We start from the raw sequence: 115,343 nt of genomic DNA on the forward strand, positions 1-115,343 counted from the left end.
GCCGTGCGCGCGGCCTCCGACGAGGCGGTCTCGGCCGAGGTCTTCGACGTGATGGGCCGCCGCGTGGCGACGCTGGAGGCAGGGACCTCGGCCGGCGCGGTGGTCGAGCTGGGGTGGACGGGCGCGGACGCGTCGGGCCGCGCGCTGGCGGGCGGGGTCTACGTGGTGCAGGTGCGCCAGGGTGCCGAGCGCCAGGTCGTCAAGCTCACACTGCTACGGTAAGCAGACTGCCCTACCATGGTCGAGGCCCCGCCGGTACACGTCCGGCGGGGCCTCGTTCTTTGGGGCTACGCGGCGCGCTACGAGGCACGCAGCAGGGCAACGAGTTCATCCTTCGTGGCGCGGGAGATTTCGCGCCCGCGGAGCGGGAAGTCGTCGAGCTCGCGCGCGAGGATGCGGAGGTCCTTTACGGTTCGCTCGGCGAGGTCGTCGTGCGGCGCGGCAGCCCGCCGCGGCGCGGCCGGCGGCGACTTCAGGGCCACGTTCTCGACGAAGGCGGCGTAGACCTCGTCCGACGGGCGCGGGATGACGTGCGTCGAAACGACCTCGCCGACCCGCTCAGCGGCTCTAGCTCCGGCATCCACCGAGGCCTGCACGGCCGCCGTCTCGCCGACGACCTTGACCGTGATGAGAGCAGCAACGGTCTGCTCTGCGCCGACCAACCGCACCTGCGCGGTCTTCAGCATCGCGTCGCAGGCTTCGACCCCTGCGACCAAGCCTTTCGTCTCGACGAGACCGAGCGCAGGGTTAGCCGGCATTCCCGTCGGGGAGGATCATCTCGACGTCCGCATGAGGACGCGGGATGACGTGGACACTCACGAGTTCGCCGACGCGCTCGGCCGCTGCGGCCCCAGCGTCGGTCGCCGCCTTGACGGCCCCAACGTCGCCTCGCACCATCACTGTCACGAAGCCCCCGCCGATTTTCTCCTTGCCGACGAGTCCAACCCGCGCCGCTTTGACCATCGCGTCGGCGGCCTCGATGGCCCCGACCAGCCCGCGTGTTTCGACCATGCCGAGGGCCGCTCCTAGTTCGTCTGCCATAGGGATTGCTGTGCTACGTGGTGAGCGAAAGGAAGACGGCGCAGCCTGCTCAGCCGCCGCTTCGAATATAGACGCCGCACGCCGAGCTTGTCAACGGACCGAGGGCGGAGCGTGCTCCCGGTAGCGGCCCCCTCACTCTGCGTCGCGCGCGTGCTCCCCTTCGTGCTCCGGCGTGCGGCCGAGCCGTAGAACATAGTCCCAACCGCTCCGCCATTCGTGCAGCCCGTAGACCCCGCTCAGCACGAGGCCGCCGGCATAGACCCCGAGCAGGCCCACCCTCCAGGCCAGCCGCGCCGGCACCGACCACGCGAGCGAGGGCTGCGCTAGAAACCACAGCCCGACTGCGAGCAAGGCCGCGACGGCCGGCACATGCCACGGATACGGGATGTGAACGTACCGCCGGGCCGTCCAGTCCGCGTAGAACGCCAGCCCGAGGAACGAGAGCACCGTCGCCAGCGCCGCCCCGAGCGCGCCGAGCGGCGGAATGAGCAGCAGGTTGAGCAGCCCGTTCCCGACAGCTGCCCCGACGACCCCGGCCGAGACCCGCTTCGTCTCCTCTACTGCGTAGAGCACGTTGACGACGATGAAGTACAGCCCGTAGGCCAGGAACCCGAGTGCGATCGGTAGCACGAGGGTGTCGGCCCCGAGGTACGACGCATCGCTGGAGAGCCACCGGGTGAGGTCGTAGGTGAAGAGGCCGAGGCCGAGCGCGGCGAAGCCCGCGAAGGCCGCGTAGTGCCGGAAGACCCGGCGGTGGAACTGCCCGTCGCCGAGGGTGCCGTCGGGCCGGTAGAGCACCTTCAGACCGACCACCAGGAAGGCCAGTTGCAGGCTCTGCACGAGGAGGACGTTGAGGACGCCGCCCAGCCGGGCCGCCCAGCCGTAAACCGCCACGGTCTCCGCGTCCATGAGCCAGTCCAGGAGGTAGCGGTCGCCCGCATTGAGGAAGAGCGAGGCGAGCCCGCCGAGCGCGAGCGGAGCCCCGTACCGAGCAAGCCGGGCGATGAGGCGCGGGGCGAGCCGCCATTGCACGCGCAGGAGCATCGCCCCGACGAGGACGGCGGCGCTGGCGGCCGCCGAGAGCGCGTACGCCTGCATCACCCCCAGTAGCCCCAGGCGTTCGACGCCGAGGAAATAGTAGACCCCGCCCACGAGCGCCGCGATCTCGGCCGCTGCTGCGACGGTGTAGAACCCCGCTCGCTCCTGGGACCGGAGCAGGCTAAACGGCACCATGCCCACCACCTTGAACCCCACGTAGACGCCCAGCAGCTTCATCAGCACGGGGGCCGAGTCGGCGCTGAGCACGAGCGGCGTGAGAACCGGAGCTAGTCCCCACAGCGCAGCGCCGACTACGGTGGCAGCCAGGGCGCTCGCCACGAGGGCCGTGAACGGGAGCGCTCGCTGCATCTCGCGGTAGGCCGGGTCGGCCATGAACCGGAGCAGCCCGCTGCCCAGCCCGAGCCCGGCAACCTGAATGCCGATCTGCGCGGTGACTTCGAGGATGACCAGGTACCCGTAGCTCTCCTGCGGAAGCAGGGTCGTATCGAGGTACAGCGGAGCCAGCAGCAGGCCGCCGAGCTTGACGGCCACCCCGGCGAGGGCATACACCCCACTCTGGCGCAGGAGGCGGAGCAGTCCACCGTTCATGAGGTGCGGTGCGGGAGCGGAAGTGACGGCGCTTTCACGGGAGCGCAGAATATAATTCAGCGCACGCGGGCTACCTTGCCGCTCTCGCCCACCTTGCCTCTCCCGATGCCCCCCCGTCGCCTCCGCCTGTTTGGCCGCACCGTCGAAGCCTGGGTCGATGGCACCTCGGCGGGACGCACGCTTGCTGAGGAACTCGCCCTGTACCCGGAGGCCGCGCCGGACGCGGAGCCTGACCTCGTCGTCCGTCTTGGCGACACTGCCCCGGCGCGTCCGCTGGCAACGAATCCGTCCACGCACGCCGAGCACGCGAGCGGGTTCACGGCGCGCTATACGGTGGCGACCGTGGCCTACCACTTCGAGGAGAGCCGGCTCCGGGAGCTAGGTATCCAGATCAACACGCCGCGCTCGCCGCTCTGGCGGCAGGCCCAGCGGTTCGCCGACATGCAGTTCTCGACGCGGGACGACCGTGCGGGCATTGTTTTCCACGAACTAGCCCTCGTGCCGGCCGCAGCGCTCGACCCGGAGCGGGTTCCGGTCCATGCCTCGGCGCTCGAAGCGCCGGACGGCTCGGTTACGCTCTTCGGCGGGACGGGCGGCGTCGGCAAGACCTCGCTGTGCATCGAACTGTGCCTGCACAGCGGCCACCGATTCGTGGCCGACGACATCGCCGTGCTCGGCCCGGACGGTCACGTCTTCCCGAACCTCGCCTACCCGAAGATCTACGGCTACAACCTGACCGACAACGACCCGCTGCGCGAGGCGGTCTTCGCCGAGCGCGGTCCGCTCGACCGTGCCCACTGGCACCTCCACCAACTGCGCGGCCTCGACAAGGTGCGCCGCCGCGCCGCACCGGACGTGCTCTACGGCAGCTTCAGCCGCGCAGGCGGCCCCGTCCGGCGCTACGTTCTCCTCGCCCGCGGGCACACGCCCACCCTGCGCCTCGATCCGGTCTCGCCGGCCGAGGCCGCAGCGCTCTCCGTCTCCGTGCTCGAAGCAGAGCTCGGCGATTTCCTCAACCATCTCCGCTGGCACGCCTACAACCGGCGGCTGCTGGGCATGCCTCCGCTCGCCACCGCTTCCGACGTGGCGAGTCGGTGGCGGTCCGGGTTGGAGAAGGCATTGGACGGTGCCGAGTGCCTCATCGCCCGTGTCCCCGCCGGGATGGAGCACGGAGCATTCAAGCGGTCGATGCGCGAGGCGCTCGCCGTCTAGCGCTTGGCGAGGCCAGCGAGAAGTTGAAAGAATCGCTGGCGCCGGTGCGCGCGGGTGAAGCGCGCGAGGATGTGATCGCGGGCCGCCTGCCGCCCCTCCGGTGCACGGGCGAAGGCCGTGCGGATGGCGTCGGCGATGCGCACCGGATCGGGCGCTTCGACGATCTCGCCTGCACCGCCAATCGCATCGGGGATGCCACCCACCCGGCTTCCGACCGGGATGCAGCCGCACAGCATCGCCTCGCAGAGCACGTTCGGCATCCCCTCGGAGCGGGAGAGTTGGGCGTAGACCGAGGCCGACCCGTAGGCCTCCGCGAGCCGTTCCCGAGGCTGGGGGTCTAGAAGCTGCACGTTCTGAGGCGGGGTATACTCCGCTCGGAGCCAGGTCTGCTGTTCCGCTGTCACTCCAAGGACTGTGAACGTCACCTCCGGCATCCGCCGCGCCGTCTCAATCAGCAGATCGATTCCCTTCAGCCGGACCGTGCGGCTGGCTGACACGAAGCCGACGGTGCACACTGTCTGCCCGCGCTCGGCTGGTCCCATCGACCATGATTCCGCTTCATAGCCGGTCGGCAGCACAGCGTACGGTGTATCCAGGTCTCCAGCGTGTACCTGAACGCCCTGGGCACGCGCCCGCGGCCACGTCGCAAACCGGTTCTCTGATTCTATGAGCGCGCCTGAGACTGGCAGGAGCAGGTCAGCACGGCGCAGCACGTAGCGTGCGAGCGGTGCCCGCCATCGGCTCTCGTAGACCCCGTAGTCGAGTTCTGGCAGCCGGTTGCTGTCGAACCCGCCGAGGATGACGGCGACGGGAACGCCGAACTGGCGGCCGGCGCGGACGGGGAACACGGCGTGGTAGTCGGCGAACCACGAGAGGATCACGTCGGCTCCGGGCGCTTCGGCGCGGAGCCAGCGGCGCTGCTCGGCGGCGCGGCGGGCGAGGGCCTGCGCGCGCCCCACGACTCCGCCGCCGCCCTGCACGTCGAACGCAAACGTGCGCACGTCGTAGCGTTCGCTCAGCAGGCCGATGTCGTCCCGGACGAACGACGCCAGGCGGGGGTAGGTCAGCAGCAGACGAGGCAGCATCGGCAGGACCGGGCTAGGCAGCGAGCATCTCAGTGAGCAGCGACGCGATCTCTCCCGTCTGCGCGCGGCGCGAGTATGGCGCGGCGGCCTCGGGACCTGCTCCCTCGGGCATCGCCCCGCGCTCCCATGCCTCGTAGAGCGAACCCAGATGTTCGGCGAAGCCTTCGGCGTCGGCGCGGTCGATCATCCGTCCGGCTCCGGTCTCGCGCAAGAGGTCGGCGGCTTCGCCGTCCGGCGGACCGGCACCGAGGACGGGGCGGGCGGCGGCGAGGTATTCGTAGAGCTTGCCCGTCGTCGTACCGTGCTCGTGGCTGTACGGCTCGATTGTGAGTAGGAGCGCCGTCGCCCGCTGCATCTCGCGGACGGCCGCGTCGTGCGCCACGTACCCGACGGTCTCCGTGACGGTGTCGAGGCCGTGGCGGCGGAGCGTCGCCTGCACGTCGTCGCCCACGCGTCCGACGAGCCGGAGCCGGAGCTTGGGAACCTGCCCCTGCGCGCGCAACCTCGCTACCGCCTGCCACAGCGCCTCGGGGCTGCGCGAGCCGTAAAGGCTGCCGACGTAGGCCAGCACGAACCGGTCGTTGGGAGGCTTCGGCTCCTGGGCAAAGTCCGCCGGGTCGAACCCGTTCTCGACGACCGCGAAATCGCTTGCCTGCCGCCCAGTCTTGCCGAGCAGGAGCGTGCGTCCCGCCTCGCTGATCGTGACGACGCGCGTGGCCTGGCTGAGCACGGCACGCTCCAGCCATTCGTCTACGGCACGGGCGGCGGGCGTCCGGGGCAGCTCGTCGTAGTAGCTGATGTCGGTCCACGGGTCGCGGAAGTCGGCCAGCCACGGAAGGCCGGTGAGGCGGTGGAGCGCCAGTCCCGTGAGGTGGACCGAGTGCGGTGGCCCCGAGGTGAGCACGGCGTCGAACGGCCGCCCGCGCAGCACGCGCAGCCCTCGGCGGACGGCGGCCGGTACCCACCCGACGCGGGCGTCCGGGATGAACAGGTTGGCCCGCACCCACTGCGCGACGTGCTCCTTCCAGTCGGTCCGCTCGGCGACGTGCCCCGAGGTCTCAGCGACGGCCTGCTGCCGCGAGCGGCCCGTCAGCCGGGCGTAGGCCCCGTACGGATCGAACGAGGCCGTCCGGTGAACTTCCGTGCCCGGCGGCACCTCGTGCACCAGCGTCTCGTCGTACTTCGGGTATGCCCCGGCCTCGACCGTCAGCACGACCGGCTCGACCCCGACCTCGCGGAAGTACTTGATCCACTTCAGCACCCGCTGCACCCCAGCCCCGCCGGACGGCGGAAAGTAGTAGGTGACCACGAGCAGGCGGATCATGGACGAGAGGACAGAGGACAGAGGACAGAGGACAGAAAGGTAGGCGCGGAGCGCGACGGGGTCGGTAAATTTTTGGGCTTTTATCTCCACTCCCTCCACTCACTCCTTCTCGCCACGTCGGTACCACAGCAGGCCAGCCATCAGGAGCGCGGCGAGGTAGACGAGCGCTGTGGCGAGCTGCGAGATCAGCAGGCCGAGTTCGTGGCGCGGCGGGTCGAACTGCATCGTGAGGATGTGCTTCCCGGCCGGGACGACGACGCCGCGCAGCAGGTGGTTGGCGCGGATGATCGGAACCCGCGCGTCGTCGAGCGTGGCGTACCAGCCGGCGGGGTAGTAGACTTCGCTCGCGACGAACAGGCGCGGCCGGTCGGTCTCGACCTGCCACACGATCTCGCGCGGCCCGAACCGACTCAGCTCCACCGAGGCCGTGCTCGCCGAGTCGATGGGCACGGGGGCGAGGGCCTCCGGCAGCGGCTCGGCCAGGAGCGCCGTCCGGCGGAGGTCGAGGCTCGGGTCGCGCAGCCGCTCGAAGGTCGCCTCGGGCCCCTCGACCACCTCGGTCTCTTCGACGAAGAAGGCGCGCGGCAGGACGTCCGGGTTTTCGAGCACGACGAGGCCCGTCTGCTCGTCGCGGAACGCGACGCCGAGGCCGGGGACCGGCTGCCGGGCGACGACGTAGCGCGTGCTCAAGAGGTCCAGCCCGTTCTCGTTCAGCGACCCGTCGGGGTTGACAAGCAGGTGGTCCATGTAATCCTGGAAGAGCGCGAGCTTAGCCCCGTGGTAGCCCCCGACCGACTCGTAGTGGTACGGCGTCCGCCCGTCGATGAACGGGTTCAGCGCGAGCGGGAGCGTGCGGAAGTTGCCCGGCCCGCCGGCCACGTCGATCCGCGCCTTGATGAACCGGTCGAACCCGTACTCGGGAATCTGCGCCTCGATGTCGCTCCGCGCCTTGAGCGAGGGTGACTCGGCGTTGTAGTACCGCTGCCCTACCTGCCACAGGTCGACCGTCACGAGCAGGATCAGTCCTACTTGCAGCGCCCAGGCCGGCACCGTCCGGCGGCGGTGGAGGATGAGCAGTACCGCCGCCAGCAGCAGGAAGAGCACCGAGCGCAGCGCATCGCTGGCGAAGAGGTCTCGCCGCTCCTCCCGCACCTCACGCAGCACCTGCTGCACGCGGGGATCGCCCGGGGCGATGTTCTGCTGCTGGGCCATCTGCTCGATCTGCGCCCGCTCCCCCGGCTTCTCGAACGAGAACAGCGCGCCGCCCCCCAGCCACAGCACGGCCAGGAGGACCGAGGCCGACCCAAGCGCGACGTACACCGCCTTCGTCTTGCGTGCCTCGCTCTCCGGCGTGGCCTCGCGCCGGGCGAGGTAGTGCACCCCCGCGCCGGCCAGAAACGCCAGCAGGAGCACTACCACGATCAGCCACGTCTCGGGCACCCGGAACGCGTTGAAGAGCGGAAAGAAGTCAAACATCGGCCGGTTCAGAAGCGGGAAGTTCTCGCCGAGCGAGAAGAGGACCATCAGCCCCGCAGCGATGCCAGCGGCCCACACGATCCGGCGCCGCACACCCCAAAGCCCCATCCCGGCGAGCATGACCACTACTGCGCCGACGTAGTGGGGCCCCACCGTGAACGTCTTCGCGCCCCAGTAGGTCTGGCCGCCGCCGCCGTACGCGTTGGGAATGAGGAGCGTCGCAAGCTCGCCCCACCCCTGGCTCCAGCGCATCGCGTAGTCGTAGGCGAGACCACCGCTCTCCCCGGCCGCGCGGATCGTGAACGCCTTGTACTCGGCCTGGATGAGGTACGGGTGGGCGACCATCAGGAGCGCGAGGATGCTCCCCAGCGCGAGCGCCCCCGTCGAGGTAACGAACCCGCGCCCGGCCCCCTCCCGGAAGGCCGCGACGCCTCCCACAATCCAGGCAATGCCGATGGCGAACGCGACATAGTAGGTGATCTGGATATGACCAGCCCGTAGGTTGACTGCGAGGACGATGGCAAAGAGCAGACTGCCAAGTAAGGTCTGCATCCACGTCGCGTCCGGCGGACGGCGGACGACGAATGCGTAGGCCAGCACGAGCCACGGCGCGAGGGCGAGGGCGATGAACTTGGAGGTGTGCCCCGCCACCAAGATGATCGGGATGTACGTCGTCAGGCCGAAGGCTACCGCCCCGAGCGTGGCAGCGAGGGTGTTGCGGAAGAGGTAGACGATGAGGAGGTACATCCCGGCGAGGAGCGCGAAGAAGTGCGCACCCGGCCACCAGCCGAGCTTGCGCAGCACACCCAGCACGTTGTCCGCCTGGAGCACCTGAATCGGGTAGGACACCATGAAGCTCGGCATCCCCGCGAACGCGTTCGTCGCCCAGAGTGCGTCTTGGCCGGTCTCCTCGCGGTGCTCGATCACCGACTCTGCCATCCCGCGCCACTTCACGATATCGCCCCCAACGAGAGTCTGGCCGCCGAACGTCGTCGAGGCGAAGAAGCCGAGCGTGACCGCGAGCAGAAAGGCGAGGCAGACTGCGTGGCGCACCCAGGGCGAGAGCCGGTCCCAGGCGGTCCGGTGCAAGACGGTCCCGGACGCCCGCACCTTCGCTGCGCGCGCCTTGCCGTGCTCCGGCTTCGGGGTGGACGCGTCGCCGGAGGGGCGCTTTCGCTTGCCCCTGACGTTCTTCTTTGCCATGAAACGGAGATGGTAAATGGTGCAGAGCAGGCGGTCAGCGTCGGCCACTGGCGCGTGTCTCTGTCCTTTTATCTACCCTCCGTCACGCGCGGCTCGGTGGACCGGTTTGCCAGACCGGAAGATACGCCGTGCGCCCGGTCTAGCTCAGCCTGCATCACCGAGCGCACCTCCTCCATCAGCGTCGACACGTCGGCCCGGCTCTTGCCCTCGGTCGGGATCGGCTCACCGATGACGAGGTGCGCTGTGCCGCCGCACGCCAGCAAGCGGCGCTCGTCGAGGAGCCGGTAGTTGTCGAGGACGGTGACCGGTACGAGCGGCACGCCGGCTTCGACAGCGATGACGAAAGCCCCGCGCAAGAACGGCAGCAGGCGCCGCGAGAACGACCGCTCGCCCTCGCAGAAAACCAGCACCGAGTTGCCCTCCCGGATGCGGGCGGCGGCCTCCTTCATGCTCTGCACCGCCCGGCGCGGGTCGCTCCGGTCCACGAACAGGCATACCGACTCCTCCAGCACCGAGCCCAGCACCGGTACCTTGCGCAGCGCCGCTTTCGCCATGAACCCAAAGGGTACCGGGATTCCAGCGAGCACTGTCAGGATATCCAGCTCGTTCTGGTGGTTGACGACGAAGATCACCGGCTCCTCAGGGTCCAGCTCCGTGCGCATTGTCACGTCCAGCCGGATGCCGACGAGCCCGAGCACGGCCCGCGCCCAGCGCGTGGACCACCGCTTGAACGGCTCCGCCGGGGAGGCGGTGAAGTGGCCGAGGGCACGCTGGGTCAGGTAGCCCGCGAAGCAGAAGCTCATCACGCCGAACGCCCACGGTGCACCCCAGAAAAAGCGCAGTCGCTTGCCGAGCGATACCCTCGGCAGCCCGTGCCGCTCTGGGTGCGCCAGGGTTTCGGCGGGGATGGATTGCATCGGTAGGGGGGCCGGAGCGGGATCGAGGCGAAAGGTACGGGCAGCGTCAGCGCCTAAATGTAGTGCAACAGTTACCGTTTTGGGCACCCGATGAGGAGATTGCGCCCCCTGGTTTCGGCGCAGGCCGGCGTCTCCTTTAGCGCATCCAGCGTGCCAACTAACCCACGTTGTGCCCTATTCGCCCGCCGTGCCTGTGGACCGCAAACGATGGACGGCAGACCGCCGTGGGTGCCAAAACCGGCGGTCTGCGGCTGCGGTCACAATCCTCCCGGCTTGGTACCACGCGCCTGGGTCAACTATCGGCGACGGGCCGCACGCGCAGCGTGGATCAGCGCCGTCGCCGCACGAAGCCCGTCGGCCGCAGCCGCGGCCTCGCGGAGTTCAAGGCAGAGCACGCCGTCGAACCCGGCAGCGTGGAGGCCGCCCAGCACCTCCGGCCAGGCCCTTTCCGCCCGGTCGCCGTCGCGCATCAGGACCACTTCGATGCGGCCCGCGAGCGCCGCGAGTCCTTGCGCTGCGGACTCGCCGGCGGCCTCGGCCTCGGCGGGGCTCCAGCAGGCACGCACTGCCGGGTGCTCCACCGCTGCCAGCAGGTCGGCCAGGGCGCGGCCCGTCGACCGGCCGCCGGCCTCGTTGCAGACGGCGAGAGCGCAGCCTCGCCGGGCTGCCCGGTCGCCCGCACGGCGCAGCACGTCGGCCGCCTCACCCGTATCGCCCGGCAGCGCTCCGACCAGCACGCGCGGGCAGCCGATGCGCGCGCAGAATGCCGCCGCCTCGCCGAGCAGCGCGAGGTCGTTCATCCACGCCCCCCGCTCGGCGGCCTCCGCCTCGAACAGCCCAGGCGCAATCGCTACGGCCGGCAGGTCGTGCTCGGCCAGGCGACGCTTCAGCCGGGCCTCGTTGACGTGCGGCACGCGGTCCGCCGGCCCGCCGACCGTGCGGAGCACGACCCCTTCCAGCCCCCACTGGAGTGTGTAATGCAGGGCGCGGTCGAGGTTCGGCGTGAACGTGTCGGTGAGCCAGGCAGGCAGCATGGGCCGCGTCGAAAGGTTAGGGCGCGAGGTCAGTCTGAGGCGGTGGCGGCGCGCGCACGGGCCAGCACGGCCTCGGTGAGACGCACCGCGCGCAGCGCCTCCGCGTCGCGGACGAGCACGGCTCCGAGGCTGCCAGGCGGTACCGTCACCCGTTCCGAGGCGACGCCTCTGTCGCTGAGCAGGTCGCGGCTCGCCCGTGCTGCCGCTGTGTCGGCCGCCACCACGAGGACGCGGTGGGTACGCCCCAGCGTCCAGGTCGGCCGGGCGAGGTAGTCTTCCAGCCCAGCAGCCTCCGGGCGCGACGGGGACCAGAGCGCGACGAGCACGCTCCGCTCGGGCGTCTGCGTGAAGCGCGCCTCCTCGGTCAGTACCCGCGCCGCCTCAAGGACGGCGCTTCCTTCGGCACTCTCCAGGGATGCCGCCACGAGCACGAGTTCGTCGGCATAGCTCGGGTGCCGCCCTGCGATGTAGCCCAGCACGTGCGCTTGGCTCGGGTCGGGCACGGGACCGGTGGCTCCCGACGCCCGGAGCAGGAACGAGCCGTCCAGCACTGGCATCATGCCGATTGCCCGCATCCGACCGGCGGCGTAGCGGGCGCGGTCCGCCACCTCCGCCGAGTCCAGCGGCACGAGCGGTTCGGCGAGTGCGCGGAGGTGAGTGCGCAGGGCGCTCGTGGAAATCTCCTGGTCCGCCTCGGAGAACGCGCGACCGCCCCCGCAGCCGGTGGCGGCCAGTGCGAGCAGGAGGACGAGGGAGCGGGGAGCCGGCAGCACGGTGCGAGGTGGATAGAAAAAGCCGCCCGGAGCAGATCGCGAACGACCGTCCGGGCGGCTTGCAGGTCAGCGACCAGCCTAGCTTAGAAGCCGAGCGAGGCCGTCACGGTGAAGCCGGAGCGCGTCACGAAGTCCGAGGCTCCGCCGAGGGAGTAGCCGTAGTCGGCGTACTCGCTCAGCACGGCACCCTTGACCGAGATCGCGATGGGAAGCGATGGCGGCGAGAGGCGGAGGTACGGAGCAATCGAGCCCTGATGCCCACCGCCGGTTACGTTGAAAGGGCTCTCAGGGTTCGGGCTCAGAAAGCGGTTGACGGCGAGGTTCGTGCGAAGCAGCGCTGCAGCACCGATCTCGACGAAGGAAATCCGGATACCGGCACCCGCTGTAAAGACGATGAGCTCGTCGTCCTCGATGGCGCTCTCTGGTGCTGCCGATCCTGGCAGGTCGTCGCGGTTGAAGTAGTCGATGCCGCCGAAGAGGCGGAAACGCTCTGAGGGGTAGTCGAAGTTGGCCCCGATGAACCACGCGTCTACCTGGTCGGTGCCCGGGCGCTCACCCGAAGCCGCAAGCGTCACAGCGTTCTCGTCGTCGCCGAGGTCGAAGATGTATCCGCCGTGGAGGCCAAGCGTGCGCCCGCGGATGATGCCGTAGACCTTCGCATTCTGGAGGCCGAAGCCACTGTCGAGCGAGCCGCCACCCGGAAGGTCCGACTCGTTTTGACCGGTGATGAGTTGGCCACCCGCCCCGACGGAGAAGTTGGTGAAGTTGATCACGTTGATCTGCGCACCGACGAACGCGCGCTGGGCCCGGGCTTCGGTAAACCCGGTCGCGGAGAGTTCAACCTCATTCCCGTTGGGGTCGTAGATCTCGTCGTCCGTGGCGCGAGAGTAGCCGACCCAGAACTTGATCGGGATGCGCTCGGTGCGGCCGAGGGCGTAGGTGTCGAGCACGGGGTCTTGTGCGTCGAGGGCTTCCTCTTCGTGGGGCACGAGGATGGACTCGATGGGCTGCTGCGCGCCAGCTTTCGCCTTCTTGTCCTTGTCTTTGTCGTCGTCCGGGCTGCCTGCGAGGAGAGAGCCGGCGAGCAGCGCGGTGAGTGCCAATTGGAGCATGGGGTGTCCTCCGTAAGTGGTAGGTAGAAACGAGCGTCGAGATGAAAAGCGCTAGAGGGGAGAGTGCGAGCGGGTGGTGCCTGCCTGCATTCGGCCCCACATAGCCGTTTCAGGTGACTTGTGTTCCTGCTGGCAGCGCAAAAGTACGGCACGCCGCACCTTACATTCAATCCCCCTCCGCGCAAACGATAATTTCGCCCGTCGCCGCCGGATTCTTTGCCTGTTAGTACAGAGACCCCTTTCTAAGCGTCACCTCCCCCTGCTCAGTTCCATCCCCCTGACCCATGCCCTCCGACCTTCCTGCCCCAGACGCCACCCCGCTGCGGGCGGACCGCTCGCTCGTCGACGAGGCGGCGGAGGCCCTGCTGGCGCGCGAGCGCGCCCTCCTGGAGCGCCTCCACGGCCTCATGGCCGGGGCCGGGACCGACGAAGAGACGCTCAGGCGGCTCGGCGACCTCGCCGCGGGCCTCGGCGAGTGGTTCCTGGTCGTGGTCGTCGGGGAGTTCAACGCGGGCAAGTCGAGCGTGCTCAACGCGCTCTTCGGGACCGTGCTGATGGAGGAGGGGCCGGTCCCGACGACCGACAAGATCACGATCCTCCGCCACGGCGAGGCCGAGCAGCGCCACCGCCGCGGCGACTTCGTCACCGAGCGCCACCACCCGGCCGACCTCCTGCGCGGCCTCACGCTCGTCGACACGCCGGGCACGAACTCCATCGTCCAGGAGCACCAGGCCATCACCGAGGACTTCATCCCACGCGCCGACCTCGTCTTGTTCGTCACCTCGTTCGACCGCCCGCTCTCGGAGTCGGAGCGGCAGTTCCTCCACTTTATCCGCGACGCGTGGGGCCGGCAGCTCGCCGTGATCCTCAACAAGGCGGACCTCGCTCGCACCGAGGCCGACCTCGACCAGGTGAGAGAGCACATCCGCTCGGGGTTCCAGACGCTGATGGGGTTCGAGCCGCGCGTCTTCCCGGTCAGCGCGCAGCAGGCGTTCGCGGCGAAGCAGTCGGGCGACGGGGCCGCGTGGCGCGAGAGCGGGTTCGCCGCCCTCGAAGCCTTCCTCACCGAGACGCTCACCGGCGACGAGCGCCTCGCCCTGAAGCTCACCGCCCCGCTCGACGCCGCCGACCGGCTCCTCGGCCGCCTCGACGAGCGCCTGGCCGAGCGCCGCACAATCCTCGACACCGACGCCGGCAGCCTGGACACGCTCCAGGCCCGGATCGGACGGCAGGAGGCCGACCTGCGCGGCGGTCCCGAGCGCCATCTGGCAGAGGTCGACAACCTCCTCCTCGAAATGGAGCGGCGCGGCGTCCAGTTCCTGGGCGACACGATCCGCGTCTCCAAGCTCGGCCTGCTCAAAGACCGGGACAAGTTCAAGGAGGAGTTCAACCGGCAGGTCGTCCGCGATGCCGAGCGGCGAATCGAGGAGCAGATGGGGGCAGCCGTGGACGGCCTCCTGCGGCAAGTGCTGGCGCTCTGGAACCAGGCCTACGCGCACGTCGCCGAGCAGGCGCGGCGGGTGTCCCCGGAGCAGGCGTCGGCCGGGCAGCCGTTCCTCTACAACCGGGAGGAGGTCTTCCAGGACGTGATGCGCGAGGCGCGGCGCACGATCGACGCCTACGACCTCAACGAGGAAGCGCGGCGGCTGCTGGAGAACGCCCGCAGCATCGCCGCGCTCTTTGCCGGGACGCAGGCCGCCGCCGTCGGCCTCGGGGCGATTGCGACGGTCGTCGTCGCCGCGACGGCGTTCGACATTACGGGCGGCATCCTGGCGGCCGGCGCGCTGTCGCTAGCAGGCTTCGTGCTTCTTCCCCGCCAGCGCCGCCGCGCCATCCGCGAGTTCACCGCCCGCGTCGAGGCGCTGCGGACCGACCTCAAGGCCGCCCTCACCGAGCAGTTCACCGAGGAGACCGACGAGGCCCTGGCCGAGGTCCGCGCCCTGCTCCGCCCGCTCGTGGACCTCGTCGAGACCGAGCGCACGACCCTAGCTGACCTGGAACAGCAGCGCGAGGCGCTCCGGGCGGAGGCCACCGCGCTCCGCACCGACGCACGCGACCGTTACGGCGAGGCGAAGGTCGGGTGAAGCCGGGCAAAAAAGTGGGGAGAGGCACCCCGCCAAAGCGCCTCTCCCCGGAAGCGCCGCGCCTTACGGGGCGCGGTGCTATGGGCTCGTATGAAGCCCAGACTCAGTCCATGTCGTCCCCGTTGATCAGCCGGAGGTCCTCGCCAGCTCCCGGCTTGAAGCGGTCGAGGCGGCGCTGCACGTCCTGGCGCTCCTGCTGGTAGAGGTCCGTCGGGAAGGGAAGCTCGGCCCGGGCGCGCAGCGGGTCCATGACGCGCGCCTGGAGCGCGATCAGGAGCTCCTTCTGGTTGGTCGTCGTCGTGTTGAAGGAGAACAGGTACTTGACGAGCGGGATGTCTTTCAGGATCGGCACCCCCTTGCGCGAGACCGTCTCCTCGGTCGAGAACAGGCCGCCGATGACGGTCTGCTCGCCGTCGAGCAGGAGCACCTGCGTGTCGGTCGAGTTCTTGTCGATCGTGATGCCGGACTGGGTGACGCGGCCCGCGCTCTTCTCGACGTTCACGTCGAGGTGGATGAACTCCACCGGGGGCGCGTCCGGGTTGTCGCGCGCGTCCGACGCGTCGGAGATCAGCGTCGGCGTCACGTCGATGATGACGCCGGTGGCGATGTACTGCGTGACGGTGTTGCCGGCGAAGTCCTGGAGCGTGACCGGAATGTCGGAGCCGCTCTGGATCTGCCCCTTCTCGCCGCTCTGGACTGCGACGCTCGGGCTGGCAATCGTCTCGCCGACGTCGATCGACTCGAAGTAGCGGAACAGGGTCACGATCTCCCTGAAGTCGACCTGGTCGGGGCCGACGAGGAACTCATTGAACGAGTCGAAGAACGAGTCCGTTCTGAGGAAGAACTGCAGGCCGGCCACGTTCCCCTGGGCTGCGGCCCCGCCACCGCCACCGCCACCCGCGTTCTCACCGAAGATCGTCGCCCAGTTGGTGCCCGTCTCGCGGAGCCGGGTCACGTTGAGCTCGAAGATGTAGGCGTCGATGCGGATCTCGCGCGAGAGGGCCGTGGCGGGCGGGACCGCGTCGGCACCCGCCGCCCGCGCCGTCGCGCCGTCGGCGACGATCTGCACGAGGTCGTCCTCCAGCGTCTCGATGATGAAGTAGTCCTCCGTCTCGCGGAAGCCTAGGCGGTGCCGGTCCAGCACCACCTCGAACGCGTCCACGAAGTGCATCCCCGACAGGCTGACCCCGATGGGCATGTTCCGGTCCTCCGGGTCGATGATCTGCTTCCCGGTCACGTTCAAGAAGATCGGGTTGAGCAGCGAGACGAACTCGCCGAACGGGGTCCCCGGCAGAAACGAGACGATCTGGTCCGGCGGGATGTAGGTCCGAAGCTGACGCTGGTTCGGGACCGGGTCCACGCTCTGGGCGTGCGCCGCTGGGAGGGCGCTCCAGGTGCAAGCCAGAACCAGCAGAGGGATGAGCGGGTGGCGTTTCATAGGGTCGTTGGGCTAGGAATGACAGAGCGAGCGACGCTCGTGCGAGCGGGGCGCAGGTCAGTTAGAGCGCGCGGCCTGGGCGGCGGCACGGCGGGCTTCGGGCGTGCCCGGGGCTGGTGGGGCCACGAGGGGCGGCGCGCCGCTGAGCGGGGCGAGCCGGGAGTTGCCCAGCGCTTGCCGGTAGCGCTCGCCGGTGGGCAGGTGAACCTCTACCCGCTCGCGGATGCCGCCCTTGTTCAGGTCGGCCACCACGCGGGCATCGTTGGGGTCCACGCGGGTGATGGAGCCGAGGTACACCCGGTCTCCGACGCGGACCGGGCGCGGCCCGAGCTCGTCGCGGAACACCGCGACCTGTCCGATGACAGAGATGAGCGAGTCGCCCTCGACGTCGACTAGGTTGTCCGAGTTGGGCGGGAGGTCGTCCAGGATGAGCGGGTAGAACGGGTTCGACGGCAGCGTCCGGGCCGGGAGTACGTAGTCCGGCACGACGACGACCGAGTCGGGGGCGCTCATCCCTTCCGCGCCAGCGAAGTAGGCGCTGACGCTCATCGAGAACTCGACGATGTCCTCGCGCCGGTCGACGCCGGTCTCGAGGTTCTCCTCGCGGACCGTGATGGCTTCCACGTCGAGGTTGCGGACGCGGTAGAGGCCTCGGCCGTTTTCCAGGTTCCAGATGAAGCCGTAGAGGCTGTCGAAATAGCCCTGTCCCTGGATGTTGTAGGACAGCGTGCTGAACGCGCCGTTGCGCGCGAGCCCTGCCAGGGTGATGTCGAACACCTTGAAGCCGCCTTCGGAGAGCGAGTTCAGGTAGTTGACGACGGCCGGGGAGGTCAGATTCTCGGGCAGCACCTTGTACCGGGAGTTCCAGCGGCGCAGTGCGGTCTCCGCGCGCTCGGCGGAGCCCGCCTTCTCCACGAGGAGCTCCTCCACCTCGGCTTTGCGCAGGCGGAGCGCGGTCTCTTCCTGCTCGAGGCGCTCCATCCGCTCCGGCTGCTTCTTCTGGGTCACGTAGACTCCGAACCCGACCACGAGGGCGAGGACGACGGAGAGCACGAGGGTGTTGAGGGCGTCGTTAGACATAAGGGCTACGGACTAGAGGGGCTGGGGCGCAACCAGGAGCGTTATCGGCCGTGCTAGCTGCCGGCCGAAGCGGAATCGACATCGTAGTCGCGGAGGGGGTCTCCGCCTTCGGGCTCCAGCGGCTGCTGGTCGGCGTCCGACACCTGGGCCTGCTCGCGGAGGTAGCGCGCCACCTCCGGCAGTTCCTCCTGGACGATGGTCTCGAGCGCGAAGGTGTAGACCGGGTACTCGCGGATCTGGCTGAAGGCGAGTTCCTCGATGGAGCCTTCCATGCGCTCGGCGAACTGGACCACCTGGTTCCGGCTCGTGGCGGAGCCGGCGAGCTGTAGACCGAGTGGGCTGGGGGTCGCCGAGGTGACCCACACGCCGCCGCTCGACGCCGAAGCGCTCGACAGGCGGGCGAGGCCGCGGCTCCACTTGTCACTGCCTACCAGCAGCGAGTCGATGGTGTTGAGCGTGCTGTTGATGCGGAGGTAAGCGTTCTGGAGACTGTCGATCTGGGCCTGGAGCGCCGGGCCGGAGAGGTCGATCTCGTCCGGGTAGGCGTCCACGCGCGCTTGGACCTCGGCCAGCTCCCCCTGCTGGCTGAAATAGAGCCCAACAAAGAACAGCACCGAGAAGAAGAGCAGCACGCCAGCGACGAGCGTATGCCAGGCCACCGAGACATTCAGCTTCCGGCGGCGCTTCCGCAGCCGCTTCGGCAGCATGTTGACCTCGTAGAACGGCGAGTCTTTCTTGCGCTCCATGATCGTGCGCAGCGCCATGCCGATGGCCGGCACCGTCTGGGCCAGCAGACCCACCTCGGCACCGGGAGGGGCCACGCCGCGCTCGACGAGCCCGCCGCGCAAGGCCCCGACTTGGGCGTCGGGGTAGAAGGCCCCAAAACCTTGCACCAGCTCGCTCTCGCGCTCGCCGCTGAGCACGACCACGTTGTGCACCGTGCCGACGCCCTGCACGTCCTGCTGCAGCAGCACGCGGCTGCAAATCGTGTCCGGCCCGTCGAACGTCGAGACGTTGCGCATGTGCTCGACGTGGTGCAGCGTGTCGCCCTGGAGCAGGATGACGAGCGTGTCCTCGGTGCCGACGCGGACGATGGCCGTGTTCTCGTGCGGCTCGATGGCGAACGCCCACCGTGTGAGGCCGACGAGGATCGGCACCTCGGCGTCGATGGCGCGGAAGGGGACGGACCGCATCCCGGTCTGCTCGCGGAGCAGTTCCAGCGACTCGGCGAGCGACTCTTCGGGCGACGGCACGACAGCGAGGAAGCGCTGCAGCCCGTCGCGCGGCGTCATCGGGAGGAAGGCCGCGCGCTCTTTCTCGAACGGGCTCTCGTACGCCTCCTCGAGCCGGGCCAGCAGCTTGTCGCGCTTGACGACGGGAAAGTCAGGTGATGCCGAGGCCGCGGTCTCCTCTTCCTTGGCAGCCGCTTTCTTTTTCTTTCCCTTTTTCTCCTTCTCCGGCTGCTCCTTCTTCTCCTTAGCAAGGACCAGCTCGACGTACTCGACGTCGGGCTGGCTGAGGCAGAAAGCGGTCGGGGGCCTCTCATGGCCGGACGCTTCGCACTCGTCCAGGATGTCCTTCAATTCGAAGACGACCGGGGTAGTCTGCTTCTTCGGGGACTGCGCCTGGAAGTCTGCGTCGGGGGCCTCGATGCCTTTGAGGTCGCTGAACTCGGAGTCCAGGAAGAGGTCCTGCGGGTCCAGCCCTGCGGAGGCATCGCCGAACTGGACTGTGATGTCGTCGTCGGCGGCACCGGCCTCGCCTTCCGGGGTGATGCCTGCCAGGTCGGGTACCTCGCCGTCGAACACGCTGCGCTGCCGCGTGAACGGGCGCAGCACGCCGTAGCGGTCGCCTGCCTCGCGCACGAGGATGCCGTGCACGGCGTCGGGCGTGACGTAGACACCGAGGACCGGCGCGCTCGCACTGCGGCGGCGGCGCTCCGCCTTCGGCTTGCTCGGGGCTGCCTCCTTCTCGGTCTCGGCAGGCTCGGGGACGACCGGGGTCGGCTCGACGCCGCTCGGCTCCTCGGGGACGCGCTCCTCGAAGGGGCTAGCGTCAGACCCGAAGTGCGTCTGCATGGAGTCGGGGAGCTTCTTCATGGGCTCGGAGCGCGCCAGGAGCAGCGCGGGTCAGGGGTGGGGTAAACCGTCGGACGGGGCGTCGCCGGGTGGTGGGGCTTACTGAATGAGCTGCTGGAGGCGCCGCTTGTTGTTGGCGAAGTTGATCGCAGTTTCGGGCGCGATCTTCCGTTCCTTAAGCAGGCGCACCAAGTCCTGCTCCAGGGTGACCATCCCGAGGCGCCCGCCCTCCCAGATCATCTGGTAGATCTCGCCGACGTTCTCGTTTTTGATCGCGGCGCGCACCGAGGGTGTGATCCAGAGCACCTCTTTGCAGAGCACGCGCCCGCCGCCGACTTTGGGCAGGAGCTTCTGCGAAACCACGCACCGGAGGGTGTCCGCGAGGCGGTTGCGCACGCGGTCCTGCTCCTCGTGGGGGTACTCGGCGATCATGCGGTCGAGGCTCTCGATGGCACTCGACGTGTGGAGCGTCGAGAACACCTTGTGGCCGGAGTCGGCCGCTTCGAGCGCGCTGGAGATGGTCTCCGGGTCGCGCATCTCGCCGACGACGATGATGTCCGGGTCCTGCCGGAGCGACTGCACGATGCCGTCCTTGAACGACCCCACGTCCTGTCCCACCTCGCGGTGGCGGACGATGCAGTGCTTCGGGGTATGCATGTACTCGATGGGCTTGGCGATGATGACGATGTGCCCGGAAAAGCTCTCGTTGTTGGCGTCCACGACCGCGTCGAGCGTAGTGCTCTTGCCCGAGCCCGTGACGCCGGTGACGAGCGTCAGCCCGTCGCGGACGTGCTCGAACATCAGCCCCCGCTCGATCGCCGGGTGGAAGCCGACGCTCTTGAGCGGCCTCAACTCCTGCGCGATCGCGCGCATGCAGAGCCCGAGGTGCTGGTAGTCGAAGTACATCGTCGCCCGGAAGCGGAACATGCCCTCGTCGCCTTCGAGCTGGTACGAGAAGTCGATGGCCCCCTGCTCGAACAGCTCATTCTGCTGCATCTCTCCCGCCATGTTGAGCAGGAGCACGTCGATCTCGTCGCTGTTGATCGTCCCGGTCTCGTCGTAGGGCCGCTTGTCGCCGTCGACGCGGTACCAGACGCGGCCGGAGGTGGCGTGCCCGCCCAGGTCCATGTCTGAGGCCCCCAGCGGGTTCATCTTCGCGATAAAGCGGTCCAGGTAGTCCCCCAGCGCGTCGCGCTGTTCGTCGGTGAAGCGGTTGACGTGCTCCGAGTAGTAGCGGAGCCGGTCTTTGCCGTGGAGAGAGGACGGGGCCGAGCGGGCCAGCGACCGCACGAAGTCGGGGAGCCCCGGTGTCCGGGGCGTGCCCTTCCGCGGGTCCGGCGTGATGACGTCGGGGTGCTCCAGCGGCGGAGCATGGGCTAGCGAAGGAGTAGAAGGTGGGGGGTTCACGCCTGAAATTGGGAGGCTTAGGTTGGCACCGAAATGAGCATCTGTGCCTTGCTCAAAAGGTGAGCCAAAGCGCTCAGTGCACCTCAGCCCTCCGTCTGGACCTGTACCCCCGCCCCTGCCGGGCAATTCATACCGCCCCCGTGCACGAACTGTAACCCGAACCTGTCTCACACACAAACGCCTCCTTACCTAATCGAAAAAGCGGGGACGGTAGCCTGTACCGTCCCCGCTTCTGCACGCTGGCTTCGTGCTGTCTCGGCTAGCTGCCGCGGCAGACTTCGTAGGCGTCGTGGTTGTTCAGGTACCAGTTCACGCGGTCGGGCTTGAGGCAGACGATCCGCCTGCTGCCGTTTTTCTTCGCGCGTGACACGGCAACGGTCTTGTTGGGGCGGTCTCGGGGGCAGGCGCACTCGGCAGCTTCTTCACTGCCCTCGTCCTCCTCTCCACCTGCCGTCGCCTCACCCTCGTCTTCGCCTTCGTCCTCCTCGTCTTCGCCTTCTCCGTCGTCGTCTTCGCCCTCTCCGGCACCGCCTTCGTCGTCTTCGGTCTCGATGCCGCACAGCGAGAGGTCGTCCTCTTCGACGAGCTTGACCTCGATCACCTGGTCGCTGAAGTCAGGGCGGAAGCCCGTCCAACTGTTGCCGCCGGTGCTGCTGCGGTAGTGGTCTTCCAGGGTTCGGTAGCCCCAGCTGTCCTCGGTCGGCCAGCCCTCGCCGTCGTAGCCGAGGCGCTTGAGCGCCTGGAGGCTGCGCTCCGGGTTGTCGGAGTCCGGGTTGTCCCACTGCGGGTAGCGCAGGTCCTCGAAGGCGATGCGCCAGCGCTGCACGTCGTCGGGGCCGGTGTTGTTCACCCCGCTCGGGTGCATCTCGGTGAACGCCCACGGCGACTCGATCATGTCGCCCAAGCTGTTGGCGTTCTCTTCGAGCGCGTAGTGGAGGTGGTCGTACGGTGCCGGGTTGTCCATGTCGCCGTCGAAGATGGGCATGCTTTCCACCGGCGGGTTGCCGGTCGGGCGCGTGCTGCAGTTCTTGTCGACGGCGATGAAGAAGTTCATCTGCGTTCCGCCGGTCAGATACTTATCGATCGTCAGCGTGGTGCGGTCGCGGTTCTTGCCGGGGATGAAGAGCATCTCCGGGATCTCCGGCTCGGGGTTGACCACCGTAGAGTCCGGCAGCGTGCGCTCGAGGTAGATCGCCGAGCAGTAGCCTGCCTCGGACTGGATGAATTCCGTCTCCAGCTTGCTGCACTCGAGCTTGGCCGTCAGCGGGTCGCCGCTCGGCGGCTCGTACTCGTAGAGCGGGCTGTCGTCGGCCATCTTGTGGCAGCCGCCGGTGTAGTACTCGCCGGAGAACTCGTCGGGCTCGGCGCACATGCCGGGGCCGGCTCCGTTGAGGTCCATGAACTCGCCGCCGAAGTAGCCCCGCGACGTGATGCGCACGGTATGGCCGTTTGCGAGCTCGGCGCGGGCGCGGAAGGTGCCACCCTGGTGCTGGCCCTCCAGGTACTTCCCGCCGCCGTGCTGGTTAACGGCGGCGATGCCCTCGTGGAGGTCGTTGCCGTACTCGCGCATGATGCCCATCGCGATGTTGAACCCGGAGCGCGCGATCTCGCGTGCGATCACGCTCTCTTCGAAGTTCGCCTGAGTTTTCGTGGTTTGGTGCTCAGATTCCTTCTGGCTGAGCATGCCTTGCGCGATGAACAGCGACGCGCCGAAGGCTATGAGTAGGGCTGCCTTTCCCATGGTAGGTGGTAGTGAGTGATCAGGATAAATCGTGGCTTGGCGGGGCCTGGGCGCTAGCCCCAGAAGGGCCGCACTTTCAGCGTCGTCGTCCAGTAGAGTTCGCGGAGGTAGTTCTGCCGGAGCTCGAACTCGGGCACCATCGAGAAGTCTACCCGGACGTAGCTCGCTTGGTCGGGCGCAACCGGGTCGCTGTCAGCAAACAGGTTGCCGTCGTTGTCGAGAAGCTGGATGCGGAACTGGGAGAGCGTGGAAACACTACGCCCGTCCTCGGTAAAGTCGGCGAGGGTAAAACCGACGAGGTCTGTAACGGGGTCGACGGCCTTCCATATAGACTGCGTCCGCACGAGCTGGAAGGCGGGGCGGGTGTAGGTCGAGCCGTCGCTCAGCTCTACCTCGATCGAGTCCGGCTGCACGACGACCAAGTAGCGCGTCGCCTGGCGCTGCTTGGCCGCTCCTACGAACCGGTCGCTGAAGAAGCGCCATTCCTTCGTGTAGGTCATCGTCCGGGTCTGCTTAGCACCGAACTCGTCGATGAACTGGACGGCGAACGAGTCCGGCATCGGGTTGCCGAAGCGTGCGCTGTTGTCGACGATGTTCTCGCCGAGGGCGACGATGTCCTGGTCCACCCACTGCCCGAGCGATAGCGCCTTGCTCTTCGCCGCGTGCGACGAGACCTGCGCCATTCCAGTCTCCTGGACCCGGAACTGCGTAGCCACCATCGAGAAGAACAGCGTGGTGACGATGATCGTCGTGACGATATGGTCGAGGATGAATGCCATGAGGTAGGAATAGAGGTCAAGTTCAGCCGGGACCGGCGGAGGGCCTGCGCGGGGTCGCTAGCGTAGTGTGGAGCAGGTGGCGATGATGTCGTCGTCGTTGACCCCGTTGTTGTGGCGGATGCAGTCTGCGGTGGCCTTCTCGGCGTCGTACGCGATGATGCGTTCGAGGCTAATGAAGGTGCTGTCCCTGGGCAGCAGCGACGTGCGGGCTGCCAGGATGACCCGCTTGGTCGACGTGGGGCCGCCGATCGGCACGTCGGGCGCAGCCCCGTCGACGTAGTCGACCTGCACCTCGATCTCGAACGGCAGCGAGTATCCGTTGCTCAACTCGACATCGGCAGGCCACCAGTAATCGGGGCGCGAGAAGTCGTCGAGGTCGTTGCATTCGGACAGGTCGACGTCGAACAGGTCGCAGTTCTCCTCCCCGCCGCCGTACCCAACCGAGCCGAAGTCCGACACGGCCGGCAGGCCGCCGGAGCCGATGATGCTCCCCGGCGACGACGAGGCGTCGTAGGGCCGCGCGGCCAGGAGCTCCATCGCCTCCATCATCATGCCCGAGGCGGCTACGCTGAACTCGTTGCGGAGCTGGTTCTCGTAGGACCGCACCGTCACCTGCTGCTGGCTGAAGGTGAGCTGCGCGAGAATGGCGAGGGCGAGGAGGCCGAGAAGCGTCTGCGGCATGGCACGGTAGGACGGCTGAGAGCGAAGAAGGACCGAACTCTGACCGACTAACGAAACACGTTCCGCACGCCTGGACGCTGTTTCATCCTAACCCATTGTCACGCTCCATACTTCCGGCGCTGGAGAGAGAACCCCGTCTCACTTCGAAACCGCCCTGCCGCACTCCGAGCACGCAGGTAGATCCGACCGGGCAGCGTTACGTTATACCACGGTCTGATCTCCTCGGGCGGGGGTCTCTACGCCTCGCCCGCTGTCACGCGGAGCATTTCCTCCAGGCTCGTTTCTCCCATCCGCACCAGTTCGCGTGCCGAGGCCTGCAGCGTGAGCATGCCCTCCTCCACCGCCTTGTCGCGGATGCCGTCCTCGTCAATCGTCTCGCCCGCGTCGACGATCAGTTCGCGGATGCCGGGCGAAAAGTACAGGGCCTCGGCCACGGCGCGGCGCCCCTTGTAGTTTCTCCCTTTGCATGTGGAGCAGCCCTTGTCGTGGCCCGGACCGTGGAACTCGATGTCCTCGATGTCCTCCTTGCTGAAGCCTAGCTGCTCAGCCAGGAGGGCGTCCACTTCTTCGACCTTTTTGCAGTCCGGGCAGAGGGTCCGCATCAGGCGCTGCGCCACGACGAGGTTGATCGCGTAGGCGATCAGGAACGGCTCCAGACCCATCTTGTAAAGCCGGCTGACGGCGCTCGGGGCGTCGTTCGTGTGGAGCGTGGAGAACGTGAGGTGGCCCGTGTTGGCGAGCTTCACACCGAGTTCCGCCGTCGCCTTGTCGCGCATCTCGCCGACCATGACGATGTCTGGGTCGTGGCGCAGGATGGCGCGGAGGGCTGCCTCGAGCGAGAGCTTGTGCGAGATCTGGATCTGGCGGACGCCGGGGATCATGTACTCCACCGGGTCCTCGACGGTGAGCACGTTCACCTCGGGGCTGACGACCTGGCTGAGCGCGGCCACGAGCGTCGTGGACTTGCCCGAGCCGGTCGGCCCGGTCAGGATCACCATGCCGTTGGGCTGGCGGATGGCCTTGTTGAACTGCTCCAGCGCGAAGGGCAGCAGGCCGAGCTTGGCGAGGTCGGTGAGCACCTTGCGGTCGTCGAGCACGCGGATGACGATGCTCTCGGCGCGCACGTCGGGGTTGGCGTTGGCAATCGGGAGGACCGAGACGCGGTAGCGGATGAGCGTGTCGTCCACCCAGCGCTGGATGAAGCCGTCCTGGGCCGTGTCGCGCTCGAAGCGGTCGACGTTGATGGCGTTGTCCTTGAGGACGGCCAGGAGCGCCTCGGGGTGGCCTTTCTCCTCGGTGTGCCAGTGCTGGAGCCGCCCGTCGAGCCGGAAGTGGATTTCGGTCTTGCGGTTCGCGTTCGGGTAGATGTGGATGTCCGAGACCCCGAGCCGGACGGACTCGATGAGGACGGCCTCGACGAGGTTGATTAGCGCGCTGCGGCTGATCTCGGCTTCGAGGGCCTCTTCGTCGAGCAGCGAATTCTCCTTGTTCCCGAAGCTCGTGCCGAGGTCGAACGCGGAGTCGTCGTCGCTGTCGCGGATGCGTTCGAGGTACTCGTTCTTCCGGGGATAGGCCTCGTCGAGCACCTTGCGCACCGCCGCGCGCGGCGCGTAGTACAGCTCGAAGCGCTCGAGCTCCATCGCGTGCATGACCCGCAAGAGGTCCGGCCGCATCGGGTCGTCGGTGACGAAGACCAGCTTGTGCATCCCTGAGCCCTGGTCCTGGACATACCCGTAGGGCGCAACGCGGAGGGCGAGGAGCTCCTCGCGGGCGCTTTCCTTGAGAGCGTCCATCACCGTCTTGACAAACTCGACCTCAGGCGGTCGGTCCTCGATCGGCGCGGCGCGGAAGGCGTAGGTGAGCGCTGCCTGCTGGTAGACCAGGTCGCGGTCCACCTCTGGGCTCTCGGCGAGCACGCGCCACAGGGGCTCCTTGCGCTGATCGCGCTGCTTGACCTCGGTCGCCTCGGCCACGGCCGCCTCGGAGACGACGCCCCGGCCCAGCAAGCCCTGCACCACGCGGTCCTGCCCCTGGCCGGTGTACGGCGTCTTCGGTCCGGGGGCCGGCCCTGGCGGGGTCATGCCATCTCCACCAGGCGAGGCCTCCTCTTGGATCTCGTTGAGGCTGCTCAGCCCGGACCCGGGCACCTCGTCGGGGGGAGCCGGGGAAGGCGAGCCCAGGTTGTTCAGCGAGACCCAGCCTTCTTCGCCAGCCTCGCTCTCCACCATCGACTGTACGCGGAACCCGTGTGCCCGGAGCGAGCTGTCATCAGGTGGCTTCTGGTCGGGCATGAGTGTCGGATGGAGGGGCGGAAGGCGCTGCGGCGAGGCAGCCTTTAGATCGACTGTACTATCGGCAAACCCGCGCCTTCTCTTTACAGGGTCGTCGCGGTTTCTTGGCGCGTGGGGGACCATAAACGGGGCGCGTGGGTGGCTCAGGCCCACACGCCCCGCTCGCTGCCGTCGGCGGCGTGCCGCCGGTGGGTTACTGTCCCATGAGGTCGGTGGAGCTGGGCCGGATCAGTGCGGTCTCGGCCGAGAGCACCGTCAGGAGCGCGACGATGATGCCGATGAAGAGCGAGACGGCCGTCTGGATCGACTGCAGCGCCACTTCGAGCTTCAGCGAGGTCTCTTTCTCGTAGTAGTCCGCCATCTGCTGCGCGCTCTTACGGACGGCCCCGGTCTCGGAGCCGGTGCGGAAGCGCGCGAGCGCCATCGGCGTGAAGACGTTGGCGGCCTCCATCGCCCGGACGAGGTCGGCCCCTTGCGCCACCATCATCGGGATCGTGATGGTCTTGACCTGGTGCTCCATGTACGTGTTGCCACAGGCTTCGGCGGCCACCTTGATGACCTCGATGTTCTGCCCGCTGCCGGAGTAGAGGATGGCGAAGACGCGGCTGAAGACCTCGATGTTGAGCTTGTGCAGGAGCGAGCCCATGATGGGCATCCGGATCATGTTCTTGTGCGCCCAGAACGTGCCCTTCGGGCTTCGGAGCCACAGCACGAGCGCGCCAACGACGACGCCGGTAATCAGCAGGAGCCAGATCATGTTCTCGTCGAGCCAGTCGGCCATGAGGATCGAGAACGCCGTCAGCGGCGGCAGCTCGATGCCGTCGAAGTCGGCGAAGAGTCCGGCGGTGGCCGGGACGATGAACCAGATGTACCAGACGAAGACGCCGAGCGTGGCGAGGATCGTCACCGAGGGCATGATCATCGAGCTGCGCACGCTCTTTTTGAACTCGTCGCGCCGCTCGAGGAACTTGGCCGTAGCCTCGTAGATCTCGCTCATATTACCGGACTGCGAGGCCACGCCGAGCATGTAAGCCGTGAACTGGCCGAGCTTGTCCTGGTGCTTCATGAAGGCCTGCCGCGCCTCCACCCCGCCCTTCAGGTCAGAGTTGATGTCCCGGATCGTCTGCTTGAGACTGGCCGAGGAGATATCGGCCACGAGGAGGTTGAGCACCTCGTTGAAGGGCATCTTCTCGTTGAGCAGGTTGGCCGCGAGCCGGACGAACATGATGACGTCCCCGCTCGGCGGCTTGCGCTGCACGTTGAAGAGCTTCTTCTGGACCGAGAGCACCTCCATCCCCATGCGCGACAGGGCGGACTCGATCTCCTCGGACGAGAAGGCTTTCTGCTCGCCGGTGACGACCTTGCCGGTCGGGTGCTTGATCTTGTAGCGGAAGAACACCCGCTCGTCGAGGTCGCGCAGGGTGAACTTGTGGCGCTCGGCCAGGTCGGCGACTTTCTTCTGCGCGGTCCGCTTGTTCGGGGCGTAGACGGTGCCCTGCACCGGCTGGCCGGCGGCACTCAGGCCGTTGAATCTGAACTCTCCCATAGCGGCGCTTGCGTGGTCAGTGGGGGGTCGGCCCTGCAGAGCCGCCCCCCAGCTGCTGTTAGTTCATGGTGATCGAGCTGTCGTAGGCGATGACAGTCCGCTTGATCTCGTACTGGTCGACCATGACGCGCACCCCGATGTCCGGATAGCGCGAGCTGACGGCCGTGATCTCGACGGAGTCGGGCCACGCTCCGGTAATGTCGAAGGAGCCCCGCACCGTCGCCGTGTCGAGCGCGAGCTGCTCCATGCCGTTCGAGGCGAGCGCTGCGTACGACTGGTTGCCGCCGGCAAAGGGGTCGTTCTTCGTCTTCCAGTACACGGCCTGCGTGGCGATCGCAAGCGAGCGGTCTAGGAGGCCGTCGGCCTCATCCTGCCGGGTATACTTCTGCACGGCCGAGATGCCGGCGATCACTGCGAAGCCCACGAGGATGATTCCGATCACGAGAAGAAGGAGTTGCTGTTGTCCCATGCTTGTCTGTCCCGGGGTATCGGCCTGCGGCGGAGAAAATCAACCGAACCGGGTCCCTTTTGTGATTGAGGTCTGCACGTCCCGCCCTACGCGGTGCCGGCGGGACGATGACACCAGAGGGGCAAGTTCATTGCCATCGCAGGCCACGGGGCCGGGAGGTGCCGCTCTCTGCTTCCGAAGACCAAAAAATCGAGACAGATCCGCGGTCTGTACCGCGCGTTTACCACCGAGGTGAAGCCCGCGCGCCCTGTTTGCCGGGGTTAAGCGAAAGCACGGCAGGGGAGCCCCCCGCCTCCGGCGTTCCCTCTCTCTCAACCCGGCAGTAAATCAACCCGGAGGCAGAACAGTACGCCACGCCATCTCGGAGCGCTGCGTCGCATGCCCGCCGGCAGGCTGCCCCGGACTGCACTTCGGCAGCGGCCTGCGTTCCGGTACCTCGTGCTGTGGTGCGGTCTCGTGCCGGTCCTTACGCCGCGGGCAGCCAGCGGCCGGGCTAGTCTTTCCTCGCGCGCAGTTCCAGGTCCGTCGCTGTGCCCCCGGTGACGTCGCCGCCACCGCATCGCTGCCGTGCCCCAGGCTGCGCGGCGTGCCCCACACAAAAAGGCGACATCCCCGCCGAGCCGAAGCCCGACAGAGATGCCGCCAAGGTGTGCCGAGCCCGAAGGCTGGCGTCATGTCGCTACGCTTAGAGCGTGCACTCCGAGGCGTTCGGGTTGCTCGGGTTGGACGGCTCCGTCGTACCGATGGCCGTCGCGATGCACTCGGGGTCGGTGCCGAAGACGCCCACCTTCACGAAGTTGCTCAGGCTGCTGCTGTCCTGCGCCGTGATGATGGCCGAGCTGGACGACGCTTCGAGCTGGAACCCACCGTTGAGGTTGGTGTAGCGCTCGTTGGCACCGGTGCCGTCGGTCTCGTAGCCGAGCTGCGCCAGCGTGAGGCCGGTCATGCCGGAGACGTTGGCACCGCCACCGAAGGCGGCTGGCTTGAGCTTCCACGCCTGGGTGTCAGAGGCGATGCGGATGGCATCGTTGACGAGGGCGTCGGAGTTAGCCTTTTTCTGGTTCTCGCCGAAAGCCTGGATACCGACGACGACGGCGAGGCCGACGATCACGATACCGAGGACGAGGAGGAGAAGTTGCTGCTGACCCATAGGGGGACCTCTCTAAGTTTGTTGGTTTGGTCTTGCTGGAGCACGCCGCGGGGGGCCTTGCGCTCCTGCGCTTGGATGATGTACGAGGCGCATGGCGGCCGGTGTAGGCGTGCTCCCATTGCGCTCTGGTCCCGTCTACAGCATGGGCCGTGCCCGAACGACGAGGCTTGCCCGGAGGTTGACCTCTACCATAGAGGCACTCAGAGGAGCACACCACGCCTACATCGCATTCTGGGCGTTTTTCAGGTCTTTTAGGGGCTTCGTTTACGAATCTCACATCTATTCACCCATACCCGCAGACCCTCTCAGCATGTGGAAAACTCCTCACCCTGCGGTTCCTTTTCGTAACTCCGGCTCGTGCCGGCGGCGCGCTGCCGACGAGCCCGGCCGAGATTGGCATCCCCGTCCCGGTGGAACCCGTGGAGGGTTTCGTCCGTGTGCCGTTTACATTCGTTCCCTCCTGAGAGTCTGGCCACGCGCCTAGCCGCCCGACCCACCTCATCCCCTCTCATTATGAGCAACCACTCCGTCACCGACAAAGCCAAAGCCGCTACCAGCGAAGCGTTTGAAGAGATCAAGCTGGCCGGCAACCAGCTCGTGGACCGCGTCCGGGAGTTAGTCGAAGAAGGAAACGTCCGGCACATCCGCATCAAGAAGGAGGAGCGCGTGCTCCTCGAAATCCCACTGACCGTCGGGATTGGCGCAGGAGCGGCGGCGGTACTGCTCTCGCCGGTCCTGGCGGCCGTCGGTGCCCTCGCGGCGCTGCTGACGGACGTCACGTTGGAGGTGGAGCGCGACCTGGACGAAGCCACGGGCGAGCCCACGGAAACGCCTGCCTCGAAGCCCACGACGGACACCGAGAAGACCATCGGCAAGTAGGCACTCCGAAAACTAGATCCTGGTAGGGGCGACCGGCCGGTCGCCCCTACGTTCGTTTATGCCCGACCTGAAAACGTACCTCGACGGCCTCGTCGCCCGCTACGAGCGCCCGCGCTTCATCGCCGACGACCCGATCTCGATCCCACACGGCTTCGACGACCCCAGAGACCGCGAGGTGATCGGCCTCTACGCCGCGCTTCTGGCCTGGGGCCGCCGCGCCACGATCATGGCGAAGCTGGCCGACCTGTGCGAGCGGATGCAGTACCGCCCCCACGCGTTCGTCCTCGGCTTTGACGCCGAGCGCGACAGCCCGCGGCTCGGCGGCTTCAAGCACCGCACGTTTCAGCCCGTCGACGCGCTCTGGCTCACCCAAGCCCTCTCCGTGTTGCTCCGCACGCACGGATCGCTGGAAGAGGCGTTCGCCCGCCACCTGCGGCCGGACGCGCCGCACGTCGGGTCAGCGGTCCAGGGATTCAGCGAGTCCGTGATGACGGCGGTGCCCGACACCCCGGCGCGGCTGCGGAAACACCTCGCCCGGCCGTCCACCGGCAGCGCGTGCAAGCGCCTCGCAATGTACCTCCGCTGGATGGTCCGCCCGGGGCCGGTCGACTTCGGTGCCTGGACCCGCATCGATCCGGCCCAGCTTATGCTCCCGCTCGACGTGCACAGCGGACGGCAGGCGCGGATGCTCGGCCTGCTCGCGCGAAAGCAGAACGACTGGAAAGCCGCGCTCGAACTCACCGAGCGCTGCTGCGCGCTCGACCCCGCCGATCCCTGCCGCTACGACTTCGCGCTCTTCGGAGCCGGTGCCTACAGGCACGAGCACCCGGCTTCGCTTGTGAAGATGGAGGATGGAAGATAGACAGCAGGGGTCAAGCCTCTATCTTCCACGCTCTATCCTCCATCCTCCCCCGCGAGCAGCGCGAGCAGGTCTGCGCCGTAGCGCTCCAGCTTCGCCGGGCCGATACCTTTGACGGCAAGCAGGTCCTCATCATTCTGCGGGCGGGCGCGGGCGAGGGCTTCGAGGGTGCGGTCGTTGAAGACGACGTAGGGCGGGACCTCTTGCTCGCGCGCCTGCTCGGTGCGCCATGACTTGAGATCGACCAAAAGGCCCGCGGCTTCCGCGCCGAGCGGCGCGTCCGGCACGGCGGCGCTCGACCCCTTAGAGGCGGTGCTGCGCGAGGCGGAGGCGGGCATGTCGAGCGCGATCGCCTCGCGGTGGGCGAGGGCGCGCTTGCCACTCACAGTCAGTTCGACGACGGGAAACTCGGACCCCACGACCTTCAGGTATCCCGTCGCGATGAGTTGCTTGTAGAGGCTGTCGATGTCGTCCTGCGACAGGTAGCCGAGCCGGCCGTAGTAGGGCGACTCGGTGTATTCGCGCCGGTCCATCCCTGCCGCCTTCGACCCCGAGAGGATTTTGACGAGCGTCTTGCGTCCGACGCTCCACCGCAGCCGCCGCACGAGGTCGAGCAGGCCGATGGCAATGCGCGCCGCCATCGGCAGGCTCTCGAAGGCGGGCAGTTCGTCCGGGGCTTCGGCAAGCTCGGCGGCGACGAGGCAGTTGTCGCAGCAGCGCTCGGCGACGGGCGGCTCCGGGTCCCCGAAGTGGTCGAGGAGGAGTTGGCGGCGGCACGCGTCGGACTCGGCGTAGGCCGTCATCCGGGCGAGCGACCGGCGCTTGGCGCGCTGCCGCTCGGCCGAGCGTTCGAGCACGCGGCCGGCCCGCTCGGAGTCCCACCCTCGGACGGCGTACTGCCGGAGCGGGCCGAGGTCTTCGCCGCGCTCCAGCACCCCCATCCGCTCCAGCAGGCTGATCCCGACGCGGGCTCCGACGGGGTGCTGGTCCACGCGCTCGGCGACGACCTCCTGGTCGACCGTCACCCACTCGCTCTCGGCTTCGCGGACGAGGTGGCGGTGGATGGCCCGGAGGTCGCGCTCGGCGGGGGCGTACTGCTCGATGAACCACTCGCGCAGCGAGGCGTCGTGGGTCGCGTAGAACAGCAGCGCCTCGGCCGGCTCGCCGTCGCGCCCGGCACGGCCTGCTTCCTGGTAGTAGGCTTCGAGCGTCGCAGGAATGCCCCAGTGGACGACGAAGCGCACGTCGGCCCGGTCCACGCCCATCCCGAACGCGTTCGTGGCGACGACGAGGTCGAGGCCGCCGGTCATGAACTCGTCCTGCACCTCGGTCCGCTCGGCGTCGGGCAGCCCGGCGTGGTAGGCGCGGACGGCGTGGCCGACCTCGTCCTTGATGAACCGTGCCACGTCCTCGCACTGCTTCCGCGTACTGACGTAGACCAGCCCGGCCTCGCCCTCGTGTTCGCCGAGGAACGCCCTCAGCGCCCTGCGCTTGTCGTTGGCCGTCGGGGTCGCCTGGACGTTGAAAAAGAGGTTGGGCCGGTTGAAGCCGGTGACGACACGCGCGGCCTGGTCGATGCCGAGCGTGGCGAGGATGTCGTCCTGGACGCGCGGCGTGGCGGTCGCGGTCAGGGCGACGGTCGTCGGGTTGCCCATGCGCTGGCGGGCGCGGGCGATCTGGAGGTAGTCCGGCCGGAAGTCGTGCCCCCACTGGCTGACGCAGTGCGCCTCGTCGACGGCGAGGAGCGCGACCGAGGCCTCGGCGAGGGCCCCGAGGAAGGCGCGGTTGCGAAGCCGCTCCGGGGCGACGTAGACCAGCCGGACATCGCCGCTGCGGAGCGCCTGCAGGCCCTCGCGCCGCTCGTCTTCTCCCTGAGACGAGTTGAGCGCGACGGCCGGGATGCCCCGCCGGTGGAGCGCGTCGACCTGGTCCTTCATCAGCGCGATCAGCGGCGAGATCACGACCGTCACCCCGTCCGAGAGGCACGCCGAGAGTTGGTAGACGAGCGACTTGCCCGCGCCCGTCGGCATCACCACGAGCGTGTCGGACCCGCCGAGCACGGAGGCCACGGCCTCGCGCTGCCCGCGCCGGAGCGCGTCGAAGCCGAAGTGCTCGCGGAGCGCGGCGTCGATGGCGGCGTCGGAAACAGCAGCTTCGGACGCAGCAGGGGCGGCGGGCATCGGCACGGTGGGCGGCGGGAGGGTAAGGATAGACACGGCGGGAGCGGGAATGTAACCAGAGCACGTTCAGTTTGGCAGATACAACACCAGGCTGACACCGCCCCGTCACACTGCACCGGCAACCCTCTCGCCCGGCGACACGTTGGACAGAAATCCCTATCTTGACTGACTCGCACCCTTGCTGACATGGAAACGACAGATGCTGCTGCCGTGCTCGCCCTCGCCCCGTTCGAGCGCCTGTTCACGCGCGAGGAGTATCATACCCTGGCCTGTGCCGGCGTCCTCACCGAGGACGACCGGGTCGAACTGATCAGAGGACGCATTGTCACTATGTCTCCTGTTGGACCGCCCCACTTTCACACGGTCAATCGTCTCGAGCGGTTGCTTGCTCAGCGGGCGTACGCATCTACGCCTCCGCTGGCACACCTGAGCGTGCAGAACCCGGTGGACCTCGGCGAGCACAACGAACCGGAGCCGGACCTCGCACTGCTCCGGCCTGACATGCCTGAGGACCGCATCCCCATTCCGGACGACCTTCTGCTCGTCATTGAGGTCTCTGACGCGACGCTAAACCAAGACCGACTCGTCAAGCGGCGGCTCTACGCGGCGGTGGGCGTGCCGGAGCTGTGGATCGTGGCCCTCCCGCTCGGCCTCGTCGAGGTCTACCGCTCGCCCGAGGGCGGGGACTACGCCGACCCACTCCGCCTCATGCCCGGGAGCGATCTCACCGTCGAGGCGCTGCCGGACCTCCCTCCCATCCCCGTTGCCGACGTGCTTGGCAAAAAATAGAGTCGCGTGCTGCAAGACCAGACCGTCGCCATCCTCGGAACGGGCAACATCGGGCGGGCGCTCCTCGGCGGGCTGCGCCAGGGCGACGACGTGCCCGCAGGCCGCATCCGCGTCACGCGCCGCACACCCTCGGCGCTCGACGCCCTCGCAGAGCAGTTTCCCGGGATCTGGACCGGCACTGACAACCTCGCAGCCGTGGACGGGGCAAGCGTCGTCATTCTCGCCGTCAAGCCGCAGCACATCGGCGGGCTGCTCGGCGAGATCCGGGGGCATGTGGCACCAGGTGCCGTTGTCCTTTCGGTCCTCGCCGGGATCACGACCGATGCCATTGGCGAGGCCCTCGGCGGCGAGATCGCCGTCGTCCGTTCGATGCCGAACACGCCGGCACTGGTGGGCGAGGGTGCGACGGCGATTGCCGCCGGAACGCATGCCACCGACGAGCACCTCGCGCTCGCCGAAGCCGTCTTCGCCTCGGTCGGCACCGTGGAGGTCGTGCCCGAGACCCTCATGGACGCGGTGACTGGCCTGTCCGGCAGCGGCCCGGCCTACGTCTACATGGTCATCGAGGCACTCACCGACGGCGGGGTGAAGCAGGGCCTCCCGCGCCCGACCGCGCTTCGCCTCGCCGCGCAGACTGTCCTCGGTGCGGCCAAGCTTGCGGTCGAAACCGGCAAGCACCCCGCGATCCTGCGCGACGAGGTCACCACTCCCGGCGGCACCGCGATTGCGGCCGTCGCCGACCTCGAGTCGCACGGACTGCGGACGATGCTCATCAACGCCGTCGCCACGGCCACCCAGCGCTCGCAGGAGTTGTCGGCCGCCGACTAGCGGGACCGACCAGACGTTTGGCGCGTTTATAGACGTTGTGCTTTCCCGCACGTAGCGCACCATGTTCCTCATCATCCCAGCCATCGACCTCCGAGACGGGCACTGCGTCCGCCGACAGGATGAGCAGTACGGTGCCGACGCGGACTACTTCGACGACCCCGTCCAGATGGCGAAGCTGTGGCGCGTCCAGAACGCCCGCGTGCTCCACCTCACCGACCACGACGCCGAGGCAAGCGCCGAGGGCCGGACGACCAACCACGACACGATCCGTGCCATCGCGGAAGCGCTCGATATTCCGGTCGAGGTAAAGGGCGGCGTTCGGACGGTGGACGACGTGGACGCCCTGCTCGACGCCGGAGCCTACCGTGTCGTGCTCGACCCGGCTGCGGACCCGGACGCAGCCGAGGCCGCCGTGGCGAAGCATTCGTGCAGCCGCGTCGTCGCAGCCCTGGACGCGCACCCGGGCGACGTGGACGCGGCGCTCGACCTGGAGCGCCGCGGCGTCCGGCGCATCCTCTATACCGCCGCCACGCCCGAAGGGATCGACATCGAAGCGTTCCGCACACTCGGCGCGGCGCTCGGACGGACCCGCCTCACGGCCGCCGGTGGCGTGACGGACTACGGCGACCTGCTCCGTCTCCAGGAGCTGCGGCCGTTCGGCGTGGACTCCGCCATCATCGGGCGGGCGCTCTACGAGAACCGCTTCCCCTGCCAGCAGCTCTGGTGCTGGCATGACAAGGACGACGTGGACCTCGACCACTTCTCCTCCGCCCGCCTCGCCGACGATGGCTGCGACTGACGACCAGCCGGACGATCCGCAGGCGGGCGACCCGGCCCGCATCCTCCGGTTGCTCCGCATCGCCGCTGCTCTCGTCGTCGTCTTCGGCCTCGGGCTGACGGTGTGGCTGGTCGACAAGGCCGTGCTGAACCCAGACGTGCGGGCCAAGCGCCCGAGCTGGGTCGAGGGTGTCTTCGACATGCCGTTCTGGCTCCCCCTCGTCGCGACCGTCGTAGGCGGCTCGGCGGCAGTGATCTACGTCTACGTCAAGGCGGCCCGGCGCCTCAAGTCGGGCGAGGACATCTACGGCAACAGCTTCCGCGAGCGCGCACGGGACGGGAAGCTCCGCGACGACGAACGCCGCTGACGAGGAGCGAGGTCAGCGGAAGCAACGTTCGCCGGCTTCGCGTGTCCCGGCAATGGAGCCTCTTCTTCCAAACCCACCCTCCCCTGCCATGCATCGCTTCTCAATCGCCCTGCTCGTTGCCTTCGTTCTTCCCGCCAAGCAGATCGAGGGTCGCTAACCGGCTGTGGCGCGGAGCAGTCGCTCGACGAAGCCACGCGCCTCGGCGTAGATGCCGGGCGTCGTGCTCGCGCGCGGCCCCGCCACGTTCAGCACGCGGATACCCTCGTCCCGGAGCCAGTCGGCCACGGGCTGCGCGTCGTCCGTCTCGGCCAGATCGACGACGCGCAGCGGCTTGCCGAGGGCGCGGGCGGCGTTGGCGGTGGCGGCGGTGCCGCCGGTAGGTTCGCCGCGCGTGAGGATGAGCGTCGCGTCGGCGTCGCGGACGTTCCAGCGCGTGCGCTCGACGTAATACGTGCTCGGCGTCTCGCGCAGCACGTAGCGCGAGGCAATCGGACCGTCCTCGGAGCGCCGCCCCTGCGGGCACCACCCGCCGACCGGCACGCCGAGCGCGAGGGCCGCATCCAGCGCAGCGCGGTCGACGCCGGTCTGCCCGCCGGAGTGGATGGTAAGCGAAAATTCCATCGGAACGGTTGAATCGCGGCGCGTACTGCGGCGTACCGTCGCGCGTTGTTTCTAGCAGGGCACGCCCTTTGCCCGCTGTAACCTCGCCGCTCATCTCCCAGTTTCGACTATGTCTCTCCCTCGCTTCCTGCGCACATCGCTCGCTTTCGCTGCCGTTCTCGCCGTGACCGTCCTGCCTGCCCTCCAGGCACAGGCGCAGGACAGCGACGAACTCCTCGACCGCCTGCGGATGCGGTACGAGACCACCGACGCGCTCCGGGCGCAGTTCACGCAGTCCTTCGGCGAGATGACGATGCAGGGGACGCTCGTGCTCCGCGGCGACGCCTACCGGATCGAGACCCCGGACCAGATGCTCGTCACCGACGGCACCACCTCGTGGGTCTACTCGAAGGCCGACGGCCAGGTGCTCGTCAACGACGCCATCGCCGATGAGACGACGTTCTCGCCTGCCGACTTCTTCACCAACTACCCGGAGCGCTTCAACGTCGAAGTCGGCCCGAGCGAGACCGTCGACGGCGTCGGCCACGACGTGCTCCTGCTGACCCCCAAAAGCAGCGACACGTTTCTGCGCGAGGTGACGCTCTGGGTGCGCCGCTCGGACACCCTCCCCCGCCGCGTGCAGGTCGTCGACGGCAACGGGCTGCGCATGGTGTTCGACCTCCGCGACGTAGAGGTCAACCCGCCACTCCGGGGCGACGTATTCCGCTTCACGCCGCCGCCGGGGGCTGAGGTCGTGGACCTCCGCTCCTGAGGGCGTATCCGCAACGCGCTCCCGGCGCGTACGCGACGGCTTTGCCGTAGCTTAGGGGTCCATTCGCCCCCCCGACCGTGCCGCAGCGCGCTAAAACCATCCTGGTCCAGGCCGGCTCCTTCCTGCTGGGCGGCGGCCTGCTCTACCTCGCGCTGCGGAACGTGGACTTCGCCGCGCTCGGCGAGGCGCTGGCAAGCGCGAACTACTGGTACCTCGTCCCCCTTGTGGCTTTGACGCTGGGCTCCCATGTGTTCCGGGCCTGGCGCTGGCAGATGCTCCTGGAGACCCTGCCGGCCACCGACGATGCGCAGCGCCCAGTCGGCTTCAAGGTGGCCTTCTTCTCGCTCATGATCGGGTACATGGTGAACTACGCCGCGCCGCGCCTCGGCGAGGTAGCGCGCACGGCGAACGTCGCCACGCGCTCGCGCCTGCCGTTCTCGGGCGTCTTCGGCACGGTCATCGTCGAGCGGATCGTGGACGTGCTGACGCTCGCGGTGGGCATCCTGGCAGCGGTTCTTCTGATGACCGAGGAGATGGCAACGCTGGCTCCCCTCTTCGAGCCCGCGGCAGCCCTCCTGCGCGAGCCGCCGGTGGCGTGGTCGATCATCATCACCTCCGGCCTCTTCGTCACGCTCGGCCTCGCGGCGCTCTTGCTGGCGGTCCTGCGCCGGAGCGCCCGCTCCGAAGGCCTCGCCGCCCGCGTGTCGGCGACCCTGCACTCGTTCACAAGCGGCCTGGCCTCGATTTTCCGAGCCCCGCGCCGCGTGGGCATCGTCCTCACAACGGTCGCCATCTGGGTGTGCTACCTCTTCATGGCCTACCTCCCGCTCCCGATGCTCGGCATCACTAGCATCGACCTCAGCGGCGCGTGGGTACTGCTCATCGTCGGGGCCGTGGGGATGTCGGTGCCGTCGCCGGGCGGCATCGGGTCGTACCACTACGTCACGATCCGCACGCTCGAGGGTCTGTTCGCCGTCGCCACGCCGCTGGCGACGGCCTACGCGGTGCTCTCCCACGCCGCGCAGCTCGTGCTCTATGCCGTCGCCGGGTTCGTCTGCCTCGTCTTGCAAGGCTCCGGCTTCAGCGACCTGCGCGCGGAGATCAGGCAGCGCGACGAGGCGTACCCGTAGCGTACCCGTAGCCTATCTTAGCGGTCCCCTCCGAGCTGTCCCTTCTAACCAACCTGCCCCTCCGATGCCTGTCCGCACGCTCGCCCTCGCGTTGTTCGCCGCCTTCCTCATCGCCGGATGCACGACGCCGCGCGACTCCGCCGACACGGACGGCGCGACGTCCCCCGCCGGTGGTCCCCCCAACGTGTCCACCTACGTCTACGGCACCTGGGACTACACGATGACGGCGCTCGCAGGCGGCGACACCGTGACGGGGATGCTGACGATCCCCGAGGAAGGGTCCGGTCGCTTCACGATGTCCGACGGCACCGACGCCGCGCTCGACGCGCCGGCACTGAGTGTCACCGCGCCGAACTTCGTCCTCGACGGGCGGGTGCTGGCCGACGAGCCGTTCGGCCTCTCGCTCGCGGGATCCGTAGCCGGCGACAACATGGAGGCCGAAGCCAACCTCGACGGCATGGGAGCCTACCGTCTCACCGCGACGCGCGTGCAAGAGTAGGAAGTTGTTCGGGTTTTCGGCGTAGGAGGCGAGAGCAAGCGAGGAGCCGGTCCGGCACGAAGCGCAGACCAGCCGTGAGGTTCGGCGATACAGGGCGACGCAGCCGGTCGGTTCCGCAGCCGGTCGCAGCCCGCGATCACAAATCCGAGCAGCTTCTAAATGCAGCAGCAGGCTCAGGTTGACAGGTATGTCATCCCGAACGTGGTTCGGACCGCGCAGCAGCGGCGCAGCCCATCTACGGGCCACGCCCCAGATCCCGGATCGGGGTCCGGGATGACAAAGAAGAAAGCCTGTCCGTCTCAACGTGCCAGAGGACTGAGCTCCGCGCCTGCCTAGCGGTGCACGTTCTTCGACGTGTCGCGGACGCCGTCTTTGTACCGGAGCACCTGGCGCCGAAGCTGGCGCACGCAGCCGTTGACGGCTTCCTGGTAGGTCGGGGCGGCCTCCTGCGCCGTCAGCGTCCGGCGCGACACGTTGACCTTGACCTCGGCCCGCGTCGAGCCGCCGGCCTCCTGGCCCTCCAGCACCACATGGGCGTCGTGGATACCGTCGTAGTAGCGTTCGAGCCGGGCCACAGCGGCCTCGATGAGCGGGCGGGCACCTGCGGGGAGATTGGTGTGCCGGGCGGTGATGCGCGTCTGCATGGATACCTCCAGATGGAATGAGGTGGGAAAGAGGTACCTTCCTGAATACGAGTGTGCCACACTCTTTGTCAAGTGCATCACCAGATAACCCTGGAAATGCAGCGCCTCCCCTGGGAGCGCTCAGGCCTGTTCGAGGGCGCGGGTCTCGCGGCAGACGGGGAAGCTGGAGCATCCGTAAAACGGACCATGCGGCCCGTCGCGGCGCACCATTGGCTTCCCGCAGCGGTCACACGCCGGCGCGCTCCCGGTCCTTCCCGGCACGGGCTCAGCGATGCGGCCGGAGACGGCCGGAGGCTGGAGCGCGGGCACGAGGCTGCCGTGGTAAAACTCTTGCAGGACAGGCCGGTACGCAACCTGCCCTGCCGCGACCGCGTCGAGCGTCGCCTCCATACGCACCGTGAAGCGGAGGTCGAAGAGTCTGGGGAAGCGCTGGACGAGGAACGAGCAGGCGCGCAGGCCGAGGTCGGTCGGGTGCAGCCGGCCGTCGCGGATCGTCGCGTAGCCTCGCTCGGCGAGGGTCGAGAGCGTGGCCGCGTACGTGCTCGGCCGGCCCAGCCGGTGCGCCTCCATCGCCCCGACGAGCGCGGCTTCGGTGTAGCGCTCTGGCGGTGCGGCCGGCTGCCTGCCGTGCGTCACTGTCCCGAGTTCGACCGCCGCGCGCTCGCTCAGGCTGGCAGGGAGCGGCGCGTCCGCCGGCACGGTCTGTTCGAATTGAAGGAAGCCCCGCGTGCGGAACCGCCTCCCCTCGGCCCGGAAGATGAACTGACCGGCGGCGTCGGCGAGGTCGACCGTCGTGCGCTCGCGCACGGCCGCCGCCGTCTGGCTGGCGACAGCCCGGCGGTAGACCAGTTCGTAGACCCGGTACTGCTCCGGCGACAGGTACTTGCGGACCCGCTTCGGGGCACGGTCGAAGTCCGAGGGGCGGAGTGCCTCGTGGGCCTCCTGGGCACCGCGCGCCGCCGCTTGCTTATGCCGGTGCGGACGCGGCGGGAGATAGTCGGGCCCGAAGTCGCGCGCCACGAGGTCGCGGGCGGCCGCGACGGCTGCCTTCGCCATGTGGACACTGTCCGTACGCGGGTAGGTCAGCAGCCCGGCCCGCTCGTCGTTCTCTAGCTCGACCCCTTCGTAGAGCTGCTGCGCCACGCGCATCGCCCGGGCCGGGGCGAGGCCGAGGTGCCTGGACGCAGCCCGCAGGAACGCGGCCGTCGTGAACGGCGGAGGCGGCAGCGTGGGCTCCGTCGCCTGCCGGACGGTGCGGACGGTAAACGCCATCGCCTGCACCGTCTCCGCGAGGTGCCACGCAGCCCCCTCGTCGATGGTGTCGGCCGCGACGGCCGCGCCGTAAGCCTGGCGGAGCCGTGCGGTGAACGCTTCGCCCGCAGCCGTCCGAAACGTCGCCTCGACGTGCCAATGGTCGGCCGGGACGAAGTCGGCGAGGGCCTGCTCGCGCTCGCAGAGCAGGCGGAGCGCGGCCGTCTGCACCCGGCCTGCCGAGAGCGAGCGCGGGATGGCGACAGCGCGCTGGAGGACCGGGCTGACGGCGTAGCCCACGAGGCGGTCCACGACGCGGCGCGCCTGCTGCGCCGCCACGAGGTCGTGGTTCACGCGGCGCGGCTTCCTGAGCGCTGCCCGTACGGCCGGTGCCGTGATCTCTGCGAGCGCAACGCGCGCTGTGGCGACGCCGGTGCGGGCGAGCGCGTCGGCGAGGTGCTGCGCGATGGCCTCGCCCTCGCGGTCGGGGTCGGTGGCGAGGAGGATGCGGTCGCAGCCCTCGGCGTCGCGCCGGAGGCCGGCGAGGACGCCCCGCTTGCCCTTCGCCGTTTTCCAGGTTGGCTCGAAGGTCTCCTCGGTGTCCACGCCGAGGTCGCCGTCCGGCAGGTCCACGATGTGCCCCTCGGTGGCGCGGACGCGGTAGCCGTCCCCGAGGAGGTGCGCGAGCGTCGCGGCTTTCGTGGGCGACTCTACGATCAGAAGCTGCACGTTCAGGCGGGGAAGCGGGGAAGCGGGGAAGCAAGGTAAACCTGCCCGAACCGCTATTCCTCCTCCACTCTTCCCTTCTTCCGCTCTTCCGCTCCCAGATACCGGTCTTCAAGCCTCCGCATCGCCGCTCGCTCGGCGTCCGCCGCATCGTCGTAGCCCATCAGGTGGAGGACGCCGTGGAGTACGTAGCGCTGCGCCTCCTCCTCGGCAGTCACGCCAAACTCCGGCGCGCGCTCGGCCGCCATGTCGAGGTCCACGTAGACCTCCCCGTCGAGGATGCCCTCGGCCGCGGCGTCTTCGTCGAGCGAGAACGAGAGCACGTCGGTCGGGTAGTCGTGGTCCAGGAACTCGCGGTTGAGGCGGTGGACCGTCGCCCGGTCGGCGAGGACGATGCCGAGCGAGCGCACCACGAACCCCTCGGCCTGGGCCGTGCGCCGGACGAGGGCTTCGAGCGCCCCGGCGTCGAGGTGCCGCGACGCGTGGGCTTGCGTGATGTCGACGGAGGTCTCTTCGGGCACGGTCTGCAACGGGATGCGTGCAGCGTGGTTCTATTTCGACGGATCTGCTTGCCCCTCACGCATCACGCGCTCACGCATCACTCACGGCAGGTCTCCGAAGAGGGTCTCGCTCATCGACAGGGCGACGGAGCTCATCATGATCTCCGACGGAAGCTGCGTGAAGTCGGTCTGGAGCAGCCGGTCGTCGACGTTGGCGTAGAGCGAGCACCCCGCGCCGCGCTCCACGACGAGGCCGTTGGTGACGCCGCCCTGGCGGGCGAAGAAGATCGCCTCGCCGAGTTCTTCCGAGGTGAGGTAGCCGGTGCAGCCCTGAAGCTGGAGGAAGGCGTTCATGCCGTAGACCGAGACGAGGCCGGTCGGCGCGTCGTCCTCGGCGAGGCCGTCCGGGAGCCCGACCGCCGGCTGCACCTCCAGCACGAGCCGGCGCCCGCTCTCGGCGTCCTCCATCTCAAACCGGACGAGCGCCCCGTCGCGCACCGCCTCAGTGCCGAGGGACGCCGCGAGGCGCTCGAAGTCAGCGTCGGAAAAAGTGAAAGGCATGGCGAGACGTTCGTTTCTAGTTTCTAGTTTGGCACGCCCGGTCGGCACTTGCTTGAACCAGAAACTACGAACCAGAAACTGGAAACCTTCATCACCCCTGCTCGGCCGGTTGGGACTCGTCCGCCGAAGGCGGCTCCGGCGGGCGGCGGGGGGCCTCGTAGAGCTCCTCAAGCTCCTCGGCCGACTGGCGGAAGGCGTCGTCGCCGAGACGCTCGGCGACGAGTCCACTGAAGGCGGCGGCTTCGCCGAACGCGCCGTTTTCGAGGTAGATCGACTGGACGGTCCGGTAGTACTGCACGGCGATGTTGATGCCCTGCTGCGACGTGGCCGTCTCGAGCTGCTGCAGCGCGACCGGTTCGGCCTCCGTCATCAACTCCACCACCCGGCTGCGGTCGCCGAGCGCGGTGTAGGCTTCGGCGAGGACGTAGAGCGAGACGAAGTCGGCGGGCACGGTCTCGAGCGGCATCTCCGTCTCGATGCGCCCCAGGAGCGCCCGCGCCTCCTCCGTCCGGCCCTGGCGCGCGAGCGCCTCGGCGGCGGGCCCAAAGACCGACGAGCGGTAGTTGTCGGTCATGTTGCGGACGTTCTCGTCGAAGTAGGCGTCGGGGTCGTCGAGGTTCGTCAGGCGGAACTTCGAGAGGCGGTCGAGGAGGACCTCGGGGACCACCCGCCCGCCAGGCTCGTCGTTCTGGATCGGGACGACGCGCATTGCCAGGCCCTCGGCTTGCATGTAGTCGCCGAGGTCGACCTGGCTGTCCTGCGCGGCCGTCGTAGCGAAGTAGACCGGGCGCGGCCAGCCCTGGCGCGCGTTCTCGATCACGATGTCGAGCACGACCCGGTCGTTGACGTAGACCACGTTCCGGCCCTGTCCGAAGGGCCGCCCCTGGACCGTCCACCGCATCGACGCCGGCAGCGAGGTCGGGTTGCCCCACTGCTGGCGCGTCTCGGCCGAGACGTTCTCGACCGGGATCTCGAGGTCGCGCGGCTCCCAGAGCGACGGCTGGAGCGCGTCGATCTCGGCGTCGGTGAACGAGATCGGGAGCGGGGCAGAGTCCCGCGACCACTGGTTCTTGAGCTGTTTGATGTACCAGGGCGTCTGGAGCAGCGAGAGGTTCGCCACGCGCACGTCGCGCCGGATGCCCTCGACCTCCTGGAGGTACCACAGCGGGAAGGTGTCGTTGTCGCCGTTGGTGAAGATGATCGCGTTCGGGGCGAGGCTCTGGAGCATGTTGTATGCGAAGTCCGGGGCCACGTAGCGTCCCGAGCGGTCGTGGTCGTCGTAGTTCTGGACGGTCATCCAGCCCGGCACGGCCACGAACAGCAGCGCCGCCATCGCCCCGGCGAGGCCGAGCCGCAGGCTCCGCCCCTTCTCGCGGAGCGCCTCCGCCGTGAGCGCAATCAGGCCCGTCGCCCCGATCCCGACCCAGAGGCTGTAGGCGAAGAAGCTCGCCACGTACGAGTAGTCCCGCTCGCGCGGCTGCATCGGGTTCTGGTTGAGGTAGACGATGATCCCGATCCCGGTGATGAAGAACAGGACGGCGACCGCGAAGGCCCTCCGCCAGTCCCGCACGAAGTGGAACGCGAGGCCGATCAACCCCAGCAGGAGCGGGAGCCCGAAGTAGACGTTGTAGCCCGCGCGCTCGCTCGGCGTTCGGGCCTCGGCGGCGGTGTCCGCCGTCTGGACCAGCCCCGAGGCCCAGTTCGCGTTCTGCGTGTCTGCCGCCTTGCCGACGAAGTTCCAGAGGAAGTAGCGCATGTACATGTGCCCGACCTGGTACTTCCAGAAGAACTCGAAGTCGGAGTCGTACTGCGCGTAGACCTGGGCGTGCTGCGGCGCGGGCGACCAGCGGCGCGGGAAGAGCTTTTCCTCGCGCGTGAAGGCCCCCGTCGCGTTGTCGAACGTCGCGCCCTTAAGCAGCGGCGTGTTGCCGTACTGCTCGCGCTTGAGGTAGGAGACAATCGCCTCGGTCGTCTCCGGGTCGTTCTCGTCGATCGGCGGGTCGGCGGCGGAGCGGATGAAGATGAGGGCGTACGTCGAGTACCCGATCAAGAGCATCAGGACGGAGAGTGCGACGAGGTTGCCGACGGGCTTGCGCCGCGTCTGGGTCCACCACACCGCTCCCACGACGGCTCCGAACACGACCACGAGCGTGAGCGCGAGGCCGAACGCCTCGGCCATCGTCGGCAGCTTCTGCACGAGGCCGGGGTAGATCGTCACGAAGACCACCGACGCTGCGGCACCGGCTGCCACGATCCCGAGCCAGCGCTTGCCCGTCGCCCACTCCTCGCGGTCGAACTCCGCGAAGTAGACCACGAGCGCGATGAAGAACAGCGTCAGCACGTTCAGCAGGTGGACGCCGATGGCGAGGCCGAAGAGGTAGGCGATCAGGACGAGGTAGCGGTCCGACTTCAGCCCGAAGAGGTGCTCGCCCTGCGCCCGTAGCGCAGCCTCTTCTTCGAGCTTCTCCTCGCGCCACCGCAGGATGAGCCACACCACGATCGCCGTGAAGAACATCGACAGCGCGTAGACCTCGGACTCGACGGCGTTGAACCAGAACGAGTCGGTCACGGCAAAGGTCATCGCGCCGACGACGCCGCCGCCGAGGGCCGCGAGGCGGTCGGCCCCGCTCCACACGTCCGGCGTGCCCTGCCAGATGCGGACGAGGCGGACGACTACGAGGTGCGTCAGCAGGATCGTCAGCGCGCTCGCCAGCACGCTCACGAGGTTGATGGCGACCGCCGTGTAGCCCGACGCCATGAAGAGGCCGAGGACCGGCCCGAAAACCATCGAGAAGAGCCGCCCGACGAGCATGTAGAACGGCGCACCCGGCGGGTGCGAGACCTGGAGCCCGTCGGCGATCGCGATGAACTCGCCCGAGTCCCAGAACGAGGCCGTCGGCGCGACGGTCATCAGGTAGAGCACGAGCGAGGAGGCGAAGACACCGGCGGCGACCAGCCGGTCGATCAGGGTCCCTTTCATGGGAGTCGGGCGTGTCCGAAGAGGGCGGGGAAACAGTGGGCCAAGATACGCCCGCTAGAACGCCTCGTCCCGCCGCGCCATTGCCCGCGGTGCGGTGAGACGGTGGACGGTGAGACGGCAGACAGAGGGCAGCGGAGGAGGACCCTAAACCGTCCTCGCCCCCCGCCTTCAGGCGATCAGCGGCGCGATGACGAGCGCGACGACGGCGATCAGCCCACGCGAGGATGTTCAGGCTCGGACCCGACGCGTCCTTGAGCGGGTCCGCTGACGGGGTTGGAACCCTCGGACTACCCCCTCGTTCTGGTCGCTATCAAATCGATAGCATTCCGCCAGCATGGCCCAACTCCTCATTCGCAACCTCAGCGCCGATACGGTCGAGCGCCTCAAGGTTCGGGCGCAAGCGCGCAACCGCTCTCTGGAGGCCGAGACGCGCCGCATCCTTGAGCAGGCTGCCGCCGTCGACGCCGAGGACTTCTGGGCACGGGCTGATGCATTTCGCCACCGGCTTTCGGCCGACGGCGGTCTGGGTACGGACAGCGCAGCCGACATCCGGGAGGGCCGGGACCGGTGAGCCTGGTCGTCGTGGACGCGAGCGTAGCTGCGAAGTGGCTCTTCGAGGAGGAGCACAGCGAGGCGGCTGCCCGGCTCCGCGCGCCCGGCTTCGACCTTCACGCTCCCGACTTCGTGCAGGTCGAACTGGTGAACCTCGTCGCCAAGAACGAGCGGCGGGGCATCCTCACCCATGCGGAGGCCCACGACGCTGCCCGGCTCGTCCACGCCCTCCCGCTTCAGTCCTACGCGTGGCAGGACCTGCTCGGCCCGGCCTTCGAGCTGGCGATAGAGACAAAGCGTAGCGTCTACGACTGTCTCTACCTCGCCCTCGCGGATGCGCTCGGCGGCGCCCTCGTGACCGCCGACCGGAAGTTCTACGACGCGCTCCAAGCTACTTCGCGCGCCGCGCGCCTCCTCTGGGTCGAGGACATTCCAGCCTGACGCACAAAGCCCGGCCCTGCGCGCAGCAGAACCGGGCTTCTTCCGGTGAGACGGTGGGCGGCGAGACCCTTTCCGGCTTGCTATTCCGACGTTCTAGCGCAACAACGTCACGCGCGAAGTCTCGGCGAAGCGCTCGGCCGCTCCCGTCGCCGTCAGGCGCACAACGTAAACACCTGCGGGCAGCCCACGCCCATCGAGGCGTGCAGCGTGGTGTCCGGCCTCGTACGGTCCCTTAGCCAGGTCGGTGACTGCACGTCCGAGGAGGTCGTAGAGCGTTAGGCGAACCTCGGCCGCCTCGGGCAACGCGAACGAGACCACTGCTTCGCCCCTCGACGGGTTCGGGGTGACGCCCGAGAGCGCGTAGGCCTCGGGCGGCGACGCCCCCGCTCCTGCCTCAACCTCGACCTCGGACTCACTCGGGCGGCTGTGGCTGTAGAAGAGTTGGTTCGTGGTAGATTTCCGTGTACCGTCGCTATCTCTGGCGCTCAAGCGCAGGCGTAGTCCGGTGACCGAAGAATGGTCGTTGACGGTGAAGTTGCTGAGCGAGGAGGTAGTGCTAGCCTGCACCCAGGCGTTGCACGTCGGGGCGCTCGGGCCGAAGGGGACACCGCCACCATCCTGCTCCACTGCGAGGTTTGCGTCGGAACCAGTTCCTTTGCTGAAGCAGACTGGGCGGGTGCCACCGCAGCCAGGAGGTGGGGTGTTGCAGGTATAGAAATACTCCCACTCGTAGCTGTAGGGGGGTCTGCCCCCGCTGACGCCGGCGGTCCAGACATAGGTCTGTCCGCCCTGCACAATATCGGGGCCATTGATCCTCACGTTCAAACGTCGCACGTTGCGGCTCGGTGGGTTGGCCGATTCTCCTGCCTCATTGAATGCCGTAATGGAGTACGTCCCGTCGGCTCCGTTGAAAGTGTGAGAGGTTGTTTGGGGAGAAACAGTAGCGACTGGTGTACTGCCCCGATAAATCCTGTACCCGGCAGGTCCATTCGCATAGAAGGGGCTCGACGCGTACGTCTGCGGTTCCCACCTCAGTGTTATCGAACCAGACGACGACGAGCCTCTGAGGTTTTTGACCTGCGGAGCAAGCATCTTCAATGGAGCCGGCGGAGGATCCCCGAAATCACATTCTATGATCGGGAAGCCTGGGCATAGCATAGAGTTATATACCTGTCCGACAGAATTTTGGACATCCGCATCTAGCCCATTGTTGAACTCATTCATAAGGTCGAGAGCACCAACAGTGTCAAAGATTGACGCTCCGGTTGTGCGGACGGTCTCGAAGAGGCGGAGTTGATATCCGCTCACATCGTCATTATCACCAGAATCATATCGGAAAGATTCGAAGGCTCCTCCGTTGTAGCCATCGTAGAGATTCCACAGAAGGCAAGCCGTCGCGGAGTTCTCCGGCTCGGTCGTCCGGTAGCTGATCCCGAGGAAGCGCGGCGAATCGAAGGGTCCCCTTTCCAGATTAGAATCGAATACGTTGAGGTCATCTCCGTACTGATCGTTGGCATAGTTCCGCGTGGCAAAGGAGTAGAAAATGGCCCACCCTTCGCGGACATAGCTCTCCCGCAGCCCGTACCGTACAGCATCACGTCCCCACATGTTGTAGCTCGCATAATGACCATACTCGTGTGCGATCGTGTCGAAGGTGACGCCGTTATCTGGATTGATTTGGATTAGCGCGGTAGGCAGCGGATTGTAGAGCAAAAACCTGCCAGGTGCACTCAGGCCTGGTTCCAGATTTACTCGGACTGGAGGAAGCGAAAAAGGCGGGGTGCCTCCGTAGCGCGTAATGGCAAAGTCACGGGCCAATGCCATGTAGCGAAGGATCGCACCGTAGTTCATGTTTACCGTCGCGTCGTCATACCCGCTGACCGTCGTACTGCTGGCGTCAATTGGGAAGGTCGCGCTCTCGGCTAGCGAGAACGTCGCGCGGACGAGTGTGCCGTTGATGTTATAGAGGGCGAGACCACCCGGCGGGGGCACCATGTCGGCGGCGTAGCTGAACGAAGAGGGGACGACGACGATCTGGTCGAACGCGCTGAGATCTCCGTTGAGCGTAAAGTTGAACGAGAAGCGCCCCTCGTCGTCGAGGTCGTCGTACGTCTTATGCCGCACGTCAGGGCCGGCGGGTTTGTAGAGGTAGCTGTAGCTGAAGGGGTCCGACGAGTCACGGAAATAGAGCCGAACGGTAGCATTGTAGAGACCCCGTACTCCAAACTCAGGATCAGGTGTCGGGGTGAGAATTTTCCCGCTAAGGGAGATGGTGTAGGTCGTGCGCCCGCTGCTTTCATCCACGACGTGCTCTTGGTCTAGCGTAGTCCGCTTCTCTTCAGTACCGGGCGCATCCCATGTGTACACCCGAGCCTCTGACGCCTCGCTTTCGACGCTGAGATAGCGCGACGCGCTTGGATGCACCTCAGGCGAAACATCCAGGGCGGCAACGGAGACGGAGACGAGCGAACCGCCAACTCCTTCGACTCTCATGGTACGACGCACTGTTCGGGTCTGTCCTGCGACGAGTTGGACTGGCTGCCGCAAGACCCTCTCGCTGCCCTGATACCCGACGGGGGTGATGGAACCTGGGAAGCGGAGTGTGACCTCGCCGTTCCCACTTACGTGCGCGTGATAGCGAAGCTCAAGCTCGACCGTACTTCCCGCCGTCGGCTCGCCCACGAGGCCGAGGTGCTCGATCTCGACGGCGAGTTCTTCGGTGGGCAACGTGCATCCAGTGGAATCGGCCTCCTGAGCGTAGACCGGGCCAGCACCGGCAGTGCAGAGAAGCAGAAAGGCAAAGGTATAACGAGGTATCATCAGTTGCTGTGTTTTCGGTTGTCGGTTCAGTTGACGTCTTTGAGGACGTAGACGGAGTAGGCTCCGCTCACCCCGCTGCCGGGGAGGTCTACGACCGCGCTACTATAGGCGATGTGTCGACCGTCCGGGCTCCAGTCCGCCGTGAGTTGCACCGAGTGCCCCCCCGCCTCCGTGTTCACATCGAGCACGCGCTTCTGCCACGTCTGCGCGTCCAACACCCCCACCTCCGAGACATCGTTAGCTGCTCCGGCCGCTCGCCATGCCCCGTAAGGGAAGTGGACGTAGAGTACGCGGTCTCCGTTCGGACTGTATCGCAACCACAATCCGTTGACCCGCTGCTCCGACGGATCGAACGCCACGCCGAGCGTATCCACCCGCGCTGCTGCCCCCCCCGCGAGATCGTAGCGCCCGATTATCGGCGGTAGCCTCTCGACGAATCCTTCGCGTTGTCGCTCGCGCGAGATCGGAAAGAGCAACGTTCGCCCGTCCGGGCTGAGGTCGAAGCCGTTGACGGTCTCCGACGGACCAAGTGGCGTGGTGTGCCGGAGCACGAGGCTGTCGCGGCCCGTCGCTGGGTCGAGGAGATAGTAACCCGGTACTTGCTCGGGATCGCCGCCAGTCTGAGAATAGTGGCCGTACGCGTAATAGACTAGTCTCCCTGCGCCGCCGAGCGGACCAGCAGGGAGGTAGACGGCGCTGGAGACGTTGCGCGTAGAGTCAACGAGGAGGCGCGAGGTACCGGCGGCTGTGTCGAACTCGTGGAGCGCACCCGCAGAGCCGTCGGCCCAGTTCGAGCGGACGTACAAAACGCTTTCCCCAGACTCAGCCGCGTGAGCATAGAAACCCCGAGAAGGGCTGGTCAGGCTATTATCCTCCACAACGCGGAAGCTTTCATCAAGCACGAGACGACGAAGCGGGTTCATCGCGAAAAGCCCATCGCGACTCCACGAGACGTAAGCATAGTACCCTCGATCAAACAGATCGTGCTGCGGACAGCATTGGCGCACCTCAACGATGTTTGAGTTGATCTCGGAGTCTTCGTCGAAGACATCGCAGCCTGCGAGTCCGAGACCTAGCAAAGCCAGCAGCAGGAAGTCTATTCGTCCCATGGAGAGGAGCGCGGTTGTAGTTGGTGAGTCGAGACCGTAAACGGTGGGACAGTCAAACCTCTACTGTCCCACCGCCTTCACCGAACTCAAGCAATTAGCGGCGCGATGACGAGCGCGACGACCGCGATCAGCTTGACGAGGATGTTCAGGCTCGGGCCCGACGTGTCCTTGAGCGGGTCGCCCACGGTGTCACCCACGACAGCGGCCTTGTGGACCTCGGTGCCCTTGCCGTAGGTCGTGCCGTCGAAGCTGACGCCGCCCTCGATGCGCTTCTTGGCGTTGTCCCACGCGCCGCCGGCGTTCGACTGGAAGATCGCCATGAGCACGCCCGAGACCGTCACGCCGACAAGCAAGCCGCCGAGCATGTTCTTGTCGATGAACCCGATGATGACAGGAACCGTCACGGCAAGGAGACCTGGCAGGACCATCTCGCGGATCGCAGCCGCGGTCGAGATGTCGACGCAGCGCTTGTGGTCGGCTTTGGCCGTGCCTTCGCGGAGGCCCTGGATCTCGGCGAACTGGCGACCGACCTCCTTGATCATGTCGCCGGCCGCGCGGCCGACGGCACCCATCGCCATCGCCGAGAACACGAACGGCAGCATCGCGCCAAGGAGGACGCCGGAGAGGATGATCGGGTTGGCGACGTTGATCGCCTCGATCCCGGCCTGCTGCATGAAGGCCGCGAAGAGCGCGAGCGCTGTCAGCGCCGCCGAGCCAATCGCGAAGCCCTTGCCGATGGCGGCGGTCGTGTTGCCGACGGCGTCGAGCGTGTCGGTGCGGTCGCGGACCTCGGGCGGGAGCTCGGCCATCTCGGCGATACCACCGGCGTTGTCCGAGATCGGTCCGTAGGCGTCGACGGCGAGCTGGATCCCGGTCACGCTCAGCATCCCGAGCGCGGCAATCGCGATCCCGTAGAGCCCGGCGAAGGAGTACGCCCCGATGATGGCGAGGACGAGGACGAGCGTCGGGCCGCCGGTCGAGTACATCCCGACCCCGAGGCCGGCGATGATGTTGGTCGCCGAGCCGGTGATGCTCTGCTTGGCGATGCCGGTGACGGGCTTGGTGTGGGTCGCGGTGTAGTACTCCGTGATGAGGCCAATCGCCGTGCCCGAGGCGAGGCCGATCACGACGGCGAAGAAGATCTTGAGCGAGGTGTACTCGAACGCGCCGACGATGGGGGTCTCGGCGCTGAACTGGGCCGGGAGCATGAACCCGATGATGAAGAACGACAGGACGGCCATGATAGCTGCCGCGCCGAACTCGCCGATGTTGAGCCCGCGCTGCGGGTTGCCGCCCTCCTTCACCTTGACGAAGAACGAGCCGACGATCGAGACCACGATCCCGACGGCGGCGAGGACGAGCGGGAGGAGCACCGCGCCGAGCGGCATCGCGCCCTCGGCGGCGAGCGTCGGGATGAAGGCCGCGCCGAGCACCATCGTCCCGATGATCGAGCCGACGTAGCTCTCGAAGAGGTCGGCCCCCATGCCGGCCACGTCGCCCACGTTATCGCCCACGTTGTCGGCGATCGTCGCCGGGTTGCGGGGATCGTCTTCGGGGATGCCTTCATAGACCTTGCCCGCGAGGTCGGCCCCGACGTCGGCGGCCTTGGTGTAGATGCCGCCGCCGACGCGCGCGAAGAGGGCGATGGACGAGGCACCGAGCGAGAAGCCGGCGAGGACGTTGATGACCGTCCCGATGCTCTCGGCGAGCATGGCGGTGCTGGAGGTGTCGAGGAACAGGCCCTGGTACACGATGAAGAGCACGCCGAGGCCGAGGATACCGAGGCCGACGACGGAGAGCCCCATCACGAGACCGCCCGCGAAGGCGACGTTGAGCGCCGGGCCGAGGCCGGTCCGCGCGGCGTTCGTGGTGCGGACGTTGGCCTTCGTGGCGACGCGCATCCCGACGAAGCCGGCGAGGGCCGAGCAGAACGCCCCGACGATGAACGAGAGCGCGATCAGCGGCGAGGAGTCGGCGCGGCCCATGTTGGCGAAGGCCAGGAGCGCCGCCACGGCGATGACGAAGATGGAGAGCACGCGGTACTCGCGGCGCAGGAACGCCTGCGCGCCCTCGGCGATGTCGTTGGCGATCTCCGCCATGCGCTCGGTCCCGACGTCCTGCTTGCCGACCCACTGCGCCCGGATGAAGGCGTAGCCAATGGCCAGGGCACCGGCAATCGGGATGAGGAAGGTGAGTAGTTGCTCGTCCATGTGTAGAGTGGTTCTGGGTGAGGGAAAGGGGTTGGATGACGCGTTGTAACGGGCGATGCGTGAGGTTAGGCGTCGCCGAGGACGCCCGACCTCACGCATCACTTCCGGTTGTACCGGTTCATGGCCGCCGTCAGGCCCTCGCGAACGAACGCGAGCGCCGCTTCGGTCGCGGTCGCTACGGCGTCCTCGATCACGGGCTGCTCGTCGCGGCCGAAGGGCGCGAGCACGTAGTCGACCTGCCGGCCGCGCGAGAAGCTAGACCCTATGCCGACGCGCAGACGGGGGAAATTCGACGAATTGAGCCGGTCGATGATGTCCTGCACGCCGTTGTGCCCGCCCGCCGAGCCGCCGGGCCGGAGCCGGACGCGGCCGAGGTCGAGCGCGAGGTCGTCGTAGACCACGAGGAGGTCCTCGACCTCGACGCGGGCGAGGGCGACGAGCTTCCGGGCCGCCGTCCCGCTGCGGTTCATGAAGTCGAGCGGCTTGGCGACGCCGAGCGGCGTCCCGCGGTAGCTCCCCCACGCGCTCGCGAACGGTCCGCCGCCGATCTCGAACGCGAGCCCGGCCTTGCGCGCGACGGCGTCGGCGACCATGAACCCGGCGTTGTGGCGGGTGCCCTCGTAGTCCGGCCCGGGGTTGCCGAGCCCGATGATGATTCGCTTCGCCCGAGGCATTGTCCAAGCGTCGAATGACGAACGACGAGCGACGAACCAGAGAAAGGCTCGTCACTCGCCGCTCGTCGTTCGGACCTCGAATCAGTTGTCTTCGGACTCGCCTTCGGCCCCGGCGTCGGCAGCGGCCTCGGCCTGCTCGCCGTCGGCAGCCTCGGCACCGTCCTCGCCTTCGAGCAGGAGGCCGTCTTCCTCCTCCGGCTCCTCTTCGGCGCGCGGCGCGGTGATGCTGACGACCGTCCGGGCCTCGTCGGTCAGAACTTCGACGTTCTCGACCTCGAGCACGGCGACGTGGACCGAGTCGCCGATCTCGAGGTCGGTGACGTCGACCTCGACCTGGCCGGGGATGTCGCGCGGGAGGCAGCGGATCTCGAGCTCGTTGAGCGGCTGCGAGAGGATGCCGCCCGCCTTGACGCCGGCCGCGATGCCGACGGTGACGACCGGGACCGTCATGTCGAGCGTCTCGCCCGCCGTCAGCGCGAGGAAGTCCATGTGGATCGGCACATCGGTGACCGGGTGGAAGTCGATGTTCTTGACGATCGCGTCGTGCGACTCGCCGTCGACCGTGACCGAGACGACGTGGGTCTCGGCGGTGTAGATCAGCGAGCGCAGGCCGAGGATCGGCACGCGGAAGTGGACCGGGTCGGTGTGCTGCCCGTAGAGCACGCAGGGCACCTCTTCGGCGCGGCGAATGGCTTTGGTGGCGCGTTTGCCGGTGTCGCGCGGCTGCGCGTCGAGCGTGATGGCGTCCATGATGGGTGGCTTCGTAGGCCGGGTTCGTTACGGAATGAACAGCGTGGAGACGGACTCGTCGGCGTAGATCCGGTGGATGGCGTCGGCGAAGTGGTCGGCGACGGAGATCACCTCGATCTTGTCCGAGGTCCGGTGGAGCGGGACGGTGTCGGTGACGAGCAGGCGGCGGATCGGCGAGGCCTCGATGCGCTCGTAGGCCGGGCCGGAGAGGAGCGCGTGGGTCGCCGCCGCCTCGATCGAGAGCGCGCCCGCGTCGAGGAGCGCTTCGGCGGCCGAGACGAGCGTGCCGGCGGTGTCGACCATGTCGTCGAGGAGGAGGACGTTCTTGCCCTCCACCTCGCCGATGATGCGCATCACCTCGGCGACGTTCTGGCGCGGCCGGCGCTTGTCGATGAGGGCGAGGTCGGAGCCGAGGCGTTTGGCGTAGGCCCGCGCCAGCTTGAGCGAGCCCACGTCCGGGGCGACGACGACGAGGTTCTCCGCCGTCCGGTCGCGCAGGTGCTCGATCAGCACCGCCGAGCCGTAGAGGTGATCGACGGGGATGTCGAAGAAGCCCTGGAGCTGCGAGGCGTGGAGGTCCATCGTCAGCACCCGGTCCACGCCGACGGTCGTGAGGACGTTAGCGAGCGCCTTCGAGGCAATCGAGACGCGGGGCTGGTCCTTGCGGTCCTGCCGGGCGTAGCCGAAGTATGGCATCACCGCCGTGACGCGCGCCGCGCTCGCCCGCTTCGCGGCGTCGATCAAGAAGAGGAGCTCCAGCCAGTTGTCCGCCGGCGGCGGCGTCGTCTGGATGATGAAGAGGTCGGTCCCGCGAATCGACTCGTCGTAGCGGACGTAGATCTCACCGTCGGAGAAGTCCTTGATCGTGACGCCGCCGAGTTCCTGGCCGTAGGCGCGGGCGATGGCCTCGGCGAGCGCCGGGTGGGAGCGCCCGGCGAAGAGCGAGATCGGGAGGTCGTTGGGGAACACGAGGTGGGTGCGGGTGGAAACAAAAAAGCCCGCCGGCGAGGACGGAGCGGAGCGGTTGCCCGGGGAGGACTCGAACCCCCACTAACAGGACCAAAACCTGCTGTGCTGCCATTACACCACCGGGCAGGAAGCCGGCGAGCGCGAGCGCCCCGCCTCCATAGACCTCTAAAAATAGCGATCCGCGCCGCCCGCTGTCAACGTCGCTGCGGCCCCCGAATGCCTCTCCGGCGGACCTGGGCTGCGGCATCCGCCCGCTGTACCCTAGTTTGCAGGGCTCGCCCCACCCGCCGCGCCGCCACCCCGTCCCAATTCCTCCGGTCCTCGCCTCGATTTCGCGTCGCCTTCACGCGCTTCCGTCACCGGCCCACCGCTTTCCTCTCCCCGCTCTCCGATGGACGAACGCAACGCCATCGGCGTCGTCGGCGGCCTCGGCCCCTACGCCGGCCTCGACCTCGTCAAGAAAGTCTTCGACAACACCGACGCCTCGACCGACCAGGAGCACCTGCCGGTGGTACTGGTCTCGTACCCCGGCCACTTCCCCGACCGCTCGGCCTTCGTCGCCGACCCGTCGCAACCGAGCCCGGTCCCGGCGCTCCTCAACGTGCTCCGGCGGCTGGACGACGCCGGCTGCGCGATTGCCGGGATGCCATGCAACACCGCTCACTCGCCCGTCATCTACGACCCGCTCCTGGAGACGATGGAGCGTGAGGGCCGGGCGATCCGGCTCGTCAGCATCATCGAAGCCTGCGCCGAGGCCGCGCTGCGGCGCGACGCCGACATCCGGCGCGTGGGCGTGCTCGCCACGAACTCGTCGCTGCAGGGGCGGCTGCACTCGCTGGCCCTAGAGGCGGTCGGGCTGGAGGGCGTGCAACCGGAATGGACCTACCAGGACGAGTACCTGAACCCGGTGATCTTCGACGAGACGTGGGGCCTCAAGGCGCAGAGCGACCCGCCGACCGACGAGGCCCGGAGCCGCCTCCTCGACGGCATCCGCCACCTCCACGCGCGCGGGGCCGACGCCGTCGTCCTCGGCTGCACCGAGCTACCCCTCGCCGTCCCCGAGCCGGCGTTCGAGGGTATCCCGATCATCGACTCGACGAACGCCCTCGCCCGGGCGCTCATCCGGGCCACGCACCCACACAAGCTCAAGCCGCTGCCCGAGGCGCTCGCGGAGAAAGCCGAGGGGTGAATAGGTTCGGCGTGGAGAGCGAGAAAGGTTGGTTCGGCGTGGAGAGGACAGGGGGCCGTCCGTGCCCGGCGCGTCGCACTTTCGGCCGCTCGCTTTCTTCGCTGATACTCTCGACGACTACTGTTCATGACGCGATTCCTCGGCTTTCTCCTTGCCCTCCTCGCCTGCACTGCTGATCCTGTCGCCGCGCAGGTGTGCAACGGCGACATCACGCTCGAAACGCAGGCTGAGGTCGACGCTTTCGACTGCGCTGAGGTGACCGGCAACCTATTTATCGCTGGCTTCTTGGATAATACGAGCATCACAGATCTGTCTCCACTCTCCAACCTCGCCTCCGTCGGTGGAGACATCAACATCTCCGAAAACGACGCGCTCGCCTCGCTCGACGGACTCGACGGCATCGCCTCCGTCGACGGAAACCTCCGCATCTCTCTTAACGACGCGCTCGCTTCGCTCGATGGGCTCGACAACATCACCTCCGTCGGCGGAGGCTTACTCATTGATATCAACGACGCGCTCGCCACGCTCGACGGACTCAGCAACCTCTCTTCCCTCGACGAAGACCTCATAATCATTGGCAACGCCTCGCTTACATCGCTAGACGCACTCGGCAACCTCTCTTCCCTCGGCGAAGACCTCGACATCAGAGGCAACGCCGCGCTCACTTCGCTCGACGGACTCGACAACCTCGACTCCATCGGCCGCAACCTACTCATCGAGTTCAACGCCGCGCTGCGCCAGTGCTCGTGTGGCCTCGCTGGCCTCATCTCCGGCGATCCGCCTACCTTCTCCGGCATCGATGACAACATTACCATCGCGGAGAATGACCCCGATGGACAGTGCAACAGCCCGCAGCAGGTCCTCGATGACATCTGCCCCACCACGGACGCCGAACCGACAGACAACACACTCCCCGAGGCGTTCGTGCTGGAGGCGGTCTACCCGAACCCGTTCGCAGGCGTCGCCACCGTCGGCTTCTCGCTGCCCGAGGCCGCGGCCGTCCGGGTCGTGGTCTACGACGCTGCCGGGCGCGAGGTGGCCGTGCTCGTCGACGGGCCGCTGCCAGCGGGTCGGCACACGGCGTCGTTCGAGGCGGCCGGGCGGGCGAGCGGGACGTACCTCGTGCGCCTGGAAGCCGGTGGGTACCGCGCGACGCAGCCGCTGACGCTCGTGCGGTAGCGCCTCGCAACGGTGCGCAGCCCTTTCGGACCCCCGTTTGACAGGAGGAGCCGCTACATTTACCTATTTTCCCGAGCCATAGCTCTCCCCCGTCATCCCTGCGCAGGCGCTGCCAGGGCTGGGGTGTTCACAGAAGGAAACGATTCTACACCCCCAACCCCGATATGCGTCATTCCCGCGAAGGCGGGAATCTATACCCACCGTTGCTTGGATTCCCACCTTCGTGGGACCGCGCAGCAGCGGAGTAAGCCCATGACGTTGTTGTTGGGGGCGAAGTAGTTTGTGCAAACCTATCCCCACCAGCGCGCAGGCGGGGATCCATGCTACGCCCCACCGTGCCACGCCCCGGCTTCGTCTACCTCCTCGCCAGCCGCCCCAACGGCACGCTCTACATCGGCGTGACGAGCCACCTCGCCCGCCGCGTCTGGGAGCACCGGAACGATCTCGCCGAGGGGTTCACCCGTCGCTACGGCGTCCACCGCCTCGTTTACTTCGAGCGCTACGACAACATCCGCGACGCCATCGAGCGCGAGAAGCGCCTGAAAAAGTGGCGGCGAGCGTGGAAGCTCCGACTGGTCCGCGAGGCGAACCCGGCGTGGGAGGACCTCTACGCGGCGGTGGTCGATTCTGCGGTCCCACCGGAGGGGATGCCGGGCCGGGAGGTGATTATGGGTTCCCGCCTGCGCGGGAATGACAGATAGGCAAAGAAGGCCATAGTCCTGGAAGGCGACGGTCTTGCTCTTGACAAGGGAGACAGCCGCGTGCAGCCTCCTGCGAAGGGATACGTCCCGGAGCAGGTGCAAGCGCGGCGGGGGGTCAGCCTTCCCCGCTCTCCACGCCCCTTTCTCCACCGATTCCCTCCCCTTCCCCGCGGTGGTGCTATATTCCCGCATCATTTTTCCGCGCCCGTCCCCCTCTCCCCTCAGCGCTGCCTATGCAGAGATTGGCTACCGAACGCTTCTAAGTCTCTCCGACCTGTACGATGCTCAAAGAGCGTAGCCGCCTGCTGCAACGCCTCCTGTTCGCCGCCGACCTCGTCCTGATCGCCCTGGCGTGGACGCTGGCGTGGGTGCTCCGGTTCGAACTGCTGACCCCGCCGGAGTGGATCCCGCTGGAGCGCTACCTCGGCTACGTGCCGGCCGTCCTCGTGATTTGGGGCGCGGTCTTTCTGCTGTCCGGGCTCTACCAGACCCGCCGGGCGCAGCGCCTCCCCCTCGTCGTCTTCGCCGTGGCGCGGGCGGTGACACTCGGCCTCTTCGCCTCGGTGGCGGCGGTGTTCTTCTACCGCGAGTTCTCGTTCTCGCGCCTGCACATGCTGGCCTTCGGGGTGCTGACCTCGGCCTTTCTGATCCTGCTGCGGCTCTCGATCTACGCCGCCCTGCGCCGGGCGCGGCTCCGGGGCCACAACCTCCGCCGCGTCCTCGTGGTCGGGGCCGGGCGGGCCGGGGAGCGGCTGGCGAACGCGTTCCGGCAGTACCCCTGGATGGGCTTCGAGGTCGTCGGCTTTCTCGACGACGAGAAGGCCGGCACGCCGGGCGTGCTCGGGACGGTGGACGACTTCGTCGCGGTGATGGACGACCTCAAGGACCGGGGTCAGACCGTCGACCTCGTCTACGTCTGCCTCCCGTCGTGGGCGGCGGGCAAGGTCGAGCGCCTGATCGACGACGCGGCGACGCGCCTCGCGCACGTCTGCCTCGTCCCCGACCTCTTCCAGTTCGAGATGATCCTCAACAGCCGGGTCTCGGACATCGACGGGCTGCCGGTGATCCACCTGATCGACGAGACGCCGTTCGACTTCCGGCGCGTGGTCAAGCGCGGGGCCGACATCGCGTTCTCGCTCGCGGTGCTCACGCTCCTCGCGCCGGTCTTCCTCGTGATCGCCGCCGCCGTCAAGCTGTCGTCGCCGGGGCCGGTGTTCTACCGGCAGGAGCGGATGGGCCTCAACGGACGCTGCTTCGAGATGCTGAAGTTCCGCTCGATGCCCGTCAACGCGGAGGCCGCGAGCGGCGCGGTGTGGGCGAAGTCCGGCGAGAGCCGGGCGACGCCGGTCGGCGCGTTCCTCCGCCGGACGAGCCTGGACGAGCTGCCGCAGTTCCTCAACGTGCTCCTCGGCCACATGTCGGTCGTCGGGCCGCGCCCGGAGCGGCCGGTCTTCATCGACGAGTTTAAGGACCGCGTGCCGCACTACATGCTCCGCCACAAGGTCAAGGCCGGGATTACGGGCTGGGCGCAGGTCAACGGCTGGCGCGGCGACACGTCGATCGAGAAGCGGATCGAGTGCGACCTCTACTACATCCAGCACTGGTCGCTCTGGCTCGACATCAAGATCGTCTTCCTGACGCTGTTCAAGGGCTTCGTCCACGAGAACGCGTACTGAGCCGGGCACCGGGTAGCTCCAGACACGCTGTATGACCGATTCGGCCACGCCCCCTGCGTCCGCACCCGATCCGGCCGGTCTCAACAGGGTCGGCGCGGTCGTCGTCAACTACGGAACGCCGGACCTGACGCGGGCGGCGGTGTGGTCGCTGCGGAGTCACTACCCGGCCCTCCGCATCGCGGTCGTGGAGAACGCCTCGCCGGACGACTCGGCCGAGCAGCTTCGCCGCCTCGCCGCCGAGGCTCCGCCCGTCGACCTCCTCGAACCGGGTGAGAACCTCCACCACGGCCCCGGCCTCGACGCCGGCATCCGTCACCTCGGCACGCCCTGGGCGCTCGTCTTCGACTCCGACTGCATCGCCTACCGGGGCGGCTTTCTGGAGGCCATGCTCGCGGAGGCGGAGGCGCACGACGCCTACATGGTCGGGCAGGTCCACCGCGTGAGCGAAGGCGGCTTCGACCTCGCCGAGACCTCCTCCGAGCGGGCGTACACCTACGTGCACCCGAAGTGCGCGCTCGTCCGCACCGCCCCGTACCTTACCCTCCCGCCCTTTGCGAAGCACGGCGCGCCCTGCCTCGCCAACGAGATCGCCGCCGCCGAGCGCGGTCTGGGGCTGCACCCGTTTCCGGTCAACGACTACGTCTTCCACCTCGGCGAGGGCACCGTCTCGCGCTACGGCTACGGCCTCGGCGCGCGCAGCGTCCTCGGCCGGCTCCGCCACCTTGCTGCTCGCCTTCGGGTCGGCCTCTCCCGCTGAAGACCTCACCCGGTCCGCAGTTACTCCTCATTCGTCGTTCGACACTCGTAGCTCGCCACTCGACATGATCTACCTCACGAACGTCTCGGTCGCCTTCGGCGGGCAGGTCGTGCTCGACGGGCTGACGTGGGCCGTCCGGCCGGGCGTCCGCACGGGCCTTGTCGGGCCGAACGGGGCGGGGAAGTCGACGCTCCTCCGGGCGATCGCGGGGTCGCAGCCGGTGGACGGGGGCGAGGTCTCGTTCGAGGGCGGGACGACGGTGGGCTACCTCACGCAGGACGTGCAGGAGATGCCGGGCGAGACGACCGTCCTCGACGCCGCGCTGGGCGCGTTCTCGGACGTGCTCGACGCCGAGCGGGCCGTCGAGGACCTGACGCGGGAACTGGAGGCGATGAACACCGACGGCGCAGACCACGCCTCCGACGCCTACATGAAGCGCGTCGAGCGCCTCACGCGCGCGCAGGCCGACCTCGACCGGATGGAGGGCCACCTGATCCGGCCCAAGACCGAGTCGGTCCTCTCCGGGCTGGGCTTCGAGGCCGACGACATGGAGCGCCCGCTGCGGACGTTCTCCGGCGGCTGGCGGATGCGCGTCGCGCTTGCCCGGCTCCTCCTCCAGAACCCGTCGGTCCTCCTCCTGGACGAGCCGACCAACCACCTCGACATCGAGTCCATCGACTGGCTCGAAGGCTACCTCAAGAGCTACCCCGGGGCCGTCGTCCTCGTCTCGCACGACCGCTACTTCCTCGACCGAATGGTGACGAGCATCGCCGAGCTCTACGCGGGCAAGGCGACGGAGTACGCGGGCAACTATGCTTTCTATCTAGAAGAGCGGAAGGAGCGGCGGGCGCTCCAGCAGGCGGCCTACGACAACCAGCAGCGCGAGATCGCCCAGATGGAGCGGTTCGTCGAGCGTTTTCGGGCGAAGGCCACGAAGGCTTCGCAGGCGCAGAGCCGGATCAAGATGCTGGAGAAGATGGAGCGCATCGCCCCGCCGCCGAGCGAGGAGGCCGCGATCCACTTCCGCTTCCCCGAGCCGCCGCGCTCCGGCCGGTCCGTCCTCGACGTGTCCTCGTTCTCGAAGACCTACCCCAACCCCGAGGGCGGCACGATCGAGGTCTTCGATGACGCCGGCCCGCTGCTCGTCGAGCGCGGCGACAAGATCGCCCTCATCGGGAAGAACGGCGCGGGCAAGTCGACGCTCGCCAGAATTCTCGACGGGCAGGAGCCGTTCGAGGGGACCCGCGAGGTCGGCTACCAGGTCCAGCCCGCGTTCTTCGCCCAGCACCAGGCCGACACCATCAGCCACACCCTGACGGCACTCGACGCCCTGCGGGAAGTCTCGCGCGGGCAGACCGAGACCGAGCTTCGGTCGCTCCTCGGCGCGTTCCTGTTCCAGGGCGACGACGTGTTCAAGACGGTCGGCGTGCTCTCCGGCGGCGAGCGCTCCCGCCTCGCCCTCGCCCGGACGCTCCTCTCCCCCGCCAACTTCCTCATCCTCGACGAGCCGACGAACCACCTCGACATGGCGAGCAAAGCCGTCCTCGTCGAGGCGCTCCGGCAGTACGCCGGGACATTCGTCGTCGTCAGCCACGACCGCCACTTCCTCGACCAGATCGTGACGAGTGTGTGGTGGGTCGACCACCGCGGGCTGCGGGTCTACGACGGCAGCTACTCCGACTTCGTCTGGCAGCGCGAGAAGCAGGGGCAACCGACCAGCGCTTCAGGCGATGGGCAGGCCAGCGCGCCGCCACGGCCCGCCGCCTCGAAGCCGAAGCCGTCGGGCGGCAAGAAAACGAAGGAGCAGAAGCGCCGCGAGGCCGAGGAGCGCAACCGGCTCTACCAGGCGATGCAGAACGGCAAGAAGCCGGGCACGATTGAGGACCCGAAGCTGCTCGCTCGCCTCGTCGAGAAGCTGGAGAACGAGGTCGCGGCGAAGGAGGAGGAGAAAGACGCGCTCGAAGCCAAGCTCGCCGACCCGGCGTTCTACCAGCAGGCCGAGGCCTTCCAGGAGACCATGCGCGCCTTCGGCGAGGTCGAGGCCGAGCTAAAGGACCTGATGAAGCGCTGGGAAGACGCCGCCGCCAAGCTCGAAGCCGCGAGCGCCTGACCTCAGCCACGTACTGCTTCCCAGAACGCGCGGGGGGTCAGGATGCGCAGAGCATCCACCTCGTCCTGCACGTCCAGCAAGTCCTTGTCTCCCGTGACGAGCACCTCGGCTTCCGCTGCCAGCGCCGAGGCCAGCACCCAAGCGTCGTCTATGTCCCGCACTTCGATCCCGGTCGGCTCTGTCGGCCTTGGTTCGACCGGGTACCGTCGGAGTAAGACTTCGATTTCGCCAACTCGCCTTGCGGGAAGACCGAATTTGTCAAGCAGCACGCGCCGAAGCTCGGTCAGCACGACTTCGGCCAGAACCAGATCGTGCTCGGCCATGACATGCCGGACAACATCCGCGCTCAGCCCTCGCGTGGCGAAACCGCTCACGAGCACGTTCGTGTCGAGGAAGACCCTCACGAGACATCGCGAAAGACATCCTCGTCGGTCAGGTAGCCGCGCGCCTCGGCGAACGGCATCACCTGCTCGCGCAGTCCCTCGAACGCCAGGAGCGCAAGCTGCCGCCGGAGGGCGTCGCGGACCACTTCGCTCCGGCTCCGCCCCGAACGCCGGGTGACATCGTCGAGAAGTTGTTCGAGGTCCTGGTCGAGGCGGACGGTGACGGCTGAAGTCATGGCACCACGGAGTTGTATACAGAGCTGTATGACGGTGTATTACAGATAGCACGGGCGGGCGTTCTCGTGGTTCCACTCGTCCTCCAAGCCGCGAGTATCTGAGCGCGCCTTCGGAACGCGGCCCCGCGCTGCTCGTTGCTCTGAGACACGCTCCCCCAAACCGATGGCCGACTCGATGAAAGGGCTCGGCGGGCGCAACCTGCCCCCCTACTGGGACCGCTTCGACCGACTCCAGCGCACGGCGGGCCAGCTCCTCGGCGCGCGCGCTGCCCCTCGGGGCGTCTTCCGGTTCGCCACCCACGCCGAGGCTGACGCATGGAACCAGACCCACCGGCGTCCTCCACCCCCTGCTCCCCCTTCTGTCATGACCCGTCGCATCGAACCCGGCCCCGGCCAAGAGTCCGTCTGGGACTACCCCCGTCCGCCCGCGCTCGAACCGGTCGCCGAGCGCGTCCGCGTCGAATTCGGCGGCGAGACGATTGCCGACACCACGCGCGCGCTCCGCATCCTGGAGACGAGCCACCCGCCGACGCTCTACCTCCCGCCGGACGACATCCGCCTAGAGTTCCTCACCCGGACGGCCCGCACGAGCGGCTGCGAGTTCAAAGGCCGCGCAGTTTATTTCGATGTCGAGGTGAACGGGCAGCGCGCGGCTGCCGCCGCTTGGAGCTACCCCGAGCCCGCCCCGCGCTACGCCGACCTCAAGGACCACCTCGCGTTCTATCCGAGCCGGATGGACGCCTGCTGGATTGGCGACGAGCGCGTGCAGGCGCAGGAGGGCGACTTCTACGGCGGATGGATCACCTCGAAGGTCGTCGGCCCGTTCAAGGGCGCGCCGGGGACATGGGGCTGGTGAGGCATACAGCCAACGAAAGACGAGGGCGGTTCATAAACGATGCGGCGCCCTTGTCTCAAGGCCGTATGAACAGAAGGCCACTTGCTCCGTTGAGAAGCTCTCTCTATGTCATCTCGACCGAGCGCAGCGAGTGGAGAGATCTCTGATGAGGCCACAGTTGGACCCACTAGAGATCCCTCGACTTCGCTCGGGATGACCCCTTCTTACAGCTTCTCAACAGAGCAAAGGCCACTCAGCCGCGCGAGCTCACGGGGTTCGGGCAAGCAACGTAGGTGCCGACGCTACAGAGAACCCACCACTCTCACGCCTCACGTCGGCCTGTAGTGGTGGGTTCTACCGCACGGAAGGAAATGGCAAGAGTGTGGTTGAGCAAATCCCCGCTGCCATCCAACTGGAGCAGCACCCGCTCGATCACCTCCTCGCTAAGCTTCGACACCACGATCATGTGCCGGACGCCGAGGTGGAGCCTCACCTCCGTTCCCTCGACCAAGTCGCCGACGAGCGCCAGCCGGCCGGGATCGAAGAAGAAGCACCACCGCTCGCTTCCGTCGTCCATCGTGACGAGGACCTCGACCGCGCCCGTGCTCAGTTGGTCCAGTGGTTCTTCGATCCGAAACGATTGCAGGGATGGCAAAGCGCAGTGCGGTAGAGCCCATGATTATCGGCACGAATGGGAAGTTATCAGGCCCCGAGGCGCGATAACGCGACGCGCGCTGCTCAGACGGTGCTGCGGCTGCCGTACCAGACGATGGCGAGGAGTAGGACGATGGGCACGATGATGCTGGCCACCGGCATCCATTCGAGGCCTATGCCGACCGGCACGTCGGTGGCTTGGGCGAGGACGAAGGGCATGAGATCGGAGAGAAAGGTTGGGCAGGAAGATACGCGGCGCTACCTCGCAGGCTCCATACATGCGGCCACCACCTCGCGCAGGGCGTCGCGCCAGGACGGTGGGGCAATACCCCAGACGTCGGTCAGGCACGACGTGTCGAGCCGGGCGTCGGCCGGGCGACGGGCTGGGGTCGGGTAGGCGCTCGTCGGGATCGGCTCGGCGCGCTCGGCGCGGACCGAGCCGTGCCGCCGGGCTTCTTCGACGACCGCTTCGGCGAGGCCGTGCCAGGTCGTCGCAGGCATCCCGGCGAAGTGAAACGTTCCGTGCGGTGCATCCGGGTCGGTGGCGAGACGCTCGGCGATCTGCAACGCAGCGCGGGCGAGGTCGGCGGCGGCGGTCGGGGTGCCGTGCTGGTCGGCGACGATGCGCAGGGCATCGCGCTCGCGGCTGAGGCGAAGCACCGTTTTGACGAAGTTGTGCCCGTGCGCGCTGAAGACCCAGCTCGTGCGGAGGACGACGTGCCGGTCGAGGCGGGCGCGGACGGCCTCCTCGCCGGCCCACTTGCTCTGTCCGTAAATCCCGAGCGGGTTCGCCTTGTCGTCCTCCGTGTAGGGCGCGCCTTTCGTCCCGTCGAAGACGTAGTCCGTCGAGACGTGGAGGAGCGGGATGCCCGCCTCGGCGCAGGCGTCGGCCAGGTACGCCGGGCCGTCGCGGTTGACAGCGAAGGCGGCCTCCGGCTCCGACTCGGCGCGGTCCACCGCCGTGTAGGCCGCCGCGTTGAGGACGACTGTCGGCGCATGCATCTCCATCGCCTGGCGCACCGCCTCGCGGTCGGTGATGTCCAACCTGGCGCGCGTCAGCCCGATGACCCGGTCCCCGCCGGCCCGCACCAGCTCGCGCCCGAGTTGACCACCTGCTCCGGTAACGAGAACGGTCACGGCGCGCCCGTCAGCACACCCTCGACGTGGGGCAGGTCTTCCGGCTCTAGCTCGGCGAGCGTCGGATGCTGCCGGTCCCGGTCCGAGAGGATCGGCTCGGCGATGGGCCAGTCGATGCCGAAGGCGGGGTCGTCCCAGCGGAGGCCGCCCTCGTCGTCGGGGCGGTAGAGGTCGGTGCACTTGTAGAACACATCGGCCTGGTCGGAGAGGGCGCAGAAGCCGTGCGCGAAGCCGGGCGGGACCCAGAGCTGCCGCCCGTTCGCCTCGGATAGTTCAACGGCGACGTGCTGCCCAAACGTCGGCCCCGGCCGCAGGTCGACGGCCACGTCGAAGATGGTGCCGCGCACGACCCAGAGCAGCTTGCCCTGCGGATACCGCTTCTGGAAGTGCAGTCCGCGCAGCACGCCTCGCTTCGAGCGCGAGAGGTTGTCCTGCACGAAGTCCGCGTCGAGGCCGTGCGCCCGGTACCGGTCGGCGTGGTAGCACTCGCGGAAGGCCCCGCGCGCATCCTCGAACACGCGCGGCTCGAAGAGGAGCAGGCCGGGGAGGTGTGTTTCAGTCGTGGTCATTCGTCTCGGAGACGACGGACAGTGGAACAGTCGTCAGCGCAGCGGCCGGGGATAGCTACGAGCGTCGAGCAGCGAACGGCGAACGGGACGTTCACTCGTCGTTCGTAGCTCGTCACTCGGCGTTTACAACAGCCCTAGAAGGTACTCCCCGTACGCGCTCTTGGCGAGGGGCTCGGCGAGCGCTTCGAGCCGGGCGGCGTCGATGTAGCCCATCCGGTAGGCCACCTCCTCGGGGCAGGCGATCTTCAGCCCCTGCCGGCTCTCGACGACCTCGATGAAGTGGGCCGCTTCGAGCAGCGCCGCGTGCGTCCCCGTGTCGAGCCACGCCGTCCCCCGTCCCAGCGTTTCTACGCGGAGATCGCCGCGCTCCAGGTAGGCCCGGTTGACATCGGTGATCTCCAACTCGCCCCGATCCGAAGGCGCGAGGGTGCGGGCGATGTCCACGACGGCGTTGTCGTAGAAATACAGCCCCGTCACTGCGTAGTTGGAGGTCGGGCGCGCCGGCTTCTCGGTAATGTCGATGGCCCGGCCGGTGTCGTCGAACGTGACGACGCCGTAGCGCTCAGGATCGCGGACGCGGTAGCCGAAGACGGTTGCGCCCTCGGCCTGCTGCGCGGCGCGCTGGAGCCGCCCCGAGAGACCCTGCCCGTAGAAAATGTTGTCGCCGAGCACGAGCGCCACCCCGTCGCCGCCGATGAAGTCCTCGCCGAGCAGAAACGCCTCGGCGATGCCTTTCGGCGCGGGCTGCTCAGCATAGGAAAAGACCATACCCCAGGACGCACCGTCGCCGAGGAGCCGCTCGAACAGCGGGAGGTCGCGGGGCGTCGAGACGACGAGGACCTCGCGGATGCCCGCCAGCATCAGGGTCGAGAGCGGGTAGTAGACCAGGGGCTTGTCGTAGACCGGCATGAGCTGCTTGCTCACGGCGAGCGTCAGCGGGTAGAGCCGGGTGCCGGCCCCGCCGGCGAGGATGATGCCTTTCATGAGAGCGGACGTGGGGAGGAGCAAAAGCGAGGAAGATAGCGTGGCGGCACCCCACGCCTCCGCGGCGAATCCTGATCCTCTTCCGCTCTTCTCACCCTCCGCTCTTCCGCTCTGTCAGGCCGTGGCCTGCTCGGCGACCGCCTCGCGGAAGTAGTCGAGCGTGCGGCGCAGCCCGTCGGCACGGTCCACCTGGGGCGACCAGCCGAGGACCTCGCGGGCCTTCGTGATGTCGGGCTGCCGGACCTGGGGGTCGTCGGCCGGGAGCGGCTGGTAGGTGATCGCCGAGTCCGAGCCGGTGAGCGCCACGACTTCTTCGGCGAACGCCTTGATCGACAACTCGTCCGGGTTGCCGATGTTGACCGGCTCCGCCTCGTCGGACATCAGGAGCCGGTGGATGCCCTCGACCAGGTCGTCCACGAACTGGAAGGACCGCGTCTGGCTGCCGTCGCCGAAGACGGTGATCGGCTCGCCGCGCAGGGCCTGGCCCATGAAGGCCGGCAAGGCCCGCCCGTCGTCGAGGCGCATCCTCGGGCCGTAGGTGTTGAAGATGCGGACGATCCGCGTCTCGACCCCGTGGACCCGGTGGTAGGCCATCGTCATGGCCTCAGCGAAGCGCTTGGCCTCGTCGTAGACCCCGCGGAAGCCGACCGGGTTGACGTTGCCCCAGTAGGTCTCCTGCTGCGGGTGCACCTCGGGGTCGCCGTAGACTTCGCTCGTGGACGCGAGCAGGAAACGCGCCGCCTTCGCCTTGGCGAGGCCGAGCAGGTTGTGGGTCCCGAGCGCGCCGACCTTCAGCGTCTGGATCGGCAGCTTGAGGTAGTCGATTGGCGAGGCCGGGCTGGCGAAGTGGAGGATGTAGTCCAGGTCGCCCGCGACGTAGACGTAGGTCGACACGTCGTGGCGCACGATCTCGAACCGCTCGTGCCCGACGAGGTGGGCGACGTTGTCGGGGTTGCCCGTGATGAAGTTGTCCATGCAGACGACCTCGTGGCCCTCGGCGATGAAGCGGTCGCAGAGGTGGGACCCGAGGAAGCCGGCACCGCCGGTGATGAGCGTACGGGGCATGGGGTCAGATTACAGAGGACAGAAGACGGAGGACAGCGAACAGAAACCTGTCTTCTGTCCTCCGTCCTTTGTCTTCCGGATCAGGCTTGGCCGTTCTGCGCGACCGCGTCGCGCCTGGGGGCCACGAACGGGCGGCCGACGGAGTGGTACTCGAAGCCGGCCTCGGCCATGCGGTCGGTGTCGTAGAGGTTGCGCCCGTCGAAGATCAGCGGCTCGGCGAGCAGGCGCTGCATCCGCTCGAAGTCCGGGCGGCGGAACTCGGGCCACTCGGTGCAGATCAGGAGCGCGTCGGCGCGGACGAGGGCGCTGTACGAGTCGGCGGCGTAGGAGACCGAGCCGCTGCCCAGGTCGCCTTCGCCGAGCACGTCGCGCGTCGTCTCGATGGCCTCGGGGTCGAAGGCGACGACCTCGGCCCCGCGCTCGGTGAGGGCGCGGATGATGACGTGGGCCGGGGCCTCGCGCACGTCGTCGGTGTTGGGCTTGAAGGCCAGGCCCCAGACGGCGAAGCGCTTGCCCGAGACGTCGCCGCCGAAGTGCTCGACCACGCGCTCGGCCATCAGGCCGCGCTGCCGGTCGTTGACGCGGAGGACGGACTCGAGGATTTCGAACGAGTAGTCGTTCTCGTTCGAGGTCCGGGCGAGGGCCTGCACGTCCTTGGGGAAGCAGCTTCCACCGAAGCCGATCCCGGCGTAGAGGAACTTCGGCCCGATGCGGCTGTCGGTCCCGATGCCGTGGCGCACCTTGTCCACGTCCGCGCCGACGCGCTCGCAGACGTTCGCGATCTCGTTCATGAACGTGATCTTGGTCGCCAGGAGCGAGTTGGCGGCGTACTTCGTCATCTCGGCACTTTTCTCGTCCATCACAATGATGGGGTTGCCGGAGCGGACGAACGGCTCGTAGAGCTGCGTCATCAGTTCGGCGGCCTGCTCGCTGTCGGTGCCGATCACGACGCGCTCGGGCTTCATGAAGTCCTCGACGGCGACGCCCTCGCGCAAAAACTCGGGGTTCGAGACGACGTTGAAGTCCGTGCCCGCCGTCAGGCCGCGCTGCTCCATGATCTCGGTCACCTTGTCGGCGGTCCCGACGGGCACCGTGCTCTTGTCGACGATCACGCGGTAGCCCCAGTCGTTAGCCTTGAGGAGGTCGGCGATGTCGCCGGCAACGCCGAGGACGTAGGAAAGGTCGGCCGAGCCGTCCTCGCCGGGCGGCGTCGGGAGCGCGAGGAAGAGGATGGTTGCGGCCTCGACGGCGTCGGCGAGGTTCGTGGTGAAGGTCAGGCGCTCCTCGCGGAGGTTGCGTTCGAGGAAGCGCTCGATGCCGGGCTCGAAGAGGGTCAGCTCACCTCGGCTCAGCTTCTCGACTTTACGCTCGTCGATGTCCACGCAGATGACGTCGTTGCCCATCTCGGCGAAGCACGCGCCCGAGACGAGGCCGACATAGCCGGTACCGATGACTCCGATTTTCATAGCAGGTGCAGGTGCGGTCAGAAGTGGAGGGCCTGCGCGCACGCAGGCGACCTCGTGCCTCTCGTAGTAGAGTGATGAGGGTAGTCAAGCACGTCCCCAAACTACCCGTCGCCAGAGTGAGTGCCAAAGGAAGATCAGGCGGAGAATGGCAGCGGGAAGCGCAGGCGTAACACCGCTGTCGCGTTCCGACGCGCGGTGTCCCTTATCTTGTCGGCCCTCTCCTTACCCGTCTTAATTCTCCCCCCACGAGGCATGGCGATCTACGCAGTAATCATGGCCGGCGGCGTCGGCAGCAGGCTGTGGCCGCGCAGCCGGCAGCGCACGCCGAAGCAGTTCCTCGACGTCTTCAACGAGGCCTCGCTGATCCAGAACACCTTCGCCCGCCTCCAGCCGCTCGTCCCGCCGGAGCAGGTCTACGTCGTCACCAACCAGCGCTCGGTGGAGGAGACCCAGCGGCACCTCCCGGCCGTCCCCCCGGCGAACATCCTCGCCGAGCCGATGGCTCGCAACACGGCCCCGGCCATCGCCTTCGCCGCCGCCACGCTCCGCGCCCAGGATCCGGACGCGGTAATGATCATCCTCTCGGCGGACCACGCGATCCACAACGTACCCGCCTTCCACGAAGTCCTGGAGGCGAGCATCGCCAAAGCGGCCGACCCCGGCGCGCTCATCACGGTCGGCATCGAGCCCACTTACCCCGAGACCGGCTACGGCTACCTCCAGTACGACGCCTCCGAGGGCAAGGCCGACAAGCCCGAGGCCTACGTCGTCCGCACCTGCGCCGAGAAGCCCGACCTCGCCACCGCCGAGCGCTTCCTCGACTCCGGCGACTTCCTCTGGAACAGCGGCATCTTCGTCTGGCGCGCCGACTCGATCCTCGACCAGCTAGCGGAGCACCTCCCCGAGGTCCACGCCGCCTTCGTCCCGGTCGAAGAAGCCGTCCGCTCAGGCGATGCGGCTGCCGTCCAGGCCGCCGTCGACGAAGCCTTCCGCACAACACCGAAGATCTCGATCGACTACGGCGTGATGGAGCCCGCCGCGCCGGGCATGAACACCTGGGTCGTCCCCGGCTCGTTCGGCTGGAGCGACGTGGGGGACTGGCGCGCCGTCTACGATGTCCGCGAGAAGGACCAGGCCGGCAACGCGGTCGAGGGCGACGTGATCGTCCACAACACGAGCCGGTCCTACGTGCGCGCCAAGGGCAAGCTGATCGTCCTCGTCGGTGTGCAGGACCTCGCGGTCGTCGACGCGGGCGACGCCCTGCTGGTGTGCAAGATGGACGCGACGCAGCAGGTGAAGAACATCGTGGACTACCTCGGCTCGCACGGCCTGGAAGAGTACGTCTGACCCGGCACGGCTCCCCGGTTTCGGCGCCCGGCTTCCTGGACGAGGCTGGGCGCTTTGCGTTACGGCACCCATGCGAGGGCCTTAACCGTTTCGTCACAAAAAGACGCACATCCGGGTGCAACCATCCAGAGACAGTGACGTAGCAGTCGGCAAGTGACCAGGCGGTCACCTAGTGACCTGACGTTCACATTCTACGCCACTCGATGGAAGCTGCTGCCCTCTCCCGCCGGGACCGCGAGCGCCTCGCTCGCCGCACCGACATCCTCGCCGCCGCCCGCGCCGTCTTCGCCGAGCATGGCTACGAGCAGGCCACGCTCGACGAGATCGCCGAGCGTGCCGAGTTCGGGAAAGGGACCCTCTACAACTACTTCCCCGACGGCAAGGAAGAACTCTTCTTCACGCTTTTCGAAGAGGTCGTCGTCGACGGGATCCGCCGCGTGATCGACGCGTCGTTTCCCGACGCCGAGCCGCTGGACACGCCGCAGGCTGCCCGGAACGCCTTCCACGGCCTGATCGAAGGGCTGCTGACGCACTTCGAGGTCAACCGCGAGTCGATGATGATCTTCATGAAGGAGGGCCACCGGATGGTCGTCTCGGCGGACCGGAACGAGGCGGCCGCCCTGCACTGGCTGGGCATCATGGAGGCCGTGCAGCGCCCCGTCGAGGCCGCGATGGCGCACGGTGCGCTCCGCGCGCTCCCGGCCCACCCCATTGCCCACCTCATCATGAGCAACGTGCGCGGCGTCATCATGGCCGAGGTCGACGCCGAGTGCGACCCGTCGGGGACGTTCGAGGCGCGCCCGCTCGGCTCCCCGACCGAGACGGCGGACTTCATCACGTCAGTTCTTTTCGACGGCCTACTGCCCCGCGACTAAACGCTGTCACCCCAGCTTCTTATGCTGACGCATCCAACGCCCAGCACCATGCGCTTCCTCCTCCTGCCCCTCCTCCTCGTGGCCCTCTCGGCGCAGGCGCAGACGCCCGTCTCCGCCCGCACCGGTGCCGCGCCCGCGCCTACCGACAACGGGACCGAAGGCTCCGCCGCAGGCGTGCTTTCGCTCTCGCTCGAAGAGGCGATCCAGGTCGCGCTCGAGCGGAACTACGCTGTCCGCACGGCCGCGCTCGATGTCGCCACGGCGCAGGCGCAGGTCCGCGAGGCGTGGGGGCAGGTCCTGCCCAGCGCCGACGTGTCGAGCTCGTACACGCGCAACCTCGTCCAGGCCAACCCCTTCGCGGGGTCCGACGCGGGCGGGTTCTTCGACAGCTTCGGCGCGATCAGTTGGCTGGCGTTCAACGAAGGGGCGCGCACCGACGGCGACCCGGCGACCGAGCCGATCACCTTCGGCGAGTTCCGAGACCGCCAGAACCAGGGCTTTGCCGATGCCGGGATCGTTCAAAACGAGAACGACAACCCGTTCGGCGTCGCCAACCAGTTCCAGAACACGCTCTCGATCTCGCAGACGCTCTACAACGGGAGCGCGTTCGCGGCCATCCGGGGGGCGCAGAGCCTGAAAGACATCAACCAGGCCGCCCTCACCCAGCAGCAGCAAACCGCTATCGACCAGACGCGGCAGCTCTACTACGGGGCGCTTCTGGCGCAGGAGCAGGTCGGGGTCGTCCGGGCGAGCGTAGCGCGGACGCAGGCAACGCTCGGCGAGACGGCCCGCCGCGTGGCGCAGGGCGTGCTCCCGAAGTTCGAGCGGCTCACGGCCGAGGTCGAGGTCTCGAACCAGCAGACAGCGCTCATCGAGGCCCAGAACGGCGCGGCCCTCGCCCGGAACAACCTGCTCTTCGCGCTCGGCCTGCCGGTGAACCAGGAGGTCGCGCTCGCCGGCGACCTCGACCTGCCGCGCGACACGTTCTTCGACACCGTCTCGCTGGACGACGCCGTGGCGACGGCCCTCGAGCGGCGCCCCGACCTCGAGCAGGCCCGCCTGGCGATTGAACTGCAGAAGGTCAACCGAGGCATCACGCAGTCCGAGTACTTCCCGAGCCTGAGCGCGTTCGCCAACCTGAGCTACATCGGCAACGTCCCCGACGACCGCACCTCGGTTCTCCAGGGCAACGACCCGAACGACCCCTTCGCCGTCACGAGCGCCTCGCGCGGGTTCTTCGACGAGAGCTACTGGGACCCGAACGTTTCGGTCGGGGTGCAGCTTTCGTGGAACCTATTCAACGGCTTCCAGACGAGCCGCCGCGTGCAGCAGCGCACGATCGAGGTGCAGAAGGCCGAGATCGCGCTCGAACAGGGCGTGCAGGGCGCGGTGCTCGAAGTGGAGCAGGCGCTCCGTAACCTCGCCTCGTCGCGCCAGCGGATCGCCGGGCAGCAGCAGACCGTCGAGACGGCGCAGGTGGCCTACGACTTCGCCGCCGAGCGTCTCGGGACCGGCCTCGCCACGCAGATTGATGTCCGCCTCGCCTCGACCCAGCTCGACCAGGCCCAGCTCGGCTACCTCCAGGCCGCCTTCGACTACCTCGTCGCCCGCAGCGCGCTCCAGCGCGCCGTTGGCGTCGTCCTCCCCGAACCCATCGGCACGAGCGAATTCACCCTGACCTCCATCGAATGACCGGGACGCCCCCAAACCGTGTACGGGCGGGTCTGAGACCCGCTCCTGCGTTCGCATCACCGCCGCTCCTGAACCCATGACCTACTCTCTGTCCAGCACCCTTGCTCGCCTTTCTTGCGGCTACCGCCTCGCCGCCCTCGCGCTGCTGATCCCGATGCTCTTCCTCCTCGCCGCCTGCGGTGGCGACGCCGAGGACCCGGAGGCCGGCGCGCCAGAGGCCGAGGGCGAAGCCGCCGAGATGGTCGCTCCGGCGACGCCCGTCGAGGTCGTCCAGATCGAGGCGGGCACCTTCCGCGACGTGATCGAACTGACGGGCACCGTCGAGGCCCCGGACGACGCGACGCTCTCGGCCGAGGCCGGTGGGACGCTCGTCGCGCTCGCCCCGCTCGGGACGCGCGTCGGGCGCGGTGGGGCTGTCGCCCAGGTCAACGCGACGCTGAACCGGGCGGTCGTGGCGCAGGCCGAAGCCGCGCTCGAGGCGGCCGAGGCACAGGCGGCGCTCGCCGAGGACCAGTACCGCCGCCAGGAGCCGCTCCTGGCCGACTCCATCATCTCAGCAGCCGAGTTCGAGGGCGTCCGCACGCAGCAGGCGGCGGCGCGGGCAGGTGTGGCGCAGGCGCGGGCGGCGCTCGCCCAGGCGCGCGAGCAGCTCGCCAACACCCGCGTCTCGGCCCCGTTCACCGGGACCGTCGAGCAGCACTTCGTCGAGCGCGGCGAGCAGGTCGCGCCGGGGACGCCCGTGGCCCGGCTCGTCTCGACAAGCACGGTCGAGATCGCAGCCGGGGTGCCGGAGCGCTACGCCAACGACATCCGGCAGGGGACGCCGGTCCGCATCGTACCGACGGCCTACGGCCTCGGCGAGACAGCGGGCGAGGTTACGTTCGTCGGCAGCGCCATCAACGCGCAGAACCGGACCTTCCCCATCGAGGTCGCGATTGACAACCGGGACCGGACGCTCAAGCCAGCGATGATCGCCCGGCTGTACGTCACGCGGTCGGTCCTGGAGGATGTCCTCGCCGTGCCGCTGACGGCCATTGTCCGCGACGAGCGCGGGGCGAGCGTGTTCGTCGCCGTGCCTGAAGCCGACGGCTACGTCGCCGAAAACCGGGTCGTCGAGACCGGCGCGGCCTCGGGCGGGCGCGTTGTCATCGCGAGCGGGATCGCCTCGGGCGACCGCATCGTCGTGGCTGGGCAGACCCAGATCGCCACCGGCGACCGCCTCCGCATCACCGAGGTCGCCACGGCCGGCCTCGCCGCCTCGCTAGAATGACCGCCGCATGGGCGGGTTTGCCGTAAGGGCGGGTTTCGGACCCGCCCCTAGCGTCTGCCCGTCTCCACCGTCCGCCTACTACCACGCCTAAATCCTCGGCGTCATGAAAATCACCAACCTCGCCATCGGGAACCGCATCGCCGTCGTCGTGCTGACGGTGGTCCTCGTCGTGGGCGGCCTGATCGCCTACGTCTCGATCCCCAAAGAGGCCGAGCCCGAGATCGAGTTCGCCACGGTCGTCGTGACGACGGTCTACCCCGGGGCCAGCCCGGACGACATCGAGTCCATCCTCACGCAGGAGATCGAGCGCGAGGTCGTCTCGGTCGACGGCATCGACGACCTGCGGAGCATCTCGTCCGAGAGCGTCTCGACGGTCATCATCGAGTTCACGCCGGACGTGGACGTGGACAACGCCATCATCGACGTGCGCGAGGCCGTGGACCGCGCCAAAGTCGACTGGCCGGTCGAGGTCGAGGAGCCCATCGTCTCGGAGATCGACACGAGCGAGTTTCCGGTGATCACGGTCAACCTCGCGGCGAACTACTCGCTGGCCCAGCTCCGCGACGTGTCCGAAGACCTCCAGGACGAGATCGAGAGCGTCCCCGGCATCCTCGAAGTCGACCTCATCGGCGGGCTGACGCGCGAGGTGCAGGTGGACGTGGACCTCGCGGCGCTCCAGGGCTACAACCTCACCTTCGGCGACGTCATCGAGACCGTCCAGCGGGAGAACATCAACATCCCCGGCGGCTCGGTCGACGTGGACCGGCAGAACTACCTCGTCCGCGTCAACGGCGACCTCGACACGCCGGAGCAGATCAACGACCTCGTGATCGACGCGCCGGGCGGGCGGCCGATCTACGTCCGCGACGTGGCCGAGGCGCGGCTCGGCTTCCGCGAGCGCAGCACCTACGCCCGCCTCCAGGTCCTCCGCACCGAGGTCGAGGACGGCGAGTACGTCGTCAACCCCGACCCGGTCAACCTGAACGTGGTCTCGCTGAGCGTCAAGAAGCGCCCCGGCACCAACATCATCGAGGTCGTCGACCGCGTCCGCGAGACCGTCGCCGAGTACCCGCTTCCGGGCGGGACCGAAGTGACGTTCACGGGGGATTCGTCGGAGAACGTCGAGACGCTCGTGAGCGACCTCGAGAACAACATCATCTCGGGGCTGATCTTCGTCGTCCTCGTGCTGCTCTTCTTCCTCGGGGTGCGCAACGCGACGCTCGTCGGGCTCGCGATCCCGCTCTCGATGTTCCTCTCGTTCGTGATCTTCGCGGTGATGGGGCAGACGCTGAACTTCATCATCCTGTTCAGCCTGATTATCGCGCTCGGGATGATGGTCGACAACGCGGTCGTGATCATCGAGAACATCTACCGCTACCGCGAGATGGGCTACGGGCGCTGGGAGGCGGCGCGCCTCGGGACGGGCGAGGTCGGCCTCGCCGTCGCGGCTTCGACCGCGACGACGGTCGCGGCGTTCGCGCCGATGCTGCTCTGGCCGGGCATCATCGGCAAGTTCATGAGCTACATGCCGCTCACGCTCATCGTCGTGCTCTCGTCGAGCCTGTTCGTCGCGCTCGTGATCAACCCGGTCGTGACGGGGTACTTCATGCGGCTCGACGGCGAGGAGGCCCCGAAGCGGAGTCGCCGCTTCCGCCTCGGGGCAACCGCCGCGATCGTCTTTCTCGGGATTGTCCTCGCGCTCGCCAACTGGAAGACGTTCGTCGTCCTCGCCGTGGCGGTCCCGCTGCTGTATTTCCTCCAGACGCGCGTCCTGGGCCCGTTCTCCAAGCGGTTTCAGGAGGAGACCGTCCCGCGCCAGACCGCGCGCTACCGCGCCTTCCTGACGTGGATGCTGGAGCGCGACTACAGCGAGGACCGGGCGATGCTCCGCAACACGTTCGCGCTCAGCAGCTTCACGCTCGGCGCGCTCCTCCTCATCGGCGGGGCGATGCTGGGCGGCGTGAGCCAGCCGGCCTCCCTCCTCCTCCTCGTCCCCGGCGGCCTCCTCCTCGCTGTCGGCGCGCTCGGGATCCTCTTCCACGCGCTCGAAACGATCATGCTCGGGCGGATGGGGTCGGTCAAGGGCGGGGCCATCTTCGGCGCGGTCGTAGGCACCCTCTGCCTGCTCCTGTGGTTCGGAGGGCGGATCGAGGAGCCGATCATCATCCTGGAGCTGATGGCGCTCCCGGCGGTCATCGTCGTCTTCGGGCTGATCGGCGCGGCGGTTCTCGGAGACCGGACGCGGCTCGTCCTCACCGACAACCGGGCGCGGCTCTTGACGGCGACGCTCGCCGCGCTCGTCGCCATCTTCGGCCTCTTTGCCCTCGCCCCGACGGGCGTCGAGTTCTTCCCGCCCAACGACCCCAACTTCATCGAGGTCAACGTCGAGGCCCCGCTCGGAACCAACATCGAGGCGTCGAACGCGATTGCCAACGAGGCCTACAACCGGATCGAGCAGGTGCTCGCCGAGAACGACGCCAGCGAGGAGAACGTCAAGACCGTCCTCACGCGCGTCGGCGTCGGCGGCGACGTGCTCTTCGGCGGCGGCTCGGCCAGCCCCGAGTACAGCACGGTCACGCTCACGATGAAGGACTTCTCCGACCGCGCCGAGCCGAGCACGCTGACCATCCGCAAGATCCGCGAGCAGCTCCAGGGCATCCCCGGCACCTCGATTGAGATCGTCAAGGACCAGAACGGCCCGCCGACCGGGCGCCCGGTCAACATCGAGGTCGCGGGCGAGGACTTCGACCAGATCGTCAGCGTCTCGCAAGAGCTCAAGCAGCGCCTCGTCCGCGGCGCGACGGAGCTCGACCCCGAGACGGGCGAGCCGGTCCTCGCCGGCCTCGTCGACATCTCGGACGACCTCGACACGGGCCGCCCCCAGTTCCAGGTCGACGTCGACCGCGAGCGCGCGGCGCAGTTCGGGCTTTCGACGCGCCAGATCTCGCAGACCATCCAGGCTGCGATCAACGGCTTCGAGACGAGCACCTTCCGCACGGGCGAGGACGAGTACGACATCGTCGTCCGCCTCCGCAAGCAGGACCGCGAGAGCCTCGAAGCCCTCCGCAGCCTGACGATCCTCTACGAGGGCCAGCAGATCCCGCTCGTCTCGGTTGCCGACATCTCGATCGGCACCGGGCTGGGCAACATCACGCGGCTCGACCAGGAGCGCGTCGTGAGCGTCTCCGGCGGGGCCGCCGAGGGGGTCAACGGCAACGCGCTGCTCGGGACCGTCCAGGGCTACCTCGCCGACTACGTCGAGAACGAGGTCCCGCCCGGCATCACGATCCGCTACACCGGCGAGAGCGAAGACCAAGCCGAGAGCTTCGGCTTCCTCACGACGGCCCTCCTGATCGCGCTTGCGCTCATCACGATCATCCTGCTCTTGCAGTTCAACTCGGTCGGCAACACGCTCATCATCATGATCGCAACCGGGCTGTCCCTCATTGGCGTGATGCTTGGGCTGATCCTCACGCGGACGCCCTTCGGGCTGATGACGTTCATCGGGCTGATCTCGCTCGCCGGGATCGTGGTCAACAACGCGATCGTGCTCATCGACTACATCGAGCAACTCCGCAGCCGGGGGCTGGAGAAGCAGGAGGCCGTGATCGAGGGCGGGGCGACGCGCCTCCGGCCGGTGATTCTGACCGCGCTCACGACGGTGATCGGCCTCGTCCCCCTCACGTTCGGGCTGAACATCGACTTCGTCGGCCTCCTCACGGACCTCGACCCGGCCTTTGCCCTCGGCTCGGAGAACACGCAGTTCTGGGGACCGATGGGGACGGCGATCATCTCGGGCCTGACGTTTGCGACCTTCCTCACGCTCGTCATCGTCCCGGTGATGTATTCGACGTTCGACTCGCTGGCGACCCGGCTGTCGTCGTCCCGGGCGGAGCAGGCCACGCCAGACACCTCGGACGACGCGCTCGCGCCGGCGGGGACGCTCACGCCGGCCGCCGTCCCGGTCGCCGGACGCGGCGACGGCGGCCCGATGACCGAGAAGCCCACGACGCGGAGCTAACCCACTAACCTATTCTCGTCGTGACCCGGCTCTCGCTCCTGGAAGCACGACTCCGGCGCTGGTTCCGCCTCTTTCTCCCACTGTGGGTGAGCTGGGCCGTCACAGCCTTTGTGGCTGCCGAGTTGGTGGATGCGCAGCCTCCGGAGGCTCCGTGGTGGCACAGTGTCGTACTTCCCATTCTCGTGGGCGGTCTGGTCGCAGCGGGGGGCGCATGGCTGGAGACGGGCGTGCTGGCGCGGGCCGGGCGGCGCCTGCCGCTTGGCCTCACGCTTGCCCTGCGCACGGCGCTCTACGCCCTCGTCGTAGCCGCGGCCCTCGCCGTGATGATCGTGCGAGTGCTTCCCGCGCTGACGGGACTGCCCTTGAGCACGCTCATCGAGGACGTTGGTGTGGAGCAGACCATCCGGCGGTTCTGGTCCGTGCTCGTGCTGCTCGTGCTCGGCTCGTTCGTGATCAACCTCGCGCTGCAACTCCGCCGCGTGCTCGGCGGGGGCACGCTGTGGGCGCTGCTCGTGGGCCGCTACCTCCGCCCGACCCCGGAAGAGCGCCTCTTCATGTTCCTCGACCTGACCGACTCGACGGCGATTGCCGAGCGCCTCGGCCCGTTCCGGTTCACGGACTTCAAGAACGACTTCTTCGCCGACGTCGCCCAGCCAGTGCTGACGACCCGCGGCCAGATCTACCAGTACGTCGGCGACGAGGTGGTGATCACATGGCCGATGGCGCAGGGCCTCCGCGGCGGCGCGTTCCTTCGGTGCTTCTTTCTTCTCGAAGACCGGGTCCAGCGCCGCGCCGCGTACTACCAGGCGACCTATGGCTGCGTGCCTGCGTTCAAGGCGGGCTGCCACGGCGGCGAAGTCGTGACCGCGTTCATCGGGGACCTCAAGAGCGACCTCGCCTACTCGGGCGATGTCGTCAACACAGCGGCGCGGATCGAGGGCCAGTGCCGGCCGCTCGGGTACCGCTTGCTCATCTCCGACACGCTCCTGGAGCGCTGCCCGCTGCCCGACGGGCTGACGGCCGAGGAGGTCGGCACCGTCCTGCTTCGCGGAAAGGCTGAAGCCCTCCAACTCTACAGCATCAGTGGACCGAGACCGGAGCAGGCGTCGGAGCACGAACGGACTGCCGCCGTGCCTTCGGGGTAATTCGCTCGACGCAGGCCCGCGCGCTGCATTCTGTCTCTCACCTCTTTTCTCTGGCTTCTCATGAGCGCCTTCGTCCGCCTTCAGCACCTCCTCCCGCAGCACGGGCTGTCCCGCGCCGTGGGCCTCCTCGCGTCGTCCGAGGTGCCGTGGATTCGGGAGCCACTGATCCGCCTCTTCGCCAGCGTCTACGGTATCGATATGACCGAGGCTGAGCGTCCCGACCTCGCCAGCTACCGCTCGTTCAACGATTTCTTTACCCGCGCTCTCGTCTCCAGCGCCCGCCCCATCGACCCGGCATCGGACTCGGTCGTCAGCCCGGCCGACGGGGCGGTGAGCCAGACGGGAATCATCGAGCAGGGCGAGCTGATCCAGGCCAAAGGCATCCGCTACCCGTTCGGCGCGCTCGCCGACGTGTGCGCCGGTCCCGGCTTCGAGGGCGGGGCCTTCGTGACGGTCTACCTCTCGCCGAAGGACTACCACCGGGTCCACCTCCCGCTCGCCGGGCGGCTCGTGCGGACGGTCGCCGTCCCCGGCCGACTGTTCTCGGTCAACGCCACGACCGAGGCCGGGGTCGAGGGCCTGTTCGCCGTCAACGAGCGCTTGGTGATGGAGTTCGAGACCGACGCCGGCCGGATGCTCGTGGTGATGGTGGGAGCGATGATCGTGGCGAGCATCGAGACGGTGTGGCCCGGCCCACGCTCGCCGTACCAGACGAAGCAGGTAACCGAGCACGACCTCGCGTTCGAGAAGGGGGCCGAGATTGGACGGTTTCTCCTCGGCAGCAGCGTCGTCCTCGCCTTCGAGCAAGGCCGCGTCCGGCTCGACGAGGCGCTGGCCCCAGGCTTCGTCGTGCGGATGGGCGAGGCCGTCGGCTCGGAGGTCGCCGCCTGATTCTCCTGGGCGATAACGTTTCGATCACACCAGCGCACCTAACCCTGCTGTAGCGTACCATCCCCCAGGACCTACCCACGTGGCCGAACTCGCACTAGGCCGCCGCGTTGCAGCCGCTCAATCCGCCACCGCCTTGTCCATGCGTTTCGCTCTTCTGTGCGTGCTCGCGGCGATGCTTACCGCCTCGCCCGCCCGCGCTCAGTATCCCGCCCCCGCCGACTCCGTCGCGGCGACGCTGGACCCGGCTTCGGACGACGAAGCGAACCAGGCGTCCGACCCGGACCGGGTTCCGTACGAGACCGAGACGAACCTCGGTGCGCACGTCCTCGCGCTTCCGGCTACGGTCTGGGGTGGCGTGGCCTACCTCTTCCGCTCGCTCGTGCTCTACGCCGAGTACAGCGGCAATATCGAGCGCGCCGAGCGGCTGCTCCAGAACCGGCCGCCCGTCTACGCGCTCCCGACGCTGAGCGTGGGCGGGCGCGAGGGTCTCGCGGGCGGGCTGACGGTCTTCGCCACCGAGGGGCTACTCGGCGGGCAGCGCAGCGGGCGGATCGGCGGTTTCTACGCGGCCGACGGCTCATACGCTGCCTCCGGCCGGTTCAACGACGGGGGCCTCTTCGGCAGCCCGCTTCGCCTGCTCGTCAGCGGAGGCTACGAGCGCGATGCCGAGGAGCGCTTCTTCGCCCTCGGCAACGACAGCGACGACGACGAACTGATCGACTACGCCTTCGAGCAGGGCCTGGCCGGGATGGGGTTCGAGCTACCCGTCGGCGCGCACGTCCGCCTCGGGGCCGACGGCGAGTTCAAGCACTACGAGGTGACGAGCTTCGACGAGGAAGGCGGCACGCCCTTCCCCGCCGACAGCGTCGCCGGGTTCGGCGGGGCGGACTTCCTCTCGGCTGGGGCGACGTTCGTGCTCGACTTCAGCCGGGCCGGGGGGCTCTACGCCCCGCGCACGGTCGGCGGGACCGAACTGATCCTCGGGGTCCGCTACGGCACCGACGTCTCGGCGGCCCCCGCCGGCGGCCCGCTCGGCTACCTCCGCACCTCGGCCGAGGTGAGGCAGTTCGTCCCGGTTCCCTTCCTCGCCCCCGAGCGGCGGCTCGCGCTCCGCGCCCGCCTCGTCCGCGTCAACGCACCGGGCGGCGACACGGTGCCGTTCTACGAACTCGCCACACTCGGCGGGCCGGACGACCTGCGCGGCTTCCGCTTCGACCGCTTCCGCGACCAGGGCAGTCTGCTCGTCACCGCCGAGTACCGCTGGCCCATCTTCAACACCTTCGACGCCGTCCTCTTCACCGACGCCGGGCAGGTCTTCGACGACTTTGAGGAGATCGGCCTTGAGGAATTCCACTTCGACTTCGGCGGCGGCTTCCGCGTCTTCGGGGCCGGAGGCGTCGCCGCCCGCGTCGAACTCGCCTTCAGCCCCGAAGGCCCGCCGCGCCTGATCGCCCAAGTGGGAACCTCGTTCTGATGACGCACCGCACGCTCCTTCTCCTCCTCGTCCTCGGACTCGCCGGGTGCGCCGGCACGAAGCCCTACACGACGGGGCCGGTCAAGACGTTCGACCCGGACAACCGCGACATCTCGCGCCCGGCGGAGGCGCGCGAGAACCAGTACTGGGACCCCATCGACCGGACGTTCTTCTACCAAATCCAGAAGCCGCTCGACCTCAACTGGCTCGGTCGGAAAATCGGGCAAGGGCTGGGCCTCGTCGGGCCGAAGGAGGCGCAGAACGTCAACACGCTCGACGAGGTGCCGAACTCGTCGTGGTTCACGCAGCGGCACTTCTACTTCCCGATGTCCGAGGCCGAGCTCCGGCGCGGCCCGAACGTCACCGACGGGCCGGACCTCTCGGCGTGGACCGTGATCGCGGGCAAGAGCGAGGGCAAGACGAAGGGCTTTACGATCGAGGACGCGCGCGGCGACCGCTACGTCATCAAGTTCGACGGCCCGAACTTCCCCGAACTGACCTCCTCGGCCGAGGTCATCGCAACCAAGATCTACCACGCGGCGGGCTACTTCGTCCCCCAGAACACCGTCACCTACTTCGACCCGGCGATCCTGTCGCTTGGCCCCGAGGCCGAGGTCGAAGTCGAGGGCCGCGAGCGCCGGATGACCGACGCCGACCTCGCCGCGATCCTCGACCCGCAGCCGCGCCGCGCCGACGGGCGCATCCGGGCGATGGCGAGCAAGTACGTCGACGGCCGCCCCATCGGCATCTGGACCTTCCGGGGCACCAAGCGCGACGACCCCAACGACCGCGTCCGCCACGAGCACCGCCGCGAGCTGCGCGGCCTGTCGGTGCTCGGAAGCTGGATCAACGACGCCGACCGCCGCAACGCCAACACGCTCTCGGTCTACACGACGGACGTGCGCGCCGGTGCCGATGGCAGCCCCGACACGGCGCGCTACATCAAGCACTACGTCCTCGACATGGGGTCCACGCTCGGCGCGAACGGCTCGGGCACCCACGTCGTGCAGCACGGGCAGGAGTACCTCTTCGACCCGCGCACGATGGCCTACCAGACCGTCACCCTCGGCCTCGACCCAAAGCCGTGGGAGTTCCAGCCGCTGGAGATCAAGTACCCGTCGGTTGGCTACTTCACGGCGGAGTATTTCGAGCCGGAGGACTGGGTGATGGTCCACCCGAACCCGGCCTACGAGTACCGCACCGACCGCGACGGCTTCTGGGGCGCGAAGCGCGTCATGGCTTTCACCGAAGCCGAGGTCCGCGCGATCGTGGACGAGGGCCAGCTTACCAATCCAGAGGCTGAGGAGTACCTCGTGCAGACCCTCCTCGCCCGCCGCGAAGCGATTGGCCGCTACTGGTTCGGCCAGGTCAACCCGCTCGACCGCTTCGTGCTCGCCCGGCTCGACTTTGCCGGTGGCAGCGAGCCGTTCGTGCTGGAGTTCGACGACCTCGCCGTGACGTACGGGCTGGAGCCGAGCGCTGCGAGCCGCTACGCCTACGCCGTCTACCACGGCGGCACCCAACTCACCGACGGCACCGCCGATGCGCCAAGCGTCCCGGTCCCCGCGCTTCCTGCCTCCGCCGCCGAGTCCACCGGCGAAGACGCCCGCGTGCTCCGCGTCGAACTCGTCACCCTCCGCGACGGCCAGGAGCCGAGCGACGCCGTGAACGTCTACCTCCACTTCCCCACCGACGGCCGCATGCGCGTCGTCGGCATCGAGCGAGAATAGCCACCCTACCACAAGCCATCCCCGCGCAGGCGGGGATCCACTGGGTTAGCAAGACCTGTGGATCCCGGCTCGAGGGCCAGGATGACGATACGCTAAGCTGCCGGGAGCTACGCTACCCCGCACGTTAGACACCGGACGCTGCCCTATGCTGCAACGGCTCAAAGACGAGTTCCTCGACCTCCGCCGCGACGAGTGGCCGCTGGCGCTCTCGATGTTCGGATACTTCTTCCTCGTCATCACCTCCTTCTGGATCCTCAAGCCGATCAAGAAGGCGCTCTTCATCGAGTTCTACGACCAGGACGGGTTCGCCCTCGCCGTGTCGGGACTGTTCCAAGTCGAGCTCCTCGCCTCGCAGGCGGAGCTGTTGGCGAAGGTGCTCAACATGGTCGTCGCAGCCGTCGCCGTCGTCGTGTTCACGATCCTCGCACGGCGGATGCGGCGGGAGCAACTGACCTATGCCTTCGCGGGGTTCTTCCTCGCGGCGTTCGCGGCCTACTCCCTCATCATCAACGACCCCGGCGACGCGACGGTCTGGAGCTTCTACCTCTTCGGCGACCTGTGGACGACGCTGATGGTGGCGACGTTCTTCGCCTTCCTCAACGACAGCGTGACGCCGCGCGCGGCGAAGCGGCTCTACGGCCTCGTCGTCCTCGGCGGCGTCGCCGGCGGGGCGTTCGGGACGACCTTCCTCGCGGTCTACATCGACGACATCCCGGTCTCGGCGTGGCTGTGGATCTGCTTCGGCATGGCCGTCGCGATCATCGGGCTGGCCTACGTTGCCGGGCGGATCGTCCGGCAGAACCCGCCGCCGGAAGTCACGCCCGAGGGCATCGACCCGGGCCGCGGCGAGGGGGCGACGAAGAAATCCAACGCGGCGCTCGAAGGGGCGCGGCTCGTCTTCCGCTCGAAGTACCTCCTCTCGATTGTCGCGATTGTCGGCATCTACGAGATCGTCTCGACGGTCCTCGACTTCCAGTTCTCGTCCACGATTGCCCACTACCTCGACGGCCCGGCCATCGGTCAGCAGTTCGCGACGGTCTTTGCGATCTCGAACGTGGTCGCGCTCGTCGTGCAGATCTTCCTGACGACGGTCGTGATGCGCCGCTTCGGCCTGACGACGGCGCTCCTCATCACCCCGTTTGTGATGGTCCTCGGCTCGGTCGCCTTCCTCGCCGTACCCGTGCTGTGGGTCGGCTCGCTCCTCAACACCGCCGACAGCGCGTTTGCCTACTCGATCAACCAGAGTGCCCGCGAGGCGCTCTACACACCGACGACGCGCGACGAGAAGTATAAGGCCAAAGCGTTCATCGACATGTTCGTCCAGCGCTTTGCCAAGTCCGTCGCCGTCGGCGTGAGCCTCCTCGTGACGCTCCTCTTCGCTGACTTCTCGACGATCCGCTGGCTGAGCCTGCTCACCCTAGCCCTCGTTGCCGTGTGGGCCGTCGCCGCGCGCTACGCCGGTCGGCAGTTCGCCGAAATGGAGTCGCGTGAAGAAACTACTGCAGGATGACGCGCCAACCTATCGGTACACGTCCCGCCGGTTGCCTACCTTCACTACCTCAACGACGAGCACATCATCGGCGACCGTGTAGACAATCCGGTACGGTCCCTGCCGCACGCGGTATGCCTCCTGCCCCGAAAGCTTTGTGCAGCTAGGCGGTCGTGGGTCATCGGCGAGCGCTCTGATCCGCGCCACCACCCGCTGCCTATCCTTCTTCCGGCTGATTGATCGAATCTCTTTCGCCGCGCTCCGCTTGACCTCGATCCGATAGTGCCCCGGCATCAGATCGCGCCTTCGTCGCGCAGTTCTCGAACGAACGCCTCGAACGAGACGGTGGGCTCGTTCGCACGGGACTCGATGGCCGCGAAATCATCTGCGTCTTCGGCCAGGAGCACCCGGACCGCTTCGTTGACCACGTCCGAGACGGACCGGTCGCTCGCCGCTGCTTTGAGGCGGAGCGCTTTGTGGAGCGCCGAGTCAAAGTAAACTGTGGCTCGTTTGGCGTTGGTTGCAGACATGGCTTCGCTGAAAGGGCGTCACAACGCTAAAACGTCGCTAGCGCTTACGGGTTTCGGCGCGTCGAAGTCGCCGGCCATCTCGGCCAGCCCCCGTGCGCTCCCGAAGACCGGGCGCGGCTCGGAGTCTAGCACCGGAGTGAGCCGGAAGGCCTCGCCATCCCCTCGGGCAATGACAACTTCTTCTCCCAAGGCGGCTTCCTCGATCAGTTCAGGAAGCCGCTGCTGAGCCTCTTCTGGCTTGACGGCCCGCATAGCGTTCTCGGTTGGTCTAGGCGGTGTACAATGGTCTAGGCGGTGTACAAACACGAATCCTTGTCGTTCGTGCGGCAGTGACGCCAGAGAGGTCAGTCAATGCATATAATCACCGCCCATCTCCGCTTCGACGCCCGCATGTAGAACGCTGTAAGCGCTTCAACGTATTCCATCGCTACAGACAGCGATAACGTACCGACCCAGTAACCCGACGCCGCTTTCATCGCATCTGGGTCATAAAGGCCCAGCAAATCTTCTGGTGCAAGCGAAGCAAGTGCTCGTGCTGCCTCCACTACCTCTGATGCATCGAGGTAACGGGTCACTTCTGTAATACAGCCCGGCACGTCAAGGCCCTGGGGGTCTTCATGTGCGCGAGTGAAAGCGGGGTTCAGCGGTCTAGCTCCAACGACAGCTCGGCCGAATGCGTTGCTTGGCTCTTCGTTGCCACGCCGTCGCGCAGGGTCAAGCAACCACCATAGCGCATCCCAAGCTTTAGGAAACCCCCACATGTCGGCGTCTGCCGCTTGCTCCCACGGGCCCTCTACCCGCTCCCACAATTCCTCGGAAGAGCCGCTTTGATCCTTCATGCGCTCTAGCTGCTCAGAAGAAACAGCAAGGTATCCGGCACGGACTCCCATTTGTGCTGTTGTGACGGAATGCTAAAATAGCCGCCGCGTGCGGATGGTGCCGGGGATGGCCTGGAGCGCGGCGAGGGCGGCCTCAGACGATTCGGTGTCCACGTCGAGGACGACGTAGCCGATGGCGTCTTTCGTCTGGAGGAACTGGGCCGAGATGTTTACGCCCTGCTCGGAGAACACGCGGTTGATCGCGCTCAGGACGCCGGGGCGGTTCTCGTGGACGTGGAGGAGCCGGTGCTCGCCGGGGTGCGGGGGGAGCGCGACCTCGGGGAAATTCACGGCCGATATCGTGCTGCCGTTGTCGCTGTAGCGGACGAGCTTCTCGGCCACCTCAGCCCCGATGTTGGCCTGCGCCTCGACCGTCGAGCCGCCGATGTGCGGGGTCAGGATCACGTTGTCGAACCGCGCGAGGGGCGACTCGAACGGCTCGTCGTTGGAACGTGGCTCTTTGGGGTACACGTCGAGCGCTGCCCCGCCGAGGTGGCCGCTCTCGAGGGCGCCCGCGAGGGCGTCGATCTCGACGACCGTCCCGCGCGAGGCGTTGAGGAGGACCGCGCCGGGCTTCATCTGCGCGAGTTCCGTCGCCCCGATCATCCACTTCGTCTCGGGCGTCTCGGGGACGTGGAGCGTGACGATGTCAGCCTCGGCGAGGAGGGCCTCCAGGCTCGGGCTCGGGATGGCATTGCCGAGCGGGAGCTTGGCGGCCGTGTCGTGGAAGACGACGCGCATCCCGAGCGCTTCGGCGAGGACGGAGAGCTGCGCGCCGATGTTGCCGTAGCCGACGACGCCGAGCGTCTTGCCCCGGATCTCGTGCGACGCCGCCGCGCTCTTGGCCCAGACGCCCCGGTGCGCCTTCGCGTTCTTCTCCGGGACGCCCCGCAGGAGCAGGATGGCCTCGGCCAGCACCAACTCGGCGACGGAGCGGGTGTTCGAGAACGGCGCGTTGAAGACGGGGATGCCGCGCCCGGCGGCAGCGTCGAGGTCGATCTGGTTGGTCCCGATGCAAAACGCGCCGACGGCGACGAGCTTCGGGGCGGCCTCGAAGACGGCCTCGGTGAGCTGCGTCCGCGAGCGGATGCCGAGGAAGTGGACCTCGCGGAGCCGGTCCGGGAGGTCGCTGCCGGGGACGGTCCCCTGGACACGCTCGACATTCGTGTAGCCCGCCTCGCGGAAGACCTCGGCCGCGCCGGGATGGATACCTTCGAGGAGGAGGACGCGGAGGCGGTCGCGGGAGAAGGAGACGTCGGACATCGAGCAGTCGGCGGGCGCGGTAGAGAGCGCGCAAGATACCGGCCCGGGCCTCCGTTCCACCGGGAGCCCGACCAGCTCTCCCGTATCTTGCGCCGAGTTCACGCCCTGCTGCATGGCCCTTCCGACCGGTACGATCCTCGACCTGCGCGTCGGCGAGCGAGCGCTCGTGGGGATGATGTTCGCGTACAACGTCGCGCTCCTCGTCACGCTCTACCTGCTCAAGCCGGCGCGCGACAGCCTCTTCCTGATCGAGGTGGGGGCGGCGAACCTCCCGCTGGTCTTCCTGGCGACGGCGGCGGCCGTCGTGCCGGTGACGGTGCTCTACGGGCGGATCGGGCGGCGGGTCAAGCTCTCCCGCCTCGTCAACGCGACGACGATTGTCCTCATCCTGTCGCTCGTCGCGATGCGGGCGGCGGTGGCATTGGAGGCAACGTGGGCTTATGTCCTGCTCTACGTCTGGGTCTCGATCTACAGCGTCCTCGCCACCTCGCAGTACTGGCTCCTGGCCGGCGCCGTCTTCGACCCGGCGCAGGCCAAGCGGATCTTCGCGCTCCTATCGTTCGGGGCGATCCTCGGGGCGATCCTCGGCGGCGAGTTGACGGGCTACCTCGTCGAAGAGGTCGAGATGCGGACGCGCGACCTGCTGTGGGTAGCGGTCGGCGTGCTGACCGTGACCGCGGTCCTCATCAACCTGATCCGCTGGCGCGCCACTGACGGGCGGGCCGGCCGGCCGGAGGGACTGCGCCGCAACGACGGCCCGGCCCGGAGCGGCCCCGTGCTCGGCCTCCTCCGGGAGTCGCGCCACCTCCAGCTTATTACCGCCGTCATCGCACTGGCCGTCCTGACGACGGCGCTCGTGGACTTCCAGTTCAAGACGGTCTCGTCGGAGGCCTTCCCGATCCGGAGCGACCTGACCTCGTTCCTCGGGCGCTTCTACGCCCGCGTGAGCATCATCGCGCTCGCGCTCCAGTTCTTCGTCGCGCCGCGCATCATCCGCGTTCAGGGCGTCGGCGGCGCGCTCCTCGTTCTCCCCGTCGCCCTCGCCGCCGGGTCGGTGGCGATGTTCGTCGTGCCCGGGCTCATCGCCGGGGTGGTGCTGCGCGGGGCCGAGCAGAGCCTTAAGCACTCCATCGACCGGACCGGGCGCGAGCTGCTCTTCCTGCCGGTCCCGCTCGCCGTGAAGAAGCAGACGAAGGTGTTCATCGACGTGTTCGTGGACCAGGGGATGCAGGGGCTAGCCGGGCTGCTGCTGCTGGCGGCGCTCGCCGTCGGCGTCTCTATCCAGGGTCTCAGCCTGGTGGTGTTGGCCCTCCTCGGCGTGTGGATTGGACTCGCCGTGTGGGCGCGGCGGTCCTACGTCCAGGCCTTCCGCGAAACCCTCCCGCGCGAGAGCGAGCCGCCGCCCGAGCTGGTGCCGGCACCGACCGAGGACGTGCCGACGCTCATCGGGTCGCTGTCATCGGACAACACCGAGGAGGTGCTCGACACCCTCGAAACGCTCGACGCCATCGACGCGGAGCTTCCGGTGGAGCGGGCCTGCGCGCTCCTCGACCACCGCTCGGCGCGCGTGCGGCGGCGCGTGATCGCGCTCCTGGCCAAGCAGGGCGAGGACGGCTTCGCCGACGTCATCGCGACCTACCTCACCGACCGCGACGCCGAGGTCCGGCTCGAGGCGGCGCGCTTCCTCTACCAGACTCTCGGGAGCACGCACCACCTCCTGCTCCAGCGCGGCCTGGAGCATCCCGACGTGCGCATCCGTGCTGCCGCGATTGGCGTCATCGCCGAGTCGGGCACGGAGAAGGAACAGGCGCTCATCACCGACGAGATGGTGCGTGGCCTGCTCGACCACACCGGCGCGGCGCGCGTCGAGACGAGCATCGAGGCCATCAAGGCGATGGGCGCGCTCGACCGGCCGGCGTTCCACGACGTGATCCGCGACCTCCTCGACCGCTCGCAGCCGCAGGTCGTCCGGGCGGCGATCCAGGCGGCGGGCAAGACCGGGCACCGGATCTTCGTCGGCAAGCTGCTCCGGCTCCTCGGCGTGCGAGCCTACGAGAAGGCTGCCCGCGAGGCCCTCGTCGCCTTCGGCGAGCGCATCTTCGGCACGCTCTACGACTACCTCACCGACGACGACGTGGCCGAGCCGGTCCGCCGCAACATCCCCCGCATCCTGTCGGAGCTTCCGACGCAGTCGGCGGTCGACCTGATGCTGCTGAGCCTGGAGCGGCTGCGCGCGCCGCTGCTCTACGACGTGGTCAAGGCCCTCAACAAGATCCGGGCGAGCAATCCCGGCCTCCGCTTCAACGAGGCCGCCATCGACGTGGCCGCCCTCGGCGAGATCCGGGCGCTGGCGACGGTGCAGGCCGCACTCTTCCGTCACGGTCAGGCGGAGGACGACTACGTCCAGTCGCCCGGGGCGCGGCTCGTGCGCGAGGCGCTGCGCCACGAGCGCGAGCAGAGCCTGGAGCGCGTCGCCCGCATGCTCGGGCTCCGCTACCCCTCGACCGACATGCACGCCGCCTACCTCGGCCTGACCGAGGACGAGGAGCTGCGCGCCTCCGCCGCCGAGTTCCTCGACAGCGTGCTCGACTGGGACCTCAAGCGCTTCCTCGTCCCGCTCCTCGACGAGGCCCCGGACCAGGGCGACGTGCGCGTGGCCGAGGAGATGGCCGAGCAGCCGTTCCCGACCTGGCAGAGCGCGCTGCGCGACCTGCTGATGGTCCGCCACCCGCGCCCCCTCGCCTGCGCCCTCGACGCAGCACGCCAGGCGCACCCGGACGCGCTCCCCGACGACCTCGCCGAGATCGCCCACGCCGCCTGCACCCCGGACCCGTCCGACGACCCGCCCGAGATGCACGGCGAGGCCCCGGCTCCGTTTCGGCCCTCGGCTTCCGGCGACGGCGCGGCGGTGGAGTCGGAAACAGGGAACGCCGGGCAGGGTTAGGACCGAAAGAACGGAGGAAGGGAAGAGCGGAAGATTTCAGCCTGCACCGCTAAGCCCTTCCTCCCCGCTTCTGCTCTTCCCCGCTTCCGCTCCTGAACCATGCCCCTCTGCCTCGCCATCGACGTGCCGCTCGGCGCGGGGTCTGGCTCGCTGACGCTCCTCGTCGTCTACATCACCCTCGCCATCGGGGTGTCGTTTCTGTGCTCGATCATGGAGGCGGTGCTGCTGAGCGTGACGCCAGCCTACGTCGGGGCGCTGGAAGCGGAGAAGCCGCAGACGGCGGCGCGGCTCAAGGCGCTCAAAGACGACGTCGACCGGCCGCTCGCAGCCATCCTCACGCTCAACACCGTCGCCCACACAATCGGCGCGGCCGGGGCCGGGGCCGAGGCGGCGGCCTACTTCGGGAGCGCCTATGTCGGCGTCTTCTCGGCCGTCCTCACCCTCGGCATCCTTGTGCTCTCGGAGATCATCCCGAAGACGCTCGGCGCGGTCTACTGGCGCGGGCTGGCCGGGCCGGTGGCGCGCCTGCTCAGGCTGATGATCGTCGCGCTCTACCCGCTCGTCTGGCTCTCGCAGGTGCTGACCAAGCTGATCGCACGCGGCGAGAAGGAGGCCCCTGTGAGCCGCGCCGAACTCGCCGCCCTCGCCACGATCGGGGCGGAGGAGGGCATCTTCGAGGAGCAGGAGGCCGGCATCCTCCAGAGCCTCCTCCGCTTCAACGAACTGTCGGCCCGCGACGTGATGACGCCGCGCACCGTAGTGGTCGCCGTGCAGGAGGACACACCGGTCAGCGCCATCCCCGAGCACGACATGCGCTTCTCGCGCCTCCCGGTCTACACCGACAACCTCGACCACATCACCGGCTTCGTCCGCCGGGCCGACGTGCTGAAGGAGATCGCTGAGGATCGCCCGGCGACGCCCGCCGGGGCGATCCAGCGCGACATCCTAGCCGTCCCCGACGGCGTCCCGCTCCCCCGCCTGTTCGAGCGCCTGCTGGAGCGCCGCGAGCACATCGCCCTCGTCGTCGGGGAGTACGGCGGGACGCAGGGGCTCGCCACGATGGAGGACGTGATCGAAACGCTCTTGGGGCTCGAGATCGTGGACGAGGTGGACACGGAGCACGACATGCAGGTTCTCGCCCGCGAGCGCTGGACCGAGCGCGCCCGCACCCTCGGCCTGCTCGACGACCTCCCCGGGGCCGAGGTTGCCGAGACGATGAAGGAGCGCGACGCCGGCATCAAGCTCGGCCTCACCGGCGGCGCACCGCCTGCCACGACGGGGGTCTCCGGCACGCCGAAAACGGACGGCAGAGCGTAGGTCGCGTCAGCAGGTCAGTCGGGACAGGCTGGCTGGATTTCCCTTGCCCGGCACCGGTTCATCGCTGCGCGACCAGCGGCGGGCCGGTTTCACCTCCCTAGGGCGCTTGAGAGTGCTGTTGCCAGCGCGAAGAACAGCATGAAGGCTCCGGCAGAGACGAGGCCTGTCAACACGTACCTCCTGGCCCCGGCCTCCTCTGTTCTGAAGAGGTGAACGTTGAGATACGCAGCGCCACCTCCAATGGCCCCGCCTAGCAAGCCTCCGACAAACACGAGCAGCCCCGGGAGTGCGCACCACGCATACTCGTACCACGCGAGGGGCGAGGCTGTCTCGATGGTTCGCTCATTGACAGTGAAGGTAGGAGACGGGTCGAGTAGACGGGTGCGCATCCGGACCCGGTGTGCTGTTCCGTTGGCGTCGACGACTTCGGTTTCGCCTTGCTTCAGCTTCACGCGCTCCCCGTCAACGAAGAGGTGGGTGCCGCTCCAAACGCTTGAGCCGTAGGAGAGCCGTCGTCCTTTTATTTCGGGGGCTTCGAGTTCGTGATCCATTTTAGTGATTGAGCGGGAATAGGAAGCTGGCTGAGAGTGCCTCTAGCCCAGGGTCCGGCGCGAGGGCATCGAGCGGTGCGGCCTGTTGCCCTCGGGGTGTGTTTTCTTCTCGTCCATAGGGTGTCCGCTGGGTAAGTTGCAGGTGGGCAATACTCTGGAAAGATAGGTACTCTCGTTTCCGCAGTCCGTACCTTTGCGGTTCACTCCAGCCGCCCGCTCATGCGCCGCCTCGAAGACTTTCCCGACGCCGACCTCCGCATCTTCGACCGGCCGGGCGTGCCGCCGCTGGACGCCATCGAGTCGGTCTACCTCGTCGGCATCTGCGGCAAGGGGATGGGGGCGCTCGCGGAGCTTCTGACCGAGGCGGGCTACGCCGTGCGCGGCTCGGACGAGGCGGCCTACCCGCCGATGAGCACGCGCCTCGCCGGCCTCGGCATCGCCATCGACGAGGGCTACGACCCGGCCCACCTGGACCCGGCCCCGGACGTGGTCGTAATTGGCAACGCCTCGGTGCCGACCCACCCGGAGGCGACCTACGCCCGCGAGCATGGCCTCGTCCAACTGTCGCTGCCCGAGGCGCTCGCCTACTTCTTCCTCCACGGCCGCCGCAGCCTCGTCGTCGCCGGGACGCACGGCAAGACGACGACCGCCGGCATGATGGCGCACGTCTTCCGCCACGCCGGCCTCGACCCCGGCTTCTTCATCGGCGGCGTGATGACAAACTACGGCGCGACCTGCGCCGCCGGCACGGGCGCGCACTTCATCGTAGAGGGCGACGAGTACGACTCGGCCTATTTCGACAAGCGGCCTAAGTTCATGCACTACCGGCCGGCGAGCGCGATCGTCACCTCGATGGAGTTCGACCACGCCGACATCTACGCCGACTGGGACGAGTACCGCGACGCCTTCCGGGCCTTCGTCGGGCTCCTGCCCGAGGACGGCCTCCTTGTGCTCAACGGCGACGACGACGAGGTCCGCGCCCTCGCCGACCACACGGCGGCACGGGTCCAGTTCTTCGGCCTCCAGGACTACGACGACCACGTCACGGCCTCCGACATCCGGCCGGTCGACGGCGGGCAGCGCTTCCGGCTCGTCCTCAAGCCCTTCCCCGTCGCCGACGGCGGGGAGCCGCTGACGGAGATTTTCCTCCCGATGAGCGGGTGGGTCAACCGCTTCGACGCGCTCGGCGTCTGCGCCGTGGCGCTCGACGAGGGCCTGACGCCCGAGGAGATCGTCACCGCGTTCGCGTCGTTCGAGGGGATGAAGCGGCGGCAGGAGATTCTGGGCGAGGTGGGCGGCGTGACCGTCGTGGACGACTTCGCCCACCACCCGACGGCAGTCGGCGCGACCGTCCACGCCGTGCAGGAGCGCTGGCCGAGCCGCCGGACGGTCGCCGTCTTCGAGCCGCGCTCCAACTCCAGCCGGCGCAAGATTTTCGAGGCCCCCTACGCCGAGGCTCTCGCCGAAGCCGACGCCGTCTTCCTCAGCGCGCCCCCGCTCCGCCACAACGACGACCCGGCGCACTTCATCGACGTGGACGCTGTCGTCGAGCAGATCGGCAGCCAGGGCGTCCCGGCCACGGCCTGCGCCGACGCCGACGCGCTCCTCCCGCACCTCCTCAGCGAACTCCGGCCCGGCGACGTGGCCCTCGTGATGAGCAACGGCTCGTTCGGCGGGCTGAACCAGAAGCTGCTGGCCGCCCTCCGCGAGCGCGAGACCGTCGAGGGGTGAGGGTGCGCCTACGGCGCGGAATGGGTAGAATGGGTGGAACGGGAAGAATGAGCGTCGACACAGAGCGCGGCGGCCTCGGTAACTTTCTAGGCTTTTCTTGACTCCTCCCACTCCTCCCACTCCTCCCATCCTCTCCACGCCGAAACGCACCCTCAACGACGCGCGCGGCCGGACCGTCACGCTCGGCACCCTGCCGCGCCGGATCGTATCGCTCGTCCCGAGCCAGACGGAACTCCTGGCCGACCTCGGCCTCGACGACGAGGTGGTCGGGCTGACGCGGTTCTGCGTCCACCCGGCGGGGTGGAAAAAGCGGAAGCAGATCGTCGGCGGGACGAAGAACGTGAACGCGGAGCGGGTGGCGGCGCTGGAGCCTGACCTTGTCCTGGCCAACCTCGAAGAGAACGTCCGCGAGCAGGTCGAAGCCCTCGACGAGCTAGCCCCTGTCTTCGTGACGGACCCGGCAACGGTGGAGGGCGCGCTCGGGATGATCCGCACGGTCGGTGCTCTCGTCGGGCGGAGCGACCGTGCCGAGGCGCTGGCGGACGCCGTCGCGCGCGGCTTCGACGGCCTCGCCGCGCAGCCGCCGGTGCAGGCAGCCTACCTCATCTGGCGCACTCCCTGGATGACGGTCGGCGGCGACACGTTCGTCCACGACGTGCTGCGCCGGGCCTCGCTCGTCAACGTCTTCGGCGAGCAGACGCGCTACCCGGAGGTCACTCTCGACGCCATCGCAGCGGCCGAGCCGGAGGTCGTGCTGCTGTCGTCGGAGCCGTTTCCGTTCCGCGAGAAGCACCTCGCCGAGGTCGGGGCCGCGGTGCCGGGCGCGGCGGTGCACCTCGTGGACGGCGAGCTGTTCTCGTGGTACGGCAGCCGGATGCGCTTGATGCCGCCGTATCTCGCCGCCCTGCGCGGGCGGCTGGGCGCGTAGCCTGTTCGACGGGGATATGAACCAGGCCAGGGCGTAGCATGCTACGCCCCTACGGGCGGGCGTGGAGAGCGGCCGGGGCGCTATCTTCTCCGTCTCTCGGCCGCTCTTCCGTTCCCTCGCTCCTGACCATGCGACGTGTCATCTTCAACCAGAAAGGCGGCGTCGGCAAGTCCAGCATCGCCGTCAACCTCGCGGCGCTGAGCGCGCGGCGCGGCCGGAGCACGCTCCTCCTCGACCTCGACGCGCAGGGCAACGCGACCCAGTACCTCCTCGGCGACGCGCAGCCCGAGACGACCGTCGCGGGGTTCTTCGAGCAGTTCCTCTCGTTCCACCTGACGGAGTCCAGGCTCGGCGAGTTCGTGCTCCACACGCCGTACGACAACCTCGATCTCGTCGCGGCGTCGCCTGCGCTGACGGACCTCCAGAGCCGCCTGGAGGCCAAGCACAAGATCAACAAGCTCCGCGACGGCCTCGGCGCGCTCGGTGCCTACGACGCCGTCTTCATCGACACGCCGCCCGCGTTCAACTTCTACACGCTCTCGGCTCTCATCGCGGCTGACACCTGCGTGATCCCGTTCGACTGCGACAGCTTCGCGCGCGAGGCGCTCTACCACCTCCTCAACAACGTCGCCGAGGTCAAGGCCGATCATAACCCGGCACTGAGGGTCGAGGGCATCATCGTCAACCAGTTCCAGAAGCAGGCCAAGCTGCCGCGCCGGATCGTGGACGAACTCAAGGCCGAGGACCTGCCGCTCTTCGAGACGCTGCTCCCGGCGTCGGTGAAGATGCGCGAGTCGCACGAGGCCGAGACCCCGCTCGTCCACTTCGCGCCGAAGCACCCGCTGTCGAAGGCATTCGTGGCGCTCTACGACGAACTCGTCACCGCCTAGCGATGGCCGTCTTCGCCGATCTCGTGGTGCTGGAACTGGCGAGCGTCCTCGCCGGCCCGAGCGTCGGGCAGTTCTTCGCCGAACTGGGCGCGGCCGTGATCAAGGTCGAGAACCCGGCCACGGGCGGCGACGTGACGCGCCGCTGGACGCTCCCGACCGAAGACGCAGCGGCCGAGCGGTCGGCCTACTTCGCCGCCGCCAACTGGGGCAAGCAGTCGGTGGCGATCGACCTGCGGCGGGCCGAGGGGCAGCGGCTCCTGCGCGACCTCGCGGCGCAGGCCGACATCGTCGTGAGTTCGTACAAGCCGGGCGACGCGGCCAAGCTCGGGGCCGACTTCGAGACGCTCGCAGCGGCCAACCCGCGCCTGCTCTACGCCGAAGTCGTAGGCTATCCGCAGGGATCACCCGGCAGCGACCGAGCCGGGTACGACGCCGTCGTGCAGGCCGAGAGCGGGTTCACGTTCATGAACGGTGAGGCCGGCGGGCCGCCCGTCAAGATGCCGGTCGCGCTCGTCGACGTCCTCGCGGCGCACCAACTCAAAGAGGCGCTCCTCGTCGGTCTCCTCGAGCGCGAGCGGACGGGACGAGGCGGCCGCTTCACGGTCTCGCTGTTCGAATCTGCCGTCGCCTCCCTCGCGAACCAGGCGACGAACTGGCTCACGGGCGGGCACGCGCCGCAGCGCATGGGCTCGGCGCACCCCAACATCGCGCCCTACGGGACGGTCTTCCAGACGGCGAACGGCGAGGGCGTCGTGCTGGCCATCGGGACGGACCGGCAGTTCGCGGCGCTCGGGGAGGTGCTGGAGATGGACGCGATTGCCGGAGCGCCCCGCTTCGCCACCAACGCCCAGCGCGTGCGGAACCGGCCCTTCCTAGACCTCCTCCTCGCCGAGCGCATCGCGGCGTGGGACCGCGACCGGCTCCTCGCCGCCCTCGCCGAGCGGCACGTCCCGGCGGGCGCGGTCAACGACCTGCCGGCCGTGTTCGAGCAGCCCGCCGCGCAGGCGCTCGTGGTGCGCGACGAGGCGCTTGCGGGCGTGCGGCACGTCGCGTTCCAGCCGGGTAGCGGGATCGCAGAGACGCTCACCCCGCCGCCGCGCTACGCTGCCGACACCCGGACGGTGCTCGCCGAGCGGCTCGGGACCGACGAGGAGACCGTCGAGCGCCTGCGACGGGCTGGCGTGGTCGAGGTGCGCGAGACTTAGCGTAGCCACTCCATCGCCGATAGCCGGAGGACGATCCGTACCGTCCCAGGAGGCTGCCCGCTTTGGTCTACATCGTCTACGTCAGTTCCGCGACCCACCCCTTCAGCGACCACGACCTCGACCGCCTCGTCCGCGTCAGCCGACGGAACAACGAGGCGGCAGGCATCACCGGGATGCTGCTCCACCGGGACGGCCATTTCATCCAGACCCTGGAAGGTCCGCCGAGCGCCGTGTACCGGGCCTACGCCCGCATCCGCCGCGACCCGCGCCACCGGCGCCTCATCCGGCTCGTCGACCGCCCGACCTCGGTGCGCCAGTTCGCCGGGCAGGCGATGGGCTTCTGCAACACCGACAAGCTCCCGGCCGTGGACCGCCGCGCGCTCAACGTCTTCCTGTCCGAGCCGTCGGTCCCGAGCGCCGCCGACGCGCGCGGCGGGCTGGTCTACAAGCTGCTCCTGGACTTCCGGGACTCGTTCGCTGCCTGAGGGGAATTGGATGAGGATTAGGACTTGCTAGTTCTCGGCAAAATGCGTTGTTTAGGGACCCACCTCTCCCTTCTCGCTGCGCCATGCCCGACTCCTCGCTCCACCCCCAGCATCTCCATACCCTCGTCCTGCTGCACCTCTCGGTGGCCTACGGGGCCGACGACGACTTCGACCCCGCAGAGCGCTATGTGGTCGTCGACCTGGTCCAGCGGTGGCTCCCCTACCTCACCGTGGACACCGTCGAGTCGGTGGTGGATACGGCGTTCAAGGCTGCGAGGAGCGGGATGGTGGGCACGCCCGAGGCCCTGGCGGCGGCGCTAGGCGACGCGCTCACGCCGGACCTCCAGCGCCGCGTGCTCGCCGACCTCGGCCACGTCGCCCGCGCCGACGGCTCGCTGAGCGTGAGCGAGGCCGACGTGATCAGCCGCATCCGCCGCGCGTGGGCGTGAGGGTTGGGGATGCGCCTGCGGCGCGCTCATGAAAGGCGTGGGAGGAATGGGCGGATGGGCGGATGGGCGGATGGGCGGATGGGCGAAGATCGCTGGCGCAGCGCGCGACGGCCTCGGTAGTTTTCGTGGTTTTGCTTGACTCCCACACTCCCACTCCTCCCACTCACCCCCCCGCGGCCTCGATGAACATCGGCGCGCCGGGGCCGAGCGGGAGGCCGAAGACGAGCCAGACGGCGAGGAGCACCATCCAGATCGCCAGGAAGACGAACGTGTAGGGCAGCATGGTTGCCACGACGGTCCCAATCCCAGCCTTCTTGTCGTAGCGCTCGACGAAGGCGATGATGAGGGCGAAGTAGCTCATCATCGGCGAGATGATGTTGGTCGTCGAGTCGCCGATGCGGTAGGCCGTCTGCACGAGTTCGGGCGAGTAGCCGAGGATCATGAACATCGGGATGAAGACCGGGGCCATGATGGCCCACTTGGCCGAGGCGCTGCCCATCGCGAGGTTGATGACGGCCGAGAGCAGGATGAACGCCATCATCAGCGGGATCGGGCCGAGGTTGAGCGCCTCCAGGCCCGCCGCGCCGTTGATGGCGAAGATCAGCCCGAGGTTGGTCCACTTGAAGTACGCCACGAACTGCGCCGCGAAGAACACGAGCACCATGTAGATCCCGAGCGTCGACATCGCGTCGCCCATCCCGTTCATCACGTCGGCGTCGCTCTTGAGCGTCTTGGCCGCTAGCCCGTAGGCGATGCCCGCCACGCTCGCGGTGATGAAGATGACGGCCACGATCCCCTGCATGAACGGCGAGCGGAGGACGCCGCCCGTCTCGGGGTCGCGCAGGAAGCCGCCCTCCGGGATCAGCCCCCACAGCGCAAGCGCCGTCAGCACGACGATGGAGCCGAGCGCCCACCACAGGCCGCGCTTCTCGTCAGCCGTGAGGTCGTGGATCTCTTCGGCCTCCACCTCGCCCTTGAACGTACCCAGGCGCGGCTCGACGATCTTCTCCGTCACCCACGTCCCGGCCGCGGCGATGAAGAAGGTCGAGATGAACATGAAGTAGTAGTTCGCCGCTGGGTTGACGAGGTACTCGGGGTCGATGATGCGGGCGGCTTCTTCGGAGAGGCCGGCCAGGAGCGGGTCGATCGTGCCGAGCAGTAGGTTGGCCGAGTAGCCGCCCGAGACGCCCGCGAAGGCCGCCGCGAGGCCCGCAATCGGGTGGCGCCCGACGGCGAGGAAGATGATCGCGGACAGCGGGACGAGGAGCACGTAGCCGACCTCGCTCGCCGTGTTCGAGAGGATGCCGGCGAACACGATCACGAACGTCAAGAGCCGCGGCGGCGCGCTCAGCACGAGGAGCCGGATGCTCGTCCCGATCAGCCCGCTCCGCTCCGCCACCCCGATGCCGAGCAGCGCCACGAGCACCGTCCCGAGCGGCGCGAACCCGGTGAAGTTGTCGATCATCTCGGTCAGGATCAGGTGCAGCCCCTCGGTCGAGACGAGGTTGACCGGGCGGATGACCTCGCCCGTGCGCGGCATGACGGCCTCGATGTCGAGCAGGCTGAAGACCCACGAGAAGACGATCACGAGGCCGGCGAAGAGCGCGAAGAGCGTCGCCGGGTGCGGCAGCGCGTTCCCGAGGCGCTCGACCACGCCGAGGAAGCGGGCGAAGCCTTTCGGCTGGGTCTGGGTGGGCGTTTCCATCAGGACGCGAGGGCTAGGGCACGGTCAGAAGCCCGGAAGGTAGCACTGGGAGGGTGCGCCTGCGGCGCGGAGTGGGAGGAACGGGGAGAACGGGCGGATGGGCGGATGGGCGGATGGGCGGATGGGCGGATGGGCGGATGGGCGGATGGGCGAAGATCGCTGGCGCAGCGCGCGACGGCCTCGGTAGTTTTCGTGGTTTTGCTTGACTCCCACACTCCCACACTCCCACACTCCCACACTCCCACACTCCCACACTCCCACACTCCCACACTCCCACACTCCCACACTCCCACACTCCCGCACTCACCCAGGAACGGCGACGAAGGCTAGAATCGTCTCCGGGTGCTTGTCGGTGGCGAGGAGGAAGCCGAGGTCGCCGAGCCGGGCGAGGCCTTCCCAGTTGCGCGCCGCGCCGTCGAGAAGCCGGAGCTGGACCGGCGGGCGCGCCGTCCGCACGATCCGGTCGCCGGCGACGCGGAACTCGACGAGCCGCTCGACGGTCGCCTGCCGCTGGTGCGTCGTCCCAGTTCCGAACCGCATCGCCAGCGAGTCAGGGCCGGGACGGAGCGTGGCGCGGTCGCCGGGATAGAAATAGTTGATGGCCCAGAAGCGCCCCTCGGCGTCGAGTGTCGTGGCGTCGGTGAGGCGGTACTCGAGCGTCGGCACGCCGAGCGAGTCGCGGAGGCCAAGCGCGGCGTCGAAGAGGTAGGCCTCGGGCACCGCGTTGACGGCGGCACCGTTGGCCTCCTGGAGCGCGACGATCCCGCGCGGCGTCGCGAGCAGCGTCTCGTAGCTCAGGTTGGCGACCCGCGCCTGCACCGGCAGCGCGACGAGCGACGGCGCGTTGAGCCGGACGCCGCCGAGCCGACCGTCCGGCGTGCGCTGCGCCGTGCCTTCAACGAGGTAGCCCTGCATGGCCTCGCTCTTGGCAGACTCGATGGCGAGGTAGACCCGGTCGCCGCGGAAGGCAATCGCCTCGTAGCCCTCGTAGCCCTCGGCCTGTCCGGCCACGCCCGCCGTCTCGAACGGGACGAGCCGGGGCCGGAGCACGCCCCGGTAGCGTCGCTCGACGAATGCGACGAGGTCGGCCCGCGCCAGCACGCAGAGCGCGCCGGTCCGTCGCCCTTCACCCTCGGCGTCGAGCGTGTCCGACGCCGCCGAGAGGCGGCCGGGGTACTGCGGCAGGAGGACGAGATCGTCGCCGAACCAGGCGAGGCCGGAGAGTTCGGCGAGGGGTGCGGCGCAGGGGCCGGCGAGCGGGAGGCGCTGCACTTCGGCCTCGGCCGGTGCGGCCGGCGGCGGGTCGGCGCTGCGGCAGGCGGCGAGGGCGAGAAGAAAAACGAGAAGCAGGCGCATCGGCGTGGGCATGAGAAGCGGAAGCTACGACGCGGCCAGGGGCGATCTGGAACCGGATGACCCAATCGGCGAGGGCGCGACGCATGACCCGGCAGCACACCTTCTTCCTCCATCCCAACGACTCATGCGCGCTCTCCTCCTGACCCTCGCGCTCCTGCTGCCCACGGCAGCCTCGGCGCAGCTCAGCGGCACCTACACCATCGGCGGTGCCAGCCCCGACTACGCCACCATCAGCGAAGCCGTTAGCGACCTCGACGACTTCGGCCTCGGCGGACCGGTGACCTTCCTGCTCCGGCCCGGCGTCTACAGCGATCAGATCAACCCCGGCGCACTCGGCACCTCGGCCACGAACACTTTTGAGATTCGCTCCGAGAACCCGAGCAACCGCGCCACAATCAAGGTCGACGCGACAGCCTCGGCCAACTACGTCTGGCGCATCAACAACACAAAGTTCGTGACCTTCCGCGACATCGACTTCATCGAGGCCAACAACGATGCCTTCGGGCGCATCCTGGTCATCGAAGGCACGTCCTCTGACATTACCGTGGACGGCTGCACCTTCTCGGGCCGTATCGGGGCCCTCACCGACAGCGGCTCGCTCGTCTGGGCGGACCCCAGTTCCCACGACAACCTCACGTTCACCGGCAACACGTTCACTTCGGGCTACGGCGGGCTCGACCTAGACCAGTTTTTTACCCTTGGCAACAGTACGGGCCTGGACGTCATCGGCAACGTATTCGAAGACCAACTTAGATTCGGAGTAGACGTCACCAGTGGCGTGGACCAAACGACCCTCAGCGCGAACATGATCTCTTCGAGGCCAAACACAGATTTGTATACCGGGATCTTATTCAGCGGTACAGGCGAGATCACCGACAACGTAGTCGATGCTCAGAATAGGGCGCTGTTCGCTGGTGGCAGTACCACGGCACTCATCGCCAACAACTTCTTCGCGGTCGAGTCGAGCTCCGGCCTCGATGAAGGCGTAGACTTGACGGGAAGCGCAAGTGTAGACTTTTTCCATAACACGGTATACGTCTACGGCACGAGCGCTGGACGCGCACTCAAAAGTGCTAGCACGTCTGGGGACGGATCAGATATCTCGATCCAGAACAACCTCTTGATCAACGAGACAGGCGGCCCTGCCCTCTCATTTCGCGTTAACGGCCCCTTTGCGGGAACGAGCGACTACAACGACCTCTTCACGACGGGGGACGTGCTGGTGGAAGACGACGGGGAGAGTTACTTAACCCTGGACGACTACCAGGACGGCACCGACCTCGACCTGAACTCTGTCGCCGTCCCGGTGACGTTCGCCGACGCCCAGAGCGCCGACCTCCACCTCGCCGGAGGCTCCGTCAGCGACCCGGACCTGCTCGGCCTGCCCGTCGGCATCACCGAGGACATCGACGGCGACCCGCGCAGCGCTACGAGGCCGTACATGGGTGCCGACGAGGGCGAGGACCTCTCCCCGCTCGCAGGCACCTACTCGGTTGGCGTCCCCGGCCTCAGCGACTTCGACGATCCCTTCGAGGCGATTGCCGCGCTCAACGCGCGCGGCATCAGCGCGCCCGTGCTCTTCGACATCCTCGCCTTCGACTACACCGGGCAGGCCGTCATCGAGGACTTCGAGCGCGTCGGCGCGGCCGACGACCCGGTCACCTTCCGCGGCAACTTCATCGACCAGCCCGGCTTCCCGCGCCCGACGCTCCGCTACGCGGCTGCGGGCAGCGCCGATAACTACATCCTCCTCCTCGACGGGGCCGACTTCGTGACCATCGAGCGCCTGGAGTTCGAGGCTACCGGCACCAACAACATCGGCCGCCTGATCGTCCTCGACGACGGCCCCGACGGCGAGGGCGTGGACGACCTCACGGTCCGCGACAACACCCTCGAAGGCATCGTGTGGGTCGGACCGGCCGGCAACCCCGGCGGGGCCGAACTCGTCGCCACGATCGACAACGCGACTGGCGGCCACGACCGCGCCCGCTTCACCGGCAACACGTTCATCGACGGCACCAACGGCCTCCGCCTCAGCCCGACCGACAACCCGGGGGCGCGCAACGAGGACGCCGAGGTTTCCGGCAACACGTTCACCGACCTCCGCAGCACGGCCATGTTCGCCCACGCCCCGGCCATCACCGTCCAGGGCAACACGGTCACCTCCGACGAGGGCGGCGGCTTCCAGCTCTTCTACGGCGACGGCGGCTGCACGATCACCGAGAACCGGATCACGCTCGGCGTGCCGAGCTTCAACGGGATCAACCTCCGCGTGGACGGCACCGAGGCCGAGCCGTGCCTGGTTGCCAACAACTTCGTCAGCGCCGACCGCCCGGTGCGGATCGACGGCGGGTCGAGCTTCGTCCGCGTGCTCCACAACACGCTCTTCTCGAAGGACGAGCGCGTGCTCTGGGTCCCGAACGCGAGCGACGTGACGGTGCTCAACAACATCCTCTACCACAGCGCGGGCGGCTTCGCCTTCGAGGCGAGCGCGAGCGCCATCGCCGAGGCCGACCACAATGCCCTCTTCACGACTGGCAGTTCGCTCGCCCGGATCAGCAGCGTGAACTACACTGACCTCGCCGCCTACCAGGCGGGCACCGGCTTCGGAGCCAACTCCGTCTCGAAGACCGTCACCTTCGCCGATGCCCCCGGCGGCGACCTCCACCTCACCGGCTCGTCCGACGGCGACGACGACCTCGGCGGCACGCCGCTCGCGGAGGTCCCGACCGACATCGACGGGGAGGACCGGGGCACCCCGCCCTACATGGGGGCCGACGAAGCCTCCGCCCTCACGCCCCCCGCCAACTTCGACCTCGTCGCCGCCGCCACCAGCCCACTCACCGTCGCCCCCGGCGGCTCGGTCTCGTTCGACTACACGATCGCCAACAACACCGCCAACCCCGCCACCGGCGACCTCTGGTTCGCCGCCAGCCCCGGCGGCTTCGACGGGATCATCGTCTCCGGCACGCTGCCGGGCGGCCAGACCTTCAGCGGCAGCTACACCCAGCCCGTGCCCGGCTTCACGCCGCCGGGGACGTACGCCTACGACCTCAACATCGGCAACTTCCCCAACCTGATCGTGGACACGGAGACGTTCACCGTGACGGTGACCGGCGCGGCGCGCGAGGGCGGGGCCGAGGCGTGGGCGGTGACCGAGGCGACGCCGTGGCCGACGTTCGAGGAGGCCGAGGGTGAGCTGGAGGCGGCGTCGGAGGCGCTGCCGTCCGAGTTCGCGCTGGCGGCGGCGTACCCGAACCCGTTCACGCGCTCGGCGACGGTGGGCTTCGCGCTGCCGGAGGCGGCGTCGGTGCGGGTGTCGGTCTACGACGTGCTGGGGCGCGAGGTGGCGGTGCTGGTGGACGCGCCGCTGGAGGCGGGTCGTCACGCGGTGCAGCTGGAGGCGGGGAGGCTGGCCTCGGGGGTGTACCTGGTGCGGATGGTGGCGGGTGGGTACGCGGCGGTGGAGCGGGTGACGCTGGCGCGCTGACGGTGTCTGCGCTTCGCTGCCGGGCGTCCCGCCGAGCGCGCACGAGCGTGCCTCGGCGGGACGCGCCCGCGTTGGGGCGGGCTAACAGAAAAGCCATAGGCGACAGTGCGAATGCGCCAAGCATCCGTCGTATAATGGGCACCTTGTCTGGTCCTTCCCCTTTGCCTCCCCTACGCCATGCAACGTTCCCTCCTTCTCGCCCTCGGGCTGCTCCTGCTTGCGACCCCTGCCTCGGCCCAGGTCACGGTCGGCCAGTCCGATGACTTCCAGGACGGCACGACGCAGGACTGGCGCAACGGCCGCAACACGCCCGACGTCTCGAACGTCGCCACCGGGGGCCCGGACGGCGCGGGCGATAGCTACCTCCAGGTCGTCGCCGACGGCAGCTTCATCGCGGGCCGGCTCGCGGTCTTCAACGACGAGCAATGGAGCGGCGACTTCACGGCGGCCGGCGTCACTTCGGTCACCGTGGACCTCAACAACACCGGGGCCAACGACCTCGTGATCCGGCTGTGGATCGAGAACAACTTCGCCGGCCCCGGCGACGGCGACGTGGTCTCGACCGACGGCGTCTCGCTCCCGGCCGGCAGCGGCTGGCAGTCGTTCACGTTCTCGGTGCTGCCGGAGGACCTCACCCCGCTCGGCGCGACGAGCGCCGGCGACGTCCTCACCAACGTACGGCGCTTCCGCTTCTACCACGGACCGACGGCGACGGCCCCCGGTCCCAACATCGTCGCCGAACTCGGCCTCGACAACATCACCGCCGACGGCGCGGCCGGCCCGAACTTCGACCTCACGGCGACCAACACCTCGCCGCTCTCGACGGCTCCGGGCGGCTCGGTCTCGTTCGACTACACGGTCACCAACAACACCTCGAACGCGGCCACCGGCGACGTTTGGTTCACGGCCAGCCCCGGCGGGCAGCGCGGGATCATCCGCTCCGGCACGCTCCCGGCGGGCCAGACCGTGAGCGCCAGCTTCACGCAGCCCGTCCCGGGCAACGCCCCGCCCGGCATCTACACCTACACCATCAACCTCGGCCAATTCCCGAACGCCGTCGTGGACTCGGAGAGCTTCGCGCTCATCGTGGCGGCAGCCCGCTCGGCCCCCGGTGCGCCGCTGGCGTGGGCCGTGACCGACGCTGCCCCCTGGTCCGTAGTCGAGGTCCCAGCTGCGCAGTCTGCCGCGACGCCCGAGCGGTTCGCACTGCACGCGGCCTACCCGAACCCGTTTGAGACTGCTACGTCGCTCGGCTTCGACGTGCCGGAGGCGACGAGCCTGAACGTGACCGTCTACGACGTACTCGGGCGCGAGGTCGCCGTCCTCCTCGACCGGACCGTCGAGGCGGGCCGGCACACCGTGCGTCTCGATGGAGCCGGGCTGTCGCGCGGGGTCTACCTCGTCCGTCTCCAGGCGGGCGCGGTCTCCCAGGTCCGCCGCGTCACCCTCGTGCGGTAGCTCCTGACCTTCATGCCCGTGCCTCTCCTTGCTCTGGTTGCGCTGCTGCTCACCGCCTCGGTGGCCGCCGCGCAGCCGGAGCAAGTCGTTTTATTCCCCGGCCAGACCGGGGCCACGCTGCGCGCCTCGCTCGTGGCCGACTACAAACCGGCGTCGGTGCTCTCCGAGGCAGCCGGTAAGGACCGGATGTACGACACCGTCTGGGCCACGGAGGTCGAAGGCGAAGAGGGCGTGGTCGGGGTCTACACCGGCTTCTTCGTGCCGTTCGACTGCCAGCCGTCGTGCGACCCGAGCCAGGACGTGTTCAACGCCGGCAGCGAGAACACGCAGGGGATCAACCAGGAGCACGTCTGGCCCCGCGCCGAGGGGGCCGGCAGCGGCAACGCCGAGCGCGACCTCCACCACCTCGCGCCCACCTTCGTCCGCGCCAACGCCGACCGCGGCACCCTCCCCTTCGCCGAAATCGACGACGTCCAGACTGACGACTGGTACATCGAGAACACGGTTACCGGCACGCGGCCGACCGAGAACCTCGACGCCTACAGCGAGCGCAACCGGGGGACGGCCTTCGAGCCACGCGAGGGCTTCAAGGGCGACGTGGCCCGGGCGATGGTGTATTTCTACACGATGTACGAGGCCCAGGCCGACGACGCATTCTGGGCGCAGCAGCACGATACCTTCCTCCGCTGGCACGAACTCGACAGAACCGATCAGGCCGAGTACGACCGCACCTTCGTAATCGCGGGCTTCCAGGGCGACCGCCCCAACCCGTTCGTGCTCGACTCGACGCTCGTCCGCCGCGCCTTCTTCCCGCCCATCGTCAGCACTGAGGCTGCCGTGCCCGAAGGTGGGTTCAGCCTCTCCCCCGCTTCGCCCAACCCGTTCGCCTCGGCCACGCGCTTCACGCTCACCGTCGGCCGGCCGCAGCCGGTCCGCGTCGAGGTCTTCGACGTGCTCGGCCGCCGCATGGCCCTCCTGCACGACGGTCCCGTCAGTGCCGGCGCTCCGCTCCGTCTGAGGCTGGAAGCGGGCACGCTGCCGCCGGGGCTGTACCTCTACCGCGCCACCGGTGAGACGGTCCAGGCCACGCGCCGCGTCACACTCGCGCGGTAGTCCAGACCCGACGTATTCCCCCTATTTCTCCACTAGCACCTCGCCCGTCATTGCCTCAGGCACGGGGACGCCCATCAGAGTCAGGATCGTCGGGGCGATATCGCCGAGCTTGCCGGGGCGAATCGACCCGCCGAAGCCGTCGCGGAGGATGAGGTGCGGGACGAGGGCCGTCGTGTGGGCCGTGTGCGGACTGCCGTCGGGGTTCCTGAGCTTGTCGGCGTTGCCGTGGTCGGCGATGATCTGGACGGTGTAGCCCTCGGCCTGCGCGGCCTCGACCACCACCTTCGCCGCCGCGTCTACGGCCTCGACCGCCCGGACCGCCGCCTCGAAGACGCCGGTGTGGCCGACCATGTCGGGGTTGGCGAAGTTGAGGACGACGAGGTCGGGGCGGTCCGTGCGCAGCGCCTCGGCGACCGCCTCGGCGAGCGGGGCGGCGCTCATCTCGGGCTGGAGGTCGTAGGTCGGGACCTTCGGGCTCGGGACGAGGATGCGCTGCTCGCCCTCGAACGGGGCCTCGCGCCCGCCGGAGAAGAAGTAGGTGACGTGCGGGTACTTCTCCGTCTCGGCAGCCCGGAGCTGCGTCAGCCCCGCCTTCGCCACCACCTCGCCGAGCGTGTCGGTGAGGTTGACCTTCGGAAAGGCGATGGGGAGGTCGAACGCCTCGTCGTAGGGCGTGAAGGTGACGTAGCGCAGGTCGAGCGGGCGGTTGCCCGGCGTGCCACGCTCGAAGTGGTTGAACGCCTCGTCGGTGAAGGCGCGCGTGAGTTGGCGGGCGCGGTCGGCGCGGAAGTTGAAAAAAACGACGGCGTCGCCATCCGCAACCGGCGGCGTGCCTCGGATGCGGATCGGCTCGACGAACTCGTCGGTGACGCCCTTCGCGTAGCTTGCCTCCAGCGCTTCGGCAGGGTCGTCGAACACGTCGCTGGCGAAGTCGCTGGTGCACGCCGCCGCGAGGAGACAGTAGCCGATCTTGGTCCGCTCCCAGCGGTTGTCGCGGTCCATCGCAAAGTAGCGCCCGACGACGGTGCCGATCCGCCCGACGCCGATGGCTTCGGCCTGCTGCTGAAACTGCCGGACGTAGCGCGCGCCGCCCTGCGGGTCGGTGTCGCGCCCGTCGGTGAAGGCATGAACGACGACCTGCTCCGGCCCGAGGCCTCCGTGCTTGGCGAGGTTGAGGAGCGCGTAGAGGTGCCGGAGGTGGGAGTGCACCCCGCCGTCGGAGAACAGCCCGATCAAGTGCAGCACCGACCCGTTCTCCTTCGCATGGCGGGCGGCGGCGGCGGCCTCCTCGTTCCCGAGAAACGCGCCGTCCGCGATGTCTTGGTCGATCCGCGTGATCTCCTGGTAGACCACGCGCCCCGCGCCGAGGTTCGTGTGCCCGACCTCGGAATTGCCCATCTGCCCCTCCGGCAGCCCGACCGCCAGCCCGGACGCGTCGAGCGTCGAGCGGGGGTAGGTGTCGAAGAGGTAGTCGAGAAACGGCGTCTCGGCCGCGTCGATGGCGGAGACGGACGGGTCTTCGGCGATGCCGTAGCCGTCGAGGATGAGGAGGAGGTGTCGGCGAGGCACGAGGAGCGGTGAGACGGTGGACGGTGAGACGGTGGACGGTGAGACGGTGGACGGTGAGACGGTGGACGGTGAGCGAAGGTACGGGGCGGGGCCTTCGGCGTGGAGGGCAGGGAGAGTAGGAGGGAAAGGGTGAGCAGGAGAACCGGTGAGACGCCTCGGCGCGGAGAGCAGCGGGCTTCGTAATTTTCTCAGCTTTCCTATGCTCTTCCGCTCTTCCGCTCTTCCGCTCTTCCGCTCTTCCGCTCTTCCGCTGCGAGCCGCTACCGGCCGAAATCTCGTATTAGACATAGCCCCCCTCCTTCCCCACTCGCCAGCCTGCCATGCGTGCTCCCGTTCCAGCGTCCCGGCCGCCGCGCATCGTGATCCACCACCTCAGCGGATGCAAAGTCAACCAGGTCGAAGCGTTTCCCGCCGATCAGTTCGCCACGCTTACCTTTGGGCGCAGCCGCTCGGTGGACGTGCACTACGACCCCGGGCGGCACGAATTTGTCAGCCGCCGCCATGCAGCCATCGCGCGCAACGCCGATAACGTCGGCTACACCCTCACCGACCTCGGCAGCCGCAACGGCACGTTTCTCAATGAGCAGCCCGTCACCGCCCCGACCCCGATTCACCCCGGCGACACGGTGCGCCTCAGCCTGGCTGGTCCCGAGTTCGTCTTCACCCTCGATCCGGCTCCGGGCTTACCGGCCGGCACGCTTCCGCTCCCCGCTCTCTAACCGCTGCGCCGCATGAGCTGGCTCTCCCGCCGTCCAACCGCTGCGCATGAGCCGTCGGGAGCGTTCCCCCTGCTCGACGTAGCCGTGCTGACCGACATCGGGCGCGTCCGCGAGCAGAACGAGGACGCCGGGCGGTACGTCCGTCCCGGCGACGAGGCGACGCGGCGGCGCCAGGGCGTCCTCGTACTCGTCGCCGACGGCATGGGCGGGCACGCCGGCGGAGCCGTCGCCAGTTCGCTCGCCGTAGACAGGGTTCCAAAGACGTACTACGGGGCCGAGGCGGCACCGGCCGAGGCGCTCCGGGCGGCCGTCCAGACTGCAAACCGCACCATCTACGACACCGCCCAGCGCGACCCCAGCCTGTACCGAATGGGAACGACCTGCACGGCCCTGGTCCTACGCACGGCGGCACCCGACGAGGCGGACGGACCGACTGCGCTGGAAGCCGTCATGGCCCACGTCGGCGACAGCCGGCTCTACCTGCTGCGGGGCGGCCGGCTCCGCCAGATGACCGAGGACGACTCGGTCGTGGGCGAGCTCGTGCGCCGGGGGCTGCTGACGCCCGAGGAGGCGCGGCACCACGAGCACCGCCACGTCATCACCCGCGCGCTCGGCCTCGACCCGGTCGTGCAGGTGTCCCAGTGGGAGCGCCCGCTCCGCGTCGAGCCCGGCGACACCTTCGTCCTCGCCTCGGACGGGCTATTCGACCTCGTCGAAGACGACCTCATCGCCCGCACCGTCGCCGACGCCGAAGCCGCCGAGGCCGCAACCGGACTCATCGCCCTCGCCAACGAGCGCGGCGGGCGCGACAACATCACCGTCGGGGTCGTGCGCGTCCTCTCCCCGGCCGACGACCCCGGACGGACCACGGGCATCACCCGCACGCTGCCGTCGTTTCCCTGACGGGCCTGCCGGTGACGGATCAGCCGATCCGGTAGTCCTTGACCTGCTTCGTCGTCTCGCCGGTCTTGGTGAGGAAGACGTTCATCGAGCCCGAGACAGGGTCGGCGAGCTGCTCGACGCCGTAGCGGTCGGTCCGGGTCACGGGCTCGTCGAAGTAGCGGCTGTTGGTCTTGCAGTAGTAGGTGCCCTTCTTGGGGTCGAGGCCGGAGAGCGAGGCGGGCAGCTTCTGGAGACGGGTGTAGTAGCGGCACAGAGCCTGTCCTGAGCCTGTCGAAGGATCGGTCAGCGTGCACGCCTCGCACTTGGGGCTGCGGGCGGTGCAGGTGTAGCGGCCGTGCAGGATGAGCAGGTGGTGCGCCTCGCCCCACGCCTCGCGCGGGATCACGCGGCGGAGGCCGTCCTCGACGGCGCGCGGCGTCGGGGCCTCGTCCACGAGCCCGATCCGGTTAGCCAGCCGGAAGACGTGCGTGTCCACCGCGATCGCCGGTTCGTCGAACGCGACAGCGACGACGACGTTGGCCGTCTTGCGCCCGACCCCGCGCAGCGTCGTCAGCTCCTTGTGGGTCCGCGGCACCTCGCCACCGAAGTCGTCCATGATCTTGCGCGCCGTCACCGCGAGGGCCTTCGCCTTGTTGTTCGGGTACGACACCGAGCGGATGTAGGGGAAAATATCTTCGGCCTCGGCTTCGGCCATCGCCTCCGGCGTCGGGTAGGCCGCGAAGAGGTCCGGCGTGACGAGGTTGACGCGCGCGTCGGTGCACTGCGCCGAGAGGATGACGGCGACGAGGAGATGGAACTCGGTCTGGTACTGCAGTTCGGTCTCGGGCCGTTCGATGGTCTCGCGGAGCCGGGCGAGCGTGAGGCGGGCGCGGTCGGTGCGGGTCACGAGGGGGACGGGAGAAGAGAGGGAAGAGCGGAGCAGGGAAAGATAGCGAGGCGATGAACTCTGCACTCTTCCGCCCTTCCTTTCTTCCGCTCTTCCAATCCTAAACCTATCTTCCGCGCCATGATCCTTCGCTGCCTCACGCTCACACTCCTGCTCACCGCGACGTCCGCCGCCCAGCCCGAGGCGTCGCTGCCCCAGCTCTCGCCCCAGGCCGAGGTGTCGCTCCTGACGATGCTGCCGGGCGACGAGGTCTACGCGCTCTACGGCCACACCGCCATCCGCATCGCGGACCCCGCGCTCGGGCTCGACCGGACCTACAACTACGGCAACTTCGACTTCGACCAGCCCTTCTTCATCGCCCGGTTCGCGCGCGGCTTGCTTGACTACGAACTCGCTGTGGAGGAGGCCCAGCGGACGATCGACGTGTACCGGTTCCTAGAGCGCCCCATCGTCGCGCAGCGGCTCGCGCTCGCGCCCGAGGCGAGGCAGCGGCTCTTCCAGCTCTTGGAGGCGAACTCCCTGCCCGAGAACCGCGCCTACCGCTACGACTTCTTCTTCGACAACTGCTCCACGCGCCCGCGCGACATCCTCGAAGCGGCCCTCGGACAGCCCCTCGACTACGGGACCTACAAACCCGCCGCCGCTACCTTCCGCGACCTCGTCGCGCCCTACGACGAGGCGATGCCGCTGACCGACCTCGGCATCAACCTCGGCCTCGCCGTCCCGACGGACCGGACGGCGACGCCGCGCGAGGCGATGTTTCTCCCACTCGAACTGATGCGAGCCTTCGACACGGCGACGCTGGACGGCGAGCCACTCGTGGCCTCGACCGACACGCTGTTCTGGGTCGAGGGAGCCGGGATGCCGAGCGCGGCGACCGACTGGCCGACGGGGCTGGCATGGATCCTTCTCGCGCTCGGCGGCGCCCTGAGCGGCGCGGCGCGAGGGAAGAACGCGCGGCCGAACCTCATGCGCTGGTTCGATGTGGGGCTACTCGGGACCGTCGGGCTGGCGGGGCTGATCCTCGGGTGGCTGTGGCTCGGGACGGAACACGCCGTGACGGGGCCGAACTGGAACCTGGCGTGGGCGTGGCCGACGCACCTCGCGGTCGCCGTCCTGATCGCGCGGCGCAACCGGCCGCGGGGGCTGCGGGTGTACTGGCTCCTGACCGCCGTCGCTACGTTCGGTGTGATCGCTTTCCTCCCGATGTTGCCGCAAGACTTCCCACCGATTGTGCTACCCCTCGGGGTGCTGATCGTGCTGCGGGCGGCCCTGCGGTCCCTCGAACGCAAGCCCGAACCGTCTCCTTCCCTCTGATCCCGACGCGCTGATTCCGATGCAAGTCCAAGACCCTGTTCTCGCCGAAGCCCTCACAACGCGCCCGTCCACGGCCGGCACGGAGCCCGTGCTGCCGCCGCACCTCTCGGCGGACCGGCTGCACAGCCTCGCGGCGAACGCCACGCTGCGCGGCGGCGAGCACGAAGCCCTCACCGTGACGGCCCCCTTCACCGGCGAACCGGTCGGGGAGATCCTCCTCGCCACGGCCGGCGACGTGGCGTACGCCGCCGAGCGCGCCCGGAGCGCCCAGGCCGCGTGGGCAGCCCGCCCCGTCGCCGAGCGCGCCCAGGTCCTCGTCCGCTTCCACGACCTGCTCCTCGAACGCCAGGCCGAGGGCCTCGACCTCGTCCAACTCGAAGGCGGCAAGTGCCGGTACGACGCCTTCGTTGAGTACTTCGCGCTTGCGAAGACGGCGCGCTACTACGGCTACCACGGAGCGGACTACCTCCGGGCCGAGACGCGCACCGGGTTCCTGCCGCTCCTGACGCAGGCCGAGGTGCACTACCCGCCGAAGGGCCTCGTCGGCAACATCGCGCCGTGGAACTTCCCGATCCTGCTCGTGATCGGGGACGTGCTGCCGGCGCTGCTGGCGGGCAACGCCGTCGTCGTGAAACCGTCCGAGCTGACCCCGTTCTCAGCGCTGTGGGGCGCGCAGCTTCTCTACGAGGCCGGCCTGCCGCCGGAGGTCTTCCACGTCGTCCCTGGTCGCGGCGAGGCGGTCGGCCCCGCCCTCATCGACGCGGTCGACTACGTCCACTTCACCGGCAGCACCCGGGTCGGGCAGATCGTGGCCGAGCAGGCGGGCGCCGGCCTCAAAGGGCTCTCGCTCGAACTCGGCGGCAAGAACCCGGTGATCGTCCGCCACGACGCCGACCTCGGCAAGGCCGTGCAGGGCATACGCGAGGCGTGCTTCGTCGGCAGCGGGCAGACCTGCATCTCGGCCGAGCGCGTCTACGTCCACGAATCCATCTTCGACGATTTCACGGCGCGCCTCGCGGCCGCGACCGAGGCGATGCTCGTCGGCGCCGGCTACGACTTCCGGGCGCACATGGGTTCGCTCATCTCGCAGGACCAACTCCGCCGCGTCGAGGCGCACGTCGACGATGCCGTGGCGAAGGGCGCAGCGGTCGTCGCAGGCGGGCGGGCGCTGCCCGAGGCCGGTCCGTTCTTCTACGCCCCGACGCTGCTGACGGGCGTGACCGAAGGCATGACGCTCTACCGCGAGGAGACGTTCGGCCCGGTCGCCGCGCTCTACCCGTTCTCGACCGACGAGGAGGCCGTCGCCCACGCCAACGACAGCGCCTACGGCCTGAACGCGAGCGTG

The 115,343-nt window shown here is 68.2% G+C and carries 98 protein-coding genes and 1 tRNA gene (1 of these 99 running past the window's edge); 46 read left to right on the forward strand and 53 right to left on the reverse strand.

Going from position 1 to position 115,343, the window contains the following annotated elements; translation table 11 throughout:
- Positions 1 to 222 (forward strand): FlgD immunoglobulin-like domain containing protein (locus tag AAGI91_00805; GenBank protein ID MEM1041145.1); only part of this gene is annotated, 222 nt, incomplete at its 5' end.
- Positions 223 to 299: 77 nt separating this feature from the next.
- Here the strand turns inward: AAGI91_00805 and AAGI91_00810 are convergent.
- From AAGI91_00810 to AAGI91_00820, 3 genes are all read right to left on the reverse strand, one after another.
- Positions 300 to 758 carry a BMC domain-containing protein gene (locus AAGI91_00810; protein MEM1041146.1) on the reverse strand — a complete coding sequence of 153 codons (459 nt, stop codon included), beginning with the start codon at positions 756 to 758 and terminating at the stop codon, positions 300 to 302.
- A complete protein-coding gene (eutM, locus tag AAGI91_00815) occupies positions 748 to 1,041 on the reverse strand; it encodes an ethanolamine utilization microcompartment protein EutM (protein MEM1041147.1) in 294 nt (97 codons plus the stop codon). The genes AAGI91_00810 and eutM overlap by 11 nt, the downstream gene beginning before the upstream one ends.
- Before the next feature lie 132 nt (positions 1,042 to 1,173).
- Entirely contained in the window at positions 1,174 to 2,688 is a 1,515-nt protein-coding gene (locus tag AAGI91_00820; GenBank protein ID MEM1041148.1) for a polysaccharide biosynthesis C-terminal domain-containing protein, read from the reverse strand.
- Between the two features lie 105 nt (positions 2,689 to 2,793).
- Between AAGI91_00820 and AAGI91_00825 the strand changes: the two genes are divergently transcribed.
- A complete protein-coding gene (locus AAGI91_00825) occupies positions 2,794 to 3,900 on the forward strand; it encodes a hypothetical protein (protein ID MEM1041149.1) in 1,107 nt (368 codons plus the stop codon).
- On the opposite strand, the gene AAGI91_00830 is transcribed toward AAGI91_00825, so the two are convergent.
- The 7 genes from AAGI91_00830 to AAGI91_00860 all read right to left on the reverse strand — a co-directional run bounded on the left by AAGI91_00830 (position 3,897) and on the right by AAGI91_00860 (position 12,824).
- Positions 3,897 to 4,985 carry a glycosyltransferase family 4 protein gene (locus tag AAGI91_00830; protein MEM1041150.1) on the reverse strand — a complete coding sequence of 363 codons (1,089 nt, stop codon included), beginning with the start codon at positions 4,983 to 4,985 and terminating at the stop codon, positions 3,897 to 3,899. The two genes, AAGI91_00825 and AAGI91_00830, sit on opposite strands and share 4 nt — an antisense overlap.
- 13 nt (positions 4,986 to 4,998) lie before the next feature.
- Positions 4,999 to 6,309: a glycosyltransferase family 4 protein gene (locus AAGI91_00835; GenBank protein MEM1041151.1), complete on the reverse strand. Its 1,311-nt coding sequence runs from the start codon at positions 6,307 to 6,309 to the stop codon at positions 4,999 to 5,001.
- Between the two features lie 99 nt (positions 6,310 to 6,408).
- Positions 6,409 to 8,988 carry a hypothetical protein gene (locus AAGI91_00840; GenBank protein MEM1041152.1) on the reverse strand — a complete coding sequence of 860 codons (2,580 nt, stop codon included), beginning with the start codon at positions 8,986 to 8,988 and terminating at the stop codon, positions 6,409 to 6,411.
- A gap of 68 nt (positions 8,989 to 9,056) precedes the next feature.
- A complete protein-coding gene (locus tag AAGI91_00845) occupies positions 9,057 to 9,905 on the reverse strand; it encodes a lysophospholipid acyltransferase family protein (GenBank protein ID MEM1041153.1) in 849 nt (282 codons plus the stop codon).
- A 296-nt stretch (positions 9,906 to 10,201) separates the two neighbouring features.
- On the reverse strand, positions 10,202 to 10,939 hold the full coding sequence (locus AAGI91_00850) for a TIM barrel protein (protein ID MEM1041154.1): 738 nt from the start codon (positions 10,937 to 10,939) through the stop codon (positions 10,202 to 10,204).
- 29 nt (positions 10,940 to 10,968) lie between these two features.
- The gene (locus tag AAGI91_00855) at positions 10,969 to 11,712 is read right to left on the reverse strand and encodes a hypothetical protein (protein MEM1041155.1); all 744 of its coding nucleotides are present in this window, start codon (positions 11,710 to 11,712) and stop codon (positions 10,969 to 10,971) included.
- 83 nt (positions 11,713 to 11,795) lie between these two features.
- A complete protein-coding gene (locus AAGI91_00860; protein MEM1041156.1) occupies positions 11,796 to 12,824 on the reverse strand; it encodes a hypothetical protein in 1,029 nt (342 codons plus the stop codon).
- A 284-nt stretch (positions 12,825 to 13,108) separates the two neighbouring features.
- Here AAGI91_00860 and AAGI91_00865 point away from each other — a divergent pair, with 284 nt between their 5' ends.
- The gene (locus tag AAGI91_00865; protein MEM1041157.1) at positions 13,109 to 14,908 is read left to right on the forward strand and encodes a dynamin family protein; all 1,800 of its coding nucleotides are present in this window, start codon (positions 13,109 to 13,111) and stop codon (positions 14,906 to 14,908) included.
- Between the two features lie 103 nt (positions 14,909 to 15,011).
- On the opposite strand, the gene AAGI91_00870 is transcribed toward AAGI91_00865, so the two are convergent.
- The 11 genes from AAGI91_00870 to AAGI91_00920 form a co-directional block, all read right to left on the reverse strand.
- Positions 15,012 to 16,346, reverse strand: a complete 1,335-nt coding sequence (locus AAGI91_00870; protein ID MEM1041158.1) for a type II and III secretion system protein — start codon at positions 16,344 to 16,346, stop codon at positions 15,012 to 15,014.
- Between the two features lie 57 nt (positions 16,347 to 16,403).
- A complete protein-coding gene (locus AAGI91_00875) occupies positions 16,404 to 17,426 on the reverse strand; it encodes a hypothetical protein (protein MEM1041159.1) in 1,023 nt (340 codons plus the stop codon).
- A 53-nt stretch (positions 17,427 to 17,479) separates the two neighbouring features.
- The gene (locus AAGI91_00880; GenBank protein MEM1041160.1) at positions 17,480 to 19,525 is read right to left on the reverse strand and encodes a hypothetical protein; all 2,046 of its coding nucleotides are present in this window, start codon (positions 19,523 to 19,525) and stop codon (positions 17,480 to 17,482) included.
- 78 nt (positions 19,526 to 19,603) lie between these two features.
- Positions 19,604 to 20,911, reverse strand: coding sequence for a PilT/PilU family type 4a pilus ATPase (locus AAGI91_00885; GenBank protein MEM1041161.1), 1,308 nt, complete (start codon positions 20,909 to 20,911; stop codon positions 19,604 to 19,606).
- 259 nt (positions 20,912 to 21,170) lie between these two features.
- A complete protein-coding gene (locus AAGI91_00890) occupies positions 21,171 to 22,652 on the reverse strand; it encodes a hypothetical protein (protein MEM1041162.1) in 1,482 nt (493 codons plus the stop codon).
- Positions 22,653 to 22,705: 53 nt separating this feature from the next.
- Positions 22,706 to 23,431: a hypothetical protein gene (locus AAGI91_00895; GenBank protein ID MEM1041163.1), complete on the reverse strand. Its 726-nt coding sequence runs from the start codon at positions 23,429 to 23,431 to the stop codon at positions 22,706 to 22,708.
- 57 nt (positions 23,432 to 23,488) lie between these two features.
- Positions 23,489 to 24,112, reverse strand: a complete 624-nt coding sequence (locus tag AAGI91_00900; GenBank protein ID MEM1041164.1) for a hypothetical protein — start codon at positions 24,110 to 24,112, stop codon at positions 23,489 to 23,491.
- A gap of 236 nt (positions 24,113 to 24,348) precedes the next feature.
- A complete protein-coding gene (locus AAGI91_00905) occupies positions 24,349 to 26,403 on the reverse strand; it encodes a GspE/PulE family protein (protein ID MEM1041165.1) in 2,055 nt (684 codons plus the stop codon).
- 193 nt (positions 26,404 to 26,596) lie between these two features.
- The gene (locus AAGI91_00910; protein MEM1041166.1) at positions 26,597 to 27,949 is read right to left on the reverse strand and encodes a type II secretion system F family protein; all 1,353 of its coding nucleotides are present in this window, start codon (positions 27,947 to 27,949) and stop codon (positions 26,597 to 26,599) included.
- A 58-nt stretch (positions 27,950 to 28,007) separates the two neighbouring features.
- Positions 28,008 to 28,391, reverse strand: coding sequence for a hypothetical protein (locus tag AAGI91_00915; protein ID MEM1041167.1), 384 nt, complete (start codon positions 28,389 to 28,391; stop codon positions 28,008 to 28,010).
- Between the two features lie 712 nt (positions 28,392 to 29,103).
- A complete protein-coding gene (locus AAGI91_00920; protein ID MEM1041168.1) occupies positions 29,104 to 29,568 on the reverse strand; it encodes a hypothetical protein in 465 nt (154 codons plus the stop codon).
- Between the two features lie 513 nt (positions 29,569 to 30,081).
- On the opposite strand from AAGI91_00920, the gene AAGI91_00925 reads away from it, so the two are divergent.
- Together AAGI91_00925 and AAGI91_00930 are read left to right on the forward strand one after the other, a co-directional pair.
- Positions 30,082 to 30,447 (forward strand): DUF4342 domain-containing protein, encoded by a 366-nt coding sequence (locus AAGI91_00925; protein ID MEM1041169.1) that lies wholly within the window; start codon positions 30,082 to 30,084, stop codon positions 30,445 to 30,447.
- A gap of 58 nt (positions 30,448 to 30,505) precedes the next feature.
- Entirely contained in the window at positions 30,506 to 31,309 is an 804-nt protein-coding gene (locus tag AAGI91_00930) for a TIGR02757 family protein (protein ID MEM1041170.1), read from the forward strand.
- Positions 31,310 to 31,341: 32 nt separating this feature from the next.
- Here the strand turns inward: AAGI91_00930 and AAGI91_00935 are convergent, their stop codons facing one another.
- Positions 31,342 to 33,522 carry an ATP-dependent DNA helicase RecQ gene (locus AAGI91_00935; protein ID MEM1041171.1) on the reverse strand — a complete coding sequence of 727 codons (2,181 nt, stop codon included), beginning with the start codon at positions 33,520 to 33,522 and terminating at the stop codon, positions 31,342 to 31,344.
- Positions 33,523 to 33,672: 150 nt separating this feature from the next.
- Here AAGI91_00935 and AAGI91_00940 point away from each other — a divergent pair, with 150 nt between their 5' ends.
- From AAGI91_00940 to AAGI91_00955, 4 genes are all read left to right on the forward strand, one after another.
- On the forward strand, positions 33,673 to 34,275 hold the full coding sequence (locus AAGI91_00940) for a Uma2 family endonuclease (protein MEM1041172.1): 603 nt from the start codon (positions 33,673 to 33,675) through the stop codon (positions 34,273 to 34,275).
- 6 nt (positions 34,276 to 34,281) lie between these two features.
- Positions 34,282 to 35,103 carry a pyrroline-5-carboxylate reductase gene (gene proC, locus AAGI91_00945; GenBank protein ID MEM1041173.1) on the forward strand — a complete coding sequence of 274 codons (822 nt, stop codon included), beginning with the start codon at positions 34,282 to 34,284 and terminating at the stop codon, positions 35,101 to 35,103.
- Positions 35,104 to 35,164: 61 nt separating this feature from the next.
- The gene (locus tag AAGI91_00950; GenBank protein ID MEM1041174.1) at positions 35,165 to 35,902 is read left to right on the forward strand and encodes a HisA/HisF-related TIM barrel protein; all 738 of its coding nucleotides are present in this window, start codon (positions 35,165 to 35,167) and stop codon (positions 35,900 to 35,902) included.
- A complete protein-coding gene (locus AAGI91_00955; GenBank protein ID MEM1041175.1) occupies positions 35,889 to 36,248 on the forward strand; it encodes a hypothetical protein in 360 nt (119 codons plus the stop codon). The genes AAGI91_00950 and AAGI91_00955 overlap by 14 nt, the downstream gene beginning before the upstream one ends.
- Before the next feature lie 153 nt (positions 36,249 to 36,401).
- On the opposite strand, the gene AAGI91_00960 is transcribed toward AAGI91_00955, so the two are convergent.
- A complete protein-coding gene (locus tag AAGI91_00960; protein MEM1041176.1) occupies positions 36,402 to 36,869 on the reverse strand; it encodes a putative molybdenum carrier protein in 468 nt (155 codons plus the stop codon).
- A 109-nt stretch (positions 36,870 to 36,978) separates the two neighbouring features.
- Between AAGI91_00960 and AAGI91_00965 the strand changes: the two genes are divergently transcribed.
- The 3 genes from AAGI91_00965 to AAGI91_00975 all read left to right on the forward strand — a co-directional run bounded on the left by AAGI91_00965 (position 36,979) and on the right by AAGI91_00975 (position 39,249).
- Positions 36,979 to 37,620, forward strand: coding sequence for an outer membrane lipoprotein carrier protein LolA (locus AAGI91_00965; protein MEM1041177.1), 642 nt, complete (start codon positions 36,979 to 36,981; stop codon positions 37,618 to 37,620).
- A gap of 77 nt (positions 37,621 to 37,697) precedes the next feature.
- On the forward strand, positions 37,698 to 38,750 hold the full coding sequence (locus AAGI91_00970; protein MEM1041178.1) for a lysylphosphatidylglycerol synthase transmembrane domain-containing protein: 1,053 nt from the start codon (positions 37,698 to 37,700) through the stop codon (positions 38,748 to 38,750).
- Positions 38,751 to 38,814: 64 nt separating this feature from the next.
- Positions 38,815 to 39,249 (forward strand): hypothetical protein, encoded by a 435-nt coding sequence (locus AAGI91_00975; GenBank protein ID MEM1041179.1) that lies wholly within the window; start codon positions 38,815 to 38,817, stop codon positions 39,247 to 39,249.
- Between the two features lie 332 nt (positions 39,250 to 39,581).
- On the opposite strand, the gene AAGI91_00980 is transcribed toward AAGI91_00975, so the two are convergent.
- From AAGI91_00980 to AAGI91_01000, 5 genes are all read right to left on the reverse strand, one after another.
- The gene (locus AAGI91_00980; GenBank protein ID MEM1041180.1) at positions 39,582 to 39,893 is read right to left on the reverse strand and encodes an HPF/RaiA family ribosome-associated protein; all 312 of its coding nucleotides are present in this window, start codon (positions 39,891 to 39,893) and stop codon (positions 39,582 to 39,584) included.
- Between the two features lie 120 nt (positions 39,894 to 40,013).
- Positions 40,014 to 41,873 carry a type I DNA topoisomerase gene (gene topA / locus AAGI91_00985; protein MEM1041181.1) on the reverse strand — a complete coding sequence of 620 codons (1,860 nt, stop codon included), beginning with the start codon at positions 41,871 to 41,873 and terminating at the stop codon, positions 40,014 to 40,016.
- Between the two features lie 53 nt (positions 41,874 to 41,926).
- Positions 41,927 to 42,391 (reverse strand): rRNA maturation RNase YbeY, encoded by a 465-nt coding sequence (ybeY, locus tag AAGI91_00990; GenBank protein MEM1041182.1) that lies wholly within the window; start codon positions 42,389 to 42,391, stop codon positions 41,927 to 41,929.
- A gap of 81 nt (positions 42,392 to 42,472) precedes the next feature.
- On the reverse strand, positions 42,473 to 42,931 hold the full coding sequence (locus tag AAGI91_00995) for a hypothetical protein (protein ID MEM1041183.1): 459 nt from the start codon (positions 42,929 to 42,931) through the stop codon (positions 42,473 to 42,475).
- 91 nt (positions 42,932 to 43,022) lie between these two features.
- Positions 43,023 to 45,911, reverse strand: coding sequence for a DUF2723 domain-containing protein (locus AAGI91_01000; protein ID MEM1041184.1), 2,889 nt, complete (start codon positions 45,909 to 45,911; stop codon positions 43,023 to 43,025).
- A 334-nt stretch (positions 45,912 to 46,245) separates the two neighbouring features.
- Here AAGI91_01000 and AAGI91_01005 point away from each other — a divergent pair, with 334 nt between their 5' ends.
- Positions 46,246 to 46,482, forward strand: coding sequence for a hypothetical protein (locus tag AAGI91_01005; protein MEM1041185.1), 237 nt, complete (start codon positions 46,246 to 46,248; stop codon positions 46,480 to 46,482).
- Positions 46,479 to 46,904 (forward strand): type II toxin-antitoxin system VapC family toxin, encoded by a 426-nt coding sequence (locus AAGI91_01010; protein MEM1041186.1) that lies wholly within the window; start codon positions 46,479 to 46,481, stop codon positions 46,902 to 46,904. Before AAGI91_01005 ends, AAGI91_01010 begins: the two co-directional genes overlap by 4 nt.
- Before the next feature lie 93 nt (positions 46,905 to 46,997).
- On the opposite strand, the gene AAGI91_01015 is transcribed toward AAGI91_01010, so the two are convergent.
- The 7 genes from AAGI91_01015 to AAGI91_01045 form a co-directional block, all read right to left on the reverse strand.
- Entirely contained in the window at positions 46,998 to 49,631 is a 2,634-nt protein-coding gene (locus tag AAGI91_01015) for a T9SS type A sorting domain-containing protein (GenBank protein MEM1041187.1), read from the reverse strand.
- A gap of 119 nt (positions 49,632 to 49,750) precedes the next feature.
- Entirely contained in the window at positions 49,751 to 50,833 is a 1,083-nt protein-coding gene (locus tag AAGI91_01020) for a hypothetical protein (protein ID MEM1041188.1), read from the reverse strand.
- An 86-nt stretch (positions 50,834 to 50,919) separates the two neighbouring features.
- A complete protein-coding gene (locus tag AAGI91_01025) occupies positions 50,920 to 53,043 on the reverse strand; it encodes a sodium-translocating pyrophosphatase (protein MEM1041189.1) in 2,124 nt (707 codons plus the stop codon).
- Between the two features lie 98 nt (positions 53,044 to 53,141).
- The gene (gene pth / locus AAGI91_01030; protein ID MEM1041190.1) at positions 53,142 to 53,717 is read right to left on the reverse strand and encodes an aminoacyl-tRNA hydrolase; all 576 of its coding nucleotides are present in this window, start codon (positions 53,715 to 53,717) and stop codon (positions 53,142 to 53,144) included.
- An 81-nt stretch (positions 53,718 to 53,798) separates the two neighbouring features.
- Entirely contained in the window at positions 53,799 to 54,467 is a 669-nt protein-coding gene (locus tag AAGI91_01035; protein ID MEM1041191.1) for a 50S ribosomal protein L25, read from the reverse strand.
- A gap of 27 nt (positions 54,468 to 54,494) precedes the next feature.
- On the reverse strand, positions 54,495 to 55,436 hold the full coding sequence (locus AAGI91_01040) for a ribose-phosphate pyrophosphokinase (GenBank protein MEM1041192.1): 942 nt from the start codon (positions 55,434 to 55,436) through the stop codon (positions 54,495 to 54,497).
- 55 nt (positions 55,437 to 55,491) lie between these two features.
- Positions 55,492 to 55,562, reverse strand: a tRNA-Gln gene (locus tag AAGI91_01045).
- Between the two features lie 265 nt (positions 55,563 to 55,827).
- Here AAGI91_01045 and AAGI91_01050 point away from each other — a divergent pair.
- The 6 genes from AAGI91_01050 (at position 55,828) to AAGI91_01075 (ending at position 63,048) form a co-directional block, all read left to right on the forward strand.
- Complete coding sequence (locus AAGI91_01050; protein ID MEM1041193.1) at positions 55,828 to 56,625, forward strand: amino acid racemase; 798 nt, start codon at positions 55,828 to 55,830, stop codon at positions 56,623 to 56,625.
- 126 nt (positions 56,626 to 56,751) lie between these two features.
- Positions 56,752 to 57,804 (forward strand): T9SS type A sorting domain-containing protein, encoded by a 1,053-nt coding sequence (locus tag AAGI91_01055; protein MEM1041194.1) that lies wholly within the window; start codon positions 56,752 to 56,754, stop codon positions 57,802 to 57,804.
- 320 nt (positions 57,805 to 58,124) lie between these two features.
- Positions 58,125 to 58,505 (forward strand): GIY-YIG nuclease family protein, encoded by a 381-nt coding sequence (locus tag AAGI91_01060; protein ID MEM1041195.1) that lies wholly within the window; start codon positions 58,125 to 58,127, stop codon positions 58,503 to 58,505.
- Between the two features lie 281 nt (positions 58,506 to 58,786).
- Positions 58,787 to 60,181: an undecaprenyl-phosphate glucose phosphotransferase gene (locus tag AAGI91_01065; protein ID MEM1041196.1), complete on the forward strand. Its 1,395-nt coding sequence runs from the start codon at positions 58,787 to 58,789 to the stop codon at positions 60,179 to 60,181.
- A 31-nt stretch (positions 60,182 to 60,212) separates the two neighbouring features.
- Positions 60,213 to 60,938 carry a glycosyltransferase gene (locus AAGI91_01070; GenBank protein ID MEM1041197.1) on the forward strand — a complete coding sequence of 242 codons (726 nt, stop codon included), beginning with the start codon at positions 60,213 to 60,215 and terminating at the stop codon, positions 60,936 to 60,938.
- Positions 60,939 to 61,002: 64 nt separating this feature from the next.
- A complete protein-coding gene (locus AAGI91_01075) occupies positions 61,003 to 63,048 on the forward strand; it encodes an ABC-F family ATP-binding cassette domain-containing protein (GenBank protein MEM1041198.1) in 2,046 nt (681 codons plus the stop codon).
- A gap of 2 nt (positions 63,049 to 63,050) precedes the next feature.
- On the opposite strand, the gene AAGI91_01080 is transcribed toward AAGI91_01075, so the two are convergent.
- Both AAGI91_01080 and AAGI91_01085 read right to left on the reverse strand, forming a co-directional pair.
- On the reverse strand, positions 63,051 to 63,452 hold the full coding sequence (locus AAGI91_01080; protein ID MEM1041199.1) for a putative toxin-antitoxin system toxin component, PIN family: 402 nt from the start codon (positions 63,450 to 63,452) through the stop codon (positions 63,051 to 63,053).
- The gene (locus AAGI91_01085; GenBank protein MEM1041200.1) at positions 63,449 to 63,667 is read right to left on the reverse strand and encodes a ribbon-helix-helix domain-containing protein; all 219 of its coding nucleotides are present in this window, start codon (positions 63,665 to 63,667) and stop codon (positions 63,449 to 63,451) included. Before AAGI91_01085 ends, AAGI91_01080 begins: the two co-directional genes overlap by 4 nt.
- Positions 63,668 to 63,830: 163 nt before the next feature.
- Here AAGI91_01085 and AAGI91_01090 point away from each other — a divergent pair, with 163 nt between their 5' ends.
- Positions 63,831 to 64,523: a DUF427 domain-containing protein gene (locus tag AAGI91_01090; protein ID MEM1041201.1), complete on the forward strand. Its 693-nt coding sequence runs from the start codon at positions 63,831 to 63,833 to the stop codon at positions 64,521 to 64,523.
- A 301-nt stretch (positions 64,524 to 64,824) separates the two neighbouring features.
- On the opposite strand, the gene AAGI91_01095 is transcribed toward AAGI91_01090, so the two are convergent.
- The 7 genes from AAGI91_01095 to AAGI91_01125 all read right to left on the reverse strand — a co-directional run bounded on the left by AAGI91_01095 (position 64,825) and on the right by AAGI91_01125 (position 70,377).
- Positions 64,825 to 65,157 (reverse strand): hypothetical protein, encoded by a 333-nt coding sequence (locus AAGI91_01095; GenBank protein MEM1041202.1) that lies wholly within the window; start codon positions 65,155 to 65,157, stop codon positions 64,825 to 64,827.
- Between the two features lie 83 nt (positions 65,158 to 65,240).
- On the reverse strand, positions 65,241 to 65,375 hold the full coding sequence (locus AAGI91_01100) for a hypothetical protein (GenBank protein MEM1041203.1): 135 nt from the start codon (positions 65,373 to 65,375) through the stop codon (positions 65,241 to 65,243).
- A 39-nt stretch (positions 65,376 to 65,414) separates the two neighbouring features.
- A complete protein-coding gene (gene rfbD / locus AAGI91_01105; protein ID MEM1041204.1) occupies positions 65,415 to 66,293 on the reverse strand; it encodes a dTDP-4-dehydrorhamnose reductase in 879 nt (292 codons plus the stop codon).
- Positions 66,290 to 66,862, reverse strand: coding sequence for a dTDP-4-dehydrorhamnose 3,5-epimerase (gene rfbC, locus AAGI91_01110; GenBank protein ID MEM1041205.1), 573 nt, complete (start codon positions 66,860 to 66,862; stop codon positions 66,290 to 66,292). The genes rfbD and rfbC overlap by 4 nt, the downstream gene beginning before the upstream one ends.
- Before the next feature lie 123 nt (positions 66,863 to 66,985).
- Positions 66,986 to 67,846, reverse strand: coding sequence for a glucose-1-phosphate thymidylyltransferase RfbA (gene rfbA, locus AAGI91_01115; GenBank protein ID MEM1041206.1), 861 nt, complete (start codon positions 67,844 to 67,846; stop codon positions 66,986 to 66,988).
- 114 nt (positions 67,847 to 67,960) lie between these two features.
- Complete coding sequence (locus AAGI91_01120) at positions 67,961 to 68,911, reverse strand: UDP-glucuronic acid decarboxylase family protein (GenBank protein MEM1041207.1); 951 nt, start codon at positions 68,909 to 68,911, stop codon at positions 67,961 to 67,963.
- 80 nt (positions 68,912 to 68,991) lie between these two features.
- Entirely contained in the window at positions 68,992 to 70,377 is a 1,386-nt protein-coding gene (locus tag AAGI91_01125) for a UDP-glucose/GDP-mannose dehydrogenase family protein (protein MEM1041208.1), read from the reverse strand.
- Between the two features lie 252 nt (positions 70,378 to 70,629).
- Between AAGI91_01125 and AAGI91_01130 the strand changes: the two genes are divergently transcribed.
- The 10 genes from AAGI91_01130 to AAGI91_01175 all read left to right on the forward strand — a co-directional run bounded on the left by AAGI91_01130 (position 70,630) and on the right by AAGI91_01175 (position 86,332).
- Entirely contained in the window at positions 70,630 to 71,724 is a 1,095-nt protein-coding gene (locus AAGI91_01130; protein MEM1041209.1) for a sugar phosphate nucleotidyltransferase, read from the forward strand.
- Positions 71,725 to 71,927: 203 nt separating this feature from the next.
- Positions 71,928 to 72,599, forward strand: a complete 672-nt coding sequence (locus tag AAGI91_01135; protein MEM1041210.1) for a helix-turn-helix domain-containing protein — start codon at positions 71,928 to 71,930, stop codon at positions 72,597 to 72,599.
- Between the two features lie 48 nt (positions 72,600 to 72,647).
- Complete coding sequence (locus AAGI91_01140) at positions 72,648 to 74,291, forward strand: TolC family protein (GenBank protein ID MEM1041211.1); 1,644 nt, start codon at positions 72,648 to 72,650, stop codon at positions 74,289 to 74,291.
- 76 nt (positions 74,292 to 74,367) lie between these two features.
- On the forward strand, positions 74,368 to 75,561 hold the full coding sequence (locus AAGI91_01145; protein MEM1041212.1) for an efflux RND transporter periplasmic adaptor subunit: 1,194 nt from the start codon (positions 74,368 to 74,370) through the stop codon (positions 75,559 to 75,561).
- A gap of 103 nt (positions 75,562 to 75,664) precedes the next feature.
- A complete protein-coding gene (locus AAGI91_01150; protein MEM1041213.1) occupies positions 75,665 to 79,582 on the forward strand; it encodes an efflux RND transporter permease subunit in 3,918 nt (1,305 codons plus the stop codon).
- A gap of 20 nt (positions 79,583 to 79,602) precedes the next feature.
- Complete coding sequence (locus AAGI91_01155) at positions 79,603 to 80,727, forward strand: adenylate/guanylate cyclase domain-containing protein (GenBank protein MEM1041214.1); 1,125 nt, start codon at positions 79,603 to 79,605, stop codon at positions 80,725 to 80,727.
- Positions 80,728 to 80,787: 60 nt separating this feature from the next.
- Complete coding sequence (asd, locus tag AAGI91_01160; protein MEM1041215.1) at positions 80,788 to 81,618, forward strand: archaetidylserine decarboxylase; 831 nt, start codon at positions 80,788 to 80,790, stop codon at positions 81,616 to 81,618.
- 139 nt (positions 81,619 to 81,757) lie between these two features.
- Positions 81,758 to 83,092: a BamA/TamA family outer membrane protein gene (locus AAGI91_01165; protein MEM1041216.1), complete on the forward strand. Its 1,335-nt coding sequence runs from the start codon at positions 81,758 to 81,760 to the stop codon at positions 83,090 to 83,092.
- Positions 83,092 to 84,822 carry a hypothetical protein gene (locus tag AAGI91_01170; protein MEM1041217.1) on the forward strand — a complete coding sequence of 577 codons (1,731 nt, stop codon included), beginning with the start codon at positions 83,092 to 83,094 and terminating at the stop codon, positions 84,820 to 84,822. Before AAGI91_01165 ends, AAGI91_01170 begins: the two co-directional genes overlap by 1 nt.
- A gap of 145 nt (positions 84,823 to 84,967) precedes the next feature.
- Positions 84,968 to 86,332 (forward strand): Npt1/Npt2 family nucleotide transporter, encoded by a 1,365-nt coding sequence (locus AAGI91_01175; protein MEM1041218.1) that lies wholly within the window; start codon positions 84,968 to 84,970, stop codon positions 86,330 to 86,332.
- A gap of 9 nt (positions 86,333 to 86,341) precedes the next feature.
- Here the strand turns inward: AAGI91_01175 and AAGI91_01180 are convergent, their stop codons facing one another.
- The 4 genes from AAGI91_01180 to serA all read right to left on the reverse strand — a co-directional run bounded on the left by AAGI91_01180 (position 86,342) and on the right by serA (position 88,982).
- Complete coding sequence (locus tag AAGI91_01180; protein ID MEM1041219.1) at positions 86,342 to 86,605, reverse strand: type II toxin-antitoxin system RelE/ParE family toxin; 264 nt, start codon at positions 86,603 to 86,605, stop codon at positions 86,342 to 86,344.
- Entirely contained in the window at positions 86,605 to 86,841 is a 237-nt protein-coding gene (locus AAGI91_01185; GenBank protein MEM1041220.1) for a CopG family transcriptional regulator, read from the reverse strand. The genes AAGI91_01180 and AAGI91_01185 overlap by 1 nt, the downstream gene beginning before the upstream one ends.
- Before the next feature lie 18 nt (positions 86,842 to 86,859).
- On the reverse strand, positions 86,860 to 87,093 hold the full coding sequence (locus tag AAGI91_01190) for a prevent-host-death protein (GenBank protein ID MEM1041221.1): 234 nt from the start codon (positions 87,091 to 87,093) through the stop codon (positions 86,860 to 86,862).
- Between the two features lie 659 nt (positions 87,094 to 87,752).
- On the reverse strand, positions 87,753 to 88,982 hold the full coding sequence (serA, locus tag AAGI91_01195) for a phosphoglycerate dehydrogenase (protein ID MEM1041222.1): 1,230 nt from the start codon (positions 88,980 to 88,982) through the stop codon (positions 87,753 to 87,755).
- Positions 88,983 to 89,094: 112 nt separating this feature from the next.
- Here serA and AAGI91_01200 point away from each other — a divergent pair, with 112 nt between their 5' ends.
- Together AAGI91_01200 and AAGI91_01205 are read left to right on the forward strand one after the other, a co-directional pair.
- Positions 89,095 to 91,926: an Npt1/Npt2 family nucleotide transporter gene (locus AAGI91_01200; protein ID MEM1041223.1), complete on the forward strand. Its 2,832-nt coding sequence runs from the start codon at positions 89,095 to 89,097 to the stop codon at positions 91,924 to 91,926.
- Between the two features lie 99 nt (positions 91,927 to 92,025).
- On the forward strand, positions 92,026 to 93,243 hold the full coding sequence (locus AAGI91_01205) for a hemolysin family protein (GenBank protein MEM1041224.1): 1,218 nt from the start codon (positions 92,026 to 92,028) through the stop codon (positions 93,241 to 93,243).
- A gap of 89 nt (positions 93,244 to 93,332) precedes the next feature.
- Here AAGI91_01205 and AAGI91_01210 read toward each other — a convergent pair whose 3' ends face one another.
- On the reverse strand, positions 93,333 to 93,794 hold the full coding sequence (locus AAGI91_01210; GenBank protein MEM1041225.1) for a hypothetical protein: 462 nt from the start codon (positions 93,792 to 93,794) through the stop codon (positions 93,333 to 93,335).
- 219 nt (positions 93,795 to 94,013) lie between these two features.
- Between AAGI91_01210 and murC the strand changes: the two genes are divergently transcribed.
- The 6 genes from murC to AAGI91_01240 all read left to right on the forward strand — a co-directional run bounded on the left by murC (position 94,014) and on the right by AAGI91_01240 (position 99,482).
- On the forward strand, positions 94,014 to 95,525 hold the full coding sequence (gene murC, locus AAGI91_01215; protein MEM1041226.1) for a UDP-N-acetylmuramate--L-alanine ligase: 1,512 nt from the start codon (positions 94,014 to 94,016) through the stop codon (positions 95,523 to 95,525).
- Between the two features lie 97 nt (positions 95,526 to 95,622).
- A complete protein-coding gene (locus tag AAGI91_01220; GenBank protein MEM1041227.1) occupies positions 95,623 to 96,453 on the forward strand; it encodes a helical backbone metal receptor in 831 nt (276 codons plus the stop codon).
- A 128-nt stretch (positions 96,454 to 96,581) separates the two neighbouring features.
- Positions 96,582 to 97,343 carry a ParA family protein gene (locus AAGI91_01225; GenBank protein MEM1041228.1) on the forward strand — a complete coding sequence of 254 codons (762 nt, stop codon included), beginning with the start codon at positions 96,582 to 96,584 and terminating at the stop codon, positions 97,341 to 97,343.
- A gap of 2 nt (positions 97,344 to 97,345) precedes the next feature.
- A complete protein-coding gene (locus AAGI91_01230) occupies positions 97,346 to 98,548 on the forward strand; it encodes a CaiB/BaiF CoA-transferase family protein (protein MEM1041229.1) in 1,203 nt (400 codons plus the stop codon).
- A gap of 62 nt (positions 98,549 to 98,610) precedes the next feature.
- On the forward strand, positions 98,611 to 99,033 hold the full coding sequence (locus AAGI91_01235) for a BLUF domain-containing protein (protein MEM1041230.1): 423 nt from the start codon (positions 98,611 to 98,613) through the stop codon (positions 99,031 to 99,033).
- Positions 99,034 to 99,116: 83 nt separating this feature from the next.
- Complete coding sequence (locus AAGI91_01240) at positions 99,117 to 99,482, forward strand: TerB family tellurite resistance protein (GenBank protein MEM1041231.1); 366 nt, start codon at positions 99,117 to 99,119, stop codon at positions 99,480 to 99,482.
- Between the two features lie 163 nt (positions 99,483 to 99,645).
- Here the strand turns inward: AAGI91_01240 and AAGI91_01245 are convergent, their stop codons facing one another.
- A complete protein-coding gene (locus AAGI91_01245) occupies positions 99,646 to 101,187 on the reverse strand; it encodes an AbgT family transporter (protein ID MEM1041232.1) in 1,542 nt (513 codons plus the stop codon).
- A 303-nt stretch (positions 101,188 to 101,490) separates the two neighbouring features.
- Positions 101,491 to 102,543: a hypothetical protein gene (locus tag AAGI91_01250; protein ID MEM1041233.1), complete on the reverse strand. Its 1,053-nt coding sequence runs from the start codon at positions 102,541 to 102,543 to the stop codon at positions 101,491 to 101,493.
- A 124-nt stretch (positions 102,544 to 102,667) separates the two neighbouring features.
- Between AAGI91_01250 and AAGI91_01255 the strand changes: the two genes are divergently transcribed.
- The 3 genes from AAGI91_01255 (at position 102,668) to AAGI91_01265 (ending at position 108,604) form a co-directional block, all read left to right on the forward strand.
- On the forward strand, positions 102,668 to 106,033 hold the full coding sequence (locus AAGI91_01255; GenBank protein MEM1041234.1) for a right-handed parallel beta-helix repeat-containing protein: 3,366 nt from the start codon (positions 102,668 to 102,670) through the stop codon (positions 106,031 to 106,033).
- Between the two features lie 177 nt (positions 106,034 to 106,210).
- A complete protein-coding gene (locus AAGI91_01260) occupies positions 106,211 to 107,491 on the forward strand; it encodes a T9SS type A sorting domain-containing protein (GenBank protein ID MEM1041235.1) in 1,281 nt (426 codons plus the stop codon).
- Between the two features lie 18 nt (positions 107,492 to 107,509).
- On the forward strand, positions 107,510 to 108,604 hold the full coding sequence (locus AAGI91_01265) for an endonuclease (protein MEM1041236.1): 1,095 nt from the start codon (positions 107,510 to 107,512) through the stop codon (positions 108,602 to 108,604).
- 21 nt (positions 108,605 to 108,625) lie between these two features.
- Here AAGI91_01265 and gpmI read toward each other — a convergent pair whose 3' ends face one another.
- Positions 108,626 to 110,173, reverse strand: coding sequence for a 2,3-bisphosphoglycerate-independent phosphoglycerate mutase (gene gpmI, locus AAGI91_01270; GenBank protein ID MEM1041237.1), 1,548 nt, complete (start codon positions 110,171 to 110,173; stop codon positions 108,626 to 108,628).
- Between the two features lie 320 nt (positions 110,174 to 110,493).
- On the opposite strand from gpmI, the gene AAGI91_01275 reads away from it, so the two are divergent.
- Both AAGI91_01275 and AAGI91_01280 read left to right on the forward strand, forming a co-directional pair.
- Positions 110,494 to 110,892 carry an FHA domain-containing protein gene (locus AAGI91_01275; protein ID MEM1041238.1) on the forward strand — a complete coding sequence of 133 codons (399 nt, stop codon included), beginning with the start codon at positions 110,494 to 110,496 and terminating at the stop codon, positions 110,890 to 110,892.
- A 12-nt stretch (positions 110,893 to 110,904) separates the two neighbouring features.
- The gene (locus AAGI91_01280) at positions 110,905 to 111,795 is read left to right on the forward strand and encodes a PP2C family serine/threonine-protein phosphatase (protein ID MEM1041239.1); all 891 of its coding nucleotides are present in this window, start codon (positions 110,905 to 110,907) and stop codon (positions 111,793 to 111,795) included.
- A 19-nt stretch (positions 111,796 to 111,814) separates the two neighbouring features.
- Here the strand turns inward: AAGI91_01280 and nth are convergent, their stop codons facing one another.
- Entirely contained in the window at positions 111,815 to 112,681 is an 867-nt protein-coding gene (gene nth / locus AAGI91_01285) for an endonuclease III (GenBank protein MEM1041240.1), read from the reverse strand.
- Positions 112,682 to 112,801: 120 nt separating this feature from the next.
- Between nth and AAGI91_01290 the strand changes: the two genes are divergently transcribed.
- Together AAGI91_01290 and AAGI91_01295 are read left to right on the forward strand one after the other, a co-directional pair.
- Entirely contained in the window at positions 112,802 to 113,998 is a 1,197-nt protein-coding gene (locus AAGI91_01290) for a DUF4105 domain-containing protein (protein MEM1041241.1), read from the forward strand.
- 19 nt (positions 113,999 to 114,017) lie between these two features.
- On the forward strand, positions 114,018 to 115,343 hold the 5' portion of the coding sequence (locus AAGI91_01295) for a succinic semialdehyde dehydrogenase (protein MEM1041242.1). 306 nt of this gene lie beyond the right edge of the window; 1,326 of the gene's 1,632 nt are visible here — the first part of the coding sequence; its start codon is at positions 114,018 to 114,020; the stop codon falls past the right edge of the window.

It is taken from the genome of Bacteroidota bacterium, assembly GCA_038746285.1.
GTDB lineage: Bacteria > Bacteroidota > Rhodothermia > Rhodothermales > JANQRZ01 > JANQRZ01.

Bases quoted from the DNA above. Each gene is read 5' to 3' on its own strand.
- AAGI91_01175 (MEM1041218.1), top strand. From the start codon at position 84,968: ATGCTGCAACGGCTCAAAGACGAGTTCCTCGACCTCCGCCGCGACGAG.
- AAGI91_00955 (MEM1041175.1), top strand. From the start codon at position 35,889: ATGGCTGCGACTGACGACCAGCCGGACGATCCGCAGGCGGGCGACCCG.
- AAGI91_01250 (MEM1041233.1), bottom strand. From the start codon at position 102,543: ATGCGCCTGCTTCTCGTTTTTCTTCTCGCCCTCGCCGCCTGCCGCAGC.
- AAGI91_01275 (MEM1041238.1), top strand. From the start codon at position 110,494: ATGCGTGCTCCCGTTCCAGCGTCCCGGCCGCCGCGCATCGTGATCCAC.
- AAGI91_00975 (MEM1041179.1), top strand. From the start codon at position 38,815: ATGCCTGTCCGCACGCTCGCCCTCGCGTTGTTCGCCGCCTTCCTCATC.
- AAGI91_00940 (MEM1041172.1), top strand. From the start codon at position 33,673: ATGGAAACGACAGATGCTGCTGCCGTGCTCGCCCTCGCCCCGTTCGAG.
- AAGI91_01060 (MEM1041195.1), top strand. From the start codon at position 58,125: ATGCTACGCCCCACCGTGCCACGCCCCGGCTTCGTCTACCTCCTCGCC.
- AAGI91_01200 (MEM1041223.1), top strand. From the start codon at position 89,095: ATGGCCCTTCCGACCGGTACGATCCTCGACCTGCGCGTCGGCGAGCGA.
- AAGI91_01035 (MEM1041191.1), bottom strand. From the start codon at position 54,467: ATGGACGCCATCACGCTCGACGCGCAGCCGCGCGACACCGGCAAACGC.
- AAGI91_01120 (MEM1041207.1), bottom strand. From the start codon at position 68,911: ATGCCCCGTACGCTCATCACCGGCGGTGCCGGCTTCCTCGGGTCCCAC.
- AAGI91_00870 (MEM1041158.1), bottom strand. From the start codon at position 16,346: ATGAAACGCCACCCGCTCATCCCTCTGCTGGTTCTGGCTTGCACCTGG.
- AAGI91_01000 (MEM1041184.1), bottom strand. From the start codon at position 45,911: ATGAAAGGGACCCTGATCGACCGGCTGGTCGCCGCCGGTGTCTTCGCC.
- rfbC (MEM1041205.1), bottom strand. From the start codon at position 66,862: ATGACCACGACTGAAACACACCTCCCCGGCCTGCTCCTCTTCGAGCCG.
- AAGI91_01075 (MEM1041198.1), top strand. From the start codon at position 61,003: ATGATCTACCTCACGAACGTCTCGGTCGCCTTCGGCGGGCAGGTCGTG.
- AAGI91_01125 (MEM1041208.1), bottom strand. From the start codon at position 70,377: ATGAAAATCGGAGTCATCGGTACCGGCTATGTCGGCCTCGTCTCGGGC.
- AAGI91_01065 (MEM1041196.1), top strand. From the start codon at position 58,787: ATGCTCAAAGAGCGTAGCCGCCTGCTGCAACGCCTCCTGTTCGCCGCC.
- AAGI91_00875 (MEM1041159.1), bottom strand. From the start codon at position 17,426: ATGTCTAACGACGCCCTCAACACCCTCGTGCTCTCCGTCGTCCTCGCC.
- AAGI91_01005 (MEM1041185.1), top strand. From the start codon at position 46,246: ATGGCCCAACTCCTCATTCGCAACCTCAGCGCCGATACGGTCGAGCGC.
- AAGI91_01055 (MEM1041194.1), top strand. From the start codon at position 56,752: ATGACGCGATTCCTCGGCTTTCTCCTTGCCCTCCTCGCCTGCACTGCT.
- AAGI91_01165 (MEM1041216.1), top strand. From the start codon at position 81,758: ATGCGTTTCGCTCTTCTGTGCGTGCTCGCGGCGATGCTTACCGCCTCG.
- AAGI91_01260 (MEM1041235.1), top strand. From the start codon at position 106,211: ATGCAACGTTCCCTCCTTCTCGCCCTCGGGCTGCTCCTGCTTGCGACC.
- AAGI91_00845 (MEM1041153.1), bottom strand. From the start codon at position 9,905: ATGCAATCCATCCCCGCCGAAACCCTGGCGCACCCAGAGCGGCACGGG.
- murC (MEM1041226.1), top strand. From the start codon at position 94,014: ATGCGCCGCCTCGAAGACTTTCCCGACGCCGACCTCCGCATCTTCGAC.
- AAGI91_01145 (MEM1041212.1), top strand. From the start codon at position 74,368: ATGACCTACTCTCTGTCCAGCACCCTTGCTCGCCTTTCTTGCGGCTAC.
- AAGI91_01020 (MEM1041188.1), bottom strand. From the start codon at position 50,833: ATGGGACGAATAGACTTCCTGCTGCTGGCTTTGCTAGGTCTCGGACTC.
- AAGI91_01140 (MEM1041211.1), top strand. From the start codon at position 72,648: ATGCGCTTCCTCCTCCTGCCCCTCCTCCTCGTGGCCCTCTCGGCGCAG.
- AAGI91_00830 (MEM1041150.1), bottom strand. From the start codon at position 4,985: ATGCTGCCTCGTCTGCTGCTGACCTACCCCCGCCTGGCGTCGTTCGTC.
- AAGI91_00860 (MEM1041156.1), bottom strand. From the start codon at position 12,824: ATGCTCCAATTGGCACTCACCGCGCTGCTCGCCGGCTCTCTCCTCGCA.
- AAGI91_00835 (MEM1041151.1), bottom strand. From the start codon at position 6,309: ATGATCCGCCTGCTCGTGGTCACCTACTACTTTCCGCCGTCCGGCGGG.
- AAGI91_01170 (MEM1041217.1), top strand. From the start codon at position 83,092: ATGACGCACCGCACGCTCCTTCTCCTCCTCGTCCTCGGACTCGCCGGG.
- AAGI91_01025 (MEM1041189.1), bottom strand. From the start codon at position 53,043: ATGGACGAGCAACTACTCACCTTCCTCATCCCGATTGCCGGTGCCCTG.
- AAGI91_01210 (MEM1041225.1), bottom strand. From the start codon at position 93,794: ATGGATCACGAACTCGAAGCCCCCGAAATAAAAGGACGACGGCTCTCC.
- pth (MEM1041190.1), bottom strand. From the start codon at position 53,717: ATGCCTCGGGCGAAGCGAATCATCATCGGGCTCGGCAACCCCGGGCCG.
- AAGI91_00890 (MEM1041162.1), bottom strand. From the start codon at position 22,652: ATGGGAAAGGCAGCCCTACTCATAGCCTTCGGCGCGTCGCTGTTCATC.
- AAGI91_01240 (MEM1041231.1), top strand. From the start codon at position 99,117: ATGCCCGACTCCTCGCTCCACCCCCAGCATCTCCATACCCTCGTCCTG.
- AAGI91_01205 (MEM1041224.1), top strand. From the start codon at position 92,026: ATGCCCCTCTGCCTCGCCATCGACGTGCCGCTCGGCGCGGGGTCTGGC.
- AAGI91_01130 (MEM1041209.1), top strand. From the start codon at position 70,630: ATGGCGATCTACGCAGTAATCATGGCCGGCGGCGTCGGCAGCAGGCTG.
- AAGI91_01190 (MEM1041221.1), bottom strand. From the start codon at position 87,093: ATGCGGGCCGTCAAGCCAGAAGAGGCTCAGCAGCGGCTTCCTGAACTG.
- AAGI91_00895 (MEM1041163.1), bottom strand. From the start codon at position 23,431: ATGGCATTCATCCTCGACCATATCGTCACGACGATCATCGTCACCACG.
- AAGI91_00850 (MEM1041154.1), bottom strand. From the start codon at position 10,939: ATGCTGCCTGCCTGGCTCACCGACACGTTCACGCCGAACCTCGACCGC.
- AAGI91_01280 (MEM1041239.1), top strand. From the start codon at position 110,905: ATGAGCTGGCTCTCCCGCCGTCCAACCGCTGCGCATGAGCCGTCGGGA.
- AAGI91_01245 (MEM1041232.1), bottom strand. From the start codon at position 101,187: ATGGAAACGCCCACCCAGACCCAGCCGAAAGGCTTCGCCCGCTTCCTC.
- AAGI91_00820 (MEM1041148.1), bottom strand. From the start codon at position 2,688: ATGAACGGTGGACTGCTCCGCCTCCTGCGCCAGAGTGGGGTGTATGCC.
- AAGI91_00840 (MEM1041152.1), bottom strand. From the start codon at position 8,988: ATGGCAAAGAAGAACGTCAGGGGCAAGCGAAAGCGCCCCTCCGGCGAC.
- AAGI91_01225 (MEM1041228.1), top strand. From the start codon at position 96,582: ATGCGACGTGTCATCTTCAACCAGAAAGGCGGCGTCGGCAAGTCCAGC.
- AAGI91_00900 (MEM1041164.1), bottom strand. From the start codon at position 24,112: ATGCCGCAGACGCTTCTCGGCCTCCTCGCCCTCGCCATTCTCGCGCAG.
- AAGI91_00925 (MEM1041169.1), top strand. From the start codon at position 30,082: ATGAGCAACCACTCCGTCACCGACAAAGCCAAAGCCGCTACCAGCGAA.
- AAGI91_00950 (MEM1041174.1), top strand. From the start codon at position 35,165: ATGTTCCTCATCATCCCAGCCATCGACCTCCGAGACGGGCACTGCGTC.
- AAGI91_01135 (MEM1041210.1), top strand. From the start codon at position 71,928: ATGGAAGCTGCTGCCCTCTCCCGCCGGGACCGCGAGCGCCTCGCTCGC.
- AAGI91_01290 (MEM1041241.1), top strand. From the start codon at position 112,802: ATGATCCTTCGCTGCCTCACGCTCACACTCCTGCTCACCGCGACGTCC.
- AAGI91_01050 (MEM1041193.1), top strand. From the start codon at position 55,828: ATGGACGAACGCAACGCCATCGGCGTCGTCGGCGGCCTCGGCCCCTAC.
- AAGI91_00905 (MEM1041165.1), bottom strand. From the start codon at position 26,403: ATGCCCGACCAGAAGCCACCTGATGACAGCTCGCTCCGGGCACACGGG.
- AAGI91_00930 (MEM1041170.1), top strand. From the start codon at position 30,506: ATGCCCGACCTGAAAACGTACCTCGACGGCCTCGTCGCCCGCTACGAG.
- AAGI91_01085 (MEM1041200.1), bottom strand. From the start codon at position 63,667: ATGACTTCAGCCGTCACCGTCCGCCTCGACCAGGACCTCGAACAACTT.
- AAGI91_00965 (MEM1041177.1), top strand. From the start codon at position 36,979: ATGTCTCTCCCTCGCTTCCTGCGCACATCGCTCGCTTTCGCTGCCGTT.
- AAGI91_01185 (MEM1041220.1), bottom strand. From the start codon at position 86,841: ATGTCTGCAACCAACGCCAAACGAGCCACAGTTTACTTTGACTCGGCG.
- AAGI91_00910 (MEM1041166.1), bottom strand. From the start codon at position 27,949: ATGGGAGAGTTCAGATTCAACGGCCTGAGTGCCGCCGGCCAGCCGGTG.
- serA (MEM1041222.1), bottom strand. From the start codon at position 88,982: ATGTCCGACGTCTCCTTCTCCCGCGACCGCCTCCGCGTCCTCCTCCTC.
- AAGI91_00980 (MEM1041180.1), bottom strand. From the start codon at position 39,893: ATGCAGACGCGCATCACCGCCCGGCACACCAATCTCCCCGCAGGTGCC.
- AAGI91_00920 (MEM1041168.1), bottom strand. From the start codon at position 29,568: ATGGGTCAGCAGCAACTTCTCCTCCTCGTCCTCGGTATCGTGATCGTC.
- AAGI91_01150 (MEM1041213.1), top strand. From the start codon at position 75,665: ATGAAAATCACCAACCTCGCCATCGGGAACCGCATCGCCGTCGTCGTG.
- eutM (MEM1041147.1), bottom strand. From the start codon at position 1,041: ATGGCAGACGAACTAGGAGCGGCCCTCGGCATGGTCGAAACACGCGGG.
- asd (MEM1041215.1), top strand. From the start codon at position 80,788: ATGAGCGCCTTCGTCCGCCTTCAGCACCTCCTCCCGCAGCACGGGCTG.
- AAGI91_01230 (MEM1041229.1), top strand. From the start codon at position 97,346: ATGGCCGTCTTCGCCGATCTCGTGGTGCTGGAACTGGCGAGCGTCCTC.
- AAGI91_00825 (MEM1041149.1), top strand. From the start codon at position 2,794: ATGCCCCCCCGTCGCCTCCGCCTGTTTGGCCGCACCGTCGAAGCCTGG.
- AAGI91_01180 (MEM1041219.1), bottom strand. From the start codon at position 86,605: ATGCCGGGGCACTATCGGATCGAGGTCAAGCGGAGCGCGGCGAAAGAG.
- AAGI91_00810 (MEM1041146.1), bottom strand. From the start codon at position 758: ATGCCGGCTAACCCTGCGCTCGGTCTCGTCGAGACGAAAGGCTTGGTC.
- AAGI91_01090 (MEM1041201.1), top strand. From the start codon at position 63,831: ATGGCCGACTCGATGAAAGGGCTCGGCGGGCGCAACCTGCCCCCCTAC.
- AAGI91_00995 (MEM1041183.1), bottom strand. From the start codon at position 42,931: ATGCCTTTCACTTTTTCCGACGCTGACTTCGAGCGCCTCGCGGCGTCC.
- AAGI91_01100 (MEM1041203.1), bottom strand. From the start codon at position 65,375: ATGCCCTTCGTCCTCGCCCAAGCCACCGACGTGCCGGTCGGCATAGGC.
- AAGI91_00960 (MEM1041176.1), bottom strand. From the start codon at position 36,869: ATGGAATTTTCGCTTACCATCCACTCCGGCGGGCAGACCGGCGTCGAC.
- rfbA (MEM1041206.1), bottom strand. From the start codon at position 67,846: ATGAAAGGCATCATCCTCGCCGGCGGGGCCGGCACCCGGCTCTACCCG.
- AAGI91_01255 (MEM1041234.1), top strand. From the start codon at position 102,668: ATGCGCGCTCTCCTCCTGACCCTCGCGCTCCTGCTGCCCACGGCAGCC.
- AAGI91_01070 (MEM1041197.1), top strand. From the start codon at position 60,213: ATGACCGATTCGGCCACGCCCCCTGCGTCCGCACCCGATCCGGCCGGT.
- AAGI91_00880 (MEM1041160.1), bottom strand. From the start codon at position 19,525: ATGAAGAAGCTCCCCGACTCCATGCAGACGCACTTCGGGTCTGACGCT.
- AAGI91_00865 (MEM1041157.1), top strand. From the start codon at position 13,109: ATGCCCTCCGACCTTCCTGCCCCAGACGCCACCCCGCTGCGGGCGGAC.